The sequence below is a fragment of the Roseomonas aerilata DSM 19363 genome, from assembly GCF_000711725.1.
Classification (GTDB): Bacteria; Pseudomonadota; Alphaproteobacteria; order Acetobacterales; family Acetobacteraceae; genus Roseomonas; species Roseomonas aerilata.
Window position 1 is genome coordinate 55,463 of sequence record NZ_JONP01000005.1, and the last position, 112,568, is coordinate 168,030.

The window sequence follows — 112,568 nt, forward strand, 5'->3', positions numbered from 1 at the left end:
GCCGTGGACGCCATCGCCTCAGGCCGCCTGGACCCCTCGTCGCTCTTCACCCATGCCTACGGGCTGGAAGGGCTGGGTGAGGCGCTGGACGCCACGCGGGACCGGCCGGACGGCTTCCTGAAGGCCCTGGTGCGCTTCCCGTGAGCCGTCCGCGCCTCGGCTTCCTTGGCACCGGCTGGATCGGGCGCCACCGCATGGCCGCGATCCTCGCGAGCGGCGCGGCGGAGGCGGTGGGGATCGCCGATCCCTCGCCCGAGATGGCGGCGGAGGCGGCGAAGCTCGCCCCCGGCGCCGCTGTCGTGGGCAGCCTCGACGAACTTCTCGCCCTGCGGCCCGACGGCGTGGTCATCGCGACGCCGAGCGCCCTCCACGCGGAGCAGTCCATCCGGGCGCTGCAAGCCGGCGCGGCCGTCTTCTGCCAGAAGCCGCTCGGCCGCACCGCCGCCGAGGCGCGGGCCGTGGTGGAGGCGGCGCGCGGGGCCGACCGGCTTCTCGCGGTCGACCTCTCCTATCGCCACACGGAGGGGATGCGCCGCATCCGCGAGGTGATCGGGCAAGGCGGCCTCGGCCACCTCTTCGCCGTGGACCTGACCTTCCACAACGCCTACGGGCCGGACAAGCCCTGGTTCCGCGACCCCGCCCTTTCCGGCGGCGGCTGCGTCATGGATCTCGGCGTTCATCTCGTGGACCTCGCCCTTTGGGTCCTCGATTTTCCGGCAGTTATCGATGTTTCCAGCGCCCTCTTCGCCGGGGGCGAGCCGCTAGCGGGCCGAACCGACCGGGTGGAGGACTACGCCGTCGCCACCCTCACGCTCGCGACCGGCGCGGTGGTGCGGCTCGCCTGTTCCTGGAACCTCCATGCCGGGCGCGACGCAGTGATCGCGGCGGAGTTCCAGGGAAGTGCGGGTGGGGCTGCGCTGCGCAACGAGAACGGCTCCTTCTACGACTTCACCGCGGAGCGCTTCCGTGGCACCGCCCGTGAGACGCTCGCGAGCCCGCCCGACGACTGGGGCGGGCGCGCCGCCGCCGATTGGGCCGCGCGCCTCGCGGCCGGCGCGCGCTTCGATCCCTCGACAGTCAAACTCGTGGCGGTGGCCCAGGTGCTGGACCGCATCTACGGGCGCTAGCCCGGCCCCCGCGCCATCGCCTCGATCCGCCGCGCCACCGCCGCGAGGCGGGGGCCGATCTCCGTCATCACCCTCTCCCGGCCAAGCATGAAGGCGGGGGCGCCGCAGTTCAGGGCCACGACCTCGCCCCCTGGCAGCGCCACGGCCGCGCCCGCCGCGTGCACTGTCGCCTGCCAGTCGCCGAGCGAGGCGGTGAAGCCGAGCTCTTCCTGCATCGCCACGGCCTCGCGAAGGCCGTCGCGGATCGCCGGCCACTCCCCCGGCTGCCGGGCGGCGAGGTCGCGGTCGATCGCCTCCCGCTCCGCCTCACCCGAGCGCGCGTACCAGGCGCGGCCCATGGCCGTCAGCGCGAGCGGCAGGCGCGATCCGACCTCTAATTGCAGCGCGACGGCAGTGCGCGGCGAGACGTGCTCCACATAGACCATCAGCAGCCCGTCCCGCTTGCCCAACGAGGTGGAGGCCTGCGTCTCCTCCGACAGGGCGCGCATCAGCGGCGCGGCCAGCCGCCGGATGCTCATATTGGCCAGCGCGAGCTGCCCGAGCGGCACCGCGCCAAGGCCGAGCTGGTACTTCGCGAAGCGCGGCAGGTAGGTGAGGTAGCCCAGCCGCGTCAGCGTGTGCGTGAGGCGCGAGACGGTGGCGCGCGGCAGGCCCGTGCGCTCCGCCAGCTCCTGGTTGCCGAGCATCGGGTCCTCGGCCCGGAAGGCGTGGAGGATGTCGAAGCCGCGGGCGATCGCCGCCACGAACTGCCGGTCCTCGCCCGGGTCCACCTCCGCTTCCGCCGCGCGCTTCCGCATGGCCCATCCTCTCGCGCTTGACCGCGCCCCTGGCTCTCCGATACCAAGAGCGAAGCGGCAGAACATATTTCCGCATTGCGGAATATACGACAAGGCCGGCGAGAGGAGACGACGGTGCGGCGCCAGATGGCGGTTTCCCGAACCCATGGCTGAGGAGGCGCTCGCAGCGCCGCTCCGCCCCTGGCTCGCGTCCTACCCGCCGGGCTGCCGCTGGGATGCGCCCATCGCGACCGGCACCATCGGCGACCTGCTGGACCGGGCGGTAGCGCGCTGGGGTGGCCAGCCTGCGCTGGAGTACCGCGGCCAGAGGGTGAGCTACACCGCCCTCGGCGCCGCGGTGGACCGGCTGGCGGCCGGCCTGATGCGCCTTGGGGTGGCGCCGGGCCTTCCCGTCGGGCTGCTGCTGCCGAACACGCCCTGGCACCCCGTCTGCTTTCTCGCCCTGGCAAAGCTGGGGGCGCGGGTGGTGCATCTCAGCCCGCTCGATGCCCGCCGGGTGCTGCACCACAAGTTGACCGACAGCAGCGCGCGGATCGTCATCACTACTGACCTGCCGGGTCTGCTTCCCACGGCGCTGGAGATGCTGGAGGCGGGCATCGTCGATCGCGTGCTGCTCGGCGAGGATGCCGCCTGGGGCGGGGCGCCAGGGGAGGGGAACCCGCGCGCGCTCAATCTTTCCGCCCTTGATGGCAGTGCGGTGCCCGTCTGGCCGCAGGTTTCGCCGGGGGACGTCGCGCTTTTACAGTATACCGGCGGCACGACCGGCATGCCGAAGGGCGCCATGCTCACCCACGCGAACCTAACGGCCGCCGTGGATATCTACCGCCACTGGGTAGATGGCGGCGCGCTGGCGGAGGGCGAGCAGCGCGTCATGGGCGTGCTGCCGCTGTTCCATATCTACGCCCTGACAAGCGTGCTGCTGCGCCACCTCTCCTGCGGCAACGAGATCCTGCTGCGCCCGCGCTTCGAGGCCGAGACGGTGCTGCGCGACATCGAGACGCGGCGCGTGACCGTGCTGTCGGGCGTGCCAACCATGTGGATCGCGCTGCTGAACCAGCCGGGGGCGGCATCGCGCGACTTCTCCTCGCTCCGCGCCTGCGTCTCCGGCGGTGCGCCGCTGCCCTTTGATGTCGGTGCGAAGGTGGAGGCGATGCTCGGCCAGCGCCTGCATATCGGCTGGGGGATGACCGAGACCTCGCCCGCCGGCACGCGCGTGCCGATCGCGGCCACGCTTCGCCCGGGCATCATCGGCGTGCCCCTGCCAGGCGTGGACATGCGCATCGTGGCGCTGGACGATCCCTCCCGCGCGCTGCCACCCGGTGAGGCCGGGGAGATGGCCATTCGCGGCCCCAATGTCTTCGCCGGCTACCTCAACCAGCCCGCCGAGACCGCGGCCGCCTTCCGCGACGGCTGGTTCCTCACCGGGGATATCGGCCGCATGGAGGCGGACGGGATGTTCTTCCTCATGGACCGGCGGAAGAACATGATCATCTCCGGTGGCTTCAACGTGTACCCGGCGGCGATCGAGGGCGCGATCTACGAGCACCCCGACGTGAACGAGGTGGTGGTGATCGGCATTCCCGACGCCTATCGCGGCCAGTCCGCCAAGGCCTTCGTGACGCTGCGCGCCGGCGCGCCCGAGATGACGCTCGACGCGCTGAAGGATTTCCTGCGCGACCGTCTCGGCCGCCACGAGATGCCGACCGCGCTGGAACTGCGCACCGAACTTCCCCGCTCCCCCGCCGGCAAGCTGCTGGCCAGTGCCCTGGTCGCCGAGGAAATGGCCCGGAGCGCGACGCCCAAGGAAAGCCCCACCCTATGACCGATGCCGTGATCGTCTCCACCGCCCGCACGCCGATCGGGCGCGCCATGCGCGGGGCGCTGAACGCCACCCATGGCGCCGACATGGCCGCCCACGCCATCGGCGCCGCCATGTCGCGCGCGGGCCTTGAGCCCGAGGCGGTGGAGGAGGTGATCCTGGGCTGCGGCTATCCGGAGGGTGCGACCGGCGGCAACGTGGCCCGCCACGCGGCGATCCGCGCCGGCATCCCCGTCACCTCCGCCGGCGTCACCGTCAGCCGCTTCTGCGCCTCCGGCCTGGAAGCGATTGGCGCCGCCGCCAAGCGCATCATCGTGGACAAGGTGCCGGTGGCCGTCGCGGGCGGGGTGGAATCCATCTCCCTCGTGCAGCCCACGGTGAACCGGAACCACTACCGCAACGCCTGGCTGGAGGCGAACAAGCCCTCCATCTACGACACGATGATCGACACGGCGGACCTCGTGGCCGAGCGCTACGGCATCTCCCGCGAGGCGCAGGACGAGTTCGCGCTGGAGAGCCAGCGCCGCACCGCGAGCGCCCAGCAGGCCCGCCGCTTCGACGACGAGATCGTGCCGATCACCGCGACGATGAACGTGACGGACAAGGCGACCGGCGAGGTCCGCCAGCAGGAGGTCACCCTCTCCAAGGACGAGGGCAACCGGCCTGACACCTCCATCGAGGGCCTGTCCAAGCTCAAGCCGGTGAAGGAAGGCAAGTACATCACTGCGGGCAACGCCAGCCAGCTCTCGGACGGCGCCAGCGCCAGCGTGCTCATGTCCGCCGAGGAGGCGGCGCGGCGCGGGCTGCAGCCGCTCGGCATCTTCCGCGGCCTCGCCGTCGCGGGCTGCGAGCCGGAGGAGATGGGCATCGGCCCCGTCTTCGCCGTGCCCCGCCTGCTCGCCCGCCATGGGCTGAAGGTGGAGGATATCGGCCTGTGGGAGCTGAACGAGGCCTTTGCCTCCCAGTCCATCTACTGCCGCGACACGCTCGGCATCGACCCGGAGCTGGTCAACGTGAATGGCGGCGCCATCTCCATCGGGCACCCTTTCGGCATGAGCGGCGCGCGCATGGTCGGCCACGCGCTGATCGAGGGGCGCCGCCGCGGGGTGCGCTACGCCGTTGTGACGATGTGCGTGGCCGGCGGCCAGGGCGCCGCCGGGCTGATCGAGATCGCGTAAGGAGCAACGCCAATGGACCTGCGCTTCACGCCCGAGGAGATCGCCTTCCGCGACGATCTCCGCCGCTTCTTCCGCGAGAAGGTGCCCGCCGAGATTCGCCGAAAGGTGGCCGAGGGCCGGCACCTCGACCGCGAGGACATCATCACCTCCCACCGCATCCTGAACGCGGCGGGGCTGGCCACGCCGAACTGGCCGGTGGCCTGGGGCGGCAAGGACTGGTCGCCGGTGCAGCGCTACCTCTACACCGAGGAGCTGCAGCGCGCCGCCGTGCCGCTGCCGCTGCAGTTCAACGTCTTCATGGTCGGCCCCGTGATCGCCGCTTTCGGCTCGGAGGAGCAGAAGCGCAAGTTCCTGCCGGCGACGGCCAACCTCGATATCTGGTGGTGCCAGGGCTTCTCCGAGCCCGGCGCGGGCTCCGACCTCGCCTCGCTCCGCACCAGCGCGGAGAAGCGGGACGGGAAGTACATCGTCTCCGGCCAGAAGGCCTGGACGACGCTCGGCCAGCACGCCGACTGGATCTTCTGCCTTGTCCGCACGGACAAGGAGGCGAAGAAGCAGCGCGGCATCTCCTTCCTGCTGATCGACATGAAGACGCCGGGCATCACGGTGCGCCCCGTCATCACCATCGACGGCGCGCACGAGGTGAACGAGGTCTTCTTCGACGATGTCGAGGTTCCGATGGAGAACCTCGTGGGCGAGGAGAACCGCGGCTGGGACTACGCCAAGTTCCTCCTCGCCAACGAGCGCACGGGCATCGCGCGCATCGGTCTCTCGAAGCAGCGCCTGGCGCGCGCCAAGCGCCTCGCGCGTGAGACGGAGGCGGGCGGGCGCACGCTGTGGGAGGACGGGGACTTCCGCCGCCGCGTCGCCGAGCTGGAGGTGGGGCTGAAGGCGCTGGAGATCACCCAGATGCGCGTGGTCGCCAACCAGCGCCACCGCGACGCCGACAAGCCCGATCCGGCCTCCTCGATCCTCAAGATCAAGGGTTCCGAGCTGCAGCAGGCGACGACGGAGCTGCTGCTGGAGGTCGCCGGCCCCTACGCGCTGCCCGCGCCGGAGCATGACCGGCCGGAGGGCTGGAACGAGCCCGCCGTCTCGCCCGAATGGGCCGATGCCGCGGCGCCGCTCTACTTCAACTACCGCAAGGTCTCGATCTACGGCGGCTCGAACGAGATCCAGCGCAACATCATCGCCAAGGCCTTCCTGGGTCTCTGAGAGGATACGCGGCGTGGACTTCGACCTGACGGAGGAGCAGCGGCTCCTCAAGGAAAGCATCGACCGCTTCGCGGCGGACAACGCGCGCGACCCGGCGCAGCACGGGGGCGCGGGCGATGGCGCGGCGCTCTGGAACGGCCTTGCCGAGCTCGGCGTCCTCGCGCTTCCCTTCGCGGAGGAGGATGGCGGCATCGGCGGTGGCCCCGTCGAGACGATGATCGTCATGGAGTCGATCGGGCGCTCCCTGATTACCGCGCCCTACCTCTCCACGGTCGTGCTCGGCGGCGGCTTCCTTCGCCTCGGCGGCAGCGAGGCGCAGCGGGCGGAGTTCATCCCGCAGGTCGCGGACGGCTCGCTGAAGATCGGGTTCGCGCAGCTTGAGCGGCAGTCGCGCTACGATCTTTACGACGTCGCCACCACCGCGCGGCGGGAGGGCGGCGATTTCATGCTCGACGGCCGCAAGGGCGTGGTGCTGGGCGGCGACGATGCCGGCCTTCTGGTCGTCACCGCCCGCACCGCCGGCGGGCGCCGCGACCATGACGGCATCACCCTCTTCCTGGTGGACGCGAACGCGCCGGGCGTCTCCCGCCATGGCATGCCCGCGCAGGACGGTACCCGCGTGGCCGAGATCTCCCTCGACGGCGTGCGCGTGCCGGCCGATCGCGTGCTGGGCGAGGTCGATGCCGGCCTGCCGCTGGCCGGGCGCGTGGTGGACGTGGCGCTCTCAGCCCTCTGCGCCGACAGCCTCGGCGCGATGGAGGAACTGCACCGCATGACCGTGGACTACCTCAAGCAGCGCCAGCAGTTCGGGGTCACCATCGGGTCGTTCCAGGCTCTCCAGCACCGTGCGGCGGACATGCTGGTGGCGGTGGAGCAGGCGCGTTCCATGGCGCTCTACGCCGCGATGATGGCGGAGGAGCCGGACGCCCGCGAGCGTCGCCCGGCCATCGCCGCGGCCAAGGCGCAGGTCAACCGCTCCTCCCGCCTCGTCGGGCAGGAGGCGGTCCAGCTGCACGGCGGCATCGCGATGACCTGGGAATACCGCGCCGGCCACCTCTTCAAGCGCCTGACCTCCAACGAACTGCTCTTCGGCGACACCGACCACCACCTGCGCGAGGTTGCGGAGGCCGGCGGGCTGGTGGAAGAGATCTGACGGAACGCTGCTGCGCACCGGGAAGGGCCGAAGGGCCTGCCGAGGAGGAAACCAACCATGACCGCTGACATCATCGGCCGCCGCGGCGCGCTCGCGCTCGGCACCGGCCTTGCCCTTGCCCGCCCGGCGCTGGCCCAGTCCCGCTTCCCCGACCGGCCGATCCGCCTGATCGTGCCCTGGGGGCCGGGCGGCTCCACCGATATCCTCATGCGCGCCCTGGCCGATGCCGTCTCCCGCCGCGTCGGCCAGCCGGTGGTGGTGGAAAACCGCGCCGGCGCGGGTGGCATCCTCGGCGCGCAGCTTCTCGCGGGCGGGGCGCGGCCGGACGGCTACACGCTGTCGCAGATCCCCATCTCGGTCTTCCGCTACCCGCAGATGGTGCCGCGCCCGCCCTTCGATCCCATGAAGGACTTCACCTACATCGCGCAGATCACCGGCTATCTCTTCGGCGTGGTGGTGAAGGCGGATGCGCCCTGGCAAACCTTCCGCGAGCTGCTGGACTACGCGAAGGCGAACCCTGGCAAGATCAACTACGGCACGCCCGGCTCCGGCACATCGCTTCACATCACCATGGAGCAGATCGCGGCCAAGCAGGGGATCGAGTGGGTGCAGGTGCCCTATCGCGGCGCGGCGGAGAACCTGCAATCTACCCTCTCCGGCAATACCCAGGTCTCGGCGGAAACCAGCGGCTGGTCCGAACTCGTCGCGGCCGGGCAACTCCGCCTTCTCTGCACCTGGGGCCCGGAACGCGCCAAGCGCTTCCCCGACGCGCCGACGCTGAAGGAACTCGGCCTCGATATCGTCTCCACCTCGCCCTACGGCATCGGCGGTCCCGCAGGGATGGACCCCGCGGTCGTGCGCGTGCTCGAGGAAGCCTTCCGCGACGCCGCCCAGGACCCCGCCCACGCCGCAGTGCTGGACCGCTACGACATGTCCCCCGCCTTTCTCGGCAGCGCGGACTACACCGTGGCCGCACGGGCGCAGTACGAGGAGGACGGGGCGATGATCCGGCGCCTGGGGCTCAAGGCGGGGTAGGCCGGTCCTGTGTGACTCCGGGAAGAGGAAGAAGGAATTCTTCCTCTCCCCGGACCCCTCTCCATCATCTTTTTCTTCGAATTTAGGATGCCTCACGGCCGGTGCGCCTCGGGTCAATGACCCGAGGCGATTGCACGTGCAGGAAGGGCGCGCCGAAAGAACCGGTCCCCGATCATCGCATCCGCGCCAGCCCGATGGGGATCCAAGGGCCTCAGGCCCTTGGCGGGTGAGGTTCGGAGAGGGCAGAGCCCTCTCCGGAGCCGCAGGGCAACGGCAGAAGGATGCGCAAGAGGGCCCTCAGCCGCCCCGCGCCTGCGCCAGCACCTTCTCCGCCTCCGCGGACTCGCCCGCCCAGGCCACGAACTGGTCCGGCCGCACCAGCACGTTCTCGGCGGCGTAGTTGCGCCTGGCTTCCTCGCTGAGGGCGATCACCGCGAGCGGCATGCCCAGCCTGTTCGCGGCCTCACGGAATTCAGTGGCCACCGTGCCATCAGGCGAGGTGGAGAGCAGCGAGAAGCCCTGACTCAACTCCTCGTAGACGTTGCGGCCGCTGGCCATGACCTGCGGTGCCAGGTGATGGCCGGCGCGCGCGGTCAGGCTGTGCGTGCCGACGGCGCTCGGGCCGCGCGGCTCGCCTGGCAGGGCCTGCACGATGGGTGATCCTTCGTAGTTCGGCTCGAAGGACGCCACCTCCGCGGCCGCACTGGATGTCCGTGTGGCCCAGCCGGCCTCGAAGCCTGCCCGGTCGCGCGCCGGGTCGTGCGCGGCGAGGAAGTCGCGGTCCACGTGGATCGAGCGCTCGATGAAGTCGCCGGCGGTGGAGGCGAAGACCGGCCGCCTCTCGGCGTCGTAGGAGTCGAGCAGTCCTTGCCCGCCCCAGCCATCGAAGCACGCGGCGAGCTTCCAGCCGAGGTTCACCGCGTCCTCCAGCCCCGTGTTGATGCCGTAGCCGCCGTAGGGCGGGTGGCTGTGTGCGGCATCCCCCGCCACGAAGAGGCGGCCCTTGCGGTAGCTGTCCGCGATGGCGAAGCGCAGGTCCCAGAACCCGATATGCTCGAACTCGGCGTCGAACTGCGCGCCGGCAGCCCGGTGCAGCATCGCGGTGAAATCGGTGTTGTCCTTCGTCGTGTCCGCCGGCACGGGCGCGTGGAAGAACCAGGTGGTGCCGAGGTCCACGCGTCCGAAGAACTGCCAGTATCCCTCAAGGTCCGGGTGCAGCACGTTGTAGAAGGACTTCCCGGGGTAGCGCTTCAGCAACTCGTGCAGTCCCTCGGAACGGAAGACGAGCAGCACCATGAGGCGATCGTGGTCCGAGCGCGTCTGGGTGATGCCCGCCGCCTCGCGCACGGTGGACTTGCTGCCGTCGCAGCCCACGGCATAGGCGGCGCGGAGGGTCCGCCGGCCCGTGCCCTTCCGCTCGGCGACGGTGACGGTCACGCCGTCAGCGTCCTGCTCCACCCCCTCCGCGGTCCAGCCATAGAGGGTCGTGATCCCCGGCAGGGTTGCGGCCCGCGCCCGCAGCACCGCCTCGGTCGCGTATTGCGGCAGGCGCTCGTTGCCCGTGAAGTAGAACTGCCGCACCAGTTCGCGTTGCAGCCAGTCGTGCTGGTACTCGCCCAGCAGCGTGCCGTAGGCGGTCAGCCCGCCCATCCCGTACTCGGGCGGGATGGTCCGCGCGGCCCGCAACGCGGCCTCCGCGCCCCAGAAATGGAAGTGCTCCATGGTCCGCTGGGTCAGGTTCTGACCCTTGGGGATCGGCTGAGGGGAGGGGTAGCGCTCCACCAGGATCGACCGCACGCCGCGCAGCGCCAGTTCGATCGCGAGCCCTGTTCCCACCGGTCCGCCGCCGACGATGATGACCTGCGTGCTGTCGTGATTGTCTGACATCGAGGCGTTTCCGGTTCTTTCTTGAGCAGGCCCGAGATTTCCATCCCAGTCGCCGTCAGTCAAGATCGTCAGACGACTGATTAAATTTGTAAGCACCCCCTGGCGCTCGCCCCTGATTCCTGCGAACCCCTTCCCATGCCCGACCACGCCCTGGAAGCGCGGCCGTGAACGGCCAGGCCCGCAAGCCCCGTCCAGCCCCTGCCCAGGGGTCCGCGCCCGAGGCGGGCTTCCTCGCGGCGATCTACGCGCGCCCGGGCTTCAAGCTGCGCCGCGCGCACCAGATCGCCCTCTCGGTCTTCGCCGAGGAGTGCCGCAGCCTCGAGGTCACCTCCACGCAGTACGGCATCCTCGTCGCCGTCAGCGAGCGACCCGGCCTCGACCAGGTCGGTGTCGCCCAGGCGCTGGGGCTGGACCGCTCCACCACCGGCATGGTGGTCGGGCTGCTGGAGGGACGCGGCCTGCTCCGCCGCGACCGCCACGCGACCGACGGCCGCCGCCGCGTGCTTTCCCTCACCGAGGAGGGGGCGCGCCTTCTCGAGGCCCTGGCACCGGCGGCCGAGCGCGCCCGGCGCCGACTACTCGCCCCCCTCTCCGCCGAGGAGGCGCGGACCCTCACCGCGCTGCTCGACCGCCTGATGGACCATCACGACGCCCTCGTCCGCGTCCCGCTCATGCGCCCGGAGCGGTGAGGCGCCGTACCCACACGCCCGTGATGCAGGGGCGCGCGCGCCGGCGTGACGCGGGCGCCCGGCTCGCGCATCCTGCGGCCCGGCCGAACCGCGCCCCGTGAACACAGGGGCCAGGGGCCGCCGGAGCATCCCGCGGCCTGCTGCGCCCACCAGGAGAAACGCGATGAGCGTCGAGAGCGACCCCGCGGGCGTCATGCCCGAATGCCCCGACGGCGCCCCGGTCTGCCAGGTGATCCTGCCTCGCACGCACGACATCGGCGGCTTCGAGGTGCGCCGCGCGCTCCCCGCCAAGGGGCGCCAGATGGTCGGCCCCTTCATCTTCTTCGACCAGATGGGACCGGGCGAGTTCCTGACCGGCAAGGGCCTGGACGTGCGCCCGCACCCGCATATCGGTCTCTCGACGGTCACCTACCTCTTCGAGGGCGAGATCCAGCACCGCGACACCCTGGGCTCCGACCTCTCGATCCGCCCGGGCGACGTGAACTGGATGACCGCCGGCCGCGGCATCGCCCATTCCGAGCGCACCGGCCAGGCGCTTCGCAACCATGCCAACCCGCTCTACGGCATCCAGTCCTGGGTCGCGCTCCCCCGCGCGCAGGAGGAGGCGGCGCCGGCCTTCGTCCACCACCCCGCCGATACCCTGCCGGTCATCGAGGACGGGGCCGCGCGGCTCCGCCTCATCGCCGGCCATGGCTGGGGGGCGCGATCCCCGGTCGAGACGCCCTCCGACCTCTTCTACGCGGACGCCATCCTCTCTCCTGGTGCCCTCCTGCCCCTGCCCGACCACGAGGAGCGCGGCGCCTATGTGGTGGAAGGCGAGGTCAGCGTGGGCGAGGACCGCTTCGAGGCCGGCCGCATGCTCGTCTTCCGCGCGGGCGACGACCTGGCGCTCCGCGCCGGACCCCGGGGCGCGCGCCTGCTGATGCTCGGCGGCGCGGCCATGGACGGGCCGCGCCACCTTTTCTGGAACTTCGTCTCCTCCTCGCGCGAGCGGATCGAACAGGCCAAGGCGGACTGGAAGGCCGGCCGCTTCGGCACCGTGCCAGGAGACGACAAGGAGTTCATCCCGCTGCCTGAGGAGCGCGTCTCGGTGCGCGCTGCGGTCCAGGCGCCCTCCGCGGGGTCGCCGACGAGCTGAAGGGGCGTCGCGGGTAGTCCCCGGGGAAACTCCCCAGGCCACTGCCGCCCCCTTGCAAGCAGCCCTGTCCCCGGCGAGGAAGCCGCATGACCATCGCCTGGCTCGACGGCACCTACCTGACGCTGCAGCGGGACCGCTGGCGCTGCGCCATCGGCCGCGGCGGCATCCGCGCCGACAAGAGCGAGGGCGACGGCGCCACGCCGCGGGCCCTCCTGCCGCTGCGCCGCGTGCTCTACCGGGCGGATCGCCTCCCGCCCCCGCGCTGCGCCGTGCCGGTGGAGCCGATCTCGCCCACCGATGGCTGGTGCGACGACCCCGCCGATACCGCCTACAACCGCCCCGTCACCCTGCCCTTCGCCGCCAGCCACGAGGAGCTTTGGCGGGCCGACGCCGTCTACGACATCATCGGCGTGCTCGGCTGGAACGACGCGCCGGTGGTGCGTGGGCGGGGCAGCGCGATCTTCCTCCACCTCGCCCGGCCCGACTACGCGCCAACGGAGGGCTGCATCGCCCTTGCCTTGCCCGACCTGCGCGCCGCGCTGGCGGCTGGGCTGACAGCCATCGAGGTCGCCTGAAGCACGCCGCGGGTGGAAACACGATTCCGTGATGCTTCCGGCTCCCGGCCGTTCTATCCTGCGGCGATGCCGCCCCTGCGCCTCCTGCCCCTGCTGTTTCTCCTCGCGGCCTGCGAGACGCCGGACATGGGCGAGACCGGCCGCACGGTGGAGAACGCCCTGCGCGCCAGCGTCTTCCTGCCGCCCCGCCAGGACGGGCTGACGCCCATCCGCCGAGCCCTGCCCGCGGGCAGCATCCAGGACGTCGACGAGGTGGAGGCGACGGACGGCCCGACGCTGCTCGTCACCTATGGCAGCCAGCGAAAGGTGATGAGTCTTATCCAGGGCACGGGCGAGCAGCGCATGTGGCGCTCCGACGACGGGACGGTGATCGCGACCGACGGCGCCCGTGTGGTGGCCACCGCCGGCACCCAGACGAGCCTCGCCGCCACCCGCTTCGACAGCCCGGACCCGCTGGACGACGTGACCACCCTGGTCGAGCGCCCCGCCGCCGCCCGCCGCGTGGTGGACCTCGTCCCCGCCAACCGCGACATCGACCGCATGCGCTTCGGTGTCCCGCTCGAGTGCCGGCTGCGTGCCGTGCGGGTGGAGGAGGGGCTCTACGTCGAGGAGCGGTGTGGCGGCGGCGCTCGCTTCGTCAATCGCTACTGGGCGGACCCCGAGACCGGCGCCGTCTGGCGCTCCGAGCAGTGGGTGGGCATGGACAACCGGCCGCTGGTAATCGAGGTCGTCAGCTCGCCTTCCAACTGAGCCCCGCCCGCCGCACGCGGCGCGCGACATAGGCGAGCCAGAGGAGCTGCACCAGCAGCGGCGGCAACACCACCAGCGGCTTCGCCCAGGGCGCCAGCCCCGGAAAGGCGAGGGCGAGCGCCGCCTGGAACAGCACGAAACCCCCGTGCACCGCGGCCACCCAGCGCACCGGCATGCCGCTGCGCGCGGCCATCTGGTAGAGATGGGTGCGATGCGGCGTGCTCGGCCGCTCCCCCATGGCGATCCGCCGCACCAGCGTGAAGCCCGTGTCGAACAGATGGGCGAAGAGCAGCAGCGGCACGATGAGGAAGGAGACCTGCGCCGTATCGAACCGCGCGCAGGCCACCGCCAGCACCGCCAGCACGAAGCCGAGGAACTGGCTGCCCACATCCCCCATGAAGATCCGCGCGGGGTGCAGGTTGTAGGGCAGGTAGCCGATCAGTCCCGCCATCAGGAACAGCGAGGCCGCGTAGACGAACCAGGCCTCCTGCTCCGCCCCGATGAGGCAGAGCGCGGCGCAGGCGACGAGCAGCGAGCCGCCGACGAGCCCGTCCATCCCGTCCATGAAGTTCACGGCATTCGTGCAGGCGACGATCCAGAACAGGGTGAGCAGCGGCCCCCAGATCCCGAGCTCCACCACGCCGATCCAGGGCAGGGCGAGCCGCGTCACGACGAGGCCGCTGGCCATGGCGACCATCGCCGCCCCTGCCTGGGCCGCGAGCTTCACGACGAATCGGAAATCCCGGAGATCGTCGGCCAGCGCAACGCCTGCGATAGCCACGGCGGCCAGGATGGTGCCGATGAATTCCGTCTCCGCGATGCGGGCGAAGCGGGCGGTGCCGTAGAGCACCACCATTCCCGCCACGAAGGCCGCGACGATGCCGAGGCCGCCCCCCTTGGGGGTCGGCACCGTATGCGCGGTGGCGGGCCGCCGGGCGGGGTCGTCCAGCATGGGGTGGGCGATCAGCAGCCGCACCACGCCGGCGGAGAGCAGCACGAGCAGCGCCGCGAAGCCGAGATGCGGCAGGAAGGCTTCCAACCGCATCAGGGCGTGATCCGTTGGGGATCAAGGCTCGCATAGACGTCGCCGCTATTGGCCGCGTGCGGCAGCGCCTCGATCCATTCCCGCATCCTCTCCGCGCTAACGGGGGAGGGAAGGGCGAGTGCCATGCTCTCCCCCAGCGCCGCGTTGAAGCGGTAGGGGCCGAGGGCGGACATCCGCGCGAGGCATCCCGCCGCGACGTCGCGCTGAATGGTCGTGAACTCGAAGGAAAGGGCGCGCGGCGCGAAGGTGAGGCCCGCCAGCGCCTCCGCCTCGAAGCCCTCCACGTCCAGCTTGATGAAATCCGGCCGCCCGTGCTCGGCCGCCAGCGTATCGAGGGTCGTGACGGGGCGCATGATCTCGCGGTCCCATTCCTGCCCCTCCCATCCCGCAGCCCCCTCCGCCGCCGCCACGAAGGCGCTGGAGGCGGTGGCGACGGTGGGATTACGCGTGTTCAGCCGCAGCACTGCCTGCCCCGGTGCCGCGCCAACAAGAGCGCCAACCAGCACGGCATCGGAATCGCCGCGGAAGGCCCAGCGCAGCACGCGCAGAAGGGCTGGTTGCGGCTCCACCGCCACGGCCCGCGCACCGAGGCGCCGGAAGCTCGCCGCACGGTCGCCAACATGGGCGCCGACATCGAAGCCGAGCTCACCCGGCCCGAGGAAGCGCGCGAGGAAACTGTCCAGCAGCGCCGCCCGCTCAGGTGCGCAATAGGTCTCGACCGACCGCCGGATGGCACTGCGCGGCCTCATGCCTCGAAAAGCAGGGCGCAGCCCGCCGCCTCCGCCGCCGGCACCATCAGCCCGCCGGGCACCTCCGCGTGCAGCACGCCGGAAAGGGCGGCGCGCGTCGCGTCGAGGTCCTCCACGCCGATCACCAGGCCCATCACGGCCGGCAAGGCCGGCGCCTCCAGTCCGGGCATCACCCGCGCGGCCTCCTCCGGTCCCAGCACGCGAACCCGCGCGCCGTCCGGCAGGGGCAGGGCAAAGCCGCCGGCCGGGTCTGGCTCCAGCGGCAACCCGGCGAGGCGGGAAAGCCGCGCGGCGCTCTCCGCCGGCCGCCCGGCGACGAGGATCGCCGCCCGCAGCTCCCGCGCGCCGTTCGGGTGGCTCATCCATGCGTCGCGCCAGATCAGCTCGGGCGTCAGGTGCCGCACGAGCTGCACGCGGCCCTCCGGTGCGCCCGGCAGCGGCAGCCGCTCGAAGCGCGCGATCGGCCCGCCGGGCTCCACCGGCCGCGAGAGCGGCGCGATGCCCGGCACCTCGATCCCCGCCCGCCGCAGCCGCGCGAGGTTCCCCTCGGAATCGCTCATGCCGAGGGCGAGGATCAGCGCGCCTTCCAGCCGGTCGAGCATCGCGCCCAGCCCGTTGTCGGGCAGCGAGGGATCGAGGATCGCCAGCAGCTCGATATAGCCCCGCCGCAGCATCGCGCAGCAATTGGCCGTGCCGAGCGGCCCGCTGCCGCCCGATTGCTGCGCCACCGGCGTCAGCGCGAAGCCGAGCCGCTCATAGGCGCCCCAGAGCGCCGCCGCGTCGCGCGAGCAGACGCCGACATGATCGAGCCCGCTCGCGGTCCCCATCAGGCGGGCGGCCCGGCCTCGTAATGCGGCAGCAGCCAGGATTCCGGCTCGGCCGCGGCCTCGTCGTACCAGCGGGCGACGAGCGGATGCGCGCGCACCGCCGCCACATAGGCCTTGCCGCGCGCGGAAAGCGCGGGCGCGTAGGTGATCAGCCGCGTGACGACGGGCGCGTACATCGCGTCGGCCACGCCCATCGCCGCCCCGTGCAGGAAGGGCCCGCCGCTGGCGTCCAGGCACCCTGCCCAGACCGTCTCGATCCGCGCGATATCGGCCAGCGCGTCCGGCGTGCCGCCGCGTCCCGAGAAGTCGCGCCCGAGATTCATTGGCATGGCCTGGCGCAGCCCGCGGAAACCCGCGTGCATCTCGGAGGCCGCGCTCCGCAGCAGCGCGCGCAGCACCCGGTCCTCCGGCCAGAGGGCGGGCGCGAACTCGGCGCAGTACTCGAGGATCGCGAGGCTCTCCCAGACCCGCGCGCCGCGGTGCTCGAGATAGGGCACGAGCCCCGTGGGCGTCGCCGACTTGATCGCGGCGGTGCCGCCACCGCCCGCGAGGGGGATCACCACCTCCTCCACGTCGAGCCCCGCGAGATGCACCCCGAGCCAGCCGCGCAGCGACCAGGAGGAGTAGCGCTTCGTCCCGATGAACAGCCTTCCGTCAGCCCCCTGGTCAGCCATGAACGGGAACCCCCTTCGACGTGGAGTACTCGAAATGCAGCGCCTCGCCCGGATGCACGCGCGGGTGGATGGCGTGCGCGGCCATCGCCGCCTCAGAGAAGCCCTGCAGGATAAGCTTCAGCTTGCCTGGATAGGTCGCGACGTCCCCGATGGCGTAGATGCCGGGCCGCGAGGTCTCGCAGGTGGCGGGCGTCACCTGCACGTGGCTGCGGTCCATCCCCAGCCCCCATTCCGCGATCGGCCCCAGTTCCATCGAAAGCCCGAAGAAGGCGAGGAGGTGGTCCGCCTCCACGTCCCGCTCCTCCCCCTTGAGCGTCGCCAGCGTGACATGCGTGAGGTTCGCCCCGTCGCCCTTCAGTCCGTGCAGCTGGTAGGGGATCGCCATCTCCACCTCGCCCCGCGCCGCGGCGGCGTCGAGCTGCGCCGCGCTTTCCGGCGCCGCGCGGAACTTCGGGCGGCGGTGCACCACCGTTACCTTCCGCGCGATCTCCTTCAGGGAAAGCGCCCAGTCCACCGCAGAATCGCCCCCGCCCGCGATCACCACGCGCTTGCCGCGGAAGTCCTCGCGCCGGTTGACCATGTAGCGCACGGCGCCGGCCCGCTCGTAGCCCGGCAGGTCCTCCAGCGGCGGGCGGTTGGGCCCGAAGGCGCCGGCCCCGGCCGCCAGCACCACGGCGCGCGCGCGCACGCTGTCGCCCTCGCTCGTGCCGAGGGTGAAGAACCCGTCCTCCTCCAGCAGCCGCTCCACGCGGCGGCCGAGCAGGTAGAGCGGGGTGAAGGGCTGCGCCTGCGCCTCCAACTCGCGGATGAGGTCGCCGCCGGCGATGCGGGGATGGGCGGGAATGTCGAAGATCGGCTTCTCGGGATAGAGCGCCGAGCACTGGCCCCCGATCGCCTCCAGCGCGTCGATCACCACGCATTTCATCCGCAGCATCCCGCACTCGAACACAGCGAAAAGGCCTGCGGGGCCGGCGCCGATGATGGCGACGTCCGTCTCGATATGCGCGGTCATGGCGGTGGCGCCTCCCGTCGGAAATAGAGGGAGGCGTGATACAGCGGGTGGGGGAGGGGGGGAAGGCAGGGCCCCGGCCACTTTCGAAGTGCCGCCTCTCACTTGGGACGGTGCCTTGGAATGCGCGGGAAAGGCCGGGGGAGAAGGAATTCTCCCCCGGACCCCCTCATTTTCTTCAAAACTGTCGTGGATGCCCCGGATGAGGGTTGGCGCCAATGAGCCGAAAGCAATCTGGCGGCGGGGGCTGAACACGGCCGCGCCGGGGGTCATTGACCCCCGGCGAGACGGCCGTTCAGCCCTCCGCGAAAGCCAAACAGAAAAAGATGAGGGAGGGTCCGGGAGGGAGAATTCCTTCTCCCTCCCGGCGCCACCTCCCGGGACCGTTTAGAACGAAGCGCGGCGGTTAGTTCGGCCGCACGCGGTCGATCGCGCGGTCCACGGCGCGGCCAGTGGACTCCACGGGCCCGCTCGGCGGATCGATGGTGTCGCGGGCGCGCTCGCCGAAGGTGCGGTTGCCGCCGGTGCAGGCGGCGAGGGTGGCGAGCAGCAGCGCGGGCAACAGGGCGGCGCGGATGAGGCGCATGGGGATGTCCTTCCAGGGGCTCGGGGCAGCGATGCGGGGCTAACCGGTCGCCGCCGCCTCGGTTTCCAACCGGCTTGCCGCGGCCGGTGCCGCGGGGGCAGATTGCCCCCCGCCCATGACCGCCCCGCTCACCCTTATCCTGCCCGACGAGGCGGCGACCCGCGCGCTCGCGGCCCGTGCGGCCCGCCTGGCCCGGCCGGGCGACGCCATCCTGCTGGACGGCCCGCTGGGCGCCGGGAAATCCGCCTTCGCCCGCGCCTTCCTGCGCGCGGCGAGCGGCGATGTGGCGCTGGAGGTGCCGTCCCCCACCTTTACCCTCGTCCAGTCCTACGACCTGCCGGCGGGCCCCGCGCACCACCTGGACCTCTACCGCCTGGATGGCCCCGCCGCCCTGACGGAACTCGGCTGGGAGGAGGCGCGGGAGGGGATCGTTCTCGTCGAATGGCCCGACCGCCTCGGCCCGCTCGCCCCCGCCGACGCCCTCCGCATCACCCTCCTACCCACCGAAGCCGAGGAGGCCCGCCGCGCCACCCTCGCCGGCTGGGACGCCCGCCGACTGGAAGCCCTCGCCACCGCATGAGCCTCGATCCATTCCTCTCCGCCCACGGCTTCGCGGCCGCGGCGCGCCTGCCCCTGCCGGGGGATGCCGGCCATCGCCGCTACCTCCGACTGACCGGCGGCCCGCGCCCGGCCCTCCTGATGGACGGCTCCGCCGCCGCCGCTGTGGGCCTCCCCTCGGCCGAGGCGGATCTTCGCGCCTTCATCGCTATCGCTGGCCATCTGCAGGGCATCGGCCTCTCCGCCCCGGAGGTGATCGCCGCCGACCCGCCCGCCGGCCTGCTGCTGCTGGAGGACCTGGGCGAGGACACCCACGCCAGTCTGCTCGACGCCGGGGCGGACCCGATCCCCCTCTACGCCGCCGCTGCCGAGACCCTGGCCGCCCTGCACGAAGCCCCGCCCCCGGCCGGCCTGCCGGCCTGGGAGGGGGAGGCCATGGCCCGCACCGCCGCCGCCACCTTCCTCGACTGGTGGTGGCCCGCCGCCCTCGGCCGCGACCCCACGCCCGCCGAGCGCGAGGCCTTCCGGCTGGCGATCCGTACGATGCTCGCCCCCTTCGAGGGCGCGGGCGCCTTCGTCCATCGGGACTACTTTCCCGCGAACCTCCTGCCTCTGCCGGACCGCCCTGGCTCCGCCTCGGTCGGCATCATCGACTTCCAGGACGCGGGCCACGGCCACCCGGCCTACGACCTCGTCAGCCTTCTCCAGGACGCCCGACGCGACGTGCCGCAGGCGGTGCGCCGGAGCGCCACCGAGCGCTACCTGGCCGCCCGGCCCAGCATCGACCGCGCTGCCTTTACGGCCGCGACCGCCGCCATGGCCGCCCAGCGCCACCTCCGCGTTGCCGCCCTCTGGGTGCGGCTGGACCGTCGGGACGGCAAGCCGCACTACCTCGCCCACGGCCCCCGCTGCTGGCGCCTGCTGGACGAGGCCCTGAAACACCCCGCCACCGCGCCGCTCGCCGCCTTCCTCGACCAGCACGTGCCGCGCGCGCTCCGCGCCAATCCCCGGATGGAACCCGCCGCATGATCACCCTGAGCAAAGGCATGGTCCTCGCGGCCGGGCTCGGCACGCGGATGCGCCCACTGACCGAGACGGTGCCCAAGCCCCTCCTCGCGCTGCGCGGCCGCTCCCTGCTGGATCACGCGCTGGACCGGATGGAGGATGCGGGCATCGGCGAGGCCGTGGTGAACGCCTTCCACCTCGCCCCCCAGGTCGTCGCCGCCTGCGAGGCCCGCCGCACGCCCCGCTGCACCGTGCTGGTGGAGGACGAGCTGCTGGAGACCGGCGGCGGCATCCGCAACGCCCTGCCGCATCTCGGCGCCGCGCCCTTTGCCTGCGTGAACGGCGACGCCTACTGGCTCGACGGCCCCAGCCCCGCCCTGCTTCGCCTCGCCGCCGCCTTCGACGAAGATCGCATGGACGCGATGCTGCTGATGGTGCGCGCCGCGCAGGTGGAGGGCGAGGTCGGCCTCGGGGACTTCCTCCTCGACCCGATTGGCCGACTCCGCCGGCCCAGGGAGCGCGAGGTCGCGCCCTACCTCTATGCCGGCGTGCAGATCATCCACCCCCGCCTGCTGGACGGCACGCGGCCCGGCCGCTTCGGCCTGATGGGCCCCTGGATGCGCGCCATCGAGGCCGGCCGCCTCTACGGACTGGTGCATGACGGTGCCTGGTTCCATCTTTCGACACCGCCGGACCTGCAACGGGCCGAAGAAGCGCTGGACAAGGGAATGGTAAGGTTGTTCTAGCGCTGTTCCTGAACGGCAAGGGGAAGATGGCGCGGTGAGGCTCTACGAGATTCCCGCGCACCGCCCCTTCCTCGACGACCTCGCCCACGGCGTCCTCGCCATGGTCGAGGGAATGGAGGACCCGGCGGCGCTGGCCCGCACCACCATCCTCCTGCCCACCCGCCGCGCCGCGCGCAGCCTCCGTGAATCCTTCCTCCGCGCCTCCGGCAAGCAGGCACTGCTGCTGCCCCGCCTGCGCGCGCTCGCCGGCCTCTCGACCGAGGACGCGGAGGAGCTGTCGCTCCCCACCCTGCTCGACGAGCCGCCCGCGGTGGACGCCGCGCGCCGCCTTGCGGTGCTGACCGACGTGGTGATGAAGCTGCCGCCGAATCTCGGTGGCCCCAGCAACCCCGACCAGGCCTGGCGCCTCGCGCTGGAACTCGCGACGCTGCTCGACGAGATGGCGCTGGAGGGCTGCGATCCTTCGGGCATTCCGGACCTTGTGACCGGCGAGCTGGCCACGCACTGGAAGATCACGCACGAATTCCTCGGCGCCGCCATCAACTATTGGCACGCTTGGCTGGCCGAGCAGGGGCTGTCGGACATCGGCGCCCGCCGAGTCGCCTCGCTGCGCGCCCAGGCCCGCGCCTGGCGCGACAACCCGCCGAAGGATCCCATCATCGCCGCCGGCATCGGCATCGGCGGCACTATCCCGGCCGCGACTGACCTGCTGCGCCAGATCGCCCGCATGGAGATGGGCGCCGTCGTCCTGCATGGCGCCGGCGAGGAGCTTTCGGCCGATCTGTGGGAGGTGCTGCGGGACGCGCATAGCCACCCGCTGAACGGCACCGCTCGCCTCCTGCGCGGCCTGGACGCCACCGTGGCGGATCTCCGCCCCTGGCCCTACCGCGCGCCCGACGCTCCCGCGCCGAACGAGGCCCGCGCCGCCCTTCTCGCCCGCGCGCTGCGGCCGGAGGAGGGAATCGCCTGCTGGCAGGAGCGCGAGTCCGAGCGCTGGCGCCCCGCGCTGTCCGGCCTCGACCTGCTGATCGCGCCTGACGAGGCGGGAGAGGCCGCCGCCATTGCCCTGCTGCTGCGGGAAGCCCTGGAAACCCCCGGCGCCCGCGCGGCGCTGGTGACGCCCGACCGCGACCTCGCCCGCCGCGTCTCGGTGGAGCTGCTGCGCCACGGCATCCTCGCCGACGATTCCGCCGGCCAGCCGCTCGGCATGACGCCGGCCGGCGCCTTCCTCCGCCTCATCGGCCGCGCGGTGGAGGAGGGTTTCGCGCCGGTCGCCCTTCTCTCCCTCCTCAAGCACCCGCTCTGCGCCGGTGGCATGGCGCGCTCGGACTGGATGCGGTCGGTGCGCGAGCTGGAGCGCCACGCACTGCGCGGCCCGCGCCCCGGCGCCGGACTGGACGGCCTGCGCCGCGCCGCCGAGGCCATCCGCCACGAGGAACCGCGTGCCCGGGTGCTCGCGATGCTCGATGCGCTGGAGGCCGCCCTCGGCAACTTCCGCGAACTCGACCGCGCCGTGCGCCCGCCCGCGGACCTCCTGGCCGACCACCTCGCCGCCGCCGAGGCCCTGGCGAGTACCGACGAGCGCCCCGGCGGCCTGCGCCTCTACTCCGGCGAGGAGGGCGAGCCGCTGGCCGTCCATCTCGCGGGGCTGGAGCCCTCCATGCGCGCCCTGCCGCCGCTGGAAGCCGCCGCCTGGCCCGCGCTCTTCGACGCGCTGCTGGAAGGCCCGCTCGCACCCGGCGTTCGCACGATGCGCGGCCGCAAGGGTGGATCGCATCCCCGCGTGCAGATCCTCGGCCTGCTGGAAGCGCGGCTGCAATCCTTCGACCGCGTCGTGCTCGGCGCGCTGGAGGAGAGCGTCTGGCCCATCGCGACTGATCCGGGCGCCTGGATGAGCCGTCCGATGCGCACCGCCTTCGGCCTGCCCGCGCCCGAGGCCCGCATCGGCCGCGTCTGCGCCGACTTCTTCCTCTCCGCGCTCTCCGCCCCGCGCGCCACGCTCTCCCGCGCTCGCAAGCGCGGCGGCTCGCCCACGGTTCCCGCGCGCTGGCTGACGCGGCTCGACACCTTCCTGCGCGGGCAGGAACTCGGCGGCCTCGAGACCTCCCCCGCCACTGACTGGGCGTCCCTGCTCGACATGCCCGATGCTGCGCGCCCCTGCGCCCGTCCCGCCCCGGCGCCGCCCGCCGCCCTCCGCCCGCGCAAGATCGGCGTGACGGATGTCTGGCTGCTGAAATCCGATCCCTATGCCTGGTACGCCAAGCGCATGCTGCGGCTGCGCCCGCTCGACGACCTCGACGCCGAGGCGGACGCGGCGGAATACGGCAACATCGTCCACCACATGGTCTCGCACTGGCTCACCCTCTGCGACGGCGACCCGCATTGCGTGGACGCCGTCGAGCACTTCGCCGCGGCGACGGAACGCGCGCTGGAGGAATTCGCCCCGCGCCCGGGCCTCGTCGCCTACTGGCGCCCACGCCTTGCGCGCATCGCGGAATTCGTGCTCGAGACCGAGCGCGGGCGCGACGGCGTCACCCGCCGCCACGCCGAGATCACCGGCGGCATCGACCTGCCCTGCGGCGTGCGGCTGGAAGGCCGCGCGGACCGCGTAGACGTGCTGCGCGACGGCAGCCTCGTGCTGATCGACCTCAAGACCGGCGCGCCGCCCAGCAACGCCGAGATGGCCGATGGCCGCGCCCCGCAGATGCCGCTGGAGGCCGCGATTGCCGCGCGCGGCGGCTTCGCCGGCATCGCCGCGGCCGAGGTCGCGTCGCTGGAGCACTGGCACGTCTCTGGCGGCTACGAGGCCGGCACCGTCGCGCCCTTCCGCCCGAAGGAGTCCACCCTGCCCGAGGTGAGCGAGGCCGCCTTCGAGGCGCTGAACACGCTGGCGACGGATTTCCTCCTCGGCGACCGCCCCTTCCTTGCCCGCCCGCATCCCGCGCGCGCGCCGAAGGGCGATGAGTACGACCATCTCTCGCGCTTCGACGAATGGGGCGGCGCGGGCGAAGGGGACGGCGCTTGAACGAGGCTTTTTCCGCCGGCCAGCGCGCCAAGTTCGCCCAGCAGATCGCCTCCGACCCTCGTATCTCCGCCTGGGTGGGCGCCTCCGCCGGCTCGGGCAAGACGAAGGTGCTGACGGACCGCGTGCTGCGCCTGCTGCTGCGCGAGGACACGCAGCCCGGCCGTATCCTCTGCCTCACCTTCACCAAGGCCGCGGCGGCGGAGATGGCGACACGCCTCGCGCTCCGCCTCGGCCGCTGGTCGATGATGCCGGAGGATGAGTTGCGCGCCGCGCTCGAGGAACTGACGGGCCAGCCGCCGATCCGTGCCGAGGTTGAGACGGCCCGCCGCCTCTTCTGCCGCGTGCTGGAGCAGCCGGGCGGGATGCGCATCGCGACCATCCACGCCTTCTGCCAGTCGCTTCTCCGTAGCTTCCCGCTGGAAGCCCGCCTGCCTCCCGCCTTCACCCTGCTGGAGGAGGCGGACAGCGCGACGCTGCTGGCCGAGGCGCGCGAGGCCGCGCTCGCCGGCCGCTCCATCCCGGACGAGGCGCTGGCCGGACTCGCCCGCCTCGTCTCCGCCGACAGCCTCGCGAAGTCGCTGCGCGAACTCGTCGGCAAGCGCGAGCGCCTGCGCCCGCTGCTGGATCACGCCGATGGCCATGCCGGTGCGCTGCGCCAATGCCTGGGCCTGCCGGACGGCGAGGACGAGAGCGCGCTGCCCGCGCAGGTCGTCCGCCCGCCCGAGGCCTTCCGTGGCGCGCTGAAAACCCTGCTGCAGCACAAGAACAAGGTTCCGCGCGAGGCGGCGGCCGCGCTGCTCGGCATCCTCTCCGAAGCCGAGGAAGCGCGCGCCGCCCGGTCGGATGCCTGGCGCGAGATCCTGTTCACGCAGAAGGGCGATCCGCGCTCGGCGCTGATGAAGGAGGGCGCCTTCGCCGCCGAGATCGCGCGGGTTGAGGCGATCCTCGCGCGCCAGTCCGCCCACCGCCTGCTGTCGGCGACCGGCGCGCTGCTCTCCGCCGCGCGCCCTGTGCTGACCGACTACCGCGCCCGCAAGGAGCGCCGCGGCGCGCTCGACTTCGACGACCTGATCCACCGCGCGCAGGCCCTGCTGCGCGACCCCGGTTCGGCCTGGGTGCTGTTCAAGCTCGACGGCGGCCTCGACCACCTGCTGCTGGACGAGGCGCAGGACACGAACCCTGCGCAATGGGGCATCGCACAAGCGCTGGCCGAGGAGTTCTTCGCCGGCACCGGCACGCGCGAGCCCGGCGACCGCACGCTCTTCGTCGTGGGCGACGAGAAGCAGAGCATCTTCGGCTTCCAGGGCGCCGACGCCCGCGGCTTCGCCGAGTGGGAGACGCGCTTCGACGCGCAGGTGACCCGCGGCGGCGCCGTGTTCGAGCGCGTGCCGCTGACCGTCTCCTTCCGCTCCTGCGCGCCCGTGCTCTCGCTCGTGGACCATGTCTTTGCCGATGGCGAGGCGCGGCGCGGCGTGGTGCGCGATGGCGCCAGGCTCGAGCATTCCGCCGACCGCGCTGGCCATGCCGGGCGGGTGGAGATCTGGCCGTTGCTTGAGCGCAGCGAGGCAGCGGCGCCCGAGCCCTGGGTGGTGCCGCACGATCCCGTGGCCGCGCAGGACTCCGAGGCGCTGCTGGCCGAGGCGATCGCCGCCCGCATCGCTGGCATGATCCGGGAGGAAACGCTGCCCGCCCGCGGCGACCGCCCGATCCGCCCGGGCGACGTGATGGTGCTCGTCCGCCGCCGCACGCGCCTGATCGAGCTGCTGGTGCGCGGGCTTAAGCAGCGCGGCATCCCCGTCGGCGGCGTGGACCGGATGGTGCTGGTCGAGCAGATGGCAGTGCGCGACATGCTCGCCCTCTGCGACACGCTGCTGCTGCCCGAGGACGATCTCTCTCTCGCCGCCCTGCTGAAGTCGCCGCTGATCGGTCTGTCGGAGAGCGATCTCTTCGCCCTCGCGCACGGCCGCGAGGGGCCGCTCTGGCACGTCCTCATCAAGCACCGCCACGAGAGCTCGCCGATCGGACAGGCCGCCACCTGGATCGCCGACCTTGCCGACCGCGCCGACAACATCACGCCGCACGCGCTCCTCTCCGAAGTGCTCGGTGAGCACGGCGGCCGCGCGCGGCTGCTGGCCCGCCTCGGCGCCGAGGCCGCGGAGGCGCTGGACGAGCTTCTCTCGGCCGCGCTGCGCCACGAGAACCGCCACGCGCCGTCCCTCCAGGGCTTCGTGCAGTGGCTGCGCCGCGGCGGTGCCGAGGTGAAGCGCGAGATGGAGAACGCGGCCGATGCCGTGCGCATCATGACCGCGCACGGCTCGAAGGGATTGCAGGCGCCCGTCGTCATCATCCCCGATATCGGCCGCGGCGGCGCGCGCGACACGCTGCTCTGGACGGGCGGACGCGACGATGCGCCCGCGATCCCTCTCTGGGCGCCCCGCCGGGAGTTCCAGGCCGAGCCCTGGAGCCGCGCCCGTGACGCCCGCGCGGACGCCGACGCGGAGGAGGAGAACCGCCTTCTCTATGTCGCCCTCACCCGGGCGGAGGACCGGCTTCTCGTCTGCGGCCTCGCCCCCGCCCGCGCGCCCGCGCATCCCAGTTGGCACGCCATGGTGAAGGCCGGCTTCTTCCGCGGCCACGAGGCCGGGCGCCCCGGCTTCGCCCGCGTGCCCTTCGACCCCACCGCGCTCGGCCTGCCCGCCGGCTGCGGCTTCCGGGAGGAGGGATGGGAGATCACCAGCCCGCAGGAGGTGCCGCCGAAGCCCGACCCTGCCGTGCTCCGTGCCGAAGCTGCCATCCTTCCGCACTGGGCCACGCTGGCCGCCCCGCCCGAGGCGAGCGAGGACCCGGTCGCCCCCTCCCGCCTGGAGGGCGAGGCCGAGACCCCCGCTGCCGCGCCCCACGGCGTCGCCGATCCCGGCGGCCGCCGCTTCCGCCGCGGCCTGCTCATCCACGGCCTGCTCCAGCACCTGCCGGAACATGAGGAAGCGGTTTGGGAAAGCCTCGCCCGCCGCCACCTCGCCCGCCCCGGCCACGGCCTCGACCCGGACGAGCAGGAGGCAACGCTGGCCGAGACGCTCGCCGTCCTCCGCCACCCGGCGCTGGCCGGCGCCTTCGCCCCCGGCAGCCTCGCCGAGGCGCCGCTGGCGGGCGTGGTGGACGGCATCCCCATCGCCGGCCAGGTGGACCGGCTACTGGTGACGCCCGAGCGCGTGCTGGTCATCGACTACAAGACCAACCGCCCTCCGCCCTCCGAAGTGGCGGCGGTGCCGCCCGCCTACCTCCGTCAGATGGCAGCCTATCGCGCCGTCCTGCGCGCGGCCTGGCCGGACCGGCCCGTGGAATGCGCGCTCGTCTGGACTTGGTCCGGCCATGTGATGACACTACCAGACGCGGCGCTCGACCCCCACGCGCCTGGGTTGCGGCCCTGACCCGGAGCGCTTTTCAACCCTATTTCATAACGAAAAATGTACGGGTTTCATCCACCGCGTGGATAGAGACCATTTGCGTTCCGGTATGGAAAGGTCCGACCGGGGCGCGCATATCCCACGTCGAGACGACGATATGGTTCGCCGCCATCCACTCAGGATATGAGCGATGTTTAGCTTCAGCTTCTCCAAGTCCCTTCGCACCCTTGGCCTCGCCGCGGTGGCGATGAGCCCCCTCCTGGCTGGTAGCGCCTTCGCCGAGGGCTTCGACGGCCGCGGCCCCGCCGCCATCGGCGCCTGGACGCATAGCGAGGCCCGCACGCCCCTCGCTGCCACCAACCCGGTCTCCGCCGGCGCCACGCAGCAGGGCTTTCTGCAGCGCAGCGGCGCCACCGGCGGCCAGGGCCAGGGTTCGTAACCGGCTTTCGTTCTTGCGGCCTCGGAGAGGGCACCGCCCTCTCCGAACCTTCCGGGTGAACGCGCAGCGTTCGTCCCAGCCTGCCAAGTGCCCGAGGCCCTTAAATCCTCATCCCTTTCTCGAAGAACCTTCCTTCACGTGTCGTCGTCTCGGGACCACGACCCGAGGCGCACCGGCCCCAAGCATTTCAGCCGGATAGAAAGAGATGATGGTGAGGGGGATGGGGAGAGGAAGAATTCCTTTTCCCTCTCCCCGGAGTCATCAGCGCTACCATCCCAGAAAAAAGCCTGACCCGCTGGCGCAGCCTCCGGGCACGTCTATTCTCCCGCGCAAGACTTGGCTTGAAGGCCGTCGCTGGAGGATCCGTTCATGCTCACCCGCCGCCATTTTGGCGCCGCTGGCCTCGCCCTGGCCGCCGCCCCCGCCAGCGCGCAGGGCGCCTATCCGGAGCGTCCCGTCACCCTTGTCGTGCCCTGGGCCGCGGGGGGGTCGACCGATGCGGTGGCGCGCATCCTCGCCGCCCGCCTCTCGCAGGACACGGGCAAGTCCTTCGTCATCGACAACCGTGCCGGCGCCAACGGCACCATCGGCTTCGCCTCGGTCGCCCGCGCGCGGCCGGACGGCTACACGCTGCTCGTCGGCACGATCAGCACCTACGCGATGGCGCCGCACCTCTACCAGCTTCCCTACGACAACGACCGCGCCTTTACCGGCGTCGGCCTGATCGCGGCCCAGCCGATGATCATGGTGGTGCCGAAGAATTCCCCCGCCCGCTCACTGGCCGAGTTCGTCGAGATGGCCAGGCGCCCCGGCAGCAACCTGACCTACGCGAATTCGGGCACCGGCAGCTCCACCCATCTCGCGACCGAGCTGTTCCTGCAGGCAGCCGGCCTCACCATGGGCGATGTCGGCTACCGCGCCGGCGCCCAGGCCGTGCAGGGCACCCTGCAGGGGGAGGTGGCGATGGTCATCCAGGCGGCCTCCGGATTGCTCCCCCTCATCCAGTCCGGCGAGTTGCGCCCGCTCGCCATCTCCTCCCGCGAGCGCAGCCCCATCGCGCCCGAGATCCCGACCTTCCGCGAGCAGGGCTACCCCGATTACGAGGCCGTGGAGCACATCGCGATCCTCGCCCCCGCCAGCACGCCCGCGCCCATCGTCGCCCGCGTGAACGAGATGGCCCGCGCCGCCATGACCGCGCCCGAGACCCGCGAGCGCCTGGCCGCGCTCGCCGTGACGCCGGAGACGCAGCGGCCGGAGGAATGGGCCGCCTACAACGCCGCCGAGAACCGCAAGTGGGGCGAGGTCATCCGTTCGCGCGAGATCAAGCTGCAGTAGGGCGGCGGCCTTCGGCGCCCGGCGGCGTCAGGCCGCGAGGGCGCGGGCAGCCCGGCCGTTGCGCACCTGCACGAGGGTGAAGAGCCCGCCCGGCGGGCAGGCCTCGAGCGACTCCACCTCCACCTCCGAGCCCATGAGGTCGGAGAGCGCGAAATCCGGGTGCCAGCCCAGCACGCGCGAGAGCGGCGCCATGGCACGCTCCACCCACCAGCGCGGGCCGTCGGTGGCCGCGAAGTGGTTGACGAAGAGAAGCTGCCCGCCCGGCCGCACCACGCGGGACATCTCCGCGAAGAGCTTCCGCGCGTCGGGCACCACGCTGGCCGTGAACATCGCGACCGCGAGGTCGAAGGAGTCGTCGCGGAAGGCCATGTGCTCCGCGTCCATCTCCACCAGCCCCTCCACGTGAAGGAGCCGCTCCGCCGCCACCCGCTCGCGCGCCTTCTCGAGCATCTCGCGCGAGAGGTCGACGCCCACCACCCGCTTCTCGCCGCGGTAGAGTGGCAGGGCGAGGCCGGTGCCCACCCCCACCTCCAGCACGCGGTTGCCGGGAAGGCGGTTCACCGCCGCCACCGCCCGCTTGCGGCCGAAGGAGGAGACGCCGCCGAAGACCGCGTCATAGACGCCGGCCCAGCGCCGATAGGCGTCGCGCACCGCGCCCGCATCGAGCACCGCGCGCTTGTGGTCGCGGGTGGGATCGACGGTCAGGTGGGGCAGGGTCCGCGCCATGGGTTGTCAGCGTCCGATCAGAAGGGCGGTAGAGGGCGCTAGACCAGGGGCCGGCTTCGCGCAAGCGCGGTTGCCAGTCCCGGGCAAGCAGGGGTTTCAATCCGTGGCGAGGGAGGGGGTTGCAACGGCGCCCGCCGGCGCCTCGGCGGCGGCCTTGGCCGAGCCGCCGCGGCGCCTCCCCGGCGCGGGCCGCCCCCCCTCCGGGCGGATCAGCCGCACGCGCCGGCCTTCCACGCCCAGCGCCAGCTCGCCGCCGCGGAGGGCCAGCGCGTCGGCCCCGAAGACGAGGCGCCGCCAGCCCTGCAGCGCCGGCAACTCCGGCGGCGCCTCGGTGGCGAGGCGGTCCAGGTCGTCCGAGCTGGCGAGAAGACGTGGCGCCACCTGGTGCTCCTCCGCCTTGGCGGCCAGCAGCACCTTCAGCAACGCGACAAGGGCAGGGGAGGGGGAGGCACCGGAGCGCTCCCGCGGGGCCTCGGGCAGCGCCTCGTCCGGCAGGGCCCGCGCCTCCTCGATCGCCTGGAGGAGGGAAGCGCCGGACTTGCCGCGGGCGAAGCCCTCCGTCACGCCGCGTGCGCGAGAGAGAGCGGCGGCGTCGGACGGCGCCGTCGCCGCCACCTCCAGCAGCGACTCGTCGCGCAGCAGGCGCTGGCGGGGGATGTTCACCCGCTGGGCCTCCCGCTCCCGCCAGGCCGCGATGGCCTGCAGCGTGCCGAGGAAGCGCCGGTTGTTCGTGCGCGGCCGCAACCTTTCCCAGGCGCTGTCGGGATCGGTGCCGTAGGTGGCGGGATCCATCAGCGCCGCCATCTCCTCCGCCACCCAGTCGAGCCGCCCCTCCTTCGCCAGCCGCTCGCGCAGGGCGACATAGATGCGGCGGAGATGGGTCACGTCCCCCGCGGCATAGGTGATCTGGGCGGGGGAGAGGGGGCGGGCCGCCCAGTCGCTGAAGCGGTGGGCCTTGTCGATCTGCGCGCCGGCCAGCGCGCGGGCGAGGCTGTCATAGCTCGCCTGGTCGCCGAAGCCCGCGACCATCGCGGCCACCTGGGTGTCGAACATCGGCTGTGGCGTGCGGCCGAAGCGGAGAAGGAAGATCTCCACGTCCTGCCGGCAGGCGTGGAACACCTTCACCACCTCCTCGTCCGCCAGCAGGGCGCCGAGCGGGGCGAGATCCAGGCCGGGCGCCAGGGCGTCCACCACCGCCGTGTCCTGGCTGCCGCCGAGCTGCACCACGCAGAGCTCGGGCCAGTAGGTCCGCTCCCGCATGAACTCGGTATCGACCGTAACGAAGGGCTCCTGGCGAAGCCGTTCGCAGAGCGGGACCAGCTGCTCGGTGGTGGTGATGAGGACGGGCGCGGGATCGGCGGCCGGGCCGTGGGCAGGGGGGCGGCGTGACATGGGGGGCGGGTTTACGCGCAGAAGCCGCGCGTCACAAACCTTTCCGGCGCGCGAAAACGATCAGAGCAGCGCCCTGAGCACGATCGGGGCGAGGATCGCGGTGACAAGGGCGTTCAGCGCGAGGGCGATCCCCGCGAAGGTCCCGGCCACATGGTTCACGTGGAAGGCGCGCGCGGTGCCCAGGCCATGCGCCGCAAGCCCCGCCGCGAAGCCCCGCGCCCGCATGTCCCGCAGGCCGAGCGCGTTCATCAGCGGCGTGACCGTCACCGCTCCGATCGCCCCGGTGATCAGCACGAGCACGGCGGCCAGCGCCGGGTCGCCCCCCAGCCCTTCGGCGATGCCCATGGCCACGCCGGCCGTCACCGATTTCGGCGCCAGCGCCGCCAGCACCGTCCCCGGGATGCCGAAGGCACGGCCGATCAGCAGGGCCGAGACCATGGCCGCGAGCGCCCCCACCAGCAGGGCCGCCCCCATGGGCAGGATGGCCCGCCAGACCGTGCGGCGGTTGCGATAAAGGGGCAGCGCCAGCGCCACCGTCGCCGGGCCGATGAGGAAGTGGACGAACTGCGCCCCCTCGAAATAGGTGCGGTAGGGCGTGGCCGTCGCCGCCAGCATCCCCGCCGCCAGCGCCACCGCGATCAGCACCGTGTTCGCCAGCGGGTGGCGCCCGAGCGCCGCCGAGATCCGGTCTGCCGCCACATAGGCGAGCAGCGTGACCGTCAGCCACAGCAGCGGCGTGCGGGAGAGATAGACCCAGAGGCCGAAATCCCCGAGCCCGTCGGCCGAGCCGCTCACGCCTCGGCTTCCTGGCGGAGCAGCCGGGCGACGGCGGCGAAGGTAAGGGCCGTGGCCACCAGCCCGATGAGGGTGGAGGCCACGAGCGCCACCGCCAGCCCCAGACCATAGGCCTGGATCACGTCCAACCGCCCGACCACTCCCACCCCGGCCGGGACGAACAGAAGCGAGAGGTTCGTGAGAAGCCCATCCGCGGCGGGAGCGAGGAAGCCGGTGTCCGCCGGCCGGGGCAGGGCGTCGTTGAGGAGCAGGAGCAGCAGCAGGAGGATCATGCCCAGCACCGGGCCGGGCAGGGGCAGGCCGGTGCCGTGGGCCACGGCCTCCCCGGCGAGCTGGCAGAGGAGGATGAGGGCGGCGCCTTGGATCATGGCGCCAGGGTAGCGAGGATCGTGCCGCGGCCGCGATCCCGCCCCAGCCCTGGTCCCGCCCACAACCCGGTGATCGCCCAAGGACTTTCCCGTCTTTTGGCCACCTTCTACGTTCCCGCCTAATGCATGAGGGAGGCGGAAGCCGCATGGCGGAGACCGAGGCGGCCTGGGGCCGGGTGATTCGGCTGGCAGGCGAGCCCGGCTCGGCCGCGATCCGCCCCTTGATGGCGGACCCCACCCGCGCCGCCCGCTTCACCCACCGCGCGGGCGACATCCTGGCCGATCTCTCCAAGACCTCCGTGTCCGACGCGGTGCTCGAGGCCCTGCTGGACCTCGCCCGCGCGCGGGGCGTGCTCGCCGCCCGCGACGCCATGGCGGCAGGGGAGCCGATCAACGCCACCGAGGGCCGCGCCGTGCTGCACATGGCGTTGCGCGGCCCGCCCGGCGCCTTCCGGACGGGCGGGGAGGATGCCTCGGCCGAGGTGCATGCCACCCTCGACGCCATGCGCGCCTTCTGCGCCCGCATCCACGCGGAGGGGCGCTTCACGGACGTGCTGAGCATCGGCATCGGCGGCTCCGACCTCGGCCCGCAGATGGCCGCACGCGCCCTCTGGCGGCACGGGATGCCGATGCGCGCCCACTACCTCTCCAACGTGGACGGCCACTCCTGGGAGGCGCTGCGCCACCGGCTGGATCCGGCGCGCACCCTCGTGCTGGTGGCCAGCAAGACCTTCACCACCGCCGAGACGATGGTGAACGCCCGCCTCGTGCGGGACTGGCTGCGCGGGGCCCAAGGTGAGGCCGCGGACGCGCAGCTCGTCGCCCTCTCGACCAACCTGGAGGCCACGCGCGACTTCGGCGTGCCGGAAGGCCAGGTCTTCGGCTTCCACGACTGGGTAGGCGGGCGCTTCTCCCTCTGGTCCGCCATCGGCCTCTCGGTCGCCCTCGCCTGCGGCTGGGAGGTCTTCGCGGACCTGCTGGCCGGCGCCCGGCGCATGGACGAGCACTTCCTCTCCGCCCCCGAGGCCGAGAACCTGCCCTTGCTGATGGCGCTGACCGAGATCTGGCACGTGGACGGCCTGAACCTCGGCAGCCGGGCGGTGCTTCCCTACGACGACCGCCTGGCCCGCTTCCCCGCTCATCTCCAGCAGGTGGAGATGGAATCCCTCGGCAAGCGCGTGACGCTGGAGGGCCTTCCCGTCCCGCGCGCCACCGGCCCCGTGGTCTTCGGGGAGCCCGGGACCAACGCCCAGCACTCCTTCATGCAGCTCCTCCACCAGGGAACCACCCCGGTGCCGGCGGACATCGTGCTGGTGGCAAGGCCCGACCACGGCTTCGAGGAGAACCACCGCCACCTCCTCGCCAACGGCCTCGCCCAGGGGGAGGCGCTGCTGCGCGGCCGGGAGGAGGCGGAGGTCCGCGCCGAGATGGTCGCGCAGGGTATGTCGCCGGCGGCCATCGAAGCCCTTCTGCCCCACCGCCTCTTCCCCGGCGACCGGCCGAGCACCACCCTCGTCCTGCCGCGGCTGGACGCGAACACCCTCGGGCAGCTCGTCGCCCTTTACGAGCACAAGGTCTTCTTCCTCGGCGCCCTCTGGGGCTTGAACGCCTTCGACCAGTGGGGGGTGGAACTGGGCAAGCAGCTTGCCGGCACCCTCCTGCCGGAACTCGCCCCCGGCGCGGCAGCGGGGCGGCACGACCCCTCCACCAGCGCCCTCATCGCGGAACTGCGCCGGCTGCGTGGGGGCTGACGAGGTCCGTGACCGCGCGCTTGTGATCCATCGTTCTGCCCATCAGAAATATTCCGGCGTTCCTATGTTAAGGCAAAGCCCGCGCTGATCGGTCGATGACGGTTAGGCGCAGGTTTCCCAGCTCGTCCTGCGGCCGTGTCCCATCGCCACAGGAATCGCTCTTGCCGCCTCATCCCTTTCCGAACAGCCAGCGGACCGCCCTCTTCCGGGAGGCCGATCGACCGGCGAACGGGCGTGGCACGGTCGGGGGCACGGGGGAGGTCACGCTCCAGCGGGTGCTGCTGGACCGCCCGGTGCCGCTGCGGCCGCTCTACTGGACCCTCGCCGCTCTTTCGCCCCTCGCGTCCTGCCCGCCGGCGCCCGAGCCGGGGCCGGTGCTGCGGATCCCCGCGGGGGCGGTGCTTGGCTTCGACACCTATTTCAATGCCTTCTTCGAGGCGAACTGGCGCGCGCGCACCGCCCTCGGCGCGCTCTTCCTGCGCCTCGACGTGTCGGGCGCCTGCACCCTCCGCGTCACCCGCCGCACCTCCATGGGGGAGACGCTGCTGCTGGAGCGGCGGCTGGAAGGCGGCCCGGTCCGCGTGGCCATCCCGGACGGAGCGATCAACTTCCGCCAGCACGGCCTGATCGCCTTCTCGATCGGCACGCATGAGGGCCCGGTCGAGGTCCGCGGCGGCGCCTGGGTGACGGAGGCCACCCCCCGCCCGGTCGGCCTGGCCGCCGTCTTCTGTACCTTCAACCGAGAGAACGACATCGCCGCCGTGCTGGCGGCCCTGACCTCGGACGAGGCGGTGCTCTCGCGCCTGGCCCGCATCCACGTCGTCAATCAGGGCCGCCCGGGCCTGGCGGAGCACCCAGCCATCGCGCCGATCCTGGCGCGGCACTCCGCGAAGCTGCGGATCATCGAGCAGGCGAATTTCGGCGGCGCGGGCGGCTTCGGCCGCGGCATCCTCGCCGCCATCGACGACCCCGCGGCCACCCATGCCGTGCTGCTCGACGACGACATCCGGATCGAGCCCGACAGCATGCTCCGCATGGCCGCCTTCTTCGGACTGGCCACCGACGAGACGCCGCTCGGCGGCCACATGCTGGACATGGTCCAGCCGATGCAGGTCTACGAGGCCGGCGCCGTCATCCGCGACGCCAACTGGTCCTTCCACCCGCAGCACCACGGGCTGGACGTCAGCAATCCCAGGAATCTCACGGCGCTGGTCGCCCCGCGCGCGATCCACTTCAATGGCTGGTGGTGCCTCGGCTTCCCCCTCTCCCTCGTGGAGCGGCTGGGCATGCCGCTGCCGGTCTTCATTCGCGGCGACGACGTGGAGTTCGGCCTTCGCCTCTACGGCGCCGGGGTGCCCGCCGTCGCGATGCCGGGCGTGGGCGTCTGGCACGAGCCCTTCTACCTCAAGCTCGGCAGCTGGCAGCTCTACTATGAGACGCGGAACATGCTGGTCGCGGCCGCCCTGCACCTCGGCACCGCGCCGCGCGGCATGGCGGTGCGGATGGCGCGCGCGCTGCTCCTCCACCTCCTCACCTTCCGCTACTACAGCGCCGCCCTCATCCTTCGCGCCATCTCGGACTTCCTGCGCGGGCCGGAGATCCTGAACAGCGCGCCGGCCGCCCTGCACGCCTCCCTCAACGCGATACGCGAGCGCTACCCGGCCGAGACGGTTCCCCGCGGGGTGGTGCTGCCGGATCACGAACCTCTGTCCCCGCCGCCCCATCGCCTCGCCTGGCTCACGCGGCTGGCGCGCGCGCTGGCGGAGAGCACGCTGCGCCCGACCCGCCCCGGTGCGCAGCCCCGGCGCCTGGAGATGGCGGCCTTCGGATGGACCCGGCTGGGCCGGATGGACTGCCTCGCGCTCGAGACCTGGTGGGACAAGGACCTGCCCATCCTCCGCCGCTCGCGCGAGAGTTTCCGCGCCCTGGTCCGGGAGGCGATCCCCCTCCTGCGCCGCCTGCTGCGCGAGGGGCCGGCGGTCGGCGCGCGCTGGCGAGAGGCCTTCCCGCGCCACCGCTCCGTGCCCTTCTGGCGGGACTATCTCGGCATGCCCCCGGCCGAGCCCACGGCGGAGGAGCGCGCCGCCTTCGCGGGAAGGACCGGCCTCGCTGCGACATCCCTCGGCACCGCCGCCGAGTAGCGCCGGGCGGGTTCCGATTCCTCAGAACCGGAAACCCAGCCCGCCATAGACGCTGCGCCCGAAGCCCGGCTCGTAGAGCGCCGAGGCCGCCGTCGCGGCCGGCGCGACCGAGGCGCTGGCGATGTATCGCCTGTCGGTCAGGTTCCGCCCCTCCACGAAGAGGGTGAGGCCGTTCTCGAGGTCGAGGGTGCCGCGCAGGCCGAGGAGCGCGTAGCCCCCCGTCCGCTGCGTGTTGGCGTTATCGGCGAAAAGCCCCTGCGGCACCCATTCCACAGTTGGCGCGAGGCTGGCGCCGGAGGGGTGGCGATAGCGCAGCTCCGCCCGCGCGAGGTGGCGCGGCACGCCCGGCAGCTTGTTGTTGCCGTAGCGAGGATCGCCGTCGAAGCGGAAATCGTTGAAGGTATAGGCGCCGCGCAGGACGAGAGCGTCGCCCGGCAGCAGGTCGCGCAGCACCGTCCAGGCGAGCGCCGCCTCCACCCCCTGGTGGAGCGTGCGCCCGGCGTTGAGCGCGAAGCTCGCCCCGTTGCCGGCGGGGTCGAAAAGCTGGATCTCGTCGCGGATGGCCGCGCGATAGGCCGCGACCTCCCATTGAAGCCCGCCCTCCCGCCCGCGCGTGCCGACCTCCGCCGTGCGTGCCCGCTGCGCCCGCAGCGAGGAGAAGCCCTGCGTCGCGAGCGGCGTCAGGTCGGAGATGGTCGGCGGCTCCGTCGTCCAGGAGAGGTTGGCGAAGGCCTGCGCCGTCGGCGTCACGTCCCAGACGGCGCCCAGGAGCGGGTTGGCGTAACGGTAGCTCGCCGAGCCGGACGCGTCGCCGTCCGAGAGGAAGCGGTCCCGGCTGGCGCGATAGGCGTCTCCGACCTGCACCCCCGCGACCAGACCGAGGGAGGGCAGCACATAGACCGTGTTCTGGATCGTCGCCGTGTTGGTGCGCGCGCGGTCACTGCTGGAGGCGGTGAGGCGCCCCGCATGGCCGGCATTGTTGACGTAGCGGTTGCTATCCGTCGCGCCGATCCCGCTCGTGGCCGCGACGACGAGGCGGTGGCGCAGCCCCGAGGCCTCGCCCTCCAGCGTGAGGCGTGCGAAGCCGTTCACGTCGTCGCTGCGCTGGTCGATGTACTGGAAGATCGGGTGGTCCAGCTCGCGGTGCACGAAGGAGGCGCCGGCCTCCAGCACCGCGCCCGGCGCGATCCGCCAGGTGGTGCGGCTGGCAACGCGGTTGCTCTCGATGTTGCGCTGGTAGTCGTTCAGCAGGTTGGCCGCCGCCGCCGCGCGCGGGTCGGACAATGCCCGCGCCCGCGTCAGCGTGCCGGGAATGCGCTGCTCGATGTGGTTGTAGCCGTAGTACAGCCGCGTCTCGATATCCTCGTTCACCTGCCAGCCGAGATTGCCGTTGAACCGCCGGCTCTCCCCGTCGCTGTGCCGGCGGAAGCCGTCCTGGCTGAGGGTGGAGAGGCTGCCCCAGGCATCGAAGCCGCCCGCCGCGACGCCATAGGCCGCCTGGGCACGGCGATAGCCGAAGCTGCCCATCTCACCGCGGATCAGGGCACCGGGGTCGCTGCGCCCGGTCGGCGTCACGAAGTTCAGCACGCCGCCGAGGGTCGCGCTGCCGCGACCGAAGGCATTCGCGCCGCGCAGCACCTCCACATGCCCGAAGGTCAGCGGGTCCAGCTCCTGGAAGTCGCCGGAACCGTCCGCCTGGTTCAGCGGCACGCCGTCCTGGGTGAGCTGCACGCCCCGCAGGTGCGAGTTCCGCGCGAGGCCGGAGCCGCGGATCGAGAGCCGCGTGTCCTCCCCCCATTTCGGCTGGGCGAAGACACCGGGGGTGTATTCGAGCACGTCCCGGAGCGAGGTGACGCCCGCGCGGAGGCGGATTTCCTCGGCCGGCACGACGCTGACATTGCCGGGCACCGCGCGCAGCCGCTCCGCCGCCTGGGCGGCATCGGGGGAGGTGAGGGAAGGGGCGGTGCCGGTGACGGCCACCTCGGGCACGGCCACGGGCTCGCCGGTTGTCAGCGGCTGGGCAAGGGTGGCGAAGGGCAGGGGAAGGAGGGCGGCCGCGAGCAACGCGGCGCGAAGGGACGAGGGCATGGAAGGTTCCTGACGGGCATGGAGCAGCCGGCCCCGGAGGGGGCAGGCGGAGCCAATCCCGAGGCGACCGGCCGGGGCCGGTGCCGTCGGGGTCGCACGGACCGATCCTTTCGGAACCGGCCGGGCGTGCGGGTCAGGCGGTGGGCGGGGCTCTCGGCTGTTGCGGGGGCGCGCGGGGCGGGAAGGGCGGCAGCCCGGCGCGGCCGGCCGGGTGCTCGACCGCGACGGGCACGACGCGCGCGGCCGGCACCCGCGGCACCTCCGCCACGATGGCGGCCGGGCCCTGGCCCATGTCGCAGCAGTCGAGGTCGTGCGCGGCGGGAAGCGGACGGCCGTCCTCGTCCAGCAGCACCGTCCGCGTGCCGGAGGGGGTGCAGAGTTCCGTCGCTACGGCGCGGCCGAGCATCCCCATCGCCCGCGCGTGCGGCAGCATCGCCGCCGCCCATTGCAGCAGCAGCAGTCCGGCGAGCAGGCGCGCGAGATGGCTGCGGGAGGGGCGCATCACCGTCCGGATAGCGGAACGGCGCGCCCCCGGCCAGATCAGCGGTTCACTCTTCCTCAACCCAGGCCGGCCATCCTTGCCCCAGCCCCGGGAAAACCCCATCCCTGGCGCTGTGACCTTCACCTCCCTTCTGGCGACATCCCAGGCCATTCGCCGCCTTCCCCCCACCACGGCCGACCGCATCGCCGCGGGCGAGGTGGTGGAGCGCCCCGCCGCCGCCGTGAAGGAGCTGGTGGAGAACGCGCTCGACGCCGGCGCGCGCCGCGTCACCGTCGCGCTGGAAGGTGGCGGCACCGACCGCATCCTCGTGGAGGACGACGGCGCCGGCATGTCGCCCGCCGACCTCGCGCTGTGCATCGAGCGCCACGCCACCTCGAAGCTGCCGGACGAGGCGACGCTGTTCCGCATCGCCACCCTCGGCTTCCGGGGAGAGGCGCTGCCCTCCATCGGCGCCGTCTCCCGCCTGGCCATCACCACCCGCCCGCGCGACGGCGAGGCACACGCCATCACGGTCGAGGCCGGGCGCGTGGGCGAGGTGACGCCCGCGGCCGCCCCGCCCGGCACGCGGGTGGAGGTGCGCGACCTGTTTTTCGCCACCCCCGCGCGCCGCAAGTTCCTGAAAACGCCGGGCACCGAGGCCTCCCACGCGGTGGAGGCCGTGCGCCGCCTCGCCTTCGCCTGGCCGGAGGTCGGCTTCCGCGTCACGGTGGACGGCCGCACCGCCCTCGACCTCCCGTCGGCCGACCGCGCCACCCGCGCCGGCGCCCTGCTGGGCCGCGACTTCGCCACCGCCGCCGTGCCGGTGGAGGGAAGCTGGCCGGACCTCGTGCTGGAGGGGCTGGCCGGCCTGCCCACCCATCACCGCGCGACGGCGGCCGAGCAGCACCTCGTGGTCAATCGCCGCCCCGTGCGCGACCCGCTGCTGCGCGCCGCCCTGCGCGTCGCCTACCGGGACGTGCTGGCCGCCGGCCGCCACCCCGTCGCCGCCCTCTTCCTCGAGATCCCGCCCGAGGCGGTGGACGTGAACGTCCACCCGATGAAGACGGAGCTGCGCTTCCGCGACGCCGCCGGCGTGCGTGGGGCGATGATCGCCTCTCTCCGCCGGGCGCTGGGCACGGGCGCGGGGGTGGGCCTGACCCGCACCGGCTGGGATTCCAGCAGCGCCGCCGCCGACCCCGCCTGGCCCAGCCGCGCCGGCCAGCCCATGCCGCAAGGGGGGGCCAGCGTCACCTGGGCGGATGGCACCGAGACCCCAACCCGCGCCCCCGGCTTCGCCGAGCCGGGCTTCGCCTTCGCCGCGCCCGCGCCGTCGCGCCCGGTGCAGCCACGCTTCGCCCTGCCGCCCGGGGGCCTCTCCGTGCCCGCCGAAGCGCCGCCCCTGCCGCCCGGCAGCGCGGCGGAGGGACCGCTCGGTCGCCCGCTCGCGCAGCTCCTCGACACCTATGTCCTCGCGGAGGCGCCCGACGGGGCCCTCATCCTCGTGGACCAGCACGCGGCGCACGAGCGACTGACGCATGAGCGCCTCTCGGCCCAGCTCGTCGCGGGCGGGGTGCGGTCCCAGCCGCTGCTCCTGCCGGCGGTGGTGGACATGCCGGCGGCCGACGCGCTGCGCCTTGCCGGCCGGGCGGAGGACCTCGCGCGCCTCGGGTTGGAGATCGAGCCCTTCGGCCCTGGCGCCATCCTCGTCCGGGCCCTGCCGGCCTTGCTGGGCACGCCGGAGCCCGGGCCGATCCTGGCCGACATCGCCGCCGAACTCGCGGATTGGGAGGAGAGCACCGCGCTGGAGCGCCGGCTGGACGCCGCGGTCGCGCGCCTGGCCTGCCATGGCAGCGTGCGCGCCGGGCGCCGCCTCAATCCCGCGGAAATGGCGGCCCTGCTGCGGGAGATGGAGGCGACGCCGCGCGCCGCCACCTGCTCCCACGGACGGCCCACCTTCCTGCGCCTGGGCGCGGGCGACCTCGCACGGATGTTCGGCCGGACCTGAGCAGGCCGCGCGTCACAACCGGGAGCCGGCCCGCGGGTTACCCCAGACAATGTGGGGAGGGATGCCGGATGGCCGAGAAAGCTGACGGGAGTGCCGGGCGCTCCCGATTCAGCGCGGAGACGCTCAACAACGCTGTGCAGACGCTCGCCATCATCGGGGCTGGCGCCTGGGGCGTCTACACCTTCATCTACGAGGCCCGGATCGCCCCCAGCCTTGCGCCGCCGAGCGTCTCCGTGACGAGCACGCTGGAGCGGGTCGGCCGCAAGGACGGGCTCGTCGCCATCCGCTCGACCGTCACGCGCCGGAACGTCGGGCAGGCCGAGGTCCGCGTGCTCGGCCTCACCTACAACGTCATCGGCGTGCGGGTGCGCTTCGCGGAGGGCGGCGCCTTGCCCTCCGTCCCGCCGGAGGGCGGGGCAGTGGCCCAGGCGCGCGATTACGCGGAGGAGGAGGGCGATGTCCTGCTCCGCAACGGCGTGCTCTTCGACGGCGCGGCGGGTGGTCCCTCCGGCCTCAACCCCGGCGAGGCGGTCTCGCGCGACCTTGTCTTCTACGCGGATCCGGCGCGGTACGACTCCATCCGCTTCCTCGTCGCACTCTCCTACGCGAAGATGTCGGAGCCGCCGGTGCCGCTGGTTCTCACGCTGCGCGACGGGCGGATCGCGGCCGTGCCCGGGCCTGATTGCGGCCCGCAGCCCTCCCGCTGCCAAACCCTGGCCACAACCGATTTCGGGACAGAGTTCTCCCTGTGGACGCCGTGACCGCGGGGAGTCCGCCGCAGCCCGTAGGCCGCGGTTGCGGTCCTGCCCGCCCCGGCCCCAATCTCCGCGGATCTTGGGGAGGATGCCGAATGGGCCTCGTTCCGGTGATGATCCGGACCGTGGCGGGTAGCGGGCGCCGGCCCGCTGCCGCGCGGGCGATGGCGTGATGGGGGAGGCCCTGGCAAGCCCGCCGCGCAGCCTTTCCGGCCACCTGCGCCGCCTGCGCACCCGCCTCCGCCGCCTCTACGAGGATGACACGCCCTGGGCACGCCGGGGGCGCGACGTGCTGCTCGCCACCGACATCAGCATCCTCGTCTTTGTCATCGCGACGTCCTTCACGCCCGGCCACGCCTGGATCGAGGTGGTGGACGGCGTGCTCGGGCTGCTCCTGCTCGTTGAATTCACCGCCCGCTTCTTCGCCAGCCGAACACCGCGCCGGGACCTGCTTCACCCCTGGACCTGGGTGGACATGGTGGCGATCGCCTCCTTCCTCGTGCCTGTGACGGGGGAGGCCTTCGGCTTCCTGCGCGCGCTCCGCCTGCTGCGGGTGCTGCGGCTCTTCCGCGTGCTCGAGCGGCTGCGCGAGGTCTCGCCGCTCTTCCGGCGCGAGGAGGAAGCCGTCCTGGCCGCGGCGAACCTGATCGTCTTCATCTTCGTCATGACCGGGCTGGTCTACGCCACCCAGCACCGCTCCAATCCGCACATCACGAACTACGCGGACGCGCTCTACTTCACCATCACCTCGCTGACGACGACCGGCTTCGGAGACATCACCCTGCCGGGCACGACGGGGCGCATGCTCTCCGTCATCATCATGCTGGCGGGCGTCACGCTATTCCTGCGCCTCGCCCAGGCGATGTTCCGCCCCTCCAAGGTGCGGCACGACTGTCCCTCCTGCGGCCTGATGCGGCACGAGGCGGACGCGGTGCACTGCAAGGCCTGCGGCGTCGTCCTCAACATCCCCGACGAGGGGCGCTGAAGGCCGCGGCGCGGCCCTAGTCGATCAGCCAGCGGAAGGAGCGCCGCAGATGCTCCGTTCCGTCGCGCTCGAACCAGCGGCCATGGGCGAAGATCACCCGCTCCGGCCGCAGCGCGATGAGGCGGGAGGCCGCGCGTGCCGCCTCCGCCTGCCGCTGCCGCACGATGGCCCGCAGATAGGGCGGCGGCATGCCGTCCGGCGAGAGCACGCCGAAAGCCCAGGCGATCGGCCGCACCGGCAGCGGCACCTTCGGTGATTCGAGGTTGATGACGAGGTCCGTCAGCACCAGCGTCTCGGTCGGCCGGTGGAACATCGCCGTCTCGGTGAAGCCGGCAACGCCCGGCACCGGCACGAGCTGGATCGCGTCCCCCCATTCCGACGGCGCCGTCTCGGCCAGGTCGTGGTCCAGCCGCAGCCCGCTGCGCCGCACCTGCCCGCGAGTGCGCAGGCCGGGCGTGGCCCAGGTGGTCGCCTCCGGGCAGGCGTCCGACCAGTCCTTCATGAAGGTCCAGTGTCCGAAGCTCGGCGCCACCAGGTGCCGCACCGGCCCGATCGCCTCCAGCTCGCCCTTGAGCTTGAGGGAGAAACGCGTGGGGGAGTGTAGCAGCAGCCCGCCATCCAGCAGGCGGATCACCGTCATCCGTGTGCCCAGCACAGCGCCGAGCGCGCCCTCCAGCGTGCTGTCCACGATGAAGAGCCCCTCCGCCACGGGCTTGGGCGTGTCGAGCGGTGGGTAGCTCACATGGTGCGCCACCGCGTGCTGATCCTGCGCCAGCAGCCGCGCCACCGGCCCACTTCCCTGGCCCGGCCCCTGCCGCGGCGAGGCGCTGCTGAGGGCGGTCACCGCCAGCTCCGTGATGCCGAGGCCCACGAGAAGCGCCCGCGCCGCGTCGGGCTGCCGCCGCATGGCCAGCCCGGCCACCAGCAGCGCCGCGCCGCCGGCCGTGTCGAGCATCAGATGCTGGCGCATCGAGAGGGTCGGCGTCAGCCCGCCCTCGTAGTCGGTCAACGCCGCATAGCCCGCGTGATAGGCGCCCGCCGCGCCCAGCAGCCGCGAAACCGGCGGCGGCAGCACGCGCGAGGCCGAAAGGCCGCCGAGCAGGGCGGCCATGCCGTAGTCGATCAGCCCGTGCAGCCGGGTGGAGATAATCATCGGGCGCATCCGATCCTTGGGGGCCCCGGGAAAACGGGACCGCCGCGGGATAGATGCATTCCGGGCGAGGAAACGTGGGCGCACGCGAGCCACCGCCGCGCGGGGCGGATGAGAATGCCCTTCAGCCGGCCCGGTCAGGGGCCGGCGGGCGGAAGGGCGTCAGCCCTCCTCCTCGTCGTCGGCGCCGCGCAGGTCGCAGGCGATGACATAGGCCGGGGAACCGTCCTCGGCCTCCATCTCCTCGATGATGTCGATGCCGTAGATGTCGATGTCCCCGTCATCCTCCTCGCCGCCGAGCATGATGCCGAGGGCGATGGGGCGGGAGGCGTCGAGCTTCTGCAGCTCGGCGATCAGGGCGCCGACCGTCATGGTCTCGGTGGCCTGGTTCTCGTCGGACATGGGGGTCGCTCCTGAAGGCTGCGCCGATGTGGCAGGCCGCGAGGGAGCGGGCAAGGGCGGGGCGCGTGACGGGCGCGTGAACGTGGCCTAGTCCCGCTTCATCCAGCCGGAAGGGCCCTGCTGCCAGTAGGTCAGCGCGTGCCCGGCCGCCTTGCCGCGGCGCCAGCGGTCGCGCGCCGCCTGCAAGGCCGCGGGGTCGTTGCCGTCGAAGAGGTCGAAGACGCGGTCGAAGGACTCGGCCCGCGCCGTCTCCGCGCCGTCGGCGAGGAAGAGGTGCCGCGCGCCGTTGGGCGCCTCGTCCTCGGTCGTCAGCCAGATCGGCTGGAGGTCGGCATCGCCGGTGGCGGGGGTGCCATGGGGCAGCCAGTCCGGCTCGGGGCAGAGCCAGAGGGCCGTGTCCAGCGCCGCCAGCCGCTCCGGCCCCCCCACCCGCACCACGGCGCGGCCGCCGGTGGCCAGCACGCGGCCGAGCAGCCGGGGCAGCGCCACCTCCAGTGCCGTGCGGGTCAGGTGGTAGAAGCCGATCTCGCTCATGCCGCCCGGGAGGTCTCGAAGCGGTCCGCGACCAGCCGGTCGAGCAGCCGCACGCCGAAGCCGCTGGGGCCGGGGGGCAGGGGATAGGCGCCGCTCTCCACCCCTTCCTCCCGCAGGTCCATCCCGGCGATGTCGAGATGCGCCCAGGGCGCGTCGCCCCCCGCGAACTCCCCCAGGAAGGCCGCGGCCTGGCAGGCATCGGGCAGGAACTTCCCCGCCCATCCCGGCCCCCCGCCGCCGACCGGCAGGCAGTGGCGGAGGTCGGCGATCGCGCTGTCGAGGTCGCGGCGGTGCTTGGCCCCGATCGGCATGGGCCAGAGCGGCTCCCCCACCGCCTCGCCCGCCGCCATCAGGGCGTCTCGCAGGATGTCGTCGTTCCCGAAGAGCCCCGCGCGATGGTGGCCGAGGGCCGAGACGATGCTGCCCGTGAGCGTCGCAAGATCGATGATCGCGCGCGGCCGCAGCCCGCGGGCGTGGTGCAGCGCGTCCGCCAGCACCAGCCGCCCCTCGGCGTCGGTGTCCACCACCTCCACCGTGCGGCCGGAGGCGGTGCGGAGCACGTCGCCGGGGCGGTAGCTCTCGGCGCCCGTCGCGTTCTCGGCGACGGCCAGCACGGCCACGGCATGGACAGGGCTGCGGCGCAGCGCGAGGGCCAGGATCGCCCCCGCGCAGGCGGCCGCGCCGGCCATGTCGCCCTTCATCGCCTCCATCCCCTTGGCGGGCTTGATGGAGATGCCGCCGGTGTCGAAGGTGATGCCCTTGCCGACGAAGGCGACCGGCGCGCCTTCCCCTCGCCAGCGCAGCACCACCAGCCGCGGCGGATGCGCCGATCCCCGCCCGACCGCGAGCAGGCCGCCATAGCCGCCCCGCTCCAGCCAGTCGCGCCCGAGCACCGTCACCTCGATCCCGTGCTTGCGCAGCCCGGTCAGCCGCTCGGCGAAGGTAGTGGGGGTCAGGCGGTTGGCCGGCTCGGCCGCCAGGTCGCGCGCGAGGCCGACGCCGCGCAGCACCGCCTCCACCCGCGCGAAAGCCGGCGCCGCGGCGGCGGCATCGTCCACCAGCAGGTCCAGCCGCCGCAGGTCGCGCCGCGGGCCGGTGGAGAGGTTCGGCAGCCGGTGCCCGCGCATTCCCGCGCCCATGGCGAGCTGCGCGACCGCGCCCGGGGCCAGCCCGCGCGCGTCGATCACGGCGTGACGCACCGGCGTCGAATCCCGGTCCTCGGGGGCCGTCGTCATGGAGGCGACGGCGAGCGCGCCCGCCACCTCCAGCCGCAGCGGGTGTGGCGGGCCCGCGCCGATCAGCCAGGCGGTGCGCCCGCCCAGCACGCCGTCCAGCCGCAGCGCCTCTCCCCTCGCCGCGTCGAAGCGCGCGACGGCGGCCAGCGGCGCGTAGGCGGCGGGCAGCAACTCGTCCGGCAGGGCCGGGAAGGCCACCGGATGGCGGCCGCGCGGCAGCTCGGTCAGGCGGAGCTTCAGCACGGCCGGCCGCCGTCAGCGCCGGGGGCGGCGCGTCGCCGGCCGCGCCGCGCGGGCGGGGGCGGGCGGGGCCACGGGCTCGGCGATGGAGGCGTCGCTCGCCGCCCCGCCCTCGGCCAGGATGGCCGGGGATTCGCTGCCGGTGCCGCTGACCGCCGCCTCGGGCTCGCCCGCGGGGACCGGCGCCTCGGCCGCGCGGCCCTCGTGGTGCTCGGCCACCAGCCGGTCCAGCAGGCGCACGCCCCAGGCCGTCGCGCCCTTGGGCACGGTCGGCTGGTCCTTCCCGCCCCAGGCGACGCCGGCGATGTCGAGATGCGCCCAGGGGCAGCCGTCGACGAAGCGCTGGAGGAACTGCGCGGCCGTGATCGAGCCGCCGGCGCGACCGCCGCCCACGTTCTTCATGTCCGCGATGTCGGACTTGATGGCGCGGTCATAGGCCTCGCCCAGCGGCATCCGCCAGGCGAGCTCGCCCACGGACTTGCCGGCCTCCTGGATGCGCGCCGCCAGCCCCTCGTCGTTCGAGAACAGGCCTGCATGCTCGTTGCCGAGCGCGACGATGATCGCGCCCGTCAGCGTCGCGAGGTTCACCATGAAGGCGGGGTCGAAGCGCTTCTTGCAGTAGGACAGCACGTCCGCCAGCACGAGCCGCCCCTCGGCATCCGTGTTGATCACCTCGATCGTCTGCCCGGAATAGGAGGTGACGACGTCGCCCGGCCGCACCGCGGTGCCGGAAGGCATGTTCTCCACGAGGCCGACGAGCCCGACCACGTCCACCTTCGCCTTCCGGCCGGCCAGCGCCATCATCAGCCCGGCCACGGTGCCGGCGCCGGCCATGTCCCACTTCATGTCCTCCATCCCGGCGGCGGGCTTGATGGAGATGCCGCCGGTGTCGAAGGTCACGCCCTTGCCGATGAAGGCGATCGGCTGGCTGTCCTTCTTCTTCGAATCCGTGCCGTTCCAGCGCATCACCACCATGCGCGGCGGCTGCGCCGATCCCTGGGAGACGCAGAGCATCGAGCCGAACCCGAGCTTCTCGAGGTCCTTCTGCCCGAAGACCTCCACCTCCACGCCGAGCTTCTCCAGCTTGCGCAGCCGGTCGGCGAATTCGGGCGGGTTGAGGATATTGGCGGGCTCGCTGACCAGCTCGCGCGTCAGGAACACGCCCTCGGCGATGGCGCGGCGGCTCGCCCATTCGGCCTTCGCGGCGTGCGGATCGTCGCAGAGCACCTTCACGCCCGCCAGCCGCGGCTTGTCCTCGGGCTTCTCGGTCGTGCGGTAGCGGTCGAAGCGCCAGGCGCGCAGCACGGCGCCGAGTGCGACATCCGCCGCCGCCCCGGCCCAACCGCCGATGGCCCGCGCGTCGATCGAGGCCAGCGCCTCCCGCCCGAGCGCCGCGACAGCGTTCCCGCCCGCCGCCTCGGCCCCGGCCGGGTCCAGCGAATCGCGCTTGCCGAGGCCGACCAGCACCAGCCGCGAGAGCCCGCCGCCGGGGGCGTAGAGGGTCGTCGCCTGGCCCTTGCGGCCCTTGAACTCCGCCGCCGCCGCCCCGCGCGCCAGGTTGCCGCCCAGCAGCCGGTCCCATTCGCCCATCAGGGCGCCGCCGAGATCCTCCTCCGCCAGCGGAAGGACGAGGGCGCCGCTCTCGGGCAGGGAGGCTTTGGCAAAGGCAATGTCGAGCATGGGGGATCCCGGGTCTGTCAGCCGAGAGATAGCATTGACGGGGCAATACGCCACGTCGCCCCGGGCCGAGACGGGGCAGCCATGCCGCTTTCATCGTTTCGTCAACGCGCCGTGATGACGCCAGGCTCCACCGCCCCACCCCGGCGCATCGCCAGGAGGCCCGCCTTTCCCGCTCCGCCCGCCTGCTCGACCTTCTCCAGGCGCTCCGCCGCCGCCGACGGCCCGTCACGGCCGCCCGGCTGGCAGAGGAGCTCGGCGTCTCCCCGCGCACCCTCTACCGCGACATCGCGACCCTCGTGGCCGGGGGCGCGCCGATCGAGGGCGAGGCGGGGCTCGGCCATGTCATGCGCCGCGGCTTCTTCCTGCCGCCGCTGAGCCTCACGGCGGACGAGGTGGATGCGCTCATTCTCGGCCTCCGCCTCGTCACCCGCCGCGGGGGGATTGGCGGGCGGCGCAGAACAACGACGTCTCCTGACAGGAACTGACAGGGAGGGGGCGCAGGAAGGGCGGGCAACAGGAGACCACCCCATGCCCGACCTCAGCCTTACCCTCCTCCTCGTGGACAGCCCGGCCGCGAGCACCACCTTCTACGCGGACCTCCTCGGGCGGGAGCCCGCCGAGGCCTCCCCCACCTTCGCGATGTTCACCATGCCCTCCGGCGCGGGAAGCGGCCTCTGGTCCCGCCACACGGTGGAGCCGGCGCCGGGCGCGATGGCGGGCGCGGCGGAACTCGCCTTCGCGGTGCCGGACCTGGGCGCCGTGCACGCGGACTGGTCCGCCCGCGGCCTCCGGATCGCCCAGGTGCCGACCGGGCTCGATATCGGCCGAACCTTCGTCGCGCTCGCCCCCGACGGCCACCAACTTCGGGTCTTCACCCCGGCTGGCTGACGGAAAAGGGGGCGGCCCGGCCCCCCGGCTATGCGTTCAGCGCCAGCCCCCGCGCCCGTAATACCCGCCATGCCCGTAGCCATAGCCGCGATAGCCATAGGCCGGCGCCGAGTAGGCGTAGGAGCGGTAGGCCGGCCCGCCATAGCCCCGGCCATAGCCGCCGTATCCGCCGCCATAACCGACGGGATAGGCGACGCAGCCGGCCAGCGAGGCAGCGGCGACGACCAGGGTGAGCGCGCGAAGCAGCCGTGAGCGGTTGGTCATGGGGACCTCCTCCCGGCAGGGTGGCGGCGAGGGGCCGACGCCACGTGCCAGGAGGGAATAACGCCCGCCGCGGCTGTCTGAAGCGCGGCGGGATCGCGGCCGTGCCGTGGCAGGCGGGCTGCGCGCGGGGTCGTGATCGCGCCCCGCGATGTCGCCTTCAGGGAACCGGGTGCACGTCGTCCGCCCGCTGCGGCGGCAGCTTGATGGCCACCGCACGGAACCGCCCCGTCGACGGGCGCGAGCCCGCATGCGCGGTGCGGCGGGGAATGATGATCAGGTCGCCGGGCTTGATCTGAACCTCCCGCTCCCCGAGCCAGAAGGAGCCGGTGCCGTCGAGGATGAGCTGGATTTCGTCGGCATCCGCGTGGAAGTGCTTCATCACGTTGCCGCTCTGGATCGCGACGGTGCCGTGCTCCGTGTCCACCAGGGTGCGGGAGCGAAGGTCGGCGCCGGGACGCGGCGCGCCGATCTCGTCCTCGGTCATGCTGAACAGGTTGACGATCCGCGGCTCCATCGCGGGCCGCCCGGCCTGGGCCCAGGCATGGGGCACCACATCCGCCGCGAAGAGGCCGGCGGTGAAGGCGAGGGCGAAGCCGCCGAGGATGACCGGAAGGCGCATGGAGGTTCCCCTGGTTGGTTGGCAGCGATGATGGGCCGCCCCGCCCCGCCGCGCCGCCGCAACATCCCAGGATGGCCAGGGGATGAGGCCAGGGGATGACGGCCAGGGCTGCCCCTGCACCCCCCGCCCGCGCTATGCCCATCCGATGACCGACGAAGACCTGCTCGAACTCGCCGCGGGCCTGGCCGAGCGCGCCGCCCACGCCATCAACGCCATCCGCGCCGCCGGCTTCGCGGTGGAGCGCAAGAGCGACGCCTCCCCCGTGACCGAGGCCGACCGCATCGCGGAAGCCCTGATCGTGGAGGGCCTGCGCGCCGCCACCCCCGACATCCCCGTGGTGGCGGAGGAGGAAGTCGCGGCCGGTATCCTCACCGCCCTCGCTCCCCGCACCTGGCTGGTGGACCCGCTGGACGGCACGCGCGAATTCGCCGCCGGCCACGACAGCTTCGCCGTGAATGTCGGCCTCGTGGTGGAGGGGCGCGCCCATCTCGGCGCCGTCGCCATCCCCGCGACCATGGAGGTCTTCGGCGGCATCGCCCCCCTGGGCCTCGCCTGGAAAAGCGACGCCGCCGGCCGCCGCGCCATCCGCGCCCGCGCCATCCCGGCCGAGGGCGCGACCGTCCTCGCCTCCCGCCACTATTCCGACGACCCACGCCTGGACCGCTTCCTGGAGGGGCGGCGCGTGGCGGAGGTGATCAAGATCGGTTCCGCCGTGAAGTTTTGCCGCCTCGCGGAAGGGGCAGGGGACCTCTACCCCCGCTTCGGCCGCACGATGGAGTGGGACACCGCCGCCCCGCAGGCCCTTCTGGAAGCGGCCGGCGGCAGCGTCGCGGGCTTCGACGGCACGCCGCTCCGCTACGGCAAGCCCCTTTTCGAAAACGGCGCCTTCCTCGCCCAGGGCCGCCCGGCCGCATGACCGAGCGCCTGCCGCCCGAGGGCGTGCCCCGCGCCGCCGCCCTGCTGCGGGAGGGCGCGCTGGTCGCCTTCCCCACCGAGACCGTCTACGGCCTCGGCGCCGACGCGCGGAGCGGGCAAGCGGTGGCCGCGATCTTCGAGGCCAAGGGCCGCCCGCACTTCAACCCGCTCATCCTCCACTTCCCTGAACCCGCCGCCGCCTTCGAGGAGGTGGTGCCCGACGAGCGCGCCCATGCCCTCGCCGCCCGCTTCTGGCCCGGCCCGCTCACCCTCGTGCTGCCGCGCCGCCGCAACAGCCGCGTGGACCTGCTGGCCGGTGCGGGCCTGGACACGCTGGCGGTGCGCGTGCCCGCCCATCCCCTGGCGCTGGCCCTTCTGCGGGAGGCGGCCACCCCGGTCGCCGCCCCCTCGGCCAACCGCTCCGGCGGCGTCTCCCCCACCACGGCGGAGCACGTGCTGGACGGGCTGTCCGGTCGCATCGCCGCGGTGCTGGACGGCGGCCCCTGCGCCGTGGGCGTGGAGAGCACGGTGCTCGACCTCACCGGCGCCGGGGCCGTGCTGCTCCGCCCCGGCGGCGTGACGGCGGCGGCGATCGAGGCGGTGATCGGCCCCATCGGCCGCCCCATCCCGGTGGAGGCCGCGGAGGCAACGCGCACGCTCCGCTCCCCCGGGATGATGCTCTCCCACTACGCCCCCGCCCTGCCGGTGCGCCTCGCGGCCGGCGAGGTCGGGCTAGAGGAAGGGCTGCTCGCCTTCGGTCCGCCCCTGCCGGGCGCGGCGGTCACCTGGAACCTCTCCCCGTCCGGCGACACGGTGGAGGCCGCCGCCCGCCTCTTCTCCGGCCTGCGCTGGCTGGACGCGGAGGGCGCGCGGCGCGGGCTCAAGGGCATCGCCGCCATGCCCGTGCCGGTGGAGGGGCTGGGCGAGGCCATCAACGACCGCCTCCGCCGCGCCGCCGCCCCGAGATAGCGCGGCGCGGCCACGATTAGCGGCCGAACCCTCTTGCCCGCACCGGGCGGCGGGATGAGTCTGCCGCCGTGCCCAAGCCTTCTGCCCCGCCCGCCGAGCTTCCCCTCAACCCGCCGCCCGGCCCCGCCCAGCTCTTCGCCGCCTTCGCCAAGGCCGGGCTGATGGGCTTCGGCGGCGCCCAGGTCTGGGTCCGCCGCGCCCTGGTGGAGGAGCGGCGCTGGATGACCGAGCGCGACTACGCGGAGGTCCTCGGCCTCGGCCAGGTGCTGCCCGGCCCCAATGTCGGCAACGCCGCCGTCATGATCGGCCGGCGCTTCGCGGGCTTGGCCGGCTCCTTCGCGGCCACGGGCGGGCTCTACCTCTTCCCGCTGATCGTCCTGATGTCGCTCGTCCTGCTCTGGCAGGAATTCGCCGATATCCCAGCGGTCGCGGCCTTCATGCACGGGCTGGCCTGCGCGGCGGCGGGGATGGTGATCGGCAACGGCCTCCGCATGATCGGGCGCCTCCGCCCGCCGCCGGAGCTGATTGCGATCGGCATCCTCTCCACCGTTGCGGCCGCCTGGTTCCGGGTGCCGCTGCCAATCATCGTGCTCGTGCTCGGCCCGATTTCCATCGCGGCCGTGGTCTGGCGCGCCCGGCGCGGCGGGGAGGCGCGGGCATGACCGGGCCTGTCTGGGACCTCTTCCTCTTCTTCCTCAAGCTCTCCCTCGTCGCGGTCGGCGGGGCCAACGCCGCCGTGCCGTCGATGCACCACGAGGTGGTGGAGTTGCGGCACTGGATGACCGACGCCGCCTTCTCGCAGGGCTACGCCCTCGCCTCCGCCGCGCCGGGGCCGAACGTGCTCTTCGTGGCTGTGATCGGCTGGCACGTCGCGGGGTGGCAAGGGCTGGCGGCGAGCCTCGTCGGCTTTCTCGGCCCCACCTTCATCCTCGCCTGGGCGGTGGCGATGCTGACGCAGCGCTTGGCCGGAGACGCGCGCATGGGGGCGCTGCGGGCCGGGCTGGTGCCCGTCGCGATCGGGCTGATCCTTGCCACCGGCCTCGTCACGGGGGCCGCGGCGGCGCGCGGCACGGAAACCGAGATGGCCGTCGCGGTGCTGATCACCCTTGCCTCGGCCCTCTTCGTCTGGCGGTCGAATCTCTCCCCGATCTGGACGCTCGTGGCGGGCGGGCTGCTCGGCCTGGTGCTGCTCGGCGGGTAGCGGCCGCCCGCCGCATTAATAATCATTCTCACCTCTTGCTCGCAGCGCCGGGGCGGGACAGATTGCGCGCCGTTCATCTGACCAGCCCCTTGCCGAGGCCAGCGCCATGATCCGCCCGCGGACCGCCCTCCTGCTCGCCCTCTCCCTGTTCGCTTCCCCCATCGCCGCCCAGGCAGCGGAGGTGAACCTCTACACCACGCGCGAGCCCGGCCTGATGCGCCCCCTGACGGAGCGCTTCACCCAGGAAACCGGCATCAAGGTGAACACCGTCTTCGTCCAGGGCGGCCTCGCCGAGCGGCTGGCCGCCGAGGGCAGCCGTTCCCGCGCCGACGTCGCCATGGTGGTGGATGTCGGCAACCTGATGGAGCTGGTGGACCGCAACCTTACCCAGCCCGTGCGATCCGAGGTGCTGGAATCCGCCATTCCCACGCCGCTGCGCGACCCGCAGGGCCGCTGGTTCGCCCTCTCCACCCGCGCCCGCGCCATCTATGCCTCCCGCGAGCGCATCCCGGAGGCCGAGGCCGCGAAGCTCACCTACGAGGACCTGGCCGATCCCCGCTTCAAGGGGAAGGTCTGCATCCGCTCGGGCCAGCACCCCTACAACACCGCCCTCTTCTCGATCCTGATGATCCATCACGGCGAGGCCTGGCTGCGCGACTACCTGACGAAGCTGCACGGCAACCTCGCCCGCCGCGCCACGGGCGGCGACCGTGAGGTCGCGCGCGACATCCTCGCGGGCATCTGCGACGTGGGGCTGGCGAACACCTACTATGCCGGCCTGATGCTCTCGGGGCAGGGGGGGGAGGAGCAGAAGCGCTGGGGCGAGGCCGTGCGCGTCGTCCTGCCGGCCAATGAGACGGCGGTGAACATCTCCGGCGGCGCCGTCACCCGCCACGCGCCCAACAAGGCGGAGGCCGTGCGCTTCCTTGAGTTCCTCGCCTCCCCCGAGGCGCAGTCGATGTATGCCGACGCGAATTTCGAGAACCCCGTGCGCCCGAACACGCCGGTGAACCCGATCGTCGCCGGTTTCGGCGCCCTCAACCCGCGCGACGTGTCCCTGCCCGAGGTCGCCTCCCGCCGCGCGGCCGCCAGCCGCATCGTGGACGAGGTCGGCTTCGACCGCTGAGGGCGGTCCCGGCGCGCGCATGAGCCACCAGGGAACCGCGCCCCTCCTCCCTGTTGCGCTCTCCGCCGCGCCGCCCCGGTCCGGCGTCGGCATCCGCCGCGCGGCGCTCGGCCTCAGGCTCGGGGCCGCGCTCGGTGTGCTGCTGGTGGCCCTGCCGGTGGTGGCGCTGGCCTTCGCCGCCGCCCGCGGCTCGGGCGACCTCTGGCCCCACCTCATCCGCTACGTCCTGCCAGAGGCCGCGGTCGAGACGGCGCTCCTGCTCGCCGGCGTCGGCGCCGTTGCGGTCGGGATCGGCACGGGCACGGCCTGGCTCGTCACCACCTGCCGCTTCCCGGGGCGCAAAACCTTCGCCTGGGCGCTCGTGCTGCCGCTGGCCATGCCCGCCTATGTCGCGGCCTATGCCTGGCTGGACGTGCTGCACCCCGCCAGTGCCGTGCAATCCGGCCTGCGCGCCCTGCTGGGACTGACCAACCCCCGCGCCATCCCGCTGCCCGAGATCCGCTCGCTGCCCGGCTGCATCATGGTCATGGGCACGGTGCTCTTCCCCTATGTCTACCTCGCCGCTCGCGCCGCCTTCCTCACCCAGGGGCCGGACATGCTGCGGGCGGGGCGGGCGATGGGGGCGGGGGGCTGGCGCCTTTTCCTCACGGTCGGGCTGCCCATGGCCTGGCCGGCGGTCACGGCCGGGGCGGCGCTGGCGCTGCTCGAAACCCTCAACGACGTGGGCGCCGCCGAATTCCTGGGCGTGCGGACGCTCACCGTCTCGGTCTACGTCACCTGGATCACGCGCTCCTCCCTGGAGGGGGCGGCGCAGATCGCCCTTGTGCTGCTCGCGGCAGTCGCCGCCGTCCTCGCGATCGAGGGCTGGGGCCGCAGCCGGGCACGGGACGCGCGGGCGGTGCCGGACGCCATCCCGCCGGACCTTCGCCCGCTGCCGCTCGGCCGCGGGCTGCTCGCCTCCCTCGGCTGCGCCGTGCCGGTGCTGCTCGGCTTCGTCACGCCGGCCTCCTACCTTCTCTGGGCCGCCTCCCGCCGGGTGGCGGAGTTCGGCTGGCCGGCGGAGCTCGGCACATGGATCGCCAACAGCGCGACGCTCGCGGCCATCGCGACCCTCCTCGTGCTGCCCACCGCCCTCCTGCTCGCCTTCGGGGCGCGTACCGGCGCCGGCGTGGGCGGCCGGCCGGGGCTGGACGCCGCGCTGCTGCGCGCGAGCCTCCTCGGCTATGCCCTGCCCGGCGGGATCGCGGCGGTCGGCCTCATCATCGCCTTCGGCGGCCTCGACGACGCGCTGGAGACCCTCGGCGCCCTCGCACCGCCGCCGCTCTCGGGCACGCTGGCCGCGCTCATCCTGGCGTATTTCGTTCGCTTCCTCGCCATCCCCGCCTCGGGGCTGGATGCTGCCTACGGCCGCATCCGGCGGGAGGTGGACTGGTCCGCCCGCGCCATGGGGGCGGGGCCGGGGCGCATCCTCTGGCGCGTGCACCTGCCGCTGCTGCTGCCGGCGCTGCTGGCGGCCGCGCTGCTCGTCTTCCTCGACGCCATGAAGGAACTGCCCGCCACCCTCCTTCTCCGCCCCTTCAACCGCGAGACCCTGGCGACGGCCCTCTACGGCGAGGCCGCGCGCGGCACCTATGAGGAGGGGGCAGTGGCCGCGCTGGCCCTGGTGGTGGTGGGGCTGCCGGTGATCGCGCTGATGGTCGCGGGCGGGCGGGCGACGGCCGCCAGGGCGAGGCGACCGGGACGCCGATCCAGGCCGCTGGCCTGACTGCTTCGCCAGGCTACTCCTTTGCGGGATGGAAGGGCGGGGCCAGATAGGGCCGGTCCCCGCCTGTAACCCCCCAAAACCGCCCTTGACCCGCGGCCCCGCCGCGGCGTTTGGTCCCCCCGCCATGCCCGACACGCCCATGCCCCTCCTTCCGGCCCTTCCCGCCGGCTTGCTGGACGCCCTCCACGGCCTCCTTGGCCCTCGCGGCGTGGTCACGGACCCGCTCGATCTCGAACCGCACCTCTCGGACTGGCGCGGCCTCTACCGCGGCGCCTCGCCCGCGCTGCTGCGTCCCGCCTCCACCGCGGAGCTGGCCGCGGCGATGCGCCTCCTCTTCGAGGCGGGCGTGCCGGTGGTGCCCCAGGGCGGCAACACCTCCATGGTTGGCGGCGCCATGCCGGACGAGAGCGGGCGGCAGGTCATCCTTTCCCTTTCCCGCCTCAACCGCATCCGTGACATCGACCCCATGGATATGACCATGGTGGCCGAGGCCGGGGTGGTGCTGAAGGCGGCGCAGGACGCGGCCGCCGCGGCCGGCACCCTCTTTCCCCTCTCGCTCGGCGCCGAGGGCACGGCGACGATCGGCGGCGTGCTCTCCACCAATGCCGGGGGCAACACCACCGTCCGTTACGGCAATGCGCGCGACCTGATGCTGGGGCTGGAGGTGGTGCTGCCCGATGGCGGCGTGATCAACGGCCTGCGCCGCCTCCGCAAGGACAACACCGGCTACGCGCTGCGCCACCTGATGGTGGGCGCGGAGGGCACGCTCGGCATCGTCACCGCCGCCGTGCTGCGCCTCTTCCCCCGCCCGCGCGCGGAGGCCATCGCCCTCTGCGCGGTCGAGAGCGAGGACGCGGCGCTCTCCCTCTTCCGCCGCTTCCGCGACCGCGACGAGACGGCGGTGCGGGCCTTCGAGTACATGGCGGGGCAGGGGATGGACCTCGTGCTGCGCCACGTCGAGGGCGCCACCCTGCCGCTGTCGGAGCGCGCGGAGCACTACGTGCTGGTCGATCTCGCCTCCTCCCGCCCCGACGCCGACCTGCGCGGGTTGATGGAGGCGGTGCTGGAGGAGGCGCTGGAGGCCGGCGAGGTGACCGACGCGGCCTTGGCCGAGAGCGAGGCCCAGCGCGCCGCCATCTGGCGCCTGCGCGAGGAGCATCCGGAGGCGCAGAAGCGAGAGGGCGCCTCGGTGAAGAACGACGTCTCCGTCCCCGTCTCGAAGGTGCCGGAGCTCATCCAGCGCTCCAACGCGGCGCTGAAGGAACTCATCCCCGGCAGCCGCCCCGTGCCCTTCGGCCATATGGGCGACGGCAACATCCACATGAACCTCGAGCAGCCCGAGGGGATGGACCCCGGCGCCTTCCTGGCGCTGAGCCACGATATCATGGACTGCGTGAACGCCATCGTCCGCGACCTCGACGGCTCCTTCTCCGCCGAGCACGGGGTGGGGCGCCTGAAGCCCGACATGCTCGCCGACTGGCGCGGCGGGGCGGAGCTGGAGGCGATGCGGCGGATCAAGGCGGCGCTGGATCCCAAGGGCCTGCTGAACCCAGGCAAGGTGCTGCCCGCTTGAACCGCGCCCTCCCGCTGCTGGCTGTCCTTCTCCTCTCGGCCTGCGCCGAGCCCGAGGCGCGGCGGCTGGAGCCGCTGCCACGCCTGCCCGACGTGCCCGACGCCTTCCGTGCCGAGCTTCTCGGCGGCCGCAGCCCTGACTGCCGCCTGCGCGGCCAGGCCGTCTATCTCGGCGGCGGGCGCTTCCTGACGGCCGCGCACCTGGTGGACGACATGGTGCCGCGCCTGCGGGACTGCTCGGGCATCCCGCTTGAGCCGCTGATCGTCTTCCACGGCTACACCATGCCCGTGCGGCTGCTGCGCCTGGGGGTAGGGGAGCTGGAGCCGCAGGTCGGGCCGATCTACCGGCGCGGGGAGGACCTCGCGCTGCTGGAAGCCTCGCGCGTACCGCCCGGCCCGGGCGCGCGGCCCTGCCCGGCCGGCCCGGCCCCGGGCCAGGCCGTGATCGTCCTCTCCGGCAAGCGGCACGAGACGCGGGCCGGACCGATGGTGCCCGAGAGCCGCGGTTCGGACGGCGCCTACGCCGACCTGCCGATCCACCTCGCCCAGGGCGAGTCTGGCGCCGGCGTCTTCGACGCGCGGAGCTTCTGCCTTCTCGGCGTCGTCAGCCACCGGCCGGACGCGACGCCCGATCACTCGCGCATCGTGCCCGCCGCCACCATCCGCACCTTCCTGGGCGCGGTGGAGGGCGCCGGCCCGGCGGCGGGCGAGGGTTCCCGCCCCGTCGGCCAGGGCGCGGGCGACACGGCGGCGGGCCTTCGCGGGCCCGGCACGTGATTTCCGGAACGCGCCCTTTGCCGGCACCCCCCGGCAGGGGTAGGTTGATCCCCGCATGAGCCGGGTAACCCGTTATATTTCGAGACAGATCGCCGTCAGCCTTCTGGCGGTGACGATCGGCCTTGCCGCGCTCATCTGGCTCACCCAGTCGCTGCGCTTCATCGAGCTGGTGCTCGACCGCGGCCTCTCCTTCGCGGTCTTCCTCGAGCTGACCGGGCTTCTGCTGCCGTCCTTCTTCGCGGTGATCCTGCCGATCACGACCTTCATCGTAACCCTCTTCGCCTATGTCCGCCTCTCGACCGACCGGGAACTGGTGGTGATGCGCGCCGCGGGCCTCTCGGACTGGCAGCTCGCCCGGCCGGCGCTGATCGTGGCCACCCTCTCCACCGTCACTTGCCTCGTGCTGCAGACCTGGCTCGTGCCGGTCTCCCACGCTGCCTTCCGCGAGTGGCAGTTCGAGATCCGCAACCAGATGGCCGCGATCCTCCTCCAGGAGGGGGTGTTCAGCTCCGTCAGCAACGACCTGACCGTCTATGCCCGCCTCCGGGAGAACGACGGCACGTTGCGCGGCATCCTCATCCACGACATGCGCGAGCCCGGCGCCCCCGTGACCATCCTCGCGGAACGCGGCGTGATCCTGCCCGGGGCGAACGGCCCGCGCGTGATCCTGCTCAACGGCCAGCGCCAGCAGATGGAGCGCGTGGTGCCGCCGCGCTCGCCCCCGGGCACGCCGACCGTGCCGCAGCTCTCGGTCCTCACCTTCGGCGAGAACAGCGTGGACCTCGCCCGCTCCGGCCGCGCTGAGGATGCCCGCAACCGGGACTCGCGCGAGCGCTTCGTGGGCGAACTGCTGAATCCCGACCCCGAGGAGGGGCTGCTGGAGCGCGACATCCGCAAGTTCCGGGCGGAGGGCCATGGGCGCCTCGCCTCGCCGCTCACCGCCTTCTCCTTCGCCATGGTCGGGCTGGCCGTGGCGCTCTCCACCGGCTTCCGCCGGCATGGCGGCGGCATGTCCGCCATGATGGCCATCGCGGCCGTCATCACGCTGCTGGCGCTCGGGCTCGCGGTCGGCAACCTCGCGGCGCGGGACAACCGCTTCATTCCCCTCATCTGGGTGCACGCCATCGGGCCGGCCATCCTCTCGGCCTGGGTGCTCTCGGGTGCGCCGGGCTGGCCGCGCCGCGCGCCGCCCGTGCCGGCCGAGAGGTCGCCGGCGGCCGCGGCCCGGCGCGCCGGCCTCCCGCAAGGGGCGGCGGCGGAGTGACCTTCCCCTTCACCTTCGGGCTCTACGTGGCGCGCCGCTTCGCCGCGATGTGCCTCATCATGCTGGCGGCGCTTACCGGCCTCGTCGTGCTGTTCGACTTCATCGAGCTGCTGCGCCGCGCCGCGACGCGCGAGGCCGGGTTCGGGATCGTCGCCACCATCGCGGGGCTGCGCATCCCCTTCGTCGCGCTACAGGTGCTGCCCTTCGCCATCCTGCTCGGCGGCATCCTCGCCTTCTGGCGCCTTGCCCGCGGGTCGGAGCTGGTGGTGGCGCGCTCGGCGGGCATCTCGGCCTGGGGCTTCCTCCTCGGGCCGGTGATCGTCGCCACCCTCTACGGCGCGGGCGCGACGGCGGGGCTCTCGCCGCTCTCGGCCGTCATGCTGGCCAGGGCCGAGCGGCTGGACGCGGCGGTGCTGCGCAACAGCGGCGGCACCACGGCCATCGCGGGCGGCCGCCTCTGGCTGCGCCAGGCGGACCGCGAGCTGGACCCGCAGGGCGTCGCCATCCTCTCCGGCCGCGCCGTCAACCGCCGCGACGGCCGCTTCGGGCTGGAGGAGGTGTCGCTCTGGCGCATCTCCTCGGCCGACCGCTTCCTCGCGCGCGTGGAGGCGCCGAGCGCCAGCCTCTCGGGCGGCGCCTGGGTGCTCGACAACGCCATCGCCTTCGGCCCCGACCGCAAGGCCAATCCCGCCAGCACCTTCCGCCTGCCGACCGAGCTGACCCCCGACCGCATCGAGGACAGCTTCGCGAGCCCCGACACGCTCTCCTTCTGGACGCTGCCGGACTTCATCGAGGTGCTGGAGGAATCAGGCTTCTCGGCGGTGCGGCACCGGCTGCAGTTCCATTCCCTGCTTGCCCTGCCCATGCTGGCCGTCGCCATGGCGCTCCTCTCGGCCGGCTTCTCAATGCGCGAGGCCCGCAAGGGCGGCGTGGCGCAGATGCTGGGCGCGGGCGTGGCCGCTGGCTTCGTGCTCTTTCTCATCGACCGCGTGACGGGCGAGTTCGGCGAGACGGGCGCCCTGCCCGTGGTGCTGGCCGCCTGGGCGCCTGCCGCTGCCGGCCTGATGTGTGCCGTCGCGCTCCTGCTGCACCTGGAGGACGGATGAACGACGCGGCCCCAAGGAAGCGCCCGGGCGCGCCGCCTGTTCCCCGCGCCCTTCCCCGGCGCGCGCGGCTGCTCGGCGGCGCGGCCGCCCTTGCGCTGCTTGCCCAGCCCTGGGCGGCGCGCCCCGCCACGGCGCAGCCCGTGCGGCAGAGCGACTTCGGTAACACCGGAATCGTCCTGCCGGGAACCGCGGGCGCGGGCGGCGTGCCGCAGGTGACCGCGCCGCCCTCGCCCGGTGCCGGCCCGCCGGCCACGGGGCTGAGCATCCTGCGCGCGGGCGGCACCCCGGTGGACCGCGATGCGCCCGTCACCTTCACCGCCAACGAGGTGGAGTACGACCAGAACGAGAACCGCGTGACCGCGAGCGGCGCGGTGGAGGCCTGGCAGGGCGAGCGCATCCTGCGCGCCGACCGCTTCACCTACGACCGCGACACGGGCATCGCGACCGCCGAGGGCAATGTCCAGCTGCTTGAGCCGGACGGGCAGGTGATCTTCGCCGAGCGCGCGGTGCTGCAGGGCGGCATGCGCGACACGGTGGTGGAGGGGCTGCGCGGCCTGCTCGCCCAGAACGGCCGCCTGGCCGCGAACGGCGCGCGCCGCCGCACGACCGAGGGTGGGGCGGTGGTCTCGGACCTCTCGCGCGTCGTCTACTCCTCCTGCGACCTCTGCGCGGAGAACCCCGAGGCGCCGCCGCTCTGGCAAGTGCGCTCCCGCCTTGCCACGCAGGACGGCGAGGACAAGCGCATCCGCTTCCGCGACGCGACGGTGGAGTTCGACGGGATCCCGTCCTTCTACACCCCCTATCTGTCGATGCCCGATCCGAGCACGCCGCGCGCCTCGGGCTTCCTCAGCCCCTCCTTCGGGCAGACGCGCTACCTCGGTGCCTTCACGGAGGTCCCCTATTACTGGGCGATCGACGAGCAGAGCGACCTGACCGTCACGCCGATCATCTCCACCCAGGCGCCGCCGAGCGCCTTCGCCAGCTACCGCGGGCGCTACAACTTCGGCACCATGACGATCCTCGGCTCTGTCGGACAGCTGACCGGCAAGGAATCGAGCCAGGAGAAGGGGCTGGGCGGCCACGTCTTCGCCCGCGGCCTCTTTACCATCGACGAGAACTGGCAGGCCGGCTTCAACATCAACCGGGCGACCAGCGAGACCTACCTGCGCGCCTATCGCCAGCCCGGCACCGGCGTGCTGAGCAGCACGATCTACGCCGACGGCTACTGGGGCTACAACGCCTACGCCCGCATCAGCACGCTCTCCTTCCAGAGCCTGCGGACGCAGGACGTCACGGCGCGCATCCCCTTCGTGCTGCCCAACCTCTACTACGAGAAGGTGTTCGACCGTGACGCGCTCGGCGGCACCTTCACGGCCGATGTCTCGGCCATCAACGTCTACCGCGAGCTCGGCGCCAAGACCCGGCGGGCTGGCACGCGTCTGAGCTACGAGCTGCCACGATACGACGGTTTCGGCGGCGAGTGGACCTTCCGCAGCCAGGCGGACGTCGTCGGCTACAACGCCGAGAACGTGAACGTGCCGGCCAACTCGCTCCTGCTCGGCACGAACGAGGGCGGCCAGGAGGTCAACACTGTCAGGGGCAACATCCGCGCCGCGGTGGACTGGCGCCTGCCGCTGGTGCGCTCCGCCGGGAGCTACGGCCAGCAGCTCATCGAGCCGCGCGTGCAGGTCGTGACCGGGCCAAGCACCGGGCGGCAGTCGAACATCCCGAACGAGGACAGCCTCGACTTCGAGTTCACCGACGCGAATCTCTTCGCCCTCAACCGCTTCACCGGCCGCGACCGGCTGGAGGGCGGCACGCGGGTGGATGCCGCCCTGCGCGGGGCCTGGTACTTCCCGAGCGGCGGCTCCGTCGAGGCGCTGGTCGGCCGCTCCTTCCGCGCCTCCGATGAGGTGGTGTTCGAGCCCCGCTCCGGCCTCGAGAAGCGCGCTTCGGACTGGGTGGGGCGGGCCACCATCGCGCCGACGACCTGGCTCGACCTGACCGCCCGGACCCGCCTCGACGGCGAAACGCTGGACCGGCGCATGATCGACGCCTCTGCCGGCTTCGGCCTTGCGCCGGTCGGCCTCAACAACTCGCGCCTCACCTTCGGCTACCTCTACGAGCTGCCCTCGCCGCTCCGGACCGAGGTGCAGCAGACCAGCACAGGCGTCTATGCCTCCGCGCCCCGCTTCATCCGCGAGGTCTATGCCGGGGCCAGCACCCGCATCGCCGACCGCTGGCGCGCCTCGGCCTTCACCCGCTACGACCTCGAATTCAACCGGGCGGTTTCCTACGGTGCCACCGCCGCCTACGAGGACGAGTGCTTCGTCTTCGAGGGCCGTTTCTACCGCTCGCTGGCGGAGAACCCGGTGACCTCCAGGCCCTATCCGAGCGGCACCACCCTCATCCTGAGAGTCTCGCTCAAGACCATCGGCGAGTTCGCGGGACGCGCGCTGTAGCAACGAGCGGACCGCGGCGCGCAAGGGATCGCTTCAAACCGGGGCCCGCATGGGCTAGAGACCCCGGATGCGACGTTCCCCCCGTCTCCGCCCGGTCCTGCCCGGCTCTCTTCGCGGCCCCTCCGGCCGCCGGAAGGGCTCCCTGAGCGGGCTCGCGCTCGGCACTCTCCTCTCGCTCGCGCCCGTGCTGGCCGGCGGCGCCCTGGCCCAGCCGGCGGCGCGGCAGCCTCAGCCGAGGGCTGCCCAGGGAGGCGCGGCGCCGCGGGGCGAGGCCCCGGCACCGAGCGGCAACCGCATCCTGGCGGTCGTCAACGGCGACGTGGTGACGGAGTCCGACGTCCAGTCCCGCGCGAAGCTCTTCGCGCTCAACATCGGCCTCCAGCCCGGTGCCGAGCTGCTCTCGCGGCTGCGCCCGCAGATCATGCGCCAGCTCATCGAGGAGCGGCTGCGCCTGCAGGAGATCCAGCGCCGCCGCATTCCGGTAGGCGACGACGAGGTGGCAGAGGCGATCGGCGACATCGAGAAGCGTAACGGCCTCCCGCCCGGCGGGCTCCGCGCCCAGCTTCGCGCGGCGGGCGTGGAGCCGCGCGTGCTCTATGACCAGCTCCGCGCCCAGATCGGCTGGTCGCGCTTCATCCGCGCCCTCCTTGGCCCGAATTCCGAGCCCTCGGAGCAGGCGATCAAGGAGGCGGTGGCGGCGCAGGAGGCGAGGGCTGGCCAGCCGGAATACCTTCTCTCCGAGATCTTCGTGCCGGTGGAGGACCCTTCCTCCGCCGCCGAGACCCGGCGTTTCGTGGATGACGTGATCGGCCGCCTGCGCCAGGGCCTGCCCTTTCCCATCGCCGCCACCCAATTCAGCCAGAGCCAGACGGCCCTCCAGGGCGGCGACCTCGGCTGGGTGAGCGCGGAGAGCCTGGACCCTGCCGTCGCCGGCATCGTGCAGCGCATGCCGCCGGGCGCGATCTCCAACGCCATCGAGGTGCCCGGCGGCTTCCAGGTCGTGGCCATGCGGCAGAAGCGGGAGACGGGCCGCGAGAACGCGACGATGATCACGCTGCGTCAGGCTTTCCTGCCCTTCACCTCCGCGCTCGACCCGCAGAACCCGACGGAGCAGCAGAAGGCCCAGCTCGCCCGTGCCCAGGCCATCCGAGGCGGCTGCGACGCGGTGGAGGCCGCGGCCCGTGCCGCCAATTCCCCCCGCCCCGCCGATCCCGGCGGCGCCGTGCGGCTGGAGACGCTGAACCCGCCGCCGCTGCGCCAGCTCGTCGCGGGGCTCACCCCGGGACGCCCGAGCCAGCCGATCGTGACGCCGGACGGCATCCTCGTGATCGCCGTCTGCTCCCGCGAGACGCGCAACCTCGCCCTCTTCACGCCGGAGCAGGCGAAGCAGCAGATCCTGCGCGACCGGGCCGAGAACCTCTCCCGCCAGCAGATCCGCGACCTTCGCCGCCGCGCGACGATCGAGATGCGTGACTGAGCTTCCGAACCTCGCCGAGACCGTAGCGCGGCACGGGCTGGCCGCGCGCAAGTCGCTCGGTCAGCACTTCCTTCTCGACGAGGCGCTCTGCGCCCGCATTGCCCGCCTGGCCGGCGATCTCGCCGGGCGACAGGTGCTGGAGGTCGGCCCCGGTCCGGGCGGCTTGACGCGCGCGTTGTTGGCCGCCGGGACAGAGCACGTGCACGCCGTGGAACTGGACTCCCGCGCCGTCGCGGCGCTTGCCGAGCTGTCGGCCGCGTATCCCGGCCGCCTGACCGTCACCGAGGCGGATGCGCTGCGGATCGACCCCGTGGCGATGATGCCGGCGCCGCGCCGCATAGTGGCAAACCTGCCCTACAATGTCGGCTCGCCGCTGCTCATCGGCTGGCTGGCCCGGGCCGGCGAGTTCGAGAGCATGACCCTCATGTTCCAGCAGGAGGTAGCCGAGCGCATCGTTGCTGCGCCGGACAGCGAGGGCTATGGCCGCCTGGCCGTGGCCGCCCAGTGGCGCTGCGAGGCGCACATGGTGCTGCGCCTGCCGCCTGGTGCCTTCTCCCCGCCGCCCAAGGTGTGGTCCGCGGTGGTGCACCTCGTCCCCCATGCCACCCAGCCGGAAGCGCCGCTGGCCCGCGCGATGGAGCGCGTGACGGCCGCCGCCTTCGGCCAGCGGCGGAAGATGCTCCGGGGATCGCTGAAGTCGCTGGGAAACGCCGAAGGCCTGCTTGGCGATGCGGGCATCGAGCCAACCCGGCGCGCGGAGACGCTGAGCGTGGCAGAGTTCGAGACGCTGGCGCGCGGGCTGCTGGCGCGGGAGGGGTAGAGCCGGCTCCGGAGAGGGCTCTGCCCTCTCCGAACCTCACCCGCCAAGGGCCTGAGGCCCTTGGATCCCCATCTGGCTGGCGCGGATGCGGTGATCGGGGACCGGTTCTTTCGGCGCGCCCTTCCTGCACGTGCAATCGCCTCGGGTCACTGACCCGAGGCGCACCGGCCGCAAGGCATCCCCAACTCGAAGAAAAAGATGATGGAGAGGGGGCCGGGGAGAGGAAGAATTCCTTCTTCCTCTCCCCGAAATCACCAGCGACGCCCGCTTAGAACGGAAGCTCCCGCTACGCCGCCACCGTCTCGAAGCGCGCCGCGAAGGCCTCGCGCTCCGCATGCGTCATGTGCAGCCCCCGCTTCGTGCGCCGCCACAGCACGTCCTCCGGCGCGACGACCCATTCGTGGGCGCGCATCCATTCCAGCTCGCGCGCGGTGATGCCGCCGCCGAGGTCGCCGCCCATGGCCTCGATGGAGGTGGCGCCATCGATCACGCGCTCGAGCTCGCCGCCATGGGTGCGGATCAGGCGGTCGAGCAGCTCGCGGGGCAGCCAGGGGTGGCTCGCGGCCATGCTCTCGGTGAAGGTCGCGCGCGACATGCCGCCGAGGTCGCCGCCGGGAAGCGCGGCACGGCCGGTCCAGTCCGCGCCCTCCCGGCCGAGGGCGCGGCCGATCTGGCGCGCGGCGTCCTCCGCGAGGCGGCGGTAGGTCGTGATCTTGCCGCCGAGCACGGAGAGCAGAGGGGCGCCCTGCGTGTCCATCGCCAGCGTGTAGTCGCGCGTGACGGAGGAGGGGTTGTCCGAGCCGTCGTCGTGCAGCGGGCGCACGCCGGAATAGGTCCAGGCGATGCTGTCGGGCGAGACCGGCTTGCGGAACTGGCGGGAGACGGCCTCGCAGAGATAGGCGGCCTCCTCCGGCGTGCAGGTCGGCTTGCCTTGCGCGGGGTCGTGCGGCACGTCGGTGGTGCCGATGAGGGAGTATTCCCCCTCGTAAGGAATGACGAAGACCACCCGACGGTCGTCGTTCTGCAGGATATAGGCCTGCTCGCCTCGGTACAGCGCGGGCACGACGATGTGGCTGCCGCGCACCAGCCGCACGCGGCCGGCGAGCGCCGTGCCTGTCGCGTCCTGCGCGCCCATCACCCAGGGGCCGGCGGCGTTCGCGATGGCACGAGCGCGAACGACGTGCTCCTGCCTGTCCGCGCCGCGGATGGTGGCGATCCAGGTATCGGCGGTGCGCTTGGCGCTGAGGAACTCGGTGCGCGGCAGGATGGTGGCACCGCGATCGGCGGCGTCGCGCGCGTTGAGAAGAACGAGGCGGCTGTCCTCCACCCAGCAGTCGGAATAGGCGAAGCCGCGGGAGAACTGCGGCTGCTTCAGCGGCTCGCCCTGCGGCAGGCGGTCGAGGGCCAGCGCCTCGCTCCCCGGCAGCGACTTGCGGCTGGCGAGGTGGTCGTAGAGGAAGAGGCCCGCGCGGATCATCCAGCGCGGCCGCATCTCCGGCCGGTGCGGCAGCACGAAGCGCATGGGCCAGACAATATGCGGCGCGATGCCAAGCAGCACCTCGCGCTCGGCGAGCGCCTCGCGCACGAGGCGGAACTCGTAGGTCTCCAGGTAGCGGATGCCGCCGTGGATGAGCTTGGAGGATGAGGAGGAGGTCGCCTCGGCGATGTCGCCGCGCTCCACCAGCATGACGGAGAAGCCGCGCCCGACCATGTCGCGCGCGATGCCGCTGCCGTTGACGCCGCCGCCGATGACGAGGAGGTCCACGCTTTCAGGAATAGCCATCAGAGAAGCCTTGCCCGCACGCGGGTCACAACGATTTCCGCGATCAGCACAACGGCGAGGATCGCGAGGAGGATGGTCGCCACCTGGTCCCACTGGAAGAAGTTGATCGCGTCCTCCAGCACCACGCCGATGCCGCCGGCGCCGACCAGGCCGAGCACGGCGCTCTCGCGCACGTTGATGTCCCAGCGGAAGAGGGCGACGCCCCAGAAGGCCGGGCGGATCTGCGGCCAGACGGCCTTGAGCATCTCCGCGCCCCAGGGGGCACCGGCCGCGCGCAGGGCTTCCCGCGGGCCGGGATTCATCTCCTCCAGCGCCTCGGCCAGCAGCTTGCCGACGAAGCCGATGGAGCGGAAGGCGATGGCGAAGACGCCCGCCGCCGCGCCGGGACCGAAGACGGCGACGAAGATCAGTGCCCAGACGAGGGAGTTGACCGAGCGCGAAGCGACCAGCCCCACCTGCGCGAGCGCGTTGAGCGCCGGCACGCGGCAGATGTTGCGCGCGGCGAGCAGCGCCAGCGGGATGGCCATGACGAAGCCGAAGACGGTGCCGAGGGTTGCGATATGTAGCGTCTCGATCAGCGCGGCGTGCACGGTGCGCGGGTAGTAGGCGAGATCGGGCGGCCACATCCGCACCAGCAGGTCCGCCATCTGCTCGGGCGCGTCGGCCAGGAACTCCGGGATGATGTCGATCGTCCGCACCGCCCAGACGACGGAGGCGACGACGGCGAGGAACATCGCCCAGCGCACGAGCCGCTCGGCCGGCGTGTGGCGGATCCATTCCCGCCGGAGCGGGGCCAGGGTGTCTCCGGTCGTGGCGCTCATCTCATCGCTGCCCGGATGCGGCCCGACACCAGCTCGGCGAGCAGGATAAGGGCGATGATGGAGATCAGGATGGCCGAGACGAAGTCGTAGTCGAAGCGCTTGAAGGCCGCGAAGAGCGTGCCGCCGATGCCGCCCGCGCCGACCACGCCCACCAGGGTCGAATTCCGGAGGTTGCTGTCGAGCTGGTAGAGCCCGAAGCCGACGAAGCGCGAGGCCACCTGCGGCAGCACGCCGAGGAGCAGCACCGCCATGCCGGAGGCGCCGGTGGAGCGCACGGCCTCCACCTGCTTCATGGAGATCTCCTCCACGGCCTCGGCGAAGAGCTTCGACACGAAGCCGATCGAAGCCACGGTCAGTGCCGCCACGCCAGCCAGCGCGCCGAAGCCGAGCGCCTTCACGAAGAGGATGGCGACGATCACGTAGTGCAGGCTGCGGCAGACCGCGATGAAGCCGCGCACCGGCCCCGAGACCCACCAGGGCGCCAGGTTGCGCGCCGCCATCAGCCCGAGCGGGAGCGAGAGGATGATGCCGAGGACCGTCGCCAGCACCGCGATCTGGATGCTCTCGAGCATGCCTTCCAGCAGCAGCTCCCAGCGCTCGAAGTTCGGCGGGAACATGCGCGCGAGGAACCGCCCGCCCTCGCCGAGGCCGGTGATGAAGCGGCCGAGGCCGAGGTCGAGCTGCGTCGAGGCGTAGATGAGATAGGCGATCAGCAGCACGCCGAGGATCCGCATGGCCCAGTCGGGCGCGAAGGGCGCGCGGCGCGGGGAGGGGAGGGCGGCGTCGCTCACAGCCAGTCCTCGCCGCCGTAGATCCGGCGCAGATGGTCGTCCTGCAGCGACTCGGGCGGGCCGTCGAAGATGATGGCGCCCTCGTGCATGCCGACGATGCGCTTCGCGTAGCGCTTGGCCAGCGCCACGTTGTGGATGTTGATGATGACCGGCACGCCCTCGGCCGCCGCGAGCTTCGTCAGCATCTCCAGCACCTCGACAGAGGTGCGGGGATCGAGGGAGGAGGTGGGTTCGTCCGCCAGCAGCAGGTCGGGTCGCTGCATCAGGGCGCGCGCGATGCCCACGCGCTGCCGCTGCCCGCCCGAGAGCGCGTCGGCCCGCCGCGTCGCGTGCTCCGGCAGCCCGACGGCGTCGAGCAGCGCGAAGGCGCGGGCGATGTCCTCCTCCGGGTATTTCCGAAGCCAAGCCCGCCAGAGCGGCACGTAGCCGAGCCGCCCGCAGAGCACGTTCTCCATGACAGAGAGGCGTTCCACGAGGTTGTACTCCTGGAACACCATGCCGATCCGCCGCCGGGCGAGCCGGAGGGCCCGCCCGCGCAGCTTCGCGACATCGATGGCACCCCCGGCACCCGTCAGCCGGATCTCGCCGCGCGTCGGCTCGACCAACCGGTTGATGCAGCGGAGCAGCGTGGACTTGCCCGTGCCGGAGGGGCCGATGATGGCCGTGATCCCCTCCGCGCCGATCGACAGGTCCAGGTTCCGCAGCACCGGCTTGCCGGGCACGTACTCCTTGGTGAGTCCGCGGATGTCGAGGGCAGCGCTCATGGCTGGCGCGGTGCTGCCTGGGGAGTGGCGTGCGGCGTCGCTCCCTGGGTCTGGGGCGCGCTGCGCGCGGCATTGCGCCGGGCCTCGGCTTCCAGCTCCCGGCGGCTTTCCTCGTCGAAGGCGGCGCGGCTGTAGGGGGCGTTCACCGCATCGGCCACCGCGCGCACGGGCGCCCATTGCTCGGCATAGGTGGCGGGCCAGAAGCGGTCATTGCCGCCGAGGTCGCGCACCATCGACTCCGGGAAGCGGTATTCCAGGAAGCACTGGCGGATCTTGTCCTGCAGCTCGGGCCGCAGGTCATGCGCCATGGCGAAGGAGGAGGTGGGGAAGGGATCGCTCTGCCAGATGACGCGGAAGTTCTCGCCCTTCACCTGCCCGCGCGCGACCATGCGGGAATAGACGTCCGACGCCACCGGCGCCGCGTCGTAGTCGCCGGCGTTCACGCCCATCACGCTGCGGTCATGCCCGCCGGAATAGACCACGCGGTAGTCGGCATCCGGGTTCAGCCCGAGGCCCGGGAAGAAGGCGCGCGGCGCGAGGTTGCCGGAATTGGAGGTGGCGGAGGTATGCGCCACCCGCTTGCCCTTCAGGTCGGCCAGCGTGCGGAAGGGACTGTCGGCGCGGACCAGCATCAGCACGCGGTAGCTCTCGAAGCCGTCCGGCCCGCCCTTAACGGCGAAGGGCACGGCGCCCGCGAGGTTCACGGCGAAGGCGGTGGGACCGGTGGAGAAGCCCGCGATGTGCAGGCGGCCGGAGCGCATGGCCTCCACCTGCGCCGCGTTGCTCGTCACCTGGAAATAGACGGTGCGCTTGCCCGTGCAGCGCGTCAGGTGGTCGATCAGCGGCCGGAACTGGCTGGCGTAGAGGGCGGGGTCCTCCACCGGCGTATAGGCGAAGACGAGCGTGGAGGGGTCGCGCTGGCGCGCGGCCGCCGGCGTGTCCGCGACCATGTCGCGGTTCTCGTCGCAGTAGCCCTCGTCCAGCGTGCCGCGGAAGCAGCCGGCCTGGCCGGGGGTGGGAGCAGGCGCCGGGGCCTGGGCCATGGCGGGGAGCACCATCAGGGCGAGCAGCCCCGCGGGCAGGGTGGCGAGAAGGGTTCTTCTCATGCGGCGTTTTCCTCCGTTGTCGTGTTGCGTGCGGCGAGCAGCCCTTCCGCGAATTCCGCGAAGCCGCGCCCGCCCGGGGCGCGCGTCACATAGGCGGGGGCCGCCGCGATACTGTCGAGGTGTGGAACGACGTTGGCAACGCCGACGGAGAACGGCACCGCGGCGAAGAGCGGCGCGTCGTTCGGGCTGTCACCGAGGAAGGCCACCTGCCCGATCACCGAGGCGAGCGGCGCGAGGCGGGCGGCGAAGAGGTTCTCGATGCCTGAGCGCTTGTCCCAACCCCCGAACCAAGCGTTCACGTGGATGGAGGAGACCTTCGCCTGCGCGCCCCCGGCCTCGAAGACGGCGGCGATGCGGTGCGCGGCCTCCAGCGGCAGCGGGCCGGCATCCTCGGCGAAGTCCACGGCGGCGTCGAAGAGGCGGAAGGGCTGGTCGGCGGAGAGGGCGCTGCCGGGAACCGCCGCCATGGCCCGATCGGCCAGCGCCATCAGCCGGTCCCGGTTCGCCAGCCGCGCCGCCTCGCCCTGCGCCTGCCAGCGGAGCATCCGCCGCGCCTGGCGGTCCTCGGCGTACCAGAGGGCGCCGTTCTCCCCGACCACCGCGGTCACGGGCCATTGCCGGGCGATGGCGTCGCACCAGCCGGCCGGGCGGCCCGTCACCGGGATGACCGCGATCCCGGCGACCGAGAGCGCCTCCATGGCGGCATAGGCGAGGGCGGGCAGGCGCCCCTCCTCGGTCAGCGTGTCGTCGATATCAGTGAGCACGTAGCGCAACGCCGCCAGCCGCTGCGGCGGGGCGTCGCTCAAGGGCAGCGGCGCGGGCATCTTCTCTCCCATTGATGTGGAGGATGCCACTCAATGATGTGGAGGGTCAAACATCTTTCGCGACATGCACCACGACCCCTGCCCGGGCGAGGGCGGCGGCCAGCGGCGGGGGAGGGGGGGCGTCCGTCACCAGGTCCGTCAGCACCGAGAGATCGGCAACGTGCTCGATGTAGCCACGTCCGAACTTGCCGGAATCGAGCAGCAGCACCCGGCGCGGCGCGCGCTCCAGCATGGCGCGCTTGACCCAGGCGGCTCGGCTCTCGGCGTCCGTCGGGCCCTCCGCCACCAGGCCGGATGCGCCGATCAGGGCGATGTCCGCACTGAAGCGGCGGAGGAAGGCGTCGGTCTCGTGTCCGTAGAGGGCGCGTTCGGCCGCCAGGAACTCGCCGGGCGCCACCAGCACGCGCATGCCCGCGGCCTCCCCGGTCGCGGCGGCCACGGGCAGGCTGTTGGTCAGGACGGTGGCGGCGATCCCACGCCCCGCGAGCGCCTGGGCGAAGCGGGCGGTGGTGCTGCCCGCATCCACCATCAGCACCGCGCCCGGCTCCACCAGGGCAGCGGCGGCGGCGCCGATCCGCGCGCGCTCCGGCCCCGCCATGGCTTCTCGCGCTAGAAGGTCCGGCTGCACGCCCGCATGGGTGACGGAGGCGCCGCCATAGGTGCGCCGCACCGCGCCCTTCGCCGAGAGCTCCTCCACGTCCCGCCGCACCGTCTCGCCCGAGACGCCGAATCGCGCCGCGAGGGCGCTGATCCGCACCGTGGGGTCCGTGTTGAGCGCCTGGAGGATGGCGGCGTGTCGCGCCTCCTTCCCCGGCGCGCCGTCCTGCCGCCTTGCCATGGCGCCAGGGTGGTCGGCCGGCGCTCCTTGCGCAACCGATGGGGCGCAACCGGCGGGGTCTTGGAGGATGGCGCGCCGACGTGACAGGCTGGCGGCGAGACCGAAGCCCGGAGCCGCCCCATGATCCGCCGCCGCCATCTGGTCGCTGCCGGAAGCCTGCTGCCCTTCCTGCCCGCCGCGCGTGCCCACGCCCAGGGGGCCCTGGCGATGCCCGCGCCGGGGAAGCGCGCCTGGGCCGCGCAGGTGCCGGGGATCCGCCTGGGCGTCCTCGGCGGCGAATCGGAGAGCGACCGACTCGGCCGCTACGAGGCCTATCGCAAGCTCTTCGAGGACACCTTCGGCGTTCCCACGCGGATGTTCTTCGCCTCCGATTATTCCGGCGTGCAGCAGGCCTTTGCGGCGAAGACGCTCGAGATCGCCAACATGTCGCCCGCCGCCTATGCCGGGGTCTGGCTCGACACCAATGGCGGCGTGGAGCCGATCCTCGTCACGAAGGAGCCGGACGGCAGCACGAGCTATGTCGCGCTGATGTATGCCCGCGCCGATTCCGGCATCACGAGGCTGGAGGACATGCGCGGGAAGTCGATGGCCTGGTCCGACCCCAACTCGGCCTCGGGCTACCTGATCCCCCGCGCCGAGCTGCGGGCGGCCGGCATCAACCCGGAGCCGGGGGGGTTCTTTTCCCGCACGGGCTTTGCGGGCGGCCACGACCAGGCGCTCGTGGCTGTGCTGCAGAAGCAGTACGACGCCGGTGTCTGCTGGTCCTCCGGCCAGGGGGAGGAGAGCCGCGGCTTCTCTCGCGGCGTGCTCACGGCAGCCGTCGAGAAGGGGCTGCTGGACATGAAGGACATCCGCGTCATCTGGCGTTCCCGCCCGATCCAGAACGGGCCCATCGTCGTCCGCGCCGACCTGCCGGCGGCCTTCAAGAAGGACATGGTGGACTTCCACCTCGCCCTGCCCAGCGCCCACCCCGACATCCACAAGGCCGTGGAGCGCGGCAGCGCCGTCGGCTGGGTGCCGACGAAGCACGAGGACTACGCGGTCTTCGTCGACATGCGCCGGGCAGAGGCCGCGGAGCGGCGGCGGCGGAACTAGCCGCCAGTCTCCCCCGAAGGTGACGCGGCGCCCCGTTCCCCCCGTGCCCGCGCAGGTTTAACCCGCGCCCATGCCCAATCCGCCCAAGTTGCGCCGTCCGCTGGTCCTGGCCTCGGTCATGGCCTCGATGTTCATGATCGCGATCGAGGCGACCATCGTCTCCACCGCCATGCCGCAGATCGCGGGGCAGCTCGGCGACCTTCACCTCTACTCCTGGGTCTTCGCCTCCTTCCTGCTGGCGCAGACCGCGACGACGATGGTCTTCGGCAAGCTCGCCGACAGCCATGGGCGGCGGCCGGTGATGCTCTGGGGCATCGGGATCTTCCTTCTCGGCTCGATCCTCTGCGGCTTCGCCTGGTCCATCCCCTCGCTGATCGCCTTCCGCCTTGTGCAGGGCGTGGGCGCGGGAGCGATCCAGCCCGTTTCGCTCACGGTGGTGGGGGACCTCTACTCCATCGAGGAGCGCGGACGGATCCAGGGCTGGCTCGCCAGCGTATGGGGCATCTCCTCCGTCGCGGGGCCGCTGGTTGGCGGCATCATCATCGGCCGCGCGAGCTGGGCCTGGATCTTCTGGATGAACATTCCCATCGGCCTGCTCGCCGCCGCCGGCTTCTGGCGCTTCCTGCGCGAGGAGGTGCCGCGGGAGCGCCGCCCGGTGGACGTGGCGGGCGCCCTCCTCCTCACCCTCGCGGTCGCCGGGCTGATGGTGGCCACGAACGACCCCGGCAGCGCCCTCTCGATCGCGTCCCTCCTCGGCGGCATCGCCTGCGCTATGGCATTCCTCTGGCAGGAGCGCCGCGCGGCGGACCCGGTGCTGGACATCCGCCTCTGGCTGCGCCGCCCGATCGCCACCTCCAACGCCACCGTCCTGTTCAGCGGCATGGCCATCATCGGGCTGACCACCTTCCTGCCGATGTACGTTCAGGCCGTGCTCGGCCGCTCCGCCCTCGTCGCTGGCTTCACGCTGACGGTGATGGTCTTCGGCTGGCCCCTGGGCGCCACCATCGCGGCCCGCGCCTTCGGCCGGTTCGGGCTGCGCGCCTGCCTGCTGCTGGGCGCCGTGCTGGTGCCGGCGGGCGCGGTGACCTTCGTGCTGCTCGGCCCTGGCTCCTCCCCCTGGTTCGCGGGGGCGGGCTCGCTCGTCATGGGGCTGGGCATGGGCTTCCTCAGCGTCTCCGCCATCGTCATCGTCCAGGAGAGCGTCGGTTGGTCAGAGCGCGGGGCCTCCACCGCCTCCAACGTCTTCTCGCGCAACCTCGGCAGCGCCCTGGGGGCGGCGGTGCTCGGCGGTGTGCTGAACATTGGCCTCGCCCGCCACGGCGGCGACGTGGACTACGACGATATCCGCCGCCTGCTCGAGCACGGCGGCGCCACCACGGCCATCGACGGCACCGTGCGGGCGGCACTCGAAGGATCGCTGCATCTGACCTTCTGGGCGGTGCTGGCGACTTCCGTGATCACGCTCCTTCTCGCCCTGCTGGTGCCCCAGGTGGCGCCGCGCTCCCGCGTGACGGCCGCCGCGCCGGCTGACTGACCGCGCCCTTGGCCCCTGGAGAGGGCGCTGCCCTCCGGGCGAACGCGCAGCGTTCGTCCCGCTCCAGACCTCTCCCGCGAGGAGCCTGAGGCCCCTGGACCCCCGTCTGGCTGGCGCGGATGCGGTGATCAGGGGCGGGTTCTTTTGCGGCGCCCTTCCTGGCCGTGCAGTCGCCTCGGGCCCACGACCCGAGGCGCACCAGCCGGGTGACTATTCAAACAAGCAGAAAAAAGATGGGTGGAGGCTGGGGGGAGAATTCGTTCTCTCCCCCGGAGTCACCCGCGCCGCCGCAACAGCGGCCAGCGCCGTTGCCAACCCTTGCGAGCCACCCGTTCCTCCACCACCGCCCGCTTATCGCCCGTGAAGCGCGGCCCCGGGCGGATCACGCCGCCGAGCAGGTCTTCCAGCCCGAGCGGCGCCAGTACGGCGACGGCTGCGCCGTCCCAGCGCGCTGCCACGGCCGTGGCCGTTTCCGGCCAGTGCCGCAGGGCATCGGCGGTGTCGCGGTAGGGCGCGTCGCCGTTGCGGGCGTGCATGCGGGCCTGGTTCGTCACGGACCAGGGCACGTCGGGCTCCGCCGCGCGGAGGCGGGCTTCGATGGCGCGGTCCACCTCGGCGGAGGGCGAGGCGGCGTCGAACCACACCACGTCCACGTCGCCCGGATTGGGCGCGGGCGGGCGGCCGTGCAGCGCGTCCCAGGCGGCGTCGCGCACGAAGCCGGCGCCGATCCAGCCATCGGGCAGGTCCAGCGCGGCCACGGCGCGGAGGAGGCGCATCCGCCGGGTATCGGCGGCCAGGAGGGCGGCCAGCCATGCCTCCGGCGGTGCTACCTCAGGCGAGGGGCATCCGCGCCTCCTGGGCGGGAAGGAAGCGGCCGTCATAGACCTCCTCCGGCGCCGGCACGCGGGCGAGGCCGAAGCCGCTGGCGACGGTGCTGATGGTTTCGGCCAGCCGTGCCGGCTCCACGTCCCCGATGCCGCGGGCGCGGGTGGCCGGGGTGAGGATCTGGCGCTGGGCAAGCCAGGTCAGGCGCTCCGTCTCCAGGGCAAGGTCCACGAGCTGGGACTGGGCGGCGATGGTCGCGGCGGTGGTTTTCGGATCGGCCATGGATTCCCGCCAGGAGCGAGTGGCGGCCAGGAGGAAGCGGCGCACCACGTCCGGCTGCTCCCGGATCACCGACTGCCCCGCGAGGATGGAGTTGCCGTAGCTGTCGATCCCGTGGTCCGCGTAGGAGAGGAAGTTCACGTCCTCCAGCCGCGTGCCGTTGGCTTTGATGTTGAAGAAGGTGGTGTAGTCGAAGCCGGTGACGCCCGCGACCTGGCGGGTCAGCAGCATCTGGTCGCGCAACTGCGCGGTCACCTGCCGCCGCGTCACCTTCGCCTCGTCCACGCCGTTGATCTTGAGGAAGGCCGGGAACATGCGGGAGGCGCCGTCCGACACGCCGTTGCCGATCACCTTTCCCTCGAGGTCGCGCGGCGTGTTGATCCCCGCGGATTTGAGGCTGATCACCGCCTGGGGGGACCGGTTCTGCAACACCATCACCGCGCGCGGCGAGTTCTCCGGCTGGCGGGAGGCGAATTCCGTGAGGGTCGAGAGGTCGCCCACCCCGAACTGGTAGGTGCCGCTGGCCACCCGCGTGATGGCGTCGCCCGAGCCGTTGGAGGGGTCGATCTGCACGTCCAGCCCGGCCTCTCGGAAGTAGCCGCGCGCCTCGGCGTGGTAGAACGGCGCGGTGGACCCATCTACGCCGAAGTTGAGCACGAGGCGGACGCGCGCCCGTTCCTGGGCCCGCAGCACGCGCGGGGCGGCGAGGGCCAGGGTCGTGGTGCCGGCGGCAAGGCCCATGAGGGCGCGGCGTGAGAGGATGAGCGGCATGGCGAAGGACGGTCTCCCGGAAAGGTTGACGGAGGGGGCGGTGGGTTCCGCCGTCCGCCGCTTCCAGGCAGGTTCCGTGCCGCGCCGGTCGCTCGCCGCGCTGCCGCTGCTGGCGGCCGGGCCCGCCCTCGCGCAGGAGGCCCCCCAAGAGGTCCAGGTGGAAGGCTGGCGCCTCGTGCTGAACGGCACGGGCGTGCGCCGCTTCCTGTTGATCGAGGTGCTCCGCGGCTGGCTCTACCTCGAGCGGCGGAGCACTGACGCGGCGGCCATCCTCGCCTCGGGCGGTGCGAAGCTGCTCCGGCTGCGTTATTCCGTGCCTGTGCCGAAGAGCAAGCTCGTGGAGGGCTGGGAGGAGGGCTTCCACGACGGCTGCGGCTGCGAAATGCCGCCCGCCTTCCGCGCCCGGCTGCGCGACCTGCCATCGGGCCAGGTGGAGGACTGGCTCTTCCTGCCCGACCGCGCGGAGATCGCCTATGCCGGGGAGCCGCCCGTGACCGTTACCGGGCAGCAGGGCCGGATGATGCTGTCGAGCTTCATCGGGCCCGGCGCCGGGAGCGCGGGGTTGCGGCGCGGGCTGCTCGGCCAGGACTGAGGGCGCCGCCTCAGTCCCCGAACATCGCGAGCACCGCTGCCGGGTCTACATCGGCGATCGCGGGCGGCGACCAGCGCGGCGCGTTGTCCTTGTCCACCAGCACGGCGCGCACGCCCTCGGCGAAGTCCGGGTGGCGCGTCACGGCGCGGGTGAGGGCGAGTTCCATCGCCAGGCAGGCCGGCAGGTCCATCGTCGCGCCGCGCCGCAGCAGCTCCAGCGTGACGAGGAGCGATGTCGGGGACATCCGGTGCAGCACGTCGAGTTGCGCGCGCGCCCAGTCGGTGCCCTGGGCGGTCAGGACAGCCATGATGGAGGAGAGGTCCCCGGGCGCGAAGGCAAACTCGACCGCGGCCCGCGCCGCCTCGACCGCGCCGGGCGGCACGGCGGCGGCGTGGCGCTCGACAACGCTGGCATCGCCCGCAAGCAGCGCCTCGCGCAGGGCGGGCAGGCGCTCGCGCGGCACATGGTGCGTGGCCAGCCCCGCCTCCACCGCCTCCGCGCCGCGCAGGCGCGCGCCGGTCAGGGCGAGCCACCGGCCCATGGCGCCGGGCGTGCCGGGCAGGCGCGGCAGCACGTAGGAGGTGCCGACATCGGGGAAGAGGGCGATGGCGGTCTCCGGCATCGCCATCAGCGCGTGCTCGGTCACCACGCGGTGGCTGCCATGGACGGAGACGCCGATGCCCCCGCCCATGCAGACGCCGTCGATGAGGCTGATCCAGGGCTTGGGATACTCGGCGATGCGGCGGTTGAGAGCGTATTCCTCAGCGAAGAAGCGCTCCACCGTCGCGGCATCGCCCGCGAGCGCCGCCGCGCGGATGGCGCGCACGTCGCCGCCCGCGCAGAAGGCGCGGCCGCCCGCGCCCTCGAGGATCACGAGATCGACGGCGGGGTCCTCCGCGAAGCGGGCGGCGGCCTCGGCCAGCCGCTCGATCATCTCCCCGTCCAGGGCGTTCAGCGCGCGGGGGCGGTTCATCAGGATGGTGCCGGCCCGGCCCTCCACGCGCGCCACCACGCTCGGCTCTACCGCGTCCATCGCTGCTCCCCCTGCTCCTCCTTCCCGCCTAGCCCTCGCCCTGGCGGACGGCAAGCGGCCGGGCATGTGCCCCTGGGCACCGAGACCGGTTGACACCGCCGCCCCACCCCGCGATGGCTGCCCGCGCGGGAGGGCCCCCCATGGCGCGGCGAGTGGTGAGCTACGGGACGGAGGGAACGGTGTTCGCCGGCGAGGCCGCGCGCGCCACGCCGCTGCCCGCGACGCCCGCCGTCATGGCGATGCCCGTCCTCTCGCTGGAGGGGGTGCGGCGGCCCGCGCGCGGCGATGCCGCCCCTTCCGCCGCCGGAGCGGACCTGGCCGTTGCGCGGGGCGAGATCGTCACGCTGCTCGGGGCCGCCGACGCAGGGGGTGGCGCGCTGATCGAGATCGTCGCCGGCTTCGCACCCGCCGCCGGGGGGCAGGTGATGATGAAGGGGGAGCCGGTCACCCGCCTTCCGCCCTGGCAGCGGGACATCGGCCTCGTCTCCTCCCAGCCGGACCTCTTTCCCGACATGACGGTCCTCGCCAACGCCGCCTTCCCGCTGGAGGCGCGCGGCGTCGCCCGCCCGGAGCGGGAGGAGCGTGCCAGCGCCATGCTGGGCCGCTGGAACGTGCCGGCCACGCTCTTTCCCGCCCTGCCGGCCTCGCTGCCGCCCGGCCGGCGGCTTCGCGTCGCCCTGGCGCGCGCCCTCGTCCACGGCCCGGCCCTGCTGCTGCTGGACGACCCGCTGAGCGCGGTGGACGGGGAGGAGCGGGCAGCCCTCGCCGCCGACCTGCTGCGCCTGCGGGACGAGCTGGGCCTGACCGTGCTGCACGCCACCGGGGATTCCGCCCTCGCCCTCTCCTTTTCCGACCGCGTGGCGGTGATGGAGGGCGGGCGCGTGCGACAGGCCGGCACGCCGCGCGAACTGTACGAGGCCCCTATCGACCCGGCAGTGGCCGCCCTGACTGGCCCCTGCAACCGCCTGCCCGGCCGGGTCCTCTCGCTGGAGAGCGGGGGCTGCCTCGTCCGCCTCGACTGCGGGCTGCAGGGCGTCGGCACGCCCGTGCGCGGGGCGGCGGCCCCGGTGGCGGGTGGGCGCTGCACCCTCGTGATCCGGCCCGAGCGCGTGGCTGTGGCCCCCGTGCCGCCCGAGGAGATGGGCGGGGACGCCGTCGCCGCCCGGCTGCTGGAGGCGCGCTTCGCCGGCGACCACCTCCGCCTGCGGCTGCTGATCGGGGAGGGGGGCGAGCTGGTCTGCCACCGCCCGCTCGGCCTGCCCCTGCCCGAGCCAGGCGAGGAGGCCTCCATCGCCTGGGATCTGGCGGCGGCGCGCGTTTACGCGGCCTGAGACCGGGGGCGCGCCAAAACCGCGCAACGAGATCGCCGGGATGGGTGCCGCGCCCCGCGGTTAGGTTCTATGCTGCGATGCAGATCCGATCGGGCCAAAGGACGCCATGATGCGCCCCATCACGCGCAGGCTGCTCGTGTCCGCCCCTCCTCTCCTCCCGGCGACGCTCGCCGCCGGGCGCGCGCGTGCGCAGGCGCGGGACCTCACCGTCGTTTCCTGGGGCGGCGCCTATCAGGACGCGCAGCGCGAGGTGATGTTCCGCCCCTTCCAGCGCGCGACCGGCCAGCGCCTGCTGGAGGAGACCTGGGACGGCGGCATGGAGGTGCTGCGCGACCACCAGGCGACGGCCCGCTGGGACCTCGTGCAGGTGGAGGGCGACGAGCTGGAACTGGGCTGCGAGGAGGGGCTGCTGGAGCCCATCAGCCCGGAGCAGGTGGGCGGCGCCGAGCGCTACATCCCCGGCACGCTCAGCCGCTGCGGCGTGGGCACCATCCTCTACGGCTTCGTCCTCGCCTATCGCCGCAGCGACCTCGTGCCCGAGGGCTGGGCGGATTTCTTCGACACCGGCCGCTTTCCAGGACCGCGCGCCATGCGCCGGGGCGCCAAGACGACGCTCGAGATCGCCCTTCTCTCGGACGGCGTGGCGCCGGCGGCGGTCTACCCGGCCCTGGCCACGGCGGCGGGGGTGGACCGCGCCTTCCGCCGGCTGGGGGCGATCCGCCCCGTGCTGCGCTGGTGGGACCAGGGCAGCGAGCCGCCGCGGCTGCTTGCGACCGGCGATGCGGCGATGGCGGTCTCCTACAACGGTCGCATCGACGTCGCGAACCGCGACGACGCGGCGGACCTCGGCACCGTCTGGGCAGGGCAGCTCATCGCGCAGGACAGCTGGGCGATCATGCGCGGCAGCCCGAACCGGGAGCGGGCGCTCGCCTTCCTCCGCTTCGTGGGCGACCCCGCGATCCAGGCCGGGCTGCCGCCGCGCATCCCCTACGGCGTCACCGCCCGCGGGGCAGAGGATGGGCTGCCCGACGACGTGCTGGCCAACCTGCCCACCGCGCCCGACAACGCCCGCGACGCGCTCAGGATCGACGACGCCTTCTGGCGCCTCCACCTCGACCGGCTGGAGCGCCGCTTCCAGGCCTGGCTCGCGGCCTGACGCGCCAACTTCCCCGGAAAGCCAGATCCCCTTGAAGCGCGACCCCTTCACCGCGGCCATGCTGGCCATGCCCCTCGTACTGCTCGTCCTCCTGGGCGCGGTGGTGCCGCTCGGCGCCCTCCTGACGCAATCCGTCGTCGAGACGGAGGTGAGGCCGGCCCTGCCGCGCACCGCCGCCGCCCTGCGCCACTGGGACGGCGCGGGCCTGCCCGATGACGGGGCCTTCGAGGCCCTGGCCGTCGATCTCGCTGCGCTACGCGCCGCCGGTGCTCCGGGCGCCGCCCTGATGGCCCGCGCCGCCGCCCGCCTCTCGGCCGACCTGCCGGGCATGGACGAGACTCTCTCCAACACTGCCACCCGGACCGCCGAGACGCGCGCCGTCCGCGCGGTCTCCGTCCTCGTTGCCGATCCCGCCTGGAGCGAGCCGGAGAGCTGGGCCGTGCTGCGGCAGGCGGGGGGCGACGCCTCGGGCTTCTACCTCCTGGCCGCCCTCGGCCTGCGCCGCACGGCATCGGGCGGGTTCGAGGGCAGCCCCCACGCCGCCGAGGCCCGCGCGGCACTTGCCGGCGGCATCGGCGCGGCGGCGCTGGCGACGATCGGCTGCCTCATCCTCGCCTGGCCGCTCGCCCGGTGGATCGCCGAGGCGCCACCGGCCCGGGCCGCGCTGCTCGCCGCTGCCGCGGCCCTGCCCCTGCTGGCTGGGGAGGGGGCGCGGGCGACGGGCTGGTCCGTCATCGCGGCGGGGCCACTAGCCTTTATTCTTGCCCTCGTGCTCGGGCTGCTGCCGCTGATGGCGCTGCCAATCGCGATCTCCCTCCGCCATGCGGGGACACGGCTGCCGCGCGCCGCGGCGGCACTGGGCGCGCGGCCCTGGCTGGTGTTCCGCCGCGTCTACCTGCCGCTCGCCCGGCGCGGGGTGGTGGCGGGTTGCGCCCTTGTCTTTACCCAGGCGCTCGGTGTGCTGGCCCTGCCCTCCGCCTTGCTAGGGGAGGGGGGGCTCGCCGCCACCAACCTCGCCGCCGCTGCGCGGGCGGGGCACTGGGCGGAGGCCGGGGCGCTGGCCGCCTGGCTTCTCCTTCCGGCCCTTCTGGCGGGGCTGCTGGCGGCCGCGCTGCTCCGTCCGCGCCGGGGAGCGCCAGCATGAGCCCGGCCTTCGGCGCGGCGGCGCTGGCGGCAGCGCTCGCCCCGCTCCTTCTCCTGCTCCTCGTCGGCGAGGCCTGGGGAGGGCCGGCTTCCCCCCTGGGCGCGCTGCTGGTCGGCATCGCCGCCGCGCTGGCGGCGACGGCGCTGGGCGGCGCCGCCGGCCTCGGCCTGCGCTCGCGCTTCTCCGGCCGGGGCGCGGCCCTGGCGCTGATCGCCCTGCCGCCGCTTCTTCCGCCCGTGCTGGCCGGGGCGGCGCTGCGGCTGGTAGCGGGGGAGGCGGGCCTCGCCATTCCGGCCACCGCGCTCTGGCACGCGCTGATCGGGGCGCCCCTCGTCGCCGTCCTCGTCATCGGCACGCTGGACGGGATCGAGCCCGCGCTGCTCCGCGCCGCCTGGGCCTGCGGCGCGCCGCCGGATCTCGTCGCCCGGACGGTCGAGCGGCCGCGCTTCCGCGCCGCCCTCGCCACGGGCGCCGCGCTGTCCCTCGCCCTCTCGCTCGGCGAGAGCACGGTCGCCGCCCTGCTCGACACGGGCGCGCCCGCCGTGGCGGCGCCGGCGCTCGCGCTGCTGCCGGTCATCGCGCTGCTGGGCGTCGCCCTCCTCTCGCGTCCACGGGGTGGAACGGAATGGGGAGACGGCTCGGAAGCCCCTGGCAACCGCCCGGACGGGGGCGGCTTAATCGGCTGGGCGCGACGCCGCGCCCCCATCAGGGAACCCGCGCCGTGATCTCGACTCCTCGCCGTGCCGTCCTGGCCGCGCTGCCCTTCCTCGCCGCCTCCGCGATGACGCGGGGTGCGCGCGCCCAGGCTCCGGCAGCCTCCGGCCCCTTCAGCCTGCCGCCGCTGCCCTACGCGGCCTCGGCCAACGAGCCCTCCATCGACGCGCAGACGATGCAGATCCATCACGACCTGCATCACCAGGCCTATGTCACCAACCTCAACAACGCCCTCAGGGACCACGGCCAGTTGGCCGCGATGCCGCTGGAGGCGCTGCTCTCGAAGCTCAACGAGGTGCCGGAAAGCATCCGCACCGCCGTGCGCAACAACGGCGGCGGCCACGCGAACCACAGCATGTTCTGGCCGATCATGGGCGGGAAGGGCGGCACCCCGGGCGGCGAACTGGGCGAGGCCGTGACCCGCGACCTCGGCGGCTTTGACAAGATGAAGGCCGACTTCAACGCGGCTGGCGCCTCGCGCTTCGGCAGCGGCTGGGTCTTCGTGACCGTCGCACGCGACGGCAAGCTCGCGATCACCACCCGCCCGAACCAGGACACGCCCCTATTCGAGGGCGAGCGCGTGCTGTTCGGCAACGATGTGTGGGAACACGCCTATTACCTGAAGTACCAGAACCGCCGGCCGGAATATCTGGCCAACTGGTGGAACGTGGTGGACTGGAACAAGGTCTCCGAACGCTACGCGGCGGCGAAGGCGGGGACGCTGACGATCTGAGCGGGCGGGGCGGGTGACGCTGGGGGAGAGAATGAATTCTCTCCCCCAGACCCCCACTCATCTTTTTCTATTTGTCTAAAATACTTTGCGGTTGGTGCGCCTCGGGTTGTGGAACCGAGGCAACTGACTGTTCAGGACGGTTCCGCGACAGCCAGAGGGGGAGCCGAGGGCCTCAGGTCCTTGGTGGGCGCGGGGCGAAACGCTGCGCATACGCCCCGAGGTCTGGAGAGGGCAGAGCCCTCTCCAGGAGTCACCGGCGCCGGCCTAAAGCCCGACCGGCCGCCCCGCCACCGTCACCGCCAGGTCACCCGGCCGCAGCAAGCGCGCCGCCACCCCCGCCAGCCGGTCCCGGGAGAGGGCTGCGAGGCGGGCCGGGCGGTTGGCCAGCCAGTCCAGCGGCCGGTTGTTCCGCTGTAGGGCGAGGAGGATGCCGGCGATCTGCCGGGTCGAGGTGAAGGAGAGGGGCTGGCTGCCGGTGAGGTAGGCGATCGCCTCTTCACGCTCCGCCTCGGTCGGGCCGGAGGCGGCCATGCGGGCCCATTCGCCGCGCAGTACCGAGATGGTCTCGGCCATGCGCGCGTTCTCGGTGGCCACCGATCCGACAATGAGGCTGCGGCCCGCCACGGGTTCCGGGCCCGCGCCGATGCCATAGGCAAGGCCGCGCTCCACCCGCACCGCGTTCATCAGCCGCGAGGAGAAGCCGCCGCCGCCGAGCACGCGCATGACCACGCCGGCCGCCTCCCAGTCGGGGTCGTCCACGGCGAGGCCGGGCTGGCCGAAGACGGCGCTCGACTGCGGGCTGTCCATGCCCACCACCTGCACGCCGCGGGCGGAGAAGGGGGGCAGGGCGGGCAGGGCGGCCGGCGCTTCGGCGAGCCAGTCGCCGAAGAGGGTTTCCATCAGGTCCCGCAGGTTCGACGCGGTGATCGCGCCGGAAGCGGCGATGAGGAGGCCCCCGCGGCGGAACTGGCGGGCGGGCACGCCGCGCAGCACCTCGGCGGGCAGGGCGGCGATGGTCTCCGCGGTGCCGCCCGGCGGATGGCCGAAGGGGCCGGGCAGGGCGGTGGACCAGAAGACGCGCCCGGCCTGGCCGCGCGGGCTTTCCAGCGCCTGCCGCGCGCCGGCGATCGCGCGGGCGCGCACCCGTTCGATATCTGGCCCCTCCATGCGCGGGGCGGAAAGGGCGAGGCGGGCAAGGCGCGCGGCCTCGGGAAGGGCGTCGGTCAGGCAGCGGAAACTGCCCGAGAACTCGTCCCGGTCCGCCGAGAAGGAGATCGAGATGGCGGCGTCGCGCAGCGCGTCCTGGAAGGCGGGGGCAGTCAGGTCACCCGCGCCTTCGGTCAGCAGGGCGGCGGCAAGGGCGGCCGCGCCCTCCCGGCCCTCGGGGTCGAGGGAGGCGCCGCCGGGGATGGAGAAGGAGAGGGAGATGACGGGGACCGCGTGGTCCTCGGCCAGCCAGGCGGTCACGCCGGCCGCCTCCACCACCTGCACGGGGAGGGTGAAGCCGCTGGGAATAGTGCCGCTCATGGTGCGCGGGTGCCCTCGGGCAGCAGCCAGCCGGTCATGGAGGGATGGGTGAAGACGGCGCGGGCCGCGGCCATCACCGCATCCGGCGTCACGGCGCGGATCTGGGCCGGCCAGTGCTCCACGGCATCGGCGGGCAGGCCGATGGCCAGTGCGCTGCCCAGCAGCCGCGGCGCCGCGCCGAGGCCGTCAAGCGAGAGGAAGGCGCCGGCGGTGAGTTGGCGCTGGCTTCGCGCCACCTCCTCCGCGGTCACGCCGGCATCGAGCAGGCGGGCGATCTCGTCCTCCACCGCGGCTTCGACCTTGGCTGGCGCGGTGTCGCCGCGCGGCGTCGCGAAGATGCCGAAGGAGGAGGCGCCCAGCTCGTCGCTATCGTAGCCAGAGCCGGCGCCGACCGCGAGGCCGCCCTCCACCAGGGTGCGGTGCAGGCGGGAGCCCGGGCCGCCGCCCAGCAGGTGCGCCAGGACCTCCAGCGGCAGGCCGTGCGCGCGGTCCGCCTCGTCGCGGCCCCAGGTCTGGGTGGGGGCGATCCAGGCGCGGAGCATCTGCGCCTCCCGCACGCCGGGGTCGTTGCGCACCAGCCGGCCCTCGAGTGGGGCGGGCGGCGGATTGGCACGGCGGCGCGGGGTGGCGGGCGCGCCCTCGGCGCCCGCGTACTCGCTCTCCACCACGCGGCGCAGCGCCTCCTCGTCCACGGCACCGGCGACCACCAGCACGGCGTTTGCGGGCGTGTACCAGCGGCGGTGGAACTCCAGCATGTCGTCGCGGGTGAGGGCGCGGATCTCCTCCTCCCAGCCGATGATCGGGCGGCCGCGCCAGTGCTGGCGGCCCCACATGGCGGCGTCGAAGGCCTCACGGAACCGGGCGCGGGGGGAGCTGTCGGTGCGCTGGCGCCGCTCCTCCAGCACCACCGCGCGCTCGGGCTCCACCGTCGCCTCGGGGTAGAGGGGCGCGCGGAGGCGATCGGCCTCCATAGAGGCGACGAGGGCGAGGCGCGTGGCCTCCACCGTCTGGTGATAGGCGGTCACGTCGCGCGAGGTGAAGGCGTTGTCCTGGCCGCCCTCCCGCGCGACGCGGCGGGAGAACTCGCCGTCCGCTACGTGCGCGCTGCCCTTGAACATCATGTGCTCGAGGAAATGGGCGAGGCCGGACTTGCCCGCGGGGTCATCCCCCGCGCCGACGCCGTAGAAGAGGTAGTGCGCGACCACCGGCGCCCCGCGGGTGCGGACATGCGCGACGCGCAGCCCGTTCGGGAGCGTCCAGAGACGGGCACCGAAGAGCGGGCGGTCGGCGGGAATGGGGGCCGGGGCGGGCAGGGCCGCCGCGGCAGGGGTCTGGGCCGGAGCGCGGCTTGCGAGGGCGGCCTGCGCAGCGGCTGCGGTGGCCAGCGCGGCACGACGGGTCAGAGGGAGCATTCCTGGCATGTGGGGGTTGGCGGCGCTGGCGGGAGTGGCCGGGGCGCGTGAAAAAAGGCCCCGGCCGCCCGTATCAGAGCAGCCCGTCCAGGATGCCGCGCTGGCGGCGCTGGATGATCGGCGTGTCGCCTTCCTCCGGGGAACGGCCGAGGGCCGAGTTCTCCCGCAGGCGCTGCGCCTCCTTCTGGGGGTCGAGGACGGTGCCGGGGCGCGGCGCGTCCTGCCAGAACATGAGGCGCTCCACCACATTCTGCTGCGGGCGGTCGAGCCGGAGGCTCTCCTCGTCCACCTGGCGGCGGATGTTGTTGCCCGCCTGGTTGCCGGCGGCGCGGGAGGCCTGGGCGACCAGCGCGGACTCGGCGCCGGAGGGGCGGTCCTGGCGGCCCCCGCCGGTGATGGTGGCGGGGGCGAGCGTCGTCTCGCCGCGCTCCCTCGCCGACATTTCCTGCGGGCGCTGGGCGCCAGGGCGCGGCGGCGGCAGGTCGCCGATGCTGGGGGGAATGGAGAGGGGCGCGCGCGTGACGACCTGGAACTCGTCCGGGGCGTCGCGCGTGAGGCCGAGCGTGCGGGCCGTGTCGCCGCCACAGGCGGCCAGCAGCAGCAGCGGGGCCAGGAGGAGGGGTCTGGGGTTCATGGCATCCGCCTTCTAGCAGGACAGGGCGGGCCGCGGGAACAGGGTGGCCGGAGCCCGTTCCGTCAGGCGGCCTTGCCGGGTGTCTCCGGGGTGGCGGGGCGGCCGGTCAGGGCCTCAATCAGCAGCACGGCGACGCCGAGCACGATGGCCGCGTCCGCCACGTTGAAGACGTACCAGTGCCAGCCCCAGCCATGGGCGTCGAGGAAATCCACCACGCCGCCGAAGCGCAGCCGGTCGATGACGTTGCCGACCGCGCCGCCCACGATGGCGCCGAGGGCGAGCGCCGTGCGGCGCGTCTCGGCATGGGCCATCCAGCGGATGAGGAAGGCGGCGATGGCGGCCGCCAGTGCCGCCAGTGCCCAGCTGTGCCAGGGCGCGCTGCCCGAGAGGAGGCCGAAGGTGACGCCGCGGTTCCAGACCATGGTCAGGTTCATGCCGACCGGCCCGGCGGTGAACAACTCCACGCTGCGGCGGGTGGGGAGGTCGAAGACCTCCAGGATCCACCACTTGCTCGCCTGATCGGCAATCAGGATGACGAGGGCGAGCAGCAGCCCCCGCCGCAGGTTGAGTGCGGCCATCAGGTAACCGCCCCGTCGCAGCGCAGGCAGAGGGTGGGATGGGCGGCGCTGCGACCGACTTCCGGCAGGACGCGCCAGCAGCGGTCGCACTTGGTGCCGGGGGCGGGGGCGAAGCGCACGGCGGTCTCGCCCTCGGTCTCCACGCCCTCGCCCTCCGGCGGGGTGCCGCGGAGGGTGAGGTCGGAGGTGATGCAGAGCTCGGCCCAGGGCAGGTCCGCGAGATCGGCCCCGGCGGCGCCCAGGAAGAGCTCGGGCGCGGCCTGGAGGGAGCTGCCGATGGTGCCGGCCGCCCGCGCCTTCTCCAGCGCGCCCGTGACGAGGCTGCGCACGGCGCGCACGCGGGCCCAGCGATCAGCCAGGGCGTCGTCGCGCCACTCCGCGGGCACGTCGAAGAAGGTCTGCATGTGCACGCTGTCCGCCGCTTCGCCGAAGCGGGCGAGCCAGGCTTCCTCCGCCGTGAAGACCAGCACGGGCGCGAGCCAGGTGCAGAGGCAGCGGTGCAGCACGTCGATCACCGTGCGCGCGGCGCGCCGGCGCGGATCGTCCGCGCGGTCGCAGTAGAGGCTGTCCTTGCGAATGTCGAAGAGGAAGGCCGAGAGGTCGGAGGCGCAGAAGTTGTGGATCTCCGGCATCACGCCCGACCAGTCGTAGTCGGCGGCGGCGCGGCGGAGGCGGGCGTCGATGGTGGCGACGCGGTGCAGGATGTAGCGCTCCAGCTCCGGTAGCTCGGCGTAATCGACGCGCTCCTCCTCGGTGAAGCCGTCGAGGTTGCCGAGCAGCCAGCGCAGGGTGTTGCGGATGCGCCGGTACAGCTCCGCCTGCTGGCCGAGAATGGTCTTGCCGATCCGCAGGTCGTCCGCGAAGTCGGAATTCATCACCCAGAGGCGCAGGATATCGGCGCCGTAGTCCTTCATCACCTCCTGCGGGGCGGTGACGTTGCCGAGCGACTTCGACATCTTCCGCCCGGACTCATCCAGAACGAAGCCATGCGTCAGGATCGCCTTGAAAGGCGCCATGTCCCGCGTGCCGATGGATTCCAGCAGCGAGGAGTGGAACCAGCCGCGGTGCTGGTCCGTGCCCTCGAGGTAAAGGTCGGCGGGGAAGGGCAGGCCGTGGTCGGGCAGGGCAAAGGCGTGGGTCGAGCCGCTCTCGAACCACACGTCCACGATGTCCATCACCTGCTCGTAGTCGTCGGGGTTGCGCTCGTTCCCGAGGAAGCGCGCGGCGGCGCCGGGCTTGTACCAGGCATCGGCCCCTTCCTCGCGGAAGGCGGCGAGGATGCGCTCCATCACGTTGTGGTCGCGCAGCGGCTCGCCGCTCCGCTTCTCGACGAAGACCGCGATCGGCACGCCCCAGGCCCGCTGGCGGGAGATGCACCAGTCCGGCCGCGCGGCGACCATGGAGCCGATGCGGTTACGCCCCTGGTCGGGCACGAAATGCGTGTTGGCGATCGCCTCCAGCGCCTTCGTGCGGATCTGGTTGTCATCGTCCATGGCGATGAACCATTGGGGCGTCGCGCGGAAGATCACCGGCTTCTTGCTGCGCCAGGAATGCGGGTAGCTGTGGCGCAGGCTGCCCTTGGCGGCCAGCGTGCCCATCGTCTCCAGCGCGGCCCAGACGGCGTCCTGCGCCTTGAAGACGTGGATGCCCGTGAAGCCCGCGGCCTGGACGGTGTAGGTGCCGTCGTCGCCGACCATCTCGGGCACGGGCAGGCCGTTGGCGCGGCCGAGGGCGAAGTCGTCCTCGCCGTGGCTGGGGGCGATGTGGACGAAGCCCGTGCCGGCCTCGGCCGTCACGAAGTCGCCGGCCAGCAGCGGCACATCGTGGTCGTAGGCGCCCTCGCCGGGCGCCCAGCCGCGCAGCGGGTGCGCGAGGATGGTGCCGGCCAGTTCGACCCCCTTGAACACGCGCTTCAGCGAGTGCGCTGCAAGCCCCGCCTCCTTCTCGAAGGCGGGCAGGAGGGGGAGGGCGATCAGCAGGTCGTCGCCGGTGGCCAGCAGCGAGCCCTCGGCGATGCCATCCACATGCACCAGCGCGTAGTCGATCTCCTCGCCATAGGCGACGGCGCGGTTAGCGGGGATGGTCCAGGGCGTGGTGGTCCAGATCACCACCCGCGCGCCCGCAAGCTCCGGCAGGGAGGGCTTCACCACCGGGAAGGCGGCGTGCAGCGTCGGGCTAGTGACGTCGTGGTACTCGATCTCGGCATCCGCCAGCGCGGTCTTCTCGACCGGGCTCCACATCACCGGGCGCAGGCCGCGGTAGAGCGAGCCGTTCATCAGGAAGCGCCCGATCTCCTCGGCGATCACCGCCTCGGAGGTGAAGTCCATGGTGGCGTAGCGCCCCTCCCAGTCGCCGAGCACGCCCAGGCGCTGGAACTCGGCGGACTGGATGCCCAGCCAGTGGCGGGCGTATTCCCGGCATTCCGAGCGGAACTCGAGGACGGGGACGCTGTCCTTGTCCCGCTTCTTCGCGCGGTACTCCTCCTCGACCTTCCACTCGATGGGCAGGCCGTGGCAGTCCCAGCCGGGAACGTAGTCGGCATCCTTGCCCGACATCTGGGCGGCGCGGTTGATCACGTCCTTTAGGATCTTGTTCAGGGCGTGGCCGATATGCAGCGGGCCGTTCGCGTAGGGCGGGCCGTCGTGCAGCACGAACTTCGTCAGCCCGCGGGAACGCTCCCGGAGCTGCCCGCGCAGGTCCTGCGCCTTCCAGCGGGCGAGCGTCGCGGGCTCGCGCTTCGGCAGGTCCCCGCGCATGGGGAAGGGGGTCTTCGGCAGGAAGACGGTGCCGCGGTAGTCGCGAGCGGTTTCGGCGGGGGCGTCGGTCATGGGTGGTCCGGGGTCTCGGGCCGCGCGGCCCCGAGGCAGGGGGCGCGGCGAAGGGGCGGGCGCGGCGGTCTTTTCCCGGCCCTCAGACGAGGACCGGGCCGGGAATTCGCGCGCGGGGCGGCCGGAAGAGCATGGGCGCCATATGCGGAGGGGGCGGGGCGGGGGTCAAGCGAGCGGTGCGAAACCCAGCCCTGCCCTCCCCGGCGGGCCGTGCCAGGATCGCAACGGCGTGGCCCCTTCTGCACGGGGCCGCAGACCCCTTAGGCTGCCCCCATGGAGTTGTTCGAGACGATCATCGCCCTGCTGCTGGCGGCGGCCCTGCTCTCCACCCTGGCCGAGCGGATCGCGGTGCCCTATCCGGCGCTGCTGGCGCTCGCCGGCACCGCCGCGGCCTTCATCCCGGGGGTGCCGGTCGTCACCCCGGACCCGGCGCTGGCCCTCGCGCTCTTCGTGGCCCCGGTGCTGCTCGACGCCGCCTTCGACGCCTCCCCGCGCGACCTCCGGGACAACCTCGTGCCCGTCGCGACCCTGGCGCTGGTGGCCGTGGGGGTCACGGTGGCGATCGTCGCGGTGGTGGCGCGGCTGTGCCTGCCGGAGATGCCGCTGGCCGCGGCCGTGGCCCTGGGCGCCATCGTCGCGCCGCCCGACGCCTCCGCCGCGACGGCCGTGCTCCGGCGCCTTCGCCCGCCGCACCGCCTCCTGGTGATCCTGGAGGGGGAGAGCCTGTTCAACGATGCCAGCGCGCTGCTGATCTACCGCATGGCGCTCGCGGCGGCGGCGGCCGGCAGCTTTTCGGTGCTCGATGCCGGGTCGGTGCTGCTGCTGACCGCGGGCGGCGGGGCGCTGTTCGGCTGGGCGGTGGCGCGGCTGCACCTCGCCTGGGTGGACGGGATGTTCCGGGACATCCCCATCAACACCCTCGTGCAGTTCCTTGGCACCTTCGGCGTCTGGCTGGTGGCGGAGGCGCTGCACCTCTCGGCCATCATCAGCGTCGTCGTCTTCGGGATGACGCTTGCTCGCCATGCCCCGCGGCGGATCGGCGCGCGGCGGCGCATCGCCTCCTACGCGGTGTGGGATGTGGCGGTCTTCGTGCTGAATGCCCTCGCCTTCCTCCTCATCGGCTTGCAGATGCGCGCCATCGTCGCGCGGCTGGACGGCGCCTGGGAGGGGGTGGTCCTCCTGGCCGCGGCCACCTGCGCGGCGGTGGTGCTGACCCGGCTCGCCTGGGTGATGGCCTTCAACACCGTCGCGCGCTGGGCCGCGGCGTGCTTTGGTCCGCGTGTGCGGGGAGGCAGGGCCATGCCGCAGCCCAGCCGGGAAGGGGGGCTGGTCATCGCCTGGTCGGGCATGCGCGGGATCGTCACCCTCGCGGCGGCGCTCGCCTTGCCAGAGAGCCTGCCCTACCGCGACGCCATCGTCTTCGCCTCGGTCTGCGTGGTGCTCGTTACCCTTGGGCTGCAGGGCACCACTCTCGGGCCGCTGCTGCGCCGCCTCGGTCTGTCGGACGACGGCACGGTGGGGGCGGAAGTGGTCCGCGCCCGGACCGGGACGGCCGAGGCCGCGATCCGCGCCCTGGAGGGGGAGCCGCCCTCCCCGGGGCGAGACACGTTGCTGCGGGAACTCGCCGCGCGCGCCGCCCTCGGCGAGGCGCCGCCCGTCGATACCACCGCCCGCCTCCAATGCCGCGCCGTGGACGCCGCCCGCGATGCGCCGGAGGCGCTGCGCCGGGACGGGACGATCGGCGACGACGCCTTCCACGCCGTGGAGGAGGAGCTGGACCTGATGGAGCTGGCGGCCGATCCGCGCCTGCGGCCGGGCTGAGGCCCGGCTTCGGTCAGGCTTCGGAGCCGGCCTCGGAATCCGCCTCTGGCGCCGCGGCGTCGCGCAGATAGGGCTCCACCTTGCCCTGCAGCTTCATCGTCATCGGCTTGCCGAAGCGGTCCACCGCCTTGCCGACCGAGAGCCGCACCCAGCCCTCGCTGACGCAGTACTCCTCCACGTTGTTCTTCTCGACGCCCTTGAAGCGGATGCCGACCCCGCGCTCGAGCAGCTCGGCGTTGAAGAAGGGACTCTTCGGGTCGGTAGAGAGGCGGTCGGGCAGGGTATCGGTCATGAGGAGGCTTTCGGGTGGCCGGACAGGAGGTGCCTGGGCGGGCGGTGTTAGCGAAGGCGAGGCCCGGAGTCCAAGCCCGGGCTCCAACCGCCCCGCTCAGCCCGCCTCGAGATCGGGCTCGGCAGGCTGCGGCGCCGGCTCGGGCGTGCCGGGCTCCAGCGGCACGCCGAGCCGGCCGTAGAGCTCGGCCAAGCGCCGCTCGTAGGCGGCCGCGCTGAAAACCGCGGCGCGGCGCCGGCCGGCCCAGGAGAGATGGCCGCGCAGCTCCTCGTCCGCGTCCAGCGCGCGGATGCCCTCGGTCATGGCGCGCACGTCGTAGGGGTCAACCCGCACCGCCGCATCCCCGACCACCTCGGGCATGGAGGAGGTGTTGGAGGTCAGCACGGGCGTGCCGAGGCTCATCGCCTCCAGCACCGGCAGGCCGAAGCCCTCGTAGAGGGAGGGGAAGAGCACCGCACGCGCCCCGCGGATAAGGCTGACCAGCAGGCGGAAGGGCACGTAGTCCAGCAGCACGACGCGGCGGCGGGTGACGCGGCGGCCGTTCTCCTCGACGGAGAAGCTCATGTTGATGTGCTCGTCGAAGAGGAACTTCAGCTCCTGGTCGCTCTTCCAGGCCTGCTTGCCGACGAGGATGAGCTGCTTGTCGGAGCCGGAAGCGAGGAAGGCCTCGATGAGGCGGCCGACATTCTTCTTCGGCTCGATGGCGCCGAAGAACATGAAGTAGTTGCCCCATTCGAGCCCGAAGGAGCCCGCCACCTCGTCCCGCGCGAGCGCCTCGGGCTTGTTCGCCAGCCCCGGCGGCAGCTCGACGGACTGGTAGGTGTTGGTGACCTTCTCCGGATCGGCGCCGAGGAGGTTGATGATGTCCCGCCGCGAGGTCTCGCTGACGGTGACGATGTGGTCCGCGCTTTCGAGAAGCTGCGTGCAGAGACGCAGGTAGCGGCGCTTGTGGTCGAGCGTGGTGAAGGGCAGGCGCAGCGGCACGAGGTCGTGCATCGTGTAGATGTTCCGCGCGCCGCGCAGGCGGAGCGGCAGCGGATAGGTCCAGTGCATCACCGCCGGCGCCGGGGAGGGCGAGGGCAGCGGGATGACGCGCTTCCGCAGCTTGTAGTTGTTGTGGGACCTCGTGAAGATGTCCTCGAGGTTCCACAGCCGGTCGAAATGCGGCAGGCGGTTCGCGAAGCCGTTGATCACCACCTGGCCGGTGACGGGGATCTCCACCAGCTTTTCCGCCATGCCGGTGAGGAGCATGCGCCGGAGGCGGCGGAAGCCGGTCGTCTCGACCAGGCGCTGCGCGGGATCGTCGAAGAAGGCGACCTCGCGCATGAGCGGCCTGAGCTTCGCGCTGACGGCGCGGCCGTAGAGCACCTCCACCTGCGCGCCCATGCCGCCCAGCCGGTAGGAGAGGTTGCGGGCATAGGTGGAGACCCCGGTTCCCTGCTCGAGGGCGAGGTTGAAGCCATCGATCATGATCCTGGGGCGCATGGGCGGAGCTTAGCAAGGTTCCGCCCCGGGAAAAATCCGCGGCCCCTACGGCCTGCGCGCGCGGGTTGCGCCGCCGGCACTGGCTTCGCGCACTGCGTCGCGGCATGGTCGGTGTGCGGCGCGGCAGGTCGGCGCTCGGCAAGGCTGGGGAAGGGGCGCTCGGTGCCGGACGAGGGATGGGGCGGGATGGGTGGACCGGTAGGCGAGGGGTCGGTCGATCCCGGCGCCCTGTTGGCGAGGGCCGATGCCGCCCGCGACAACCGTCGGTGGGAGGAGGCCGCCGAGGCCTATGCCGCCTTTCTCCGCCTGCGCCCGAACGACCGCGGCATCCTCATCCAGCAAGGTCACTGCGTGAAGGAGGCGGGCGACCCCGCTGCCGCCCTCGAGCTCTACCGCCGCGCGGAAGCTATGGAGGGGCGTGACGCCGACATCCACCTCCAGATCGGCCACGCGCTGAAGCTGCTCGGCCGCCGCGGCGCGGCGGCGGACGCCTATGGCCGCGCCGTCGCGCTCGACCCGGGCGGGCGGGACCCTTGGGCGGAATGGCTCGCCCTCCGCGACAGCCTCCCCCCGCCGCGCGTGGCAGGGCTGCTGCTCGACCTCTCCGACCTCGTCTCCTGGTACGGGCACCGCCGGGCGCCGAGCGGCATCCAGCGCGTGCAGGCGGAGATCGCGGCCGCCGGGGAGGCCGCCTTCTGCGCCATGCACCCGGAGGAGGACGTCTGGCGCGTCCTGCCGGCGCCGCTGTTCCACCGCCTGCACCACCTCTCCCGCACCGGCGCGGATACGGAGGACCCCGCCTGGCGGGAGGCGCTGGGCGCGCTCGAGGCCTGGCGGCGGCGGGGCCATGTGCTGCGGCCGGGCGCGGGCGTCACCATCGTCACGCTTGGCAGCGCCTGGTGGCTGCCCCGCTACGCCTCCGCGCTGCGGGCGGCGCGCGCGGCGGGGGCACGCTACGTGCCGGTGCTGCACGACTGCGGACCCCTCGTCCTGCCCGACGTCACGCCGCCGCACACGCGGGCCGCCTTCGGCCGCTGGCTCTCCACCCTGCCGGTGCTGGCGGACGGGGTGGTCGCGGTCTCCCAGGCGACGGCCGCGGAGTACCGGCGCCTGATGGAGCGCCACCTGCCGGGCTGGCCCGTGCCGCCCGCCATGGTGGCGACCCCCGACGGGCGCGCGGACGACGTGCCGGAGGAAGCTCCGGCGCCCGTGGCCCCGCGCGGCCTCGCGGCCCGCTTCGGCTTCGGGCGGCGCCGGTCCTCGCCCTTTCCGGCGCGGCCCACCCCACCAGGCCTGCCGGAGGGGCCCTACGTGCTGCTTGTCTCCAGCTTCGAGCCGCGGAAGAACCACCTTCTGGCGATCGAGGCCTGGCGGCGGCTGCTGCTCCGGCGCGGGGCGGCCGGGACGCCGCGCCTCGTCCTCGCCGGACGGCGGGCGCCCGGAGACGGGCCGGTGATGGAGGCGCTGAGGGACTCGGCGCTGGCCGGGCATGTCACGGCGCTGCACGAGGTGGACGACGCGGGTCTTGCCGCGCTCTACCGGGGCTGCCTCTTCACCCTCTATCCCAGCCGGCACGAGGGCTGGGGGCTGCCGGTCTCGGAATCCCTTCTCCACCGCCGCGTGGCACTTGTCTCCGAGATTCCCTCGCTGATGGAGAGCGGCCGGCAGGGCGCCGTGTTCTTCACCCCCAACAGCGCCGAGGACCTGGCGACCGCGGCCGAGGGGCTGATCGCCGATCCCGTCCGCCTGGCCGCCCTGGAGGCCCGCATCCCCCGCCACGGCGGGCTGCGGCCCTGGGCGGAGGTGGCGGAGACGCTGGGCGTGGCGGTGCGGCGCCTCGCCCCGGGCGAGGCCGGGCGTCGTCCCACGGCCCTGCCGCCCTGCGAGCCGGTGCGTCTCGGCCATGGTGGCCTGCCCGGGCCGCACCCCGCGATCGCGATGGCCGAGGCCCTGCTGCAGGGCGCCAACTGGCACCCTGCGCAGGACTGGGGCGCCTGGACCATGCCGGGCCGCGCGGCGCTGCGCCTGCCGAGCCCCTCCGAGGGACCGGCCCGCGTCTCCCTCGCCCTTCGCCCGCCGCTCGGCGCCTCCGGCACGCTGCGGATCACCCTCTCGCGCGAGGGAGCGGAGCCCACGGTGGCGGAACGGGCGTTGGAGGAGGCGGAGGAGGTCGCGCTGGAGATCGGCGCCGGTGGCGCGGACCTGCACCTCGTACTGGAGGCACCGGGCACCGAGCTGACCACGGAAGGCTACGAGGTTGGCGTCGGCGCTGTGGCCGTGGCCGTGATGCACGGCGCCTCGCTCGCGGACCGTCTGGCCTATCTGGAGAACCGCGTCCTGGTGCCGGTGCGGCTTTCCTGAACGGCGCGCGGAGAGGGCTCTGCCCTCTTCGTACCTCCGGGCGAACGCCCAGCGTTCGTCCCACACCTGCCAAGCGCCACGCGCCCTTGGATCACCATCCTGCTTTCGCGGATGCGGTGATCGGGGCGGTCCCTTCCTCGTGCCCCTACTGAACGTCCGGTCGCCTCGGATCGAGGATCGGAGGCGTACCGGCCAATCGGCGTCCCCAACTCAAAGAAGAAGATGAGGGGGGCTGGGAGAGAATTCGTTCTTTCCCCCGGGGTCACGGGAGCCACCCGCCCAGGAAAGGCTACTGGAAGATCCGCGCGGCCAGGGCCGTCTGGTAGATCAGCTGGAACACGTCCCGCGTCACCTGGAACAGCTTCGGGTCCAGGCGGGGCAGGACGATCAGCTCGTCGCCAGGGCGGGGGCCGACGCGCGGTTCCAGCACGATCTCGCCGCTGGCGCGGCGGATCATGATGTTGGCGAGGTTGCCGCGCTGGGTGAAGCCGCCGGCCTGCTGGACATAGTCCTCGACGCGCAGGTTCGGGCGCCACAGCACGGCCTGGGGCGTGGTCACCTCGCCCGCCACCATCACCACCTCGCTCCGCTCCGGCACGACGACCGTGTCGCCGTCCTCGAGGCGGGTGTCGGTGCAGCGGCCGGTGCCGTCGGAGACGACCAGGCGGCCTTCCGGCTGCACGCGCCGCGCCCGGGAGATGTACTGGGAGACGAGCTGCGCCTCGCTCGAGCGGATCTCGGCGACGCCGGTGGTGGAGGAGGTGGCGGTGAAGAGCTGCCTCTCCAGCCGGTCCAGCGTCTCGTTGATGGTGCGCATCTGCTGGGCCGCGAGGCGCGGGCGCAGGAGGAAGACCGATTGCGTGTCGGCCAGCACCGGGTCCACCGCCACGTGGTCGAGCAACTGGCAGAGGCCGATATCGCGGTCCGCGATGAGGACGGAGGGGCCGATGCGGCTGCCCTCGATCGTCACGCGGATGGTCTGGGCCGGCGCGTCGGTGATGAAGCTCGCCACGTCCTGGTCGAGCAGCGACATGCGGCGCAGTTCGGCGACCGTGGTGTAGCGCGACCAGGGCTGCCCGTTGCGCGTGCCGCGGACCACGACGTTGGTGGCCGAGGGCAGGGGGGAGGCGAGCCCGATCAGCTCCTCGCCCGTCATGGCGCGGCCCGGCACCTCGAAGAGGTAGTTGTTGCGGATGGCGCCGTCCACGCTCACCAGCGCGCCCTGCTTGCCGACGACGATGGTGTCGCCTTCCGCGAAGAGGTAGCTCGGCAGGCGTCCGGTCAGCAGGAAGGGGTAGAGGTCCACGCGCGTGACCGTGCGGCCGCCCCGGCGGATCTCGATGTCGCGGAAGGAGCCGCGCGCGGGGTCCACGCCGCCCGCGCGGAGCAGGTAGTCAATCACGCTCTCCATGCCCGTGCCGGTGTGGCGGCCGGGGCTGCGGACGAAGCCGGTGACGAAGACGCCGATGCGGTTGACGTTCAGCAGCACGGCATAGACCTGCACTTGCTGCGTGTAGATGCGCCGCACCTCGGATTCGACGGCCGATTGCAGCGCGCCCGCGGTGGTGCCGGCGATGCGGATGGGACCAATGCCCGGCAGGAAGAGGTTGCCGTCGCCGTCCACCGCGCCGATCGCCTCGGACTCCACGGCGCCCCAGACCCTCACCGAAACGCGGTCGCCGACGGCGATGCGGTAGTTCGGGTTGGGTGCATCGGCCGGCGAGGGGGCGGCGCGGGTGAAGAGGCTGGCGCCGAAGACCGCGGAGGAGGGGCCGGGGCGGCGCCCGACATCGCCCAGCGGGCCAGAGACGACCGGGCCGCCCTCCGCCTCGGTGGAGGTGCCGAAGCGCGACGTGGTGGTCGTGCTCGGCAGCAGGGTGTCGTTCGCCTGGAGCGGCGCGGCCTGCGTGAGGGTGGGGCCGAGAAGCCCGGGCACTGGCTGCTGCAGGAGCCCGCTGTTGAGCTGCGCCTGCGAGGCGATGGGCGAGAGGGGCGCGAGAAGGGCCGCGAGCAGCGCGAGGCCATGGGCCCCCCGGCGCGCCTTGCCGCCCTTGGCCGCGCCCGCCCGCATGGTTCCGGTCTGCATCATGTTGCTCTGGTTCGCCCCGGTTTTAATGGACAGCCTGGGTGGTTCGGGCCGGCAGGCCGCCGGCCCGCGGCTCAAGACGCGTGCTCGCGGAAGCCGGCGAAGATAAGGGAGCCGATCCCGTAGACCACGAGGAGCACCGCGAACAGGCTGACGATGGTGAAGGTGGCCTTCGGATATTGTGCGCTCTCGGCCTCCTGCGGCTCGGTGATGCGGGCGACGTACAGGTGCTGGCGCGCTTCATCGGCGCGCGCCGTCTCGAGGCTGGTGACGGCCGAGGCGAGCTGGCGGTCGGCGAACTCGCGCTCGAGCATCAGGCGCTCGTAGCCCGCGAGGACCTCCGGCGCGGCGCCGCGGCCGTTCGTCAGCCGCTCGCGCTCGGCCCTGATCTGCGTATCGAGGGAGGCGATGCGGTTGCGGAGCACGGCCATCTGCGGGTTGTCGGCCCGCATGTAGGCGAGCTTCTCCTGCAACTCGGCGCGCGTCTGGCTCAGCGCGTCCTCCAGCCGGCCGACCGACTCGAGGCTGGCCGCGATCTCCCGCGTCGGGTCGATGGCGCGGCCCTGCTGGCGGAAGGAGGTCAGCGCCTCGCGCGAGGCGATGACGCGGCGTTCGGCGATCTCGACCTCGCGCCGCGCGTTGCCCACCGCATCCCCGCGCTGGCGATCGCTGATGCGGTTGACGAGGTTTTCCGAGGCGCGGAGCAGCGCCTCGGCCAGCAGCTTCGAGTCCTCGGGGCGGAAGGTGCGGACCAGGAGGCTGACCGTCGACGATTCAGAGTCGAATTCAGCCACCACCATGCGCCGGTAGTAGCGGGTCAGCATCTCGGCGCTCGGCTCGGAGAGCCACAGCCGGGCGAAGAGATCGGCTTCCGGACGGCGCCAGATGGAGACGAGGTCCACCGACTTGCGCAGCTCCCGCACGAGGTCCTGGGACTGGAGGAACTCGCGCACCGCCATGGAGTCCTCGGGCACCGCCTTGAAGCCTGCGCCGCCGAGCATGGCGCCGAGCGCGCCCATCGAGTTGTTGTTGCCGGAGCTGGGGCCGCGCACGAAGAAGCGCGCCTCGCTCGCGTACTGGTTTGCGGCGACAGCCGTGAAATACCCGATGGCGAGCGCGGTCGGCAGCACGACCACGAGCAGGAGCCCGCGCCACTTCCGCAGCTTGCGCGCGAGGGCGGAGGGCCGCCGCTGCGCCGCAGCTGCGGGGGTCGCCGCATCAAAGGCTTTGATAGACGGCGATACCTTCATCGATGTCCTCATACAGCTCCAGGAGGCCGTTCCGGAGCACGACGGCGGTGCGGCAGTACTGCCTGATGTGGTCGGCGAAGTGGGAGACCATCAGCAGGGAGGCGTTGCCGAGGCGCTCCTCCAGCATGGTCTGGCAGCGGGCGACGAAGCGCTGGTCGCCGGCGGAGATGATCTCGTCCACGAGGTAGCAGTCGAACTTGACGGAGAAGGAGAGCGCCATGAGCAGGCGGCTCATCATGCCCGAGGAATAGGTGCGGACCGGCTCGAAGAAGTAGCGGCCGATCTCGGCGAAGTCCTGAACGAAGTCGAGCGTCTCGGCCACGTCCAGCCCGTAGATGCGGGCGATGAAGCGCGCGTTGTCGGCACCCGTGAGGCTGGCCTGGAGGCCGAAGCCGGAGCCGAGTGGCCAGGAGATCGACATCTCCCGCCGCACGCGGCCGCGGGTCGGCGCCTCCACCCCGGCCATGACGCGCATGAGGGTGGACTTGCCCGCGCCGTTGCGGCCGAGGATGCCGACCTGGTCGCCGCGGTCGATCGTGCAGGAGATGCCGCGCAGGATGTCGCGCCGCCCACCACGCACCGGGTAGGACTTCCAGACGTCTTCGAGGATCAGGGACATGGGCGCCGGACCATCCGTGCTCAGAAGATCTCGAGCTTGCGGCGCGCGCCGCGGAGATAGGCAAGGCCGAGCAGGTTCACGATCAGGATGGAGCGTACGACGTAGCCAACGTCGTAGTACGAAGGGAAGGCGTGGCCGAACATGCCCTCTCGGATCATCTCGTGGAGGTGCACGAGCGGGTTCCAGAGAAGCACCTCGCGCAGTTCCGGCGGGAGCCAGGCCAGCGCGAAGAAGGCGCCCGACAGCGGCATCGAGAGGTAGGTGACCGGGTGGATGAGCCGCTCCAGCCCTTCCCAGTTCGCGACGCCGGCCGCGAGGATCATGGAGACGCCGTGACAGAGAAAGAACATCAGCAGCATGGCAAAGAAGATCTCGCTGACGTCTGCGGGCCAGACCCCCGCCCACCAGATGGCGACACCGAGGACGAGGAGGATCACTCCGAAGACCGCGGCTGCTTCGAGCAGGTTGCGTGAGACCAGCACGTCAACCGGCGTCACCTGGCGGTGGAACAGCAGGGTGAGGTTGGAGTGCAGCGCCGTGCCCGAGCGGTTCACGACCGAGCGGAACATGAAGAACGGCACGTAGCCGACGATGGAGAAGAGGAAGGGGTCTACCCCACCGGGCATGCTCCGGCCGTGCGTGGAATGCATGAGGCCGAGCACGGTGCCGAGGACCAGCGGTTCGAGGAAGAGCCAGAGGAAGCCGAGATTGTGCCGGCCGAAGCGCGTCTGCATCTCGCGCATGATGAGCGCGGAGATCACCCGCCATTGGATGGCCGCCCCCTCGATGATCCAATGCCGCCGCGCCCGCCGCGCGGGAAGGTTGGGCAGGCTGGAGGCGTCACTCACGGCCGATAGACCGCGCCGCCCCGCAGGAGGGCGCGCGCGGCCACCCAACCCTGAGAGGGATCCTTGCAATAGGTGGCGCCCGGAGCGCCGCCGGGCGCCGAGGACGCGCCGAGCTGCAACTCGCGGCACTCGCGGCCCGAGGCAGCGTTGTAGGCCCTGACCATGCGTGCCGAGACGGTACGCCCGCCATCGGCCGTCACCACTGTCTCGGCTTGGCCGGGTTGGGCGCGGGCGACGAAGGCGGCCAACGGGTCCGCGGCCCGGACAGGCAGCACCACGCCGGTGGCGGGTGGCGGCGAGACGGGCGCGGGCCCGAGGCCGACCGGGTTCCACCAGCTCGCGTCAGTGCTATGGGTCGCGCAGCCGCCGAGGGCGAGCAGGAGAACGGCCGGGACAAGGCGCGGGAGCGCAGCCCACCCGGCCGAATGCCGCCGGGCGGGGCCTGGGCGTGGCCGAGAGGACCCAATCCGCACCAAACCGGTAGCCATGCTTTCCTTCATACGAGAAGTTTACTGCACCATGCCGTGAAGGGCAAAAACTCGATGACGGCTTCTCAGCATTCCGCTGACCTGTTGCCGATTTCCCCATCGCCCGACCTCCTGGCGCGCTGGCCACACTTGCCGGCCTTCTGGCCAGAACTGTCTGTCGCGCAGGCTAACCTTCTGCCGCGCTTCGATGTTCTACCCTTCGCGCCACCCTCTTTCGCCGGGCGCGACCGGCCACCGCTGGTGCGAACGGCATCGGCTGCACCCCTGATGCCGGGGGAGGCGGAAGACCTTCGCACCCTGATCGCCCAGCACCGATTGGGCGGCCCGGCAGCCCTTCCAGACCCGGGCGGAGCCGTGCTGGGCGGTGATCGACAAGTGGTGATCGTGCTGGACCCTTGCAGCCGGAGCCTCCAGGCACGTGCCGAGGCGATCCTGGTGGCGGCGATGGCCGAGGGCCCGGTCGTGGTGGCGCGCGACCCCTTCGCCGGTCCCGCCGCAGCCGCCTGCCTCCGCCCTCCTCGCGGAGTCAGCCACTTTCCCCAGCCGCTCTCTCCCTGGACCCTGCTCGACGCGGCGGCATCGCTCCGCGGCGCGGGACCCTTCATGGCCGCCCTCGCCGAGGCGGCCGGGGTGCCGCACGACCTGGAGGGCGAGCATCTCCTCTCGCTGCTCGCCTCTCTCCGCGCGGCCGATCCCTTCCGCGCCCGCCCCTGGAGCCGCGCCGAGGGGCTGCTGCTGCTGGCGGACTGGGCGGGGGCGGCGCGGGCGAACCGGGGCGTCTCGGCTTGCATCGGCATCGCCCGCTGGAAGCGCCGACAGGTCGCGGCGGTGCTGGCGCATGAGGACGGCGCGCCGGAGATGACGAACGACATCGCCCAGGCCGTTGGCCGCGCCCGGGCAGAGGGTGGGGCCGTCGTCGCCTGGGCCGCTGCCTGCCCGGACGCCCTCGCCGCCGCCATCCGGGCGGGCGGGGTGGAGCTGCGGCTGCTGGAGGACGGCTTCATCCGCTCCCGCGGGCTGGGCGCGCGCTTCCTGCCAGGCGCCTCCTACAGCCTCGACGCGCGCGGCGCCTATTACGATCCGCGCCAGCCCTCCACGCTGGAGACGATCCTGGCAGAGGGCAGCTTCGCGCCCGAGCTCATCACCCGCGCCGCGGCGTTGCGGGCGGAGATCGTCCGGCGGGGCGTCTCGAAATACAACCTCTCGCCCGGGGCCGCGATGCCTGACCTGCCGGCGCGGGGCGGCCGGCGTATCATCCTCGTCCCCGGCCAGGTGGAGGACGACGCCTCCGTCCGCCTCGGCGGCGGCGCCATCCGCACGAACCTCGCCCTGCTGCGCGCCGTGCGGGAGGCGGAGCCCGAGGCCTTCATCCTCTACAAGCCGCATCCTGACCTTGAGGCCGGTTTCCGCCGGGGGCGGCTGCGCGCGCCCGAACTTGCGGGGCTGGCGGATGCCGTCGCGGGCGGCGTGCCGCTGCCGACCCTGCTGCCCCTGGTGGACGCGATGCACACCCTGACCTCGCTCTCCGGCTTCGAGGCGCTGCTGCGCGGCCTGCCCGTCATCTGCTGGGGCCAGCCCTTCTACGCCGGCTGGGGGCTGACGGAGGACCGCGTGCCCCTGCCGCCGGGCCGCCGCGGCGTGGCCCGCAGCATCGACGAGCTCGTGGCCGCCGCGCTGATCCTCTACCCACGCTACATCGACCCGGTGACGCTGCTGCCCTGTCCACCGGAGGTGATGATGGACCGGCTGGATGACCCCTCCGCCTGGCGCATCTCGCCCCTGACCATCCACCGGGGCGTTGAGGGCTTCGTGCGCGGCACCCTCGCGCGGATCGGGGGGCGGCGGTGAGGAAGGGCTTCAGTGGCGGCATCATCCTTTCCGGCGCGTCGCGCGGCTTGGGGGCGGCGCTGGCGCGGCGCCTGGCCGCTCCGGGCGTCACGCTTGGCCTGATCGCGCGCAGCGAGGCGGGCCTGCGCGAGACCGCCGCCGCCTGCGCCGGCCGCGGTGCCGCCGTGCGCGTCGCGGCGCTCGACGTGCGGGACGCGCAGGCCGTCGCGCGCACCGTGCTCGATTGGGACGCGGCGGCGCCGACCGCCCTCGTGATCGCCAACGCCGGCATCGCCGCCGGTCGGCGGCCGGACGGCACGCCAGAGGGGGTCGCGGAACTCACCGCCCAGGTCTCGGTGAATCTGCTCGGCTCCGTGAATCTCGTCGGGCCGCTCCTGCCCGCGTTCCGCGCGCGCCGCGCGGGGCGGATCGGCCTCGTCGCGTCCGTCGCAGCCTTCCACGGACTGCCGGACAGCCCGGGCTACTGCGCCTCCAAGGCCGGGCTCTGGGCCTGGGGACAGGCCATCCGCGCCGACCTGCGCGGCAGCGGCGCTGGGGTGACGCTGATCGCACCGGGCTTCTTCGAGAGCGACATGGGCCGGGCCTGGCAAGGGCGTCGCCCCTTTTCCCTCACCACCGATGCGGCCGCGGCGCGGATCGAAAGGGCTCTGCGCGCAGGAAGGCCAAGCTGCGCCTTTCCCCTGCCGCTCGTCGCCGGCCTGCGCGCGCTCTCCTTCCTGCCGGCGCCTCTCGCGGATCGGGCGGTGCGGCTTCTGCGGTTCCGGATTGCTGAGAGGGTGCCTTCCTGAAGGGGCGCCGCTGGTGTCGCTGGGGAGAGGAAGAAGGAATTCTTCCTCTCCCCAAGCCCCTCACCATCATCTTCTTCAAGTTTGAGGTGCCTGGCAGCCGGTGCGCCTCGGGTCAGGGGCCCGAGGCGACGGCGCGCAGGAAAGGCGCCGAGAAAAATCGGCACTCAATCATCGCATCCGCGCCAGCCAGATGAGGATCCAGGGGCCTCAGGCTCTTGGCGGGGAGGTGCGAGAGGGCAGGGCCCTCTCCGGGGTCACCGGAGCCGCAATCAGGTATTCTGCATCGTCCGCCGCGCCCGGGCCTCGATCGCTCCCCACTCCCCCGCCGCGATTTCCGCAGGGGGTGCCAGCCAGGAACCGCCCACGGCCACCACGTTGGGCAGGGCGAGGTAGTCGCGCATCTCGTCCTCGCCGATGCCGCCGGTGGGGCAGAAGCGCGCCTCCGGGAAGGGGGCGCCGAGCGCTTTCAGGGCGCCGATGCCGCCGATCTGGGCGGCGGGGAACAGCTTCACGGTCGTGAAGCCGCGCGCGGCGGCGGCCATCAGTTCGGAGGCCGTGGCGATACCGGGGACGAAGGGGATGCCGCTCTCGGCGGCGGCGTCCAGCAGTTCCGGCGTGGCGCCGGGGGAGACGGCGAAGGGAACGCCGAGTCGTTGGGCGAGCAGCAGGTCCCGTCGGGCGAGGACGGTGCCGAGGCCCACGATGGCGTCCGGCACCTCCGCCATGATCGCTTCGGCGGCCTTCGCGCCGGCCTCGGTGCGCAGCGTCACCTCCAGCGTGCGCACGCCGCCGGCGACAAGGGCGCGGGCCAGAGGCACGGCCTGGGCGGCATCGCGGATGGTCAGCACGGGCACGATCCGCGCCGCGCGCAGCAGATCGGCGATCGGATTGGGCGTCGTCATGAGGTCTCCAGGGAGCTTTGCGGGCCAGGAACGTCGGCGGGCATGGCGTCGCGCGGGATGATGGCGCCGGGGTGGCGCACCACCACACCCGCGAGGCGATGGCCGGCGAGGGCCGCCGCCTCGGGGTCGGCCCCGTTCAGGCGCGCGGCGAGATAGGCGGCGGCGAAGCTGTCGCCCGCGCCGGTCGTGTCCACGGGCTTCACGGCTTCGGGCGGGGGAACCGGCGTCTCGCGTCCGGGGGGCGCCACGATACAGCCGGGTTCGGCGAGCTTCACCACCACCTCCGGCACGTCGGCGGCACGAAAGCGCGCGATCAACCCCTCGGGCGTCGCCTCGCCGTCGAGAAGGGTGAAGTCCTCCACCCCCGCGAGGACGGTGGTGCTGAGCGCGATGGCGCGGTCGTAGACGGCGCGCGCCTCCTCGCGATCCGGCCAGCCGCGGGGGCGGAAGTTGCTGTCGAAGGCAAGCGCGCCGCCGCGGGCGCGCAGCGCCTCCAGCGTTGCGAAGAGCCGCTCCCGTGCCGCGCCGCGGAAGAGGGAAAGGGTGATGCCGGAGAGATAGACCAGATCGGCCCCCGCGATCCCCGCCTCGATGCGCGGCGTCTCGGGCTGCTCGAAGAGCTGGCGGACCGGCGCCTGGTCGCGCCAGTAGGAGAAGCGGCGCTCCCCCCTCTCGTCGGTCTCGATGAGGTAGAGGCCCGGCAGCCGCCCGGGCAGGCGCAGCACGAGCGAGGTGCCGACGCCTTCCTCCGCCCAGGCGCGCAGCATCTCCTCGCTATGCGCGTCGTCGCCGAGGGCGGTCGCGTAGTCCACGCCGACGCCGAGCCGCGCGAGATAGACAGCAGTGTTCAGCGTGTCGCCGCCGAAGGCGCGCGCCAGCAGCCCGTCCGGGCGCTGGCGCAGCTCGATCATGCACTCGCCGAGGCAGACGACGCGCGGCGTCATGGCGGCACCCGACCCACTCAGTGCGAGTTGCGCGGCAGGCCCGCCGTGTGCACGAGGTCTTGGTAGGCCACGGTGTCCTCCATGCAGGCGCCGGTCGAGAGCTGCCCGACCGTCGCGCGGTAGAGCGCCTGCCAGGGCGTCTGGTTCTTCAGCTGCAGGGGAGGCAGCGCGGCGCGGCGGGAGGCGATCTCGTCATCCGAGACAAGCAGGTCCACGCGCCGCTTCGGCAGGTCCACCCTCACGCGGTCGCCGGTGCGGAGGATGGCCAGGTTGCCGCCCGCCGCCGCTTCCGGCGAGACGTTGAGGATGGAGGGGCTGGCCGAGGTGCCGCTCTGCCGCCCGTCGCCGATGCAGGGCAGGGCATGGACGCCGCGGCGGATCAGCTCGTCCGGCGGCTGCATGTTCACCACCTCTGCCGAGCCGGGATAGCCGACCGGCCCGCAGTTGCGGATGAACAGGATGCAGTGCTCGTCGATCTGGAGTGAGGGCTCGTTGATCCGGTGGTGGTAGTCTTCCGGCCCCTCGAAGACGATCGCACGCCCCTCGAAAGCGTCGAGGTCGTCCGGGTTCGAAAGGTAGCGGGCGCGGAACTCGGGGGAGATGACGCTCGTCTTCATGATGCCGGAATCGAAGAGGTTGCCGGTCATCACCAGCATCCCGGCCTCGGGCACCAGGGGTTCCGCGAAGGGGCGGATCACGTCGCGGTCCTGGGATCCGGCACCGGCCATCTCCTCGGCCACGCTGCGGCCCGTGACGCTCAGCGCGCCGCCGCGCAGCAGCCCGGCGTCAAGCAGCTCGCGCATGACGGCGGGCACGCCGCCGGCACGGTGGAAGGCCTCGCCGAGATACTGCCCGGCCGGCTGGCAGTTCACGAGCATCGGCACGTCGTGGCCCACGCGCTGCCAGTCCTCGAGGGAGAGCTCCACGCCCACGTGGCGCGCGATGGCGATGAGGTGCGGCGGCGCGTTGGTGGAGGCGCCGATGGCGGAGGCCACGAGGATAGCGTTCTCGAAGGCCTCCTTCGTCATGACCTTCCGCGGCGTCAGGTCCTCGCGCACCATGTCCACGATGCGCAGCCCCGTGCGGTAGGCCATCTGCCCGCGCTCGCTGTAGGGCGCGGGGATGGAGGCGCAGGTGGGCAGGCTCATGCCCAGCGCCTCGGCAAGGGAGTTCATTGAGAGGGCGGTGCCCATGGTGTTGCAGTGGCCGATGCTCGGCGCCGAGGCCGCGGCCATGTCCATGAACTCGCCGTAGTCGATCTCGCCCGCGGCCAGGCGCTGCCGCCCCTCCCAGATGATCGTGCCGCTGCCGGCGAGGCGCCCCTTGTAGTGCCCGTCCAACATCGGCCCGCCCGAGAGGACGATGGCCGGCATGTTCACCGTGGCGGCCGCCATCAGGCAGGCGGGCGTCGTCTTGTCGCAACCGGTGGTCAGCACCACGCCGTCCAGCGGGTAGCCGAACAGCACCTCCACAAGGCCTAGATAGGCGAGGTTGCGGTCGAGCGCCGCCGTCGGCCGCTTGCCCGTTTCCTGAATCGGGTGGACGGGGAATTCCATGGGGATGCCGCCGGCCTCACGAATGCCGGCCTTTACGCGCTCGGCCAGCACCAGGTGGTGGCGGTTGCAGGGCGCGAGGTCGCTGCCGGTCTGGGCGATGCCGATGATCGGGCGGCCGGACTGAAGCTCAGCGCGCGTGACACCGAGGTTGAGGTAGCGCTCCAGGTAGAGCGCCGTCATGCCGGGGTCTTCGGGATTGTCGAACCAAGCCTGGCTACGCAGCTTCACCGTGACGACTCCCCCTAGATCTTCCGCGGGCGGGTTTCAGTTACCCTTGCCGATGCTAGCCCTTGGATTGATCCAGAGGAACCCGCGCCAGGGTTCGTTGCGGGGGCGGAGATGTGAGCCGGGTGCCGGCCGAAGGTTTCGGCCCAGGGCCGACCTGCCCTGCCGCTGAGGAGAAAAGGGCCGGGGAAGGCTCCCCGGCCCGTCGCAGTTACATCTTCTTCGTGAGCTTCGTCGCGATCTCGAACATCTCCTCAGGCGCGTAGTCCGGCGCGAAGGCGGAGGGGATGCCCGTGAGCTGGTGGATCTTGCCGCCCTCGGGCAGGCCATCCACCACGGTCAGCTCGCCCGGCGGGTCGCCCGGCAGGGCCTGCTCGCCATTGCCCCAAATGCCCGCCATGTCCTTGTAGTCGGCGGGGCTGAACGTATAGAGCCGGCGGTGCGAGCCCTCGGCGAGGTACTTCTGGCACTCGGGGATGCGCGCCAGGTTGATGTTCGGCGTCGGCAGGAACTTCTCCAGATCCACGCCCGTGATGTTCTTCAGCGCCAGCGCATAGGCGTGCGCGTGGACCGAGCCGCGGACGAGAAGATAGCCGCAGACCTCGCGACCCGTGGGGTCGGACAGCGTCTCATAGACCCGCAGCTTGTGCAGCCGCGCGCCGCATTCGAGGTGGAAGTTGTGCAGCAGGTCCACGACGACGTTGCCCGTCGTGGTCACCATGTCCGCGTTCCAGGACATGGAGTTGCTGTTCACCGGCGTGCTGCCGCCGCCATGGGAGGCGAAGCTGGCGAAGGAGCGGATGTCCTTCATCGCCTCGAAGGGCGCGCCGGAGATGTCGCCGCCATCGCCTTCGTCGGCACCCGGCTTGTCAGGGCCGTTGTTGAGCATGGCAACGCCGTTGCTCACCAGCTCCACATGCCCCAGCTCCTCCGCGGTGATGGAGGCGACGAGGCTGTAGAAGGGCTTCAGCTTGTCCTTGCTGCGGAAATTGAAGCTCTGGAACATGTAGTTCCCGAGGGTGGACATCTCGCCGTACTTGCCCCCGAGCAGCTCCTGCAGGGCGGCGGCGGCGTTAGGGTCCTTCCGCTTGGGCGCGGGCAGCTCGGCTTGCAGCTTGTCGACGCGCATAAACATAGATCAGCCTCCTGGGGTAACGCCTGTCGGAACGGGCGATCCCCGGGATGGTTCGGCGCGATGCCGGCTTCGTGCGCTTCCTCAACCAGCAACAGAACCCGGCTGGCAGTTGCCCCCGCAGACGAGCACGCCGACCCGCGCGCCCGGCGGCGGCACCCAGGCGCCGGAGAGAAGGGCGGCCAGCGCCGTCGCCCCGCCCGGCTCGGCTACCACGCGGGCGGTGGACCAGAGGCGGCGCTGGGCCTCGAGGATCGCCTCGTCCTCCACAAGCACGGATTCGCGGACGACATCCCGCGCGATGCCGAACATAAGGCCGCCGACGCGGCGCGCCCCGAGGCTGTCCGCGGCGAGGCCGCCCACGGGCGCGTCCACCGGCTCGCCCGCGCGCAGTGCTTCGTGGAAGGTGGGGCAGCCCTCCGGCTCCACCGCCACCAGCTGGACCGGGCCGCCGGCGAACCAGGCGGCCATGCCTCCGATCAGCCCGCCTCCGCCGACCGCGACGAGCACATGGGTCAGCCCCGGCGCGTCCGCCTCGAACTCGCGCGCGACGGTGCCCTGGCCGGCCAGCACCTCCGGCTGGTCATAGGCGTGGACCGAGGCGGCGCCGGTCTCGGCGCGGCGGGCCTCGCTGGCGGCGAAGGCCTCGGCATAGGTGGCGCCGCCCTGCACGACGACCGCCCCGGCCTCGCGGATGCGCGCGACCTTCGAGGCGGCGGAGATGGCGGGCACGTAGATCTCCGCCCGGATGCCCAGCGCGGCCGCCGCATGGGCAACGGCCGCGCCATGGTTCCCACCGGAGGCCGCGATCACCTCCCGCGCGCCCGATTGCAACAGGGCGTTGAAGGCGCCACGGGCCTTGAAGGAACCGCTAACCTGAAGCTGCTCTAGTTTCAGCGAGACGGCACAGGACGTGCCGAGCGCCGCGGGCGGCAGTTCCAGGACGGGGGTGTGGCGGACATGGGGGGCGATGCGCGCGGCGGCGGCTTCGATATCGGGGCGGCTGGTCATGTTCTGCTGGATGAGGCAGGTGGGCGGCGCTGTCCATGCCGCATGCCAGCGGCGTCAGGGGCCCGGCAGGTGGCGCTTCCGTCCCCGCCGGAATCCTGCCAGGGTCCGCTCGCGAATTCGGGAACATGACCAAGTCTCCATGCTGCAACACGGCGCCTGCGCGGCGCGCCAGGGCATCGGCGTCCTTCTCCTGGGGCCGCCCGGCTCCGGGAAGTCCGACCTTCTCTTGCGCCTGATGGGGGAGGGATGGACTCTCGTGGCCGATGACCAGGTCCTGCTCCGCGCCGAAGGGAAGGTGTTGCGCGCCCGCGCGCCCGAGGCGCTGCGCGGCATGATCGAGGTGCGGGGCCTCGGGCTGATCGCGGGCCTGGAGTCGGCCCCCGAGGTGCCGCTCGCCCTCGCGGTGGACTGCGTGCCCCGCGCCGAGGTGCCGCGCCTGCCCGAACCCGCCCGCTTCGAGGCGCTGGGACAGACCCTGCCGCGCCTCGCGCTCCACGCGGTGGAGTCCTCCGCCCCGCGCAAGCTCGCCTTCGCCCTCGAGGTGCTCGCGGGCCGTCTGGCCTGCCGGGCAGGCGCGCTGGAGGCGGTGCCCTGAACGCCGCCGGGCCCCAACCCGCCGCACCGGCCATTCATCGCCCCATGGTGGTGGTCACCGGCCTCTCGGGCGCGGGGAAGGTCTCGGCGCTGCGCGTGCTGGAGGATCTCGGCTACGAGACGGTGGACAACCCGCCGCTCACGGTGCTCGCGGAACTGATGGCCGGCCCCGGGGAGCGGCCGCTGGCGATCGGCATGGACACCCGCACGCGGGGCTTCGACGCGGCGGCCCTGCTGGCCGGGCTCGACGCGCTGCGGGCGCGCGGCGGGCCGTCGCCCGACCTCGTCTTCATGGACGCCGAGGAGGACGTGCTTCTCCGCCGCTATTCCGAGACGCGCCGGCGCCACCCGCTGGCCCCCGCCGGCTCCGGCGTGGCGGACGGCATCGCGCGGGAGGCGGAGCTGCTGGCGCCATTGCGGGACGCGGCGGACTGGGTGATCGACACCTCCGGCCTGCCGCTGCCGGAGTTGCGCCGGATGATCGAGCACCGCTACGGCCGGGCGGGTGGGTCGCGGATGTCGGTCGCGGTGATGTCCTTCGGCTACCCGCGCGGCTTGCCGCGGGAGGCGGACCTGGTGCTGGACCTGCGATTCCTGCGCAACCCGCACTACGATCCTGCGCTCCGCCCCCTGACCGGCCGGGACGCGCCCGTGGCCGCCTATATTGAGGAGGACCCCGAATGGGCCCCATTCTGGGCGCGCATGACGGCGCTGCTGGACCCGCTCTTGCCGGCCTATGAGGCGGGGGGCAAGAAGTACCTGACCGTGGCGCTGGGCTGCACCGGCGGCAAGCATCGCTCGGTCCTGACGGCGGAGCGCCTGGCCGCCCGCCTCGTCGGCGCCGGCTGGCCGGTGGAGCTGTTCCACCGTGAACTTTCGATCCGGGAAACCTTCCCGGAAGACGACTCACAACGGCCCTTGCCGCACCCCATATCGACCCATCGAGCATGAACCAGAATCCCTCCGCCGCGGCCCCCGCCCCGGCGCTCAACCCGTCCGTCCCGGCCAGAGCGACAGCTGCCGAGCTCATCCTCGTCCCGGCCGGCACGCGCCCGCGTGCATGCCGGGCGCGTGCCCCGGAGCGCCCATGATCGGCGTTGTTCTCGTCACCCATGGTCGCCTGGCGGAGGAGCTTCGCCTCGCCATGGAGCATGTCATGGGTCCCCAGAAGGCGATCTCCACCATCTGCATCGGCCCGGAGGACGATCTCGAGGGCCGGCGCGGCGATATCCGCGCGGCGGTGGAGGATGTGGACCAGGGCGACGGGGTGGTGGTGCTGACCGACATGTTCGGTGGCACGCCCTCCAACCTCGCGGCCTCCATCAAGGACCGCTGCGCCCCCACGGGCTGCTGCGGCCGGCAGGTGGAGGTGGTGGCGGGCGTAAATCTGCCGCTTCTGGTGAAGCTGGCGAAGCTGCGCGGCTCGGAACCCCTGGCCGAGGCGGTGGATCACGCCGTGAACGCCGGCCGCAAGTACATGGCGACCGCGGGGGAACTCCGCGGCGACGGTAACGGCAATGGTGGAGTGAAACGATGAGCAATGATGCCGTCCCCGCGGTGGAGCCGAAGGCGGCCAAGCCCGAGGGCGCCCCGGTGGTGCTGCGCCGCAGCGTGACCATCCGCAACCAGCGCGGCCTGCACGCTCGCGCGGCCGCGAAGCTGGTGACGGTGGCCGAGAAGCACTGCTCCTGCCTCAATGTCACGCATGATGGCCAGACGGTGCCCGCCTGCTCCATCATGGGGCTGATGATGCTGGGCGCTGGCCGCGGCGCGACCGTGCTGCTCGAAGCCGAGGGCTGGGACGCGCGCGAGACGATCGACGAGGTGGCGGCCCTGATCGAGGCCGGCTTCAACGAGGACTAGCCCCGCGGAGCCGGGTGGAGCGAAGGTCGCCGGCAAGCGCCGGACGGAGGGTCTGATGAAGACGGAGGCGCCGCCTGGCCCCCGTGGCGCGGACGGAAAGTCCGCCGAAACGCGAGACGGAAAGTCCGCTGGAGCCCGCGACGGCAAGTCCGCCGAGGGGCGGGAGGACAGGCTCGCGGACGGGCGGGACGGCAAGTCCGCCAAGGCGGAGGCGCGCGGCAAGGGCGCCCGGCGGGGCCGCGAGCTGACGATCAAGGGGATTCCTATCTCCCCGGGCGTTGCCATCGGCACCGTCTACGACACGGCCGAGGCGCCGGCGGCGGCGCCGCGCCGGAACATCACGGCGGGGCAGGTGGAGGCGGAGCGGGCGCGGCTGAACGCGGCCATCGCGGCGTCGCGCAAGCAGGTCTCGAAGCTGAAGGCCCGCCTGGCCATCCTGCCCGAGGAGGCGCAGGAGGAGCTGGAGCCGCTGCTCGACGCCTACTCGATGATGCTCGGCGAGAGCCGCCTCATCCGCGGCGCCCGCAAGCGCATCGATGCGGAGCTTCTATCGGCCGAGACCGCGGTGGACGACGAGGCGGACGCCATCGCCAACGCCATCCTGCAGGCGCGGGACGACGACAA

At 72.8% G+C, this 112,568-nt stretch carries 102 protein-coding genes and 2 pseudogenes (2 of these 104 running past the window's edge); 56 read left to right on the forward strand and 48 right to left on the reverse strand.

Annotated elements, in window-relative coordinates:
- Positions 1–144, forward strand: the final stretch of a protein-coding gene (locus tag BO39_RS07400; protein WP_043831610.1) for an MDR/zinc-dependent alcohol dehydrogenase-like family protein. The gene continues 825 nt to the left of window position 1, outside the view; the window shows 144 of its 969 coding nt (coding positions 826–969); the start codon falls outside the window, past its left edge; the stop codon is at positions 142–144.
- Positions 141–1,127 carry a Gfo/Idh/MocA family protein gene (locus BO39_RS07405; protein WP_043831611.1) on the forward strand — a complete coding sequence of 329 codons (987 nt, stop codon included), beginning with the start codon at positions 141–143 and terminating at the stop codon, positions 1,125–1,127. Before BO39_RS07400 ends, BO39_RS07405 begins: the two co-directional genes overlap by 4 nt.
- Here the strand turns inward: BO39_RS07405 and BO39_RS07410 are convergent.
- Positions 1,124–1,924: an IclR family transcriptional regulator gene (locus BO39_RS07410; protein WP_052401734.1), complete on the reverse strand. Its 801-nt coding sequence runs from the start codon at positions 1,922–1,924 to the stop codon at positions 1,124–1,126. The genes BO39_RS07405 and BO39_RS07410 overlap by 4 nt on opposite strands.
- A 145-nt stretch (positions 1,925–2,069) precedes the next feature.
- Here BO39_RS07410 and BO39_RS07415 point away from each other — a divergent pair, with 145 nt between their 5' ends.
- The 5 genes from BO39_RS07415 to BO39_RS07435 are packed head-to-tail and all read left to right on the forward strand — an operon-like array spanning position 2,070 to position 8,324.
- The gene (locus BO39_RS07415; protein WP_043831612.1) at positions 2,070–3,746 is read left to right on the forward strand and encodes an AMP-binding protein; all 1,677 of its coding nucleotides are present in this window, start codon (positions 2,070–2,072) and stop codon (positions 3,744–3,746) included.
- On the forward strand, positions 3,743–4,921 hold the full coding sequence (locus tag BO39_RS07420) for an acetyl-CoA C-acyltransferase (protein WP_043831614.1): 1,179 nt from the start codon (positions 3,743–3,745) through the stop codon (positions 4,919–4,921). The genes BO39_RS07415 and BO39_RS07420 overlap by 4 nt, the downstream gene beginning before the upstream one ends.
- Before the next feature lie 12 nt (positions 4,922–4,933).
- Complete coding sequence (locus tag BO39_RS07425; protein ID WP_043831615.1) at positions 4,934–6,136, forward strand: acyl-CoA dehydrogenase family protein; 1,203 nt, start codon at positions 4,934–4,936, stop codon at positions 6,134–6,136.
- Between the two features lie 13 nt (positions 6,137–6,149).
- Entirely contained in the window at positions 6,150–7,289 is a 1,140-nt protein-coding gene (locus BO39_RS07430) for an acyl-CoA dehydrogenase family protein (protein WP_043831617.1), read from the forward strand.
- Between the two features lie 57 nt (positions 7,290–7,346).
- Complete coding sequence (locus BO39_RS07435; protein WP_043831619.1) at positions 7,347–8,324, forward strand: tripartite tricarboxylate transporter substrate binding protein; 978 nt, start codon at positions 7,347–7,349, stop codon at positions 8,322–8,324.
- A 297-nt stretch (positions 8,325–8,621) separates the two neighbouring features.
- On the opposite strand, the gene BO39_RS07440 is transcribed toward BO39_RS07435, so the two are convergent.
- Complete coding sequence (locus BO39_RS07440; RefSeq protein WP_043831622.1) at positions 8,622–10,211, reverse strand: FAD-dependent monooxygenase; 1,590 nt, start codon at positions 10,209–10,211, stop codon at positions 8,622–8,624.
- Positions 10,212–10,375: 164 nt separating this feature from the next.
- Between BO39_RS07440 and BO39_RS07445 the strand changes: the two genes are divergently transcribed.
- The 4 genes from BO39_RS07445 (at position 10,376) to BO39_RS07460 (ending at position 13,363) form a co-directional block, all read left to right on the forward strand.
- Complete coding sequence (locus BO39_RS07445) at positions 10,376–10,900, forward strand: MarR family winged helix-turn-helix transcriptional regulator (protein ID WP_052401738.1); 525 nt, start codon at positions 10,376–10,378, stop codon at positions 10,898–10,900.
- A gap of 163 nt (positions 10,901–11,063) precedes the next feature.
- Positions 11,064–12,038, forward strand: a complete 975-nt coding sequence (locus BO39_RS07450) for a pirin family protein (protein WP_043831625.1) — start codon at positions 11,064–11,066, stop codon at positions 12,036–12,038.
- Between the two features lie 86 nt (positions 12,039–12,124).
- Positions 12,125–12,613, forward strand: a complete 489-nt coding sequence (locus BO39_RS07455) for a L,D-transpeptidase family protein (RefSeq protein WP_043831627.1) — start codon at positions 12,125–12,127, stop codon at positions 12,611–12,613.
- Between the two features lie 66 nt (positions 12,614–12,679).
- Positions 12,680–13,363 carry a YjbF family lipoprotein gene (locus BO39_RS07460; protein ID WP_052401741.1) on the forward strand — a complete coding sequence of 228 codons (684 nt, stop codon included), beginning with the start codon at positions 12,680–12,682 and terminating at the stop codon, positions 13,361–13,363.
- On the opposite strand, the gene BO39_RS07465 is transcribed toward BO39_RS07460, so the two are convergent.
- The 6 genes from BO39_RS07465 to BO39_RS07490 form a co-directional block, all read right to left on the reverse strand.
- The gene (locus BO39_RS07465; RefSeq protein WP_043831629.1) at positions 13,344–14,408 is read right to left on the reverse strand and encodes a glycosyltransferase family 4 protein; all 1,065 of its coding nucleotides are present in this window, start codon (positions 14,406–14,408) and stop codon (positions 13,344–13,346) included. The genes BO39_RS07460 and BO39_RS07465 overlap by 20 nt on opposite strands.
- On the reverse strand, positions 14,408–15,157 hold the full coding sequence (locus BO39_RS07470) for an FkbM family methyltransferase (RefSeq protein WP_043831631.1): 750 nt from the start codon (positions 15,155–15,157) through the stop codon (positions 14,408–14,410). Before BO39_RS07470 ends, BO39_RS07465 begins: the two co-directional genes overlap by 1 nt.
- Complete coding sequence (locus BO39_RS07475) at positions 15,154–15,984, reverse strand: VOC family protein (protein ID WP_043831633.1); 831 nt, start codon at positions 15,982–15,984, stop codon at positions 15,154–15,156. Before BO39_RS07475 ends, BO39_RS07470 begins: the two co-directional genes overlap by 4 nt.
- Entirely contained in the window at positions 15,984–16,658 is a 675-nt protein-coding gene (locus BO39_RS07480; protein ID WP_043831635.1) for a glutathione S-transferase family protein, read from the reverse strand. The genes BO39_RS07475 and BO39_RS07480 overlap by 1 nt, the downstream gene beginning before the upstream one ends.
- A complete protein-coding gene (locus BO39_RS07485; RefSeq protein WP_043831637.1) occupies positions 16,651–17,670 on the reverse strand; it encodes an NAD(P)/FAD-dependent oxidoreductase in 1,020 nt (339 codons plus the stop codon). The genes BO39_RS07480 and BO39_RS07485 overlap by 8 nt, the downstream gene beginning before the upstream one ends.
- Before the next feature lie 403 nt (positions 17,671–18,073).
- Positions 18,074–18,253, reverse strand: coding sequence for a hypothetical protein (locus tag BO39_RS07490; RefSeq protein WP_043831639.1), 180 nt, complete (start codon positions 18,251–18,253; stop codon positions 18,074–18,076).
- A 115-nt stretch (positions 18,254–18,368) separates the two neighbouring features.
- Between BO39_RS07490 and tsaE the strand changes: the two genes are divergently transcribed.
- From tsaE to BO39_RS07525, 7 genes are all read left to right on the forward strand, one after another.
- A complete protein-coding gene (gene tsaE, locus BO39_RS07495) occupies positions 18,369–18,833 on the forward strand; it encodes a tRNA (adenosine(37)-N6)-threonylcarbamoyltransferase complex ATPase subunit type 1 TsaE (protein ID WP_043831641.1) in 465 nt (154 codons plus the stop codon).
- The gene (locus BO39_RS07500) at positions 18,830–19,840 is read left to right on the forward strand and encodes an aminoglycoside phosphotransferase family protein (protein ID WP_043831643.1); all 1,011 of its coding nucleotides are present in this window, start codon (positions 18,830–18,832) and stop codon (positions 19,838–19,840) included. Before tsaE ends, BO39_RS07500 begins: the two co-directional genes overlap by 4 nt.
- Complete coding sequence (locus BO39_RS07505; protein WP_043831645.1) at positions 19,837–20,562, forward strand: nucleotidyltransferase family protein; 726 nt, start codon at positions 19,837–19,839, stop codon at positions 20,560–20,562. Before BO39_RS07500 ends, BO39_RS07505 begins: the two co-directional genes overlap by 4 nt.
- 34 nt (positions 20,563–20,596) lie before the next feature.
- Entirely contained in the window at positions 20,597–23,587 is a 2,991-nt protein-coding gene (gene addB, locus BO39_RS07510) for a double-strand break repair protein AddB (protein WP_043831647.1), read from the forward strand.
- Positions 23,584–27,015, forward strand: coding sequence for a double-strand break repair helicase AddA (gene addA, locus BO39_RS07515; protein WP_043831858.1), 3,432 nt, complete (start codon positions 23,584–23,586; stop codon positions 27,013–27,015). The genes addB and addA overlap by 4 nt, the downstream gene beginning before the upstream one ends.
- Positions 27,016–27,181: 166 nt before the next feature.
- Entirely contained in the window at positions 27,182–27,430 is a 249-nt protein-coding gene (locus BO39_RS07520) for a hypothetical protein (RefSeq protein ID WP_043831648.1), read from the forward strand.
- 369 nt (positions 27,431–27,799) lie between these two features.
- The gene (locus tag BO39_RS07525) at positions 27,800–28,765 is read left to right on the forward strand and encodes a Bug family tripartite tricarboxylate transporter substrate binding protein (RefSeq protein ID WP_043831650.1); all 966 of its coding nucleotides are present in this window, start codon (positions 27,800–27,802) and stop codon (positions 28,763–28,765) included.
- 27 nt (positions 28,766–28,792) lie between these two features.
- Here BO39_RS07525 and BO39_RS07530 read toward each other — a convergent pair whose 3' ends face one another.
- The 4 genes and pseudogenes from BO39_RS07530 to BO39_RS07545 all read right to left on the reverse strand — a co-directional run bounded on the left by BO39_RS07530 (position 28,793) and on the right by BO39_RS07545 (position 32,046).
- Positions 28,793–29,491, reverse strand: coding sequence for a class I SAM-dependent methyltransferase (locus tag BO39_RS07530; RefSeq protein ID WP_052401743.1), 699 nt, complete (start codon positions 29,489–29,491; stop codon positions 28,793–28,795).
- A 207-nt stretch (positions 29,492–29,698) separates the two neighbouring features.
- Positions 29,699–30,883 (reverse strand): annotated as a pseudogene (gene rnd / locus BO39_RS07535) (ribonuclease D); the annotation flags it as partial.
- Positions 30,884–30,943: 60 nt separating this feature from the next.
- Entirely contained in the window at positions 30,944–31,678 is a 735-nt protein-coding gene (locus BO39_RS07540; protein WP_043831652.1) for an LrgB family protein, read from the reverse strand.
- Positions 31,675–32,046, reverse strand: coding sequence for a CidA/LrgA family protein (locus BO39_RS07545; RefSeq protein ID WP_043831654.1), 372 nt, complete (start codon positions 32,044–32,046; stop codon positions 31,675–31,677). Before BO39_RS07545 ends, BO39_RS07540 begins: the two co-directional genes overlap by 4 nt.
- A gap of 146 nt (positions 32,047–32,192) precedes the next feature.
- Between BO39_RS07545 and pgi the strand changes: the two genes are divergently transcribed.
- Together pgi and BO39_RS07555 are read left to right on the forward strand one after the other, a co-directional pair.
- Positions 32,193–33,797 (forward strand): glucose-6-phosphate isomerase, encoded by a 1,605-nt coding sequence (gene pgi, locus BO39_RS07550; protein ID WP_043831656.1) that lies wholly within the window; start codon positions 32,193–32,195, stop codon positions 33,795–33,797.
- A gap of 161 nt (positions 33,798–33,958) precedes the next feature.
- Positions 33,959–35,938 carry a glycosyltransferase gene (locus BO39_RS07555; RefSeq protein ID WP_043831659.1) on the forward strand — a complete coding sequence of 660 codons (1,980 nt, stop codon included), beginning with the start codon at positions 33,959–33,961 and terminating at the stop codon, positions 35,936–35,938.
- Between the two features lie 21 nt (positions 35,939–35,959).
- On the opposite strand, the gene BO39_RS07560 is transcribed toward BO39_RS07555, so the two are convergent.
- A complete protein-coding gene (locus tag BO39_RS07560) occupies positions 35,960–38,026 on the reverse strand; it encodes a TonB-dependent receptor family protein (RefSeq protein ID WP_052401745.1) in 2,067 nt (688 codons plus the stop codon).
- A 133-nt stretch (positions 38,027–38,159) separates the two neighbouring features.
- On the reverse strand, positions 38,160–38,588 hold the full coding sequence (locus BO39_RS34295; protein ID WP_052401747.1) for a hypothetical protein: 429 nt from the start codon (positions 38,586–38,588) through the stop codon (positions 38,160–38,162).
- Positions 38,589–38,676: 88 nt separating this feature from the next.
- On the opposite strand from BO39_RS34295, the gene mutL reads away from it, so the two are divergent.
- The 3 genes from mutL (at position 38,677) to BO39_RS07580 (ending at position 42,252) form a co-directional block, all read left to right on the forward strand.
- Positions 38,677–40,512: a DNA mismatch repair endonuclease MutL gene (gene mutL / locus BO39_RS07570; protein WP_245615043.1), complete on the forward strand. Its 1,836-nt coding sequence runs from the start codon at positions 38,677–38,679 to the stop codon at positions 40,510–40,512.
- Between the two features lie 68 nt (positions 40,513–40,580).
- Entirely contained in the window at positions 40,581–41,273 is a 693-nt protein-coding gene (locus BO39_RS07575; protein WP_052401749.1) for a hypothetical protein, read from the forward strand.
- A gap of 166 nt (positions 41,274–41,439) precedes the next feature.
- Positions 41,440–42,252: a potassium channel family protein gene (locus BO39_RS07580; RefSeq protein WP_084697930.1), complete on the forward strand. Its 813-nt coding sequence runs from the start codon at positions 41,440–41,442 to the stop codon at positions 42,250–42,252.
- 16 nt (positions 42,253–42,268) lie between these two features.
- Here BO39_RS07580 and BO39_RS07585 read toward each other — a convergent pair whose 3' ends face one another.
- The 5 genes from BO39_RS07585 to BO39_RS07605 all read right to left on the reverse strand — a co-directional run bounded on the left by BO39_RS07585 (position 42,269) and on the right by BO39_RS07605 (position 47,493).
- On the reverse strand, positions 42,269–43,405 hold the full coding sequence (locus tag BO39_RS07585; RefSeq protein WP_211257396.1) for a DUF4336 domain-containing protein: 1,137 nt from the start codon (positions 43,403–43,405) through the stop codon (positions 42,269–42,271).
- Positions 43,406–43,564: 159 nt separating this feature from the next.
- Complete coding sequence (locus tag BO39_RS07590; RefSeq protein WP_043831661.1) at positions 43,565–43,804, reverse strand: hypothetical protein; 240 nt, start codon at positions 43,802–43,804, stop codon at positions 43,565–43,567.
- An 87-nt stretch (positions 43,805–43,891) separates the two neighbouring features.
- Entirely contained in the window at positions 43,892–44,338 is a 447-nt protein-coding gene (locus tag BO39_RS07595; RefSeq protein WP_043831664.1) for a DNA polymerase III subunit chi, read from the reverse strand.
- Entirely contained in the window at positions 44,335–45,816 is a 1,482-nt protein-coding gene (locus BO39_RS07600; RefSeq protein WP_052401751.1) for a M17 family metallopeptidase, read from the reverse strand. The genes BO39_RS07595 and BO39_RS07600 overlap by 4 nt, the downstream gene beginning before the upstream one ends.
- Before the next feature lie 12 nt (positions 45,817–45,828).
- On the reverse strand, positions 45,829–47,493 hold the full coding sequence (locus tag BO39_RS07605; RefSeq protein ID WP_043831666.1) for a leucyl aminopeptidase: 1,665 nt from the start codon (positions 47,491–47,493) through the stop codon (positions 45,829–45,831).
- A gap of 182 nt (positions 47,494–47,675) precedes the next feature.
- Between BO39_RS07605 and BO39_RS34300 the strand changes: the two are divergent.
- The 3 genes and pseudogenes from BO39_RS34300 to BO39_RS07615 all read left to right on the forward strand — a co-directional run.
- Positions 47,676–47,774, forward strand: a pseudogene (locus BO39_RS34300) (HTH domain-containing protein); the annotation flags it as partial.
- A gap of 63 nt (positions 47,775–47,837) precedes the next feature.
- Positions 47,838–47,978, forward strand: a complete 141-nt coding sequence (locus BO39_RS34305) for a hypothetical protein (RefSeq protein ID WP_245615025.1) — start codon at positions 47,838–47,840, stop codon at positions 47,976–47,978.
- Positions 47,979–48,021: 43 nt separating this feature from the next.
- Complete coding sequence (locus BO39_RS07615; RefSeq protein WP_043831668.1) at positions 48,022–48,381, forward strand: VOC family protein; 360 nt, start codon at positions 48,022–48,024, stop codon at positions 48,379–48,381.
- A gap of 36 nt (positions 48,382–48,417) precedes the next feature.
- Here the strand turns inward: BO39_RS07615 and BO39_RS07620 are convergent, their stop codons facing one another.
- Entirely contained in the window at positions 48,418–48,645 is a 228-nt protein-coding gene (locus tag BO39_RS07620; protein ID WP_052401755.1) for a hypothetical protein, read from the reverse strand.
- A 157-nt stretch (positions 48,646–48,802) separates the two neighbouring features.
- Positions 48,803–49,264 carry a cupin domain-containing protein gene (locus BO39_RS07625; RefSeq protein WP_043831670.1) on the reverse strand — a complete coding sequence of 154 codons (462 nt, stop codon included), beginning with the start codon at positions 49,262–49,264 and terminating at the stop codon, positions 48,803–48,805.
- 145 nt (positions 49,265–49,409) lie between these two features.
- Between BO39_RS07625 and BO39_RS07630 the strand changes: the two genes are divergently transcribed.
- The 13 genes from BO39_RS07630 (at position 49,410) to rsmA (ending at position 64,718) form a co-directional block, all read left to right on the forward strand.
- Positions 49,410–50,180, forward strand: coding sequence for a 3'(2'),5'-bisphosphate nucleotidase CysQ family protein (locus tag BO39_RS07630; RefSeq protein WP_043831883.1), 771 nt, complete (start codon positions 49,410–49,412; stop codon positions 50,178–50,180).
- On the forward strand, positions 50,177–51,148 hold the full coding sequence (locus BO39_RS07635; protein ID WP_043831672.1) for an L-threonylcarbamoyladenylate synthase: 972 nt from the start codon (positions 50,177–50,179) through the stop codon (positions 51,146–51,148). Before BO39_RS07630 ends, BO39_RS07635 begins: the two co-directional genes overlap by 4 nt.
- A gap of 68 nt (positions 51,149–51,216) precedes the next feature.
- Positions 51,217–51,810: a chromate transporter gene (locus BO39_RS07640; RefSeq protein WP_043831674.1), complete on the forward strand. Its 594-nt coding sequence runs from the start codon at positions 51,217–51,219 to the stop codon at positions 51,808–51,810.
- On the forward strand, positions 51,807–52,349 hold the full coding sequence (locus tag BO39_RS07645) for a chromate transporter (RefSeq protein ID WP_043831676.1): 543 nt from the start codon (positions 51,807–51,809) through the stop codon (positions 52,347–52,349). Before BO39_RS07640 ends, BO39_RS07645 begins: the two co-directional genes overlap by 4 nt.
- 106 nt (positions 52,350–52,455) lie before the next feature.
- Positions 52,456–53,475: an extracellular solute-binding protein gene (locus BO39_RS07650; protein ID WP_043831678.1), complete on the forward strand. Its 1,020-nt coding sequence runs from the start codon at positions 52,456–52,458 to the stop codon at positions 53,473–53,475.
- Between the two features lie 19 nt (positions 53,476–53,494).
- Positions 53,495–55,240: an ABC transporter permease gene (locus BO39_RS07655; RefSeq protein ID WP_084697932.1), complete on the forward strand. Its 1,746-nt coding sequence runs from the start codon at positions 53,495–53,497 to the stop codon at positions 55,238–55,240.
- A 124-nt stretch (positions 55,241–55,364) separates the two neighbouring features.
- Positions 55,365–56,813, forward strand: coding sequence for an FAD-binding oxidoreductase (locus tag BO39_RS07660; RefSeq protein ID WP_408735164.1), 1,449 nt, complete (start codon positions 55,365–55,367; stop codon positions 56,811–56,813).
- On the forward strand, positions 56,810–57,589 hold the full coding sequence (locus BO39_RS07665; protein WP_043831680.1) for a trypsin-like peptidase domain-containing protein: 780 nt from the start codon (positions 56,810–56,812) through the stop codon (positions 57,587–57,589). The genes BO39_RS07660 and BO39_RS07665 overlap by 4 nt, the downstream gene beginning before the upstream one ends.
- A gap of 55 nt (positions 57,590–57,644) precedes the next feature.
- Positions 57,645–58,853, forward strand: a complete 1,209-nt coding sequence (lptF, locus tag BO39_RS07670; RefSeq protein ID WP_052401757.1) for an LPS export ABC transporter permease LptF — start codon at positions 57,645–57,647, stop codon at positions 58,851–58,853.
- Positions 58,850–59,959, forward strand: a complete 1,110-nt coding sequence (lptG, locus tag BO39_RS07675) for an LPS export ABC transporter permease LptG (RefSeq protein ID WP_043831682.1) — start codon at positions 58,850–58,852, stop codon at positions 59,957–59,959. The genes lptF and lptG overlap by 4 nt, the downstream gene beginning before the upstream one ends.
- Complete coding sequence (locus tag BO39_RS07680; RefSeq protein ID WP_084697933.1) at positions 59,956–62,421, forward strand: LPS-assembly protein LptD; 2,466 nt, start codon at positions 59,956–59,958, stop codon at positions 62,419–62,421. Before lptG ends, BO39_RS07680 begins: the two co-directional genes overlap by 4 nt.
- Before the next feature lie 67 nt (positions 62,422–62,488).
- Positions 62,489–63,898, forward strand: a complete 1,410-nt coding sequence (locus BO39_RS07685) for a peptidylprolyl isomerase (protein ID WP_084697934.1) — start codon at positions 62,489–62,491, stop codon at positions 63,896–63,898.
- Positions 63,891–64,718 carry a 16S rRNA (adenine(1518)-N(6)/adenine(1519)-N(6))-dimethyltransferase RsmA gene (gene rsmA, locus BO39_RS07690; RefSeq protein ID WP_043831684.1) on the forward strand — a complete coding sequence of 276 codons (828 nt, stop codon included), beginning with the start codon at positions 63,891–63,893 and terminating at the stop codon, positions 64,716–64,718. Before BO39_RS07685 ends, rsmA begins: the two co-directional genes overlap by 8 nt.
- Before the next feature lie 286 nt (positions 64,719–65,004).
- On the opposite strand, the gene glpD is transcribed toward rsmA, so the two are convergent.
- Genes glpD through BO39_RS07725 form a run of 7 tightly spaced genes read right to left on the reverse strand, consistent with a single transcriptional unit; the run spans position 65,005 to position 71,645 of the window.
- Positions 65,005–66,501 (reverse strand): glycerol-3-phosphate dehydrogenase, encoded by a 1,497-nt coding sequence (gene glpD, locus BO39_RS07695; protein ID WP_052401758.1) that lies wholly within the window; start codon positions 66,499–66,501, stop codon positions 65,005–65,007.
- The gene (gene phnE, locus BO39_RS07700) at positions 66,501–67,322 is read right to left on the reverse strand and encodes a phosphonate ABC transporter, permease protein PhnE (protein ID WP_043831685.1); all 822 of its coding nucleotides are present in this window, start codon (positions 67,320–67,322) and stop codon (positions 66,501–66,503) included. The genes glpD and phnE (BO39_RS07700) overlap by 1 nt, the downstream gene beginning before the upstream one ends.
- Entirely contained in the window at positions 67,319–68,113 is a 795-nt protein-coding gene (gene phnE / locus BO39_RS07705) for a phosphonate ABC transporter, permease protein PhnE (RefSeq protein ID WP_043831688.1), read from the reverse strand. Before phnE (BO39_RS07705) ends, phnE (BO39_RS07700) begins: the two co-directional genes overlap by 4 nt.
- Positions 68,110–68,877, reverse strand: coding sequence for a phosphonate ABC transporter ATP-binding protein (phnC, locus tag BO39_RS07710; RefSeq protein ID WP_043831690.1), 768 nt, complete (start codon positions 68,875–68,877; stop codon positions 68,110–68,112). Before phnC ends, phnE (BO39_RS07705) begins: the two co-directional genes overlap by 4 nt.
- On the reverse strand, positions 68,874–69,983 hold the full coding sequence (phnD, locus tag BO39_RS07715; RefSeq protein ID WP_084697935.1) for a phosphate/phosphite/phosphonate ABC transporter substrate-binding protein: 1,110 nt from the start codon (positions 69,981–69,983) through the stop codon (positions 68,874–68,876). The genes phnC and phnD (BO39_RS07715) overlap by 4 nt, the downstream gene beginning before the upstream one ends.
- Positions 69,980–70,807, reverse strand: a complete 828-nt coding sequence (locus BO39_RS07720; RefSeq protein WP_043831898.1) for an HAD-IIB family hydrolase — start codon at positions 70,805–70,807, stop codon at positions 69,980–69,982. The genes phnD (BO39_RS07715) and BO39_RS07720 overlap by 4 nt, the downstream gene beginning before the upstream one ends.
- Before the next feature lie 46 nt (positions 70,808–70,853).
- Positions 70,854–71,645 (reverse strand): DeoR/GlpR family DNA-binding transcription regulator, encoded by a 792-nt coding sequence (locus BO39_RS07725; RefSeq protein WP_043831692.1) that lies wholly within the window; start codon positions 71,643–71,645, stop codon positions 70,854–70,856.
- 120 nt (positions 71,646–71,765) lie between these two features.
- Between BO39_RS07725 and phnD (BO39_RS07730) the strand changes: the two genes are divergently transcribed.
- On the forward strand, positions 71,766–72,740 hold the full coding sequence (gene phnD / locus BO39_RS07730; protein ID WP_043831694.1) for a phosphate/phosphite/phosphonate ABC transporter substrate-binding protein: 975 nt from the start codon (positions 71,766–71,768) through the stop codon (positions 72,738–72,740).
- Positions 72,741–72,810: 70 nt separating this feature from the next.
- Complete coding sequence (locus tag BO39_RS07735) at positions 72,811–74,274, forward strand: MDR family MFS transporter (protein WP_043831696.1); 1,464 nt, start codon at positions 72,811–72,813, stop codon at positions 74,272–74,274.
- 275 nt (positions 74,275–74,549) lie between these two features.
- Here the strand turns inward: BO39_RS07735 and BO39_RS07740 are convergent, their stop codons facing one another.
- Positions 74,550–75,155, reverse strand: a complete 606-nt coding sequence (locus BO39_RS07740; protein ID WP_084697936.1) for a nucleotidyltransferase family protein — start codon at positions 75,153–75,155, stop codon at positions 74,550–74,552.
- Positions 75,106–76,149 carry an ABC transporter substrate-binding protein gene (locus BO39_RS07745; RefSeq protein WP_052401761.1) on the reverse strand — a complete coding sequence of 348 codons (1,044 nt, stop codon included), beginning with the start codon at positions 76,147–76,149 and terminating at the stop codon, positions 75,106–75,108. Before BO39_RS07745 ends, BO39_RS07740 begins: the two co-directional genes overlap by 50 nt.
- Between BO39_RS07745 and BO39_RS07750 the strand changes: the two genes are divergently transcribed.
- Complete coding sequence (locus BO39_RS07750) at positions 76,148–76,741, forward strand: chalcone isomerase family protein (protein WP_043831698.1); 594 nt, start codon at positions 76,148–76,150, stop codon at positions 76,739–76,741. The two genes, BO39_RS07745 and BO39_RS07750, sit on opposite strands and share 2 nt — an antisense overlap.
- A 10-nt stretch (positions 76,742–76,751) precedes the next feature.
- On the opposite strand, the gene BO39_RS07755 is transcribed toward BO39_RS07750, so the two are convergent.
- Positions 76,752–77,774 carry an enoyl-CoA hydratase/isomerase family protein gene (locus BO39_RS07755; RefSeq protein ID WP_043831701.1) on the reverse strand — a complete coding sequence of 341 codons (1,023 nt, stop codon included), beginning with the start codon at positions 77,772–77,774 and terminating at the stop codon, positions 76,752–76,754.
- Between the two features lie 140 nt (positions 77,775–77,914).
- Between BO39_RS07755 and BO39_RS07760 the strand changes: the two genes are divergently transcribed.
- The 5 genes from BO39_RS07760 (at position 77,915) to BO39_RS07780 (ending at position 82,852) form a co-directional block, all read left to right on the forward strand.
- Entirely contained in the window at positions 77,915–79,105 is a 1,191-nt protein-coding gene (locus tag BO39_RS07760) for an ABC transporter ATP-binding protein (protein WP_052401763.1), read from the forward strand.
- A gap of 106 nt (positions 79,106–79,211) precedes the next feature.
- On the forward strand, positions 79,212–80,261 hold the full coding sequence (locus BO39_RS07765) for an ABC transporter substrate-binding protein (protein ID WP_342666315.1): 1,050 nt from the start codon (positions 79,212–79,214) through the stop codon (positions 80,259–80,261).
- Positions 80,262–80,292: 31 nt separating this feature from the next.
- Complete coding sequence (locus tag BO39_RS07770) at positions 80,293–81,405, forward strand: ABC transporter permease subunit (RefSeq protein ID WP_052401765.1); 1,113 nt, start codon at positions 80,293–80,295, stop codon at positions 81,403–81,405.
- A complete protein-coding gene (locus tag BO39_RS29735) occupies positions 81,402–82,130 on the forward strand; it encodes an ABC transporter permease subunit (RefSeq protein ID WP_052401767.1) in 729 nt (242 codons plus the stop codon). The genes BO39_RS07770 and BO39_RS29735 overlap by 4 nt, the downstream gene beginning before the upstream one ends.
- Positions 82,127–82,852: a superoxide dismutase gene (locus BO39_RS07780; RefSeq protein WP_043831702.1), complete on the forward strand. Its 726-nt coding sequence runs from the start codon at positions 82,127–82,129 to the stop codon at positions 82,850–82,852. The genes BO39_RS29735 and BO39_RS07780 overlap by 4 nt, the downstream gene beginning before the upstream one ends.
- A 264-nt stretch (positions 82,853–83,116) precedes the next feature.
- On the opposite strand, the gene BO39_RS07785 is transcribed toward BO39_RS07780, so the two are convergent.
- The 5 genes from BO39_RS07785 to ileS all read right to left on the reverse strand — a co-directional run bounded on the left by BO39_RS07785 (position 83,117) and on the right by ileS (position 89,831).
- Complete coding sequence (locus tag BO39_RS07785; protein WP_043831704.1) at positions 83,117–84,379, reverse strand: M16 family metallopeptidase; 1,263 nt, start codon at positions 84,377–84,379, stop codon at positions 83,117–83,119.
- Complete coding sequence (locus tag BO39_RS07790; RefSeq protein WP_043831706.1) at positions 84,376–85,791, reverse strand: M16 family metallopeptidase; 1,416 nt, start codon at positions 85,789–85,791, stop codon at positions 84,376–84,378. Before BO39_RS07790 ends, BO39_RS07785 begins: the two co-directional genes overlap by 4 nt.
- 73 nt (positions 85,792–85,864) lie before the next feature.
- Positions 85,865–86,425 carry a DUF3035 domain-containing protein gene (locus tag BO39_RS07795; protein ID WP_043831708.1) on the reverse strand — a complete coding sequence of 187 codons (561 nt, stop codon included), beginning with the start codon at positions 86,423–86,425 and terminating at the stop codon, positions 85,865–85,867.
- A 62-nt stretch (positions 86,426–86,487) separates the two neighbouring features.
- Positions 86,488–87,003 (reverse strand): signal peptidase II, encoded by a 516-nt coding sequence (gene lspA / locus BO39_RS07800; protein WP_052401769.1) that lies wholly within the window; start codon positions 87,001–87,003, stop codon positions 86,488–86,490.
- The gene (ileS, locus tag BO39_RS07805) at positions 87,003–89,831 is read right to left on the reverse strand and encodes an isoleucine--tRNA ligase (RefSeq protein WP_043831710.1); all 2,829 of its coding nucleotides are present in this window, start codon (positions 89,829–89,831) and stop codon (positions 87,003–87,005) included. Before ileS ends, lspA begins: the two co-directional genes overlap by 1 nt.
- A 273-nt stretch (positions 89,832–90,104) precedes the next feature.
- Here ileS and BO39_RS07810 point away from each other — a divergent pair, with 273 nt between their 5' ends.
- A complete protein-coding gene (locus BO39_RS07810) occupies positions 90,105–91,652 on the forward strand; it encodes a cation:proton antiporter (RefSeq protein WP_043831712.1) in 1,548 nt (515 codons plus the stop codon).
- Positions 91,653–91,665: 13 nt separating this feature from the next.
- On the opposite strand, the gene BO39_RS07815 is transcribed toward BO39_RS07810, so the two are convergent.
- Positions 91,666–91,944, reverse strand: a complete 279-nt coding sequence (locus BO39_RS07815; protein WP_043831714.1) for a DUF3297 family protein — start codon at positions 91,942–91,944, stop codon at positions 91,666–91,668.
- 96 nt (positions 91,945–92,040) lie between these two features.
- Complete coding sequence (locus BO39_RS07820) at positions 92,041–93,429, reverse strand: glycosyltransferase family 4 protein (RefSeq protein WP_211257397.1); 1,389 nt, start codon at positions 93,427–93,429, stop codon at positions 92,041–92,043.
- Between the two features lie 186 nt (positions 93,430–93,615).
- Here BO39_RS07820 and BO39_RS29740 point away from each other — a divergent pair, with 186 nt between their 5' ends.
- Complete coding sequence (locus tag BO39_RS29740) at positions 93,616–95,790, forward strand: glycosyltransferase (RefSeq protein ID WP_052401772.1); 2,175 nt, start codon at positions 93,616–93,618, stop codon at positions 95,788–95,790.
- 289 nt (positions 95,791–96,079) lie between these two features.
- Here the strand turns inward: BO39_RS29740 and BO39_RS07830 are convergent, their stop codons facing one another.
- From BO39_RS07830 to BO39_RS07850, 5 genes are all read right to left on the reverse strand, one after another.
- A complete protein-coding gene (locus BO39_RS07830) occupies positions 96,080–97,879 on the reverse strand; it encodes a polysaccharide biosynthesis/export family protein (protein ID WP_245615028.1) in 1,800 nt (599 codons plus the stop codon).
- A 71-nt stretch (positions 97,880–97,950) separates the two neighbouring features.
- Positions 97,951–99,126, reverse strand: coding sequence for a KpsE/RkpR family capsule polysaccharide export protein (locus tag BO39_RS07835; protein ID WP_043831718.1), 1,176 nt, complete (start codon positions 99,124–99,126; stop codon positions 97,951–97,953).
- The gene (locus tag BO39_RS07840) at positions 99,095–99,745 is read right to left on the reverse strand and encodes an ABC transporter ATP-binding protein (RefSeq protein ID WP_043831720.1); all 651 of its coding nucleotides are present in this window, start codon (positions 99,743–99,745) and stop codon (positions 99,095–99,097) included. Before BO39_RS07840 ends, BO39_RS07835 begins: the two co-directional genes overlap by 32 nt.
- Positions 99,746–99,765: 20 nt before the next feature.
- On the reverse strand, positions 99,766–100,593 hold the full coding sequence (locus tag BO39_RS07845; protein ID WP_156963573.1) for an ABC transporter permease: 828 nt from the start codon (positions 100,591–100,593) through the stop codon (positions 99,766–99,768).
- Positions 100,590–101,081, reverse strand: coding sequence for a DVU3141 family protein (locus BO39_RS07850; RefSeq protein WP_169742738.1), 492 nt, complete (start codon positions 101,079–101,081; stop codon positions 100,590–100,592). Before BO39_RS07850 ends, BO39_RS07845 begins: the two co-directional genes overlap by 4 nt.
- Before the next feature lie 84 nt (positions 101,082–101,165).
- Between BO39_RS07850 and BO39_RS07855 the strand changes: the two genes are divergently transcribed.
- The gene (locus BO39_RS07855; protein ID WP_169742739.1) at positions 101,166–102,929 is read left to right on the forward strand and encodes a capsular polysaccharide export protein, LipB/KpsS family; all 1,764 of its coding nucleotides are present in this window, start codon (positions 101,166–101,168) and stop codon (positions 102,927–102,929) included.
- Positions 102,926–103,717, forward strand: coding sequence for an SDR family NAD(P)-dependent oxidoreductase (locus tag BO39_RS07860; RefSeq protein WP_043831725.1), 792 nt, complete (start codon positions 102,926–102,928; stop codon positions 103,715–103,717). The genes BO39_RS07855 and BO39_RS07860 overlap by 4 nt, the downstream gene beginning before the upstream one ends.
- A gap of 269 nt (positions 103,718–103,986) precedes the next feature.
- Here the strand turns inward: BO39_RS07860 and eda are convergent, their stop codons facing one another.
- The 5 genes from eda to BO39_RS07885 form a co-directional block, all read right to left on the reverse strand.
- Positions 103,987–104,619 carry a bifunctional 4-hydroxy-2-oxoglutarate aldolase/2-dehydro-3-deoxy-phosphogluconate aldolase gene (eda, locus tag BO39_RS07865; RefSeq protein WP_043831727.1) on the reverse strand — a complete coding sequence of 211 codons (633 nt, stop codon included), beginning with the start codon at positions 104,617–104,619 and terminating at the stop codon, positions 103,987–103,989.
- Positions 104,616–105,563, reverse strand: coding sequence for a sugar kinase (locus BO39_RS07870; protein ID WP_043831729.1), 948 nt, complete (start codon positions 105,561–105,563; stop codon positions 104,616–104,618). The genes eda and BO39_RS07870 overlap by 4 nt, the downstream gene beginning before the upstream one ends.
- Positions 105,564–105,580: 17 nt before the next feature.
- Positions 105,581–107,347, reverse strand: coding sequence for an IlvD/Edd family dehydratase (locus tag BO39_RS07875; protein WP_043831731.1), 1,767 nt, complete (start codon positions 107,345–107,347; stop codon positions 105,581–105,583).
- A gap of 208 nt (positions 107,348–107,555) precedes the next feature.
- Positions 107,556–108,479, reverse strand: a complete 924-nt coding sequence (locus tag BO39_RS07880; RefSeq protein ID WP_043831733.1) for a manganese catalase family protein — start codon at positions 108,477–108,479, stop codon at positions 107,556–107,558.
- An 81-nt stretch (positions 108,480–108,560) separates the two neighbouring features.
- Positions 108,561–109,487: a threonine/serine dehydratase gene (locus BO39_RS07885; protein ID WP_043831735.1), complete on the reverse strand. Its 927-nt coding sequence runs from the start codon at positions 109,485–109,487 to the stop codon at positions 108,561–108,563.
- 139 nt (positions 109,488–109,626) lie between these two features.
- Here BO39_RS07885 and BO39_RS07890 point away from each other — a divergent pair, with 139 nt between their 5' ends.
- The 5 genes from BO39_RS07890 to ptsP all read left to right on the forward strand — a co-directional run.
- Positions 109,627–110,082, forward strand: a complete 456-nt coding sequence (locus tag BO39_RS07890; RefSeq protein WP_052401777.1) for an HPr kinase/phosphorylase — start codon at positions 109,627–109,629, stop codon at positions 110,080–110,082.
- 44 nt (positions 110,083–110,126) lie between these two features.
- A complete protein-coding gene (rapZ, locus tag BO39_RS07895; protein ID WP_084697939.1) occupies positions 110,127–111,032 on the forward strand; it encodes an RNase adapter RapZ in 906 nt (301 codons plus the stop codon).
- 136 nt (positions 111,033–111,168) lie between these two features.
- Complete coding sequence (locus BO39_RS07900) at positions 111,169–111,618, forward strand: PTS sugar transporter subunit IIA (protein ID WP_043831737.1); 450 nt, start codon at positions 111,169–111,171, stop codon at positions 111,616–111,618.
- A complete protein-coding gene (locus BO39_RS07905; protein WP_043831738.1) occupies positions 111,615–111,944 on the forward strand; it encodes an HPr family phosphocarrier protein in 330 nt (109 codons plus the stop codon). The genes BO39_RS07900 and BO39_RS07905 overlap by 4 nt, the downstream gene beginning before the upstream one ends.
- Positions 111,945–111,999: 55 nt before the next feature.
- Positions 112,000–112,568 carry the 5' end (the start) of a phosphoenolpyruvate--protein phosphotransferase gene (gene ptsP, locus BO39_RS07910; RefSeq protein ID WP_211257398.1) on the forward strand. It continues 1,387 nt past the right edge of the window, so only the first 569 of its 1,956 coding nucleotides appear in the window; it begins with the start codon at positions 112,000–112,002; its stop codon lies beyond the right edge, outside the window.

Coding starts and splice junctions, on each gene's coding strand:
- BO39_RS07410 (WP_052401734.1), bottom strand. CDS start 1,924: ATGCGGAAGCGCGCGGCGGAAGCGGAGGTGGACCCGGGCGAGGACCGG.
- BO39_RS07415 (WP_043831612.1), top strand. CDS start 2,070: ATGGCTGAGGAGGCGCTCGCAGCGCCGCTCCGCCCCTGGCTCGCGTCC.
- BO39_RS07420 (WP_043831614.1), top strand. CDS start 3,743: ATGACCGATGCCGTGATCGTCTCCACCGCCCGCACGCCGATCGGGCGC.
- BO39_RS07425 (WP_043831615.1), top strand. CDS start 4,934: ATGGACCTGCGCTTCACGCCCGAGGAGATCGCCTTCCGCGACGATCTC.
- BO39_RS07435 (WP_043831619.1), top strand. CDS start 7,347: ATGACCGCTGACATCATCGGCCGCCGCGGCGCGCTCGCGCTCGGCACC.
- BO39_RS07440 (WP_043831622.1), bottom strand. CDS start 10,211: ATGTCAGACAATCACGACAGCACGCAGGTCATCATCGTCGGCGGCGGA.
- BO39_RS07450 (WP_043831625.1), top strand. CDS start 11,064: ATGAGCGTCGAGAGCGACCCCGCGGGCGTCATGCCCGAATGCCCCGAC.
- BO39_RS07455 (WP_043831627.1), top strand. CDS start 12,125: ATGACCATCGCCTGGCTCGACGGCACCTACCTGACGCTGCAGCGGGAC.
- BO39_RS07460 (WP_052401741.1), top strand. CDS start 12,680: ATGCCGCCCCTGCGCCTCCTGCCCCTGCTGTTTCTCCTCGCGGCCTGC.
- BO39_RS07465 (WP_043831629.1), bottom strand. CDS start 14,408: ATGCGGTTGGAAGCCTTCCTGCCGCATCTCGGCTTCGCGGCGCTGCTC.
- BO39_RS07470 (WP_043831631.1), bottom strand. CDS start 15,157: ATGAGGCCGCGCAGTGCCATCCGGCGGTCGGTCGAGACCTATTGCGCA.
- BO39_RS07475 (WP_043831633.1), bottom strand. CDS start 15,984: ATGGGGACCGCGAGCGGGCTCGATCATGTCGGCGTCTGCTCGCGCGAC.
- BO39_RS07480 (WP_043831635.1), bottom strand. CDS start 16,658: ATGGCTGACCAGGGGGCTGACGGAAGGCTGTTCATCGGGACGAAGCGC.
- BO39_RS07485 (WP_043831637.1), bottom strand. CDS start 17,670: ATGACCGCGCATATCGAGACGGACGTCGCCATCATCGGCGCCGGCCCC.
- BO39_RS07490 (WP_043831639.1), bottom strand. CDS start 18,253: ATGCGCCTCATCCGCGCCGCCCTGTTGCCCGCGCTGCTGCTCGCCACC.
- tsaE (WP_043831641.1), top strand. CDS start 18,369: ATGACCGCCCCGCTCACCCTTATCCTGCCCGACGAGGCGGCGACCCGC.
- BO39_RS07500 (WP_043831643.1), top strand. CDS start 18,830: ATGAGCCTCGATCCATTCCTCTCCGCCCACGGCTTCGCGGCCGCGGCG.
- BO39_RS07505 (WP_043831645.1), top strand. CDS start 19,837: ATGATCACCCTGAGCAAAGGCATGGTCCTCGCGGCCGGGCTCGGCACG.
- BO39_RS07520 (WP_043831648.1), top strand. CDS start 27,182: ATGTTTAGCTTCAGCTTCTCCAAGTCCCTTCGCACCCTTGGCCTCGCC.
- BO39_RS07525 (WP_043831650.1), top strand. CDS start 27,800: ATGCTCACCCGCCGCCATTTTGGCGCCGCTGGCCTCGCCCTGGCCGCC.
- BO39_RS07530 (WP_052401743.1), bottom strand. CDS start 29,491: ATGGCGCGGACCCTGCCCCACCTGACCGTCGATCCCACCCGCGACCAC.
- BO39_RS07545 (WP_043831654.1), bottom strand. CDS start 32,046: ATGATCCAAGGCGCCGCCCTCATCCTCCTCTGCCAGCTCGCCGGGGAG.
- pgi (WP_043831656.1), top strand. CDS start 32,193: ATGGCGGAGACCGAGGCGGCCTGGGGCCGGGTGATTCGGCTGGCAGGC.
- BO39_RS07560 (WP_052401745.1), bottom strand. CDS start 38,026: ATGCCCTCGTCCCTTCGCGCCGCGTTGCTCGCGGCCGCCCTCCTTCCC.
- BO39_RS07575 (WP_052401749.1), top strand. CDS start 40,581: ATGGCCGAGAAAGCTGACGGGAGTGCCGGGCGCTCCCGATTCAGCGCG.
- BO39_RS07580 (WP_084697930.1), top strand. CDS start 41,440: ATGGGGGAGGCCCTGGCAAGCCCGCCGCGCAGCCTTTCCGGCCACCTG.
- BO39_RS07585 (WP_211257396.1), bottom strand. CDS start 43,405: ATGATTATCTCCACCCGGCTGCACGGGCTGATCGACTACGGCATGGCC.
- BO39_RS07590 (WP_043831661.1), bottom strand. CDS start 43,804: ATGTCCGACGAGAACCAGGCCACCGAGACCATGACGGTCGGCGCCCTG.
- BO39_RS07595 (WP_043831664.1), bottom strand. CDS start 44,338: ATGAGCGAGATCGGCTTCTACCACCTGACCCGCACGGCACTGGAGGTG.
- BO39_RS07605 (WP_043831666.1), bottom strand. CDS start 47,493: ATGCTCGACATTGCCTTTGCCAAAGCCTCCCTGCCCGAGAGCGGCGCC.
- BO39_RS34305 (WP_245615025.1), top strand. CDS start 47,838: ATGCGCCGCGGCTTCTTCCTGCCGCCGCTGAGCCTCACGGCGGACGAG.
- BO39_RS07615 (WP_043831668.1), top strand. CDS start 48,022: ATGCCCGACCTCAGCCTTACCCTCCTCCTCGTGGACAGCCCGGCCGCG.
- BO39_RS07620 (WP_052401755.1), bottom strand. CDS start 48,645: ATGACCAACCGCTCACGGCTGCTTCGCGCGCTCACCCTGGTCGTCGCC.
- BO39_RS07625 (WP_043831670.1), bottom strand. CDS start 49,264: ATGCGCCTTCCGGTCATCCTCGGCGGCTTCGCCCTCGCCTTCACCGCC.
- BO39_RS07630 (WP_043831883.1), top strand. CDS start 49,410: ATGACCGACGAAGACCTGCTCGAACTCGCCGCGGGCCTGGCCGAGCGC.
- BO39_RS07635 (WP_043831672.1), top strand. CDS start 50,177: ATGACCGAGCGCCTGCCGCCCGAGGGCGTGCCCCGCGCCGCCGCCCTG.
- BO39_RS07645 (WP_043831676.1), top strand. CDS start 51,807: ATGACCGGGCCTGTCTGGGACCTCTTCCTCTTCTTCCTCAAGCTCTCC.
- BO39_RS07650 (WP_043831678.1), top strand. CDS start 52,456: ATGATCCGCCCGCGGACCGCCCTCCTGCTCGCCCTCTCCCTGTTCGCT.
- BO39_RS07655 (WP_084697932.1), top strand. CDS start 53,495: ATGAGCCACCAGGGAACCGCGCCCCTCCTCCCTGTTGCGCTCTCCGCC.
- BO39_RS07660 (WP_408735164.1), top strand. CDS start 55,365: ATGCCCGACACGCCCATGCCCCTCCTTCCGGCCCTTCCCGCCGGCTTG.
- lptF (WP_052401757.1), top strand. CDS start 57,645: ATGAGCCGGGTAACCCGTTATATTTCGAGACAGATCGCCGTCAGCCTT.
- BO39_RS07680 (WP_084697933.1), top strand. CDS start 59,956: ATGAACGACGCGGCCCCAAGGAAGCGCCCGGGCGCGCCGCCTGTTCCC.
- BO39_RS07685 (WP_084697934.1), top strand. CDS start 62,489: ATGCGACGTTCCCCCCGTCTCCGCCCGGTCCTGCCCGGCTCTCTTCGC.
- glpD (WP_052401758.1), bottom strand. CDS start 66,501: ATGGCTATTCCTGAAAGCGTGGACCTCCTCGTCATCGGCGGCGGCGTC.
- phnE (WP_043831685.1), bottom strand. CDS start 67,322: ATGAGCGCCACGACCGGAGACACCCTGGCCCCGCTCCGGCGGGAATGG.
- phnC (WP_043831690.1), bottom strand. CDS start 68,877: ATGAGCGCTGCCCTCGACATCCGCGGACTCACCAAGGAGTACGTGCCC.
- phnD (WP_084697935.1), bottom strand. CDS start 69,983: ATGAGAAGAACCCTTCTCGCCACCCTGCCCGCGGGGCTGCTCGCCCTG.
- BO39_RS07720 (WP_043831898.1), bottom strand. CDS start 70,807: ATGCCCGCGCCGCTGCCCTTGAGCGACGCCCCGCCGCAGCGGCTGGCG.
- BO39_RS07725 (WP_043831692.1), bottom strand. CDS start 71,645: ATGGCAAGGCGGCAGGACGGCGCGCCGGGGAAGGAGGCGCGACACGCC.
- phnD (WP_043831694.1), top strand. CDS start 71,766: ATGATCCGCCGCCGCCATCTGGTCGCTGCCGGAAGCCTGCTGCCCTTC.
- BO39_RS07735 (WP_043831696.1), top strand. CDS start 72,811: ATGCCCAATCCGCCCAAGTTGCGCCGTCCGCTGGTCCTGGCCTCGGTC.
- BO39_RS07740 (WP_084697936.1), bottom strand. CDS start 75,155: ATGACGGCCGCTTCCTTCCCGCCCAGGAGGCGCGGATGCCCCTCGCCT.
- BO39_RS07750 (WP_043831698.1), top strand. CDS start 76,148: ATGGCGAAGGACGGTCTCCCGGAAAGGTTGACGGAGGGGGCGGTGGGT.
- BO39_RS07745 (WP_052401761.1), bottom strand. CDS start 76,149: ATGCCGCTCATCCTCTCACGCCGCGCCCTCATGGGCCTTGCCGCCGGC.
- BO39_RS07755 (WP_043831701.1), bottom strand. CDS start 77,774: ATGGACGCGGTAGAGCCGAGCGTGGTGGCGCGCGTGGAGGGCCGGGCC.
- BO39_RS07760 (WP_052401763.1), top strand. CDS start 77,915: ATGGCGCGGCGAGTGGTGAGCTACGGGACGGAGGGAACGGTGTTCGCC.
- BO39_RS07765 (WP_342666315.1), top strand. CDS start 79,212: ATGATGCGCCCCATCACGCGCAGGCTGCTCGTGTCCGCCCCTCCTCTC.
- BO39_RS29735 (WP_052401767.1), top strand. CDS start 81,402: ATGAGCCCGGCCTTCGGCGCGGCGGCGCTGGCGGCAGCGCTCGCCCCG.
- BO39_RS07785 (WP_043831704.1), bottom strand. CDS start 84,379: ATGAGCGGCACTATTCCCAGCGGCTTCACCCTCCCCGTGCAGGTGGTG.
- BO39_RS07790 (WP_043831706.1), bottom strand. CDS start 85,791: ATGCTCCCTCTGACCCGTCGTGCCGCGCTGGCCACCGCAGCCGCTGCG.
- BO39_RS07795 (WP_043831708.1), bottom strand. CDS start 86,425: ATGAACCCCAGACCCCTCCTCCTGGCCCCGCTGCTGCTGCTGGCCGCC.
- lspA (WP_052401769.1), bottom strand. CDS start 87,003: ATGGCCGCACTCAACCTGCGGCGGGGGCTGCTGCTCGCCCTCGTCATC.
- ileS (WP_043831710.1), bottom strand. CDS start 89,831: ATGACCGACGCCCCCGCCGAAACCGCTCGCGACTACCGCGGCACCGTC.
- BO39_RS07810 (WP_043831712.1), top strand. CDS start 90,105: ATGGAGTTGTTCGAGACGATCATCGCCCTGCTGCTGGCGGCGGCCCTG.
- BO39_RS07815 (WP_043831714.1), bottom strand. CDS start 91,944: ATGACCGATACCCTGCCCGACCGCCTCTCTACCGACCCGAAGAGTCCC.
- BO39_RS07820 (WP_211257397.1), bottom strand. CDS start 93,429: ATGCGCCCCAGGATCATGATCGATGGCTTCAACCTCGCCCTCGAGCAG.
- BO39_RS29740 (WP_052401772.1), top strand. CDS start 93,616: ATGGGTGGACCGGTAGGCGAGGGGTCGGTCGATCCCGGCGCCCTGTTG.
- BO39_RS07830 (WP_245615028.1), bottom strand. CDS start 97,879: ATGATGCAGACCGGAACCATGCGGGCGGGCGCGGCCAAGGGCGGCAAG.
- BO39_RS07835 (WP_043831718.1), bottom strand. CDS start 99,126: ATGAAGGTATCGCCGTCTATCAAAGCCTTTGATGCGGCGACCCCCGCA.
- BO39_RS07840 (WP_043831720.1), bottom strand. CDS start 99,745: ATGTCCCTGATCCTCGAAGACGTCTGGAAGTCCTACCCGGTGCGTGGT.
- BO39_RS07850 (WP_169742738.1), bottom strand. CDS start 101,081: ATGGCTACCGGTTTGGTGCGGATTGGGTCCTCTCGGCCACGCCCAGGC.
- eda (WP_043831727.1), bottom strand. CDS start 104,619: ATGACGACGCCCAATCCGATCGCCGATCTGCTGCGCGCGGCGCGGATC.
- BO39_RS07870 (WP_043831729.1), bottom strand. CDS start 105,563: ATGACGCCGCGCGTCGTCTGCCTCGGCGAGTGCATGATCGAGCTGCGC.
- BO39_RS07880 (WP_043831733.1), bottom strand. CDS start 108,479: ATGTTTATGCGCGTCGACAAGCTGCAAGCCGAGCTGCCCGCGCCCAAG.
- BO39_RS07885 (WP_043831735.1), bottom strand. CDS start 109,487: ATGACCAGCCGCCCCGATATCGAAGCCGCCGCCGCGCGCATCGCCCCC.
- BO39_RS07890 (WP_052401777.1), top strand. CDS start 109,627: ATGCTGCAACACGGCGCCTGCGCGGCGCGCCAGGGCATCGGCGTCCTT.
- rapZ (WP_084697939.1), top strand. CDS start 110,127: ATGGTGGTGGTCACCGGCCTCTCGGGCGCGGGGAAGGTCTCGGCGCTG.
- BO39_RS07900 (WP_043831737.1), top strand. CDS start 111,169: ATGATCGGCGTTGTTCTCGTCACCCATGGTCGCCTGGCGGAGGAGCTT.
- BO39_RS07905 (WP_043831738.1), top strand. CDS start 111,615: ATGAGCAATGATGCCGTCCCCGCGGTGGAGCCGAAGGCGGCCAAGCCC.